Source organism: Burkholderia sp. AU45388 (genome assembly GCF_030481585.1).
Taxonomy (GTDB): Bacteria; Pseudomonadota; Gammaproteobacteria; order Burkholderiales; family Burkholderiaceae; genus Burkholderia; species Burkholderia sola.
The window spans coordinates 1-111590 of sequence record NZ_JAUJPV010000011.1; the positions used below are offsets into that span (position 1 = coordinate 1).

At 64.9% G+C, this 111590-nt stretch carries 116 protein-coding genes, 2 tRNA genes, 1 pseudogene and 1 riboswitch (1 of these 120 running past the window's edge); of the genes and pseudogenes, 106 read left to right on the plus strand and 13 right to left on the minus strand.

Features of this window, described 5'->3' with window-relative positions:
• The 46 genes and pseudogenes from QZM72_RS18470 to dsbD all read left to right on the plus strand — a co-directional run.
• A pseudogene (locus tag QZM72_RS18470) lies at positions 1–127 on the plus strand (elongation factor Tu); the annotation flags it as partial.
• Positions 128–186: 59 nt separating this feature from the next.
• Positions 187–262, plus strand: a tRNA-Trp gene (locus tag QZM72_RS18475).
• A 42-nt stretch (positions 263–304) separates the two neighbouring features.
• Entirely contained in the window at positions 305–685 is a 381-nt protein-coding gene (gene secE, locus QZM72_RS18480; RefSeq protein ID WP_006482892.1) for a preprotein translocase subunit SecE, read from the plus strand.
• Between the two features lies 1 nt (position 686).
• Positions 687–1244: a transcription termination/antitermination protein NusG gene (gene nusG, locus QZM72_RS18485; RefSeq protein WP_006400672.1), complete on the plus strand. Its 558-nt coding sequence runs from the start codon at positions 687–689 to the stop codon at positions 1242–1244.
• 141 nt (positions 1245–1385) lie between these two features.
• Positions 1386–1817, plus strand: coding sequence for a 50S ribosomal protein L11 (gene rplK / locus QZM72_RS18490; RefSeq protein WP_006477201.1), 432 nt, complete (start codon positions 1386–1388; stop codon positions 1815–1817).
• Positions 1818–2516: a 50S ribosomal protein L1 gene (gene rplA, locus QZM72_RS18495; RefSeq protein WP_006482906.1), complete on the plus strand. Its 699-nt coding sequence runs from the start codon at positions 1818–1820 to the stop codon at positions 2514–2516.
• Between the two features lie 308 nt (positions 2517–2824).
• Positions 2825–3322, plus strand: coding sequence for a 50S ribosomal protein L10 (rplJ, locus tag QZM72_RS18500; RefSeq protein ID WP_011546647.1), 498 nt, complete (start codon positions 2825–2827; stop codon positions 3320–3322).
• 63 nt (positions 3323–3385) lie between these two features.
• Positions 3386–3760 (plus strand): 50S ribosomal protein L7/L12, encoded by a 375-nt coding sequence (gene rplL, locus QZM72_RS18505; protein ID WP_006477198.1) that lies wholly within the window; start codon positions 3386–3388, stop codon positions 3758–3760.
• A 381-nt stretch (positions 3761–4141) separates the two neighbouring features.
• A complete protein-coding gene (rpoB, locus tag QZM72_RS18510; RefSeq protein WP_089466455.1) occupies positions 4142–8248 on the plus strand; it encodes a DNA-directed RNA polymerase subunit beta in 4107 nt (1368 codons plus the stop codon).
• Positions 8249–8269: 21 nt separating this feature from the next.
• Positions 8270–12511, plus strand: coding sequence for a DNA-directed RNA polymerase subunit beta' (rpoC, locus tag QZM72_RS18515; RefSeq protein WP_089466456.1), 4242 nt, complete (start codon positions 8270–8272; stop codon positions 12509–12511).
• Positions 12512–12788: 277 nt separating this feature from the next.
• The gene (gene recQ / locus QZM72_RS18520; RefSeq protein WP_089466457.1) at positions 12789–14636 is read left to right on the plus strand and encodes a DNA helicase RecQ; all 1848 of its coding nucleotides are present in this window, start codon (positions 12789–12791) and stop codon (positions 14634–14636) included.
• Positions 14637–14862: 226 nt separating this feature from the next.
• Positions 14863–15243, plus strand: a complete 381-nt coding sequence (gene rpsL / locus QZM72_RS18525) for a 30S ribosomal protein S12 (RefSeq protein ID WP_006400662.1) — start codon at positions 14863–14865, stop codon at positions 15241–15243.
• A gap of 172 nt (positions 15244–15415) precedes the next feature.
• Positions 15416–15886: a 30S ribosomal protein S7 gene (gene rpsG, locus QZM72_RS18530; protein ID WP_006477195.1), complete on the plus strand. Its 471-nt coding sequence runs from the start codon at positions 15416–15418 to the stop codon at positions 15884–15886.
• A 123-nt stretch (positions 15887–16009) separates the two neighbouring features.
• Positions 16010–18112 (plus strand): elongation factor G, encoded by a 2103-nt coding sequence (gene fusA / locus QZM72_RS18535; protein WP_044849034.1) that lies wholly within the window; start codon positions 16010–16012, stop codon positions 18110–18112.
• Between the two features lie 42 nt (positions 18113–18154).
• Positions 18155–19345: an elongation factor Tu gene (gene tuf, locus QZM72_RS18540; protein ID WP_011350666.1), complete on the plus strand. Its 1191-nt coding sequence runs from the start codon at positions 18155–18157 to the stop codon at positions 19343–19345.
• A 286-nt stretch (positions 19346–19631) separates the two neighbouring features.
• A complete protein-coding gene (rpsJ, locus tag QZM72_RS18545; protein WP_004199280.1) occupies positions 19632–19943 on the plus strand; it encodes a 30S ribosomal protein S10 in 312 nt (103 codons plus the stop codon).
• 177 nt (positions 19944–20120) lie between these two features.
• Positions 20121–20771 (plus strand): 50S ribosomal protein L3, encoded by a 651-nt coding sequence (gene rplC, locus QZM72_RS18550; RefSeq protein ID WP_006482922.1) that lies wholly within the window; start codon positions 20121–20123, stop codon positions 20769–20771.
• Positions 20771–21391 (plus strand): 50S ribosomal protein L4, encoded by a 621-nt coding sequence (rplD, locus tag QZM72_RS18555; protein ID WP_006477192.1) that lies wholly within the window; start codon positions 20771–20773, stop codon positions 21389–21391. The genes rplC and rplD overlap by 1 nt, the downstream gene beginning before the upstream one ends.
• The gene (gene rplW / locus QZM72_RS18560; protein WP_004199275.1) at positions 21388–21702 is read left to right on the plus strand and encodes a 50S ribosomal protein L23; all 315 of its coding nucleotides are present in this window, start codon (positions 21388–21390) and stop codon (positions 21700–21702) included. Before rplD ends, rplW begins: the two co-directional genes overlap by 4 nt.
• Before the next feature lie 2 nt (positions 21703–21704).
• Positions 21705–22532: a 50S ribosomal protein L2 gene (gene rplB, locus QZM72_RS18565; protein ID WP_006482900.1), complete on the plus strand. Its 828-nt coding sequence runs from the start codon at positions 21705–21707 to the stop codon at positions 22530–22532.
• 10 nt (positions 22533–22542) lie between these two features.
• Positions 22543–22818, plus strand: coding sequence for a 30S ribosomal protein S19 (rpsS, locus tag QZM72_RS18570; protein ID WP_004199273.1), 276 nt, complete (start codon positions 22543–22545; stop codon positions 22816–22818).
• A gap of 12 nt (positions 22819–22830) precedes the next feature.
• Positions 22831–23160 carry a 50S ribosomal protein L22 gene (gene rplV, locus QZM72_RS18575; protein ID WP_004199272.1) on the plus strand — a complete coding sequence of 110 codons (330 nt, stop codon included), beginning with the start codon at positions 22831–22833 and terminating at the stop codon, positions 23158–23160.
• Between the two features lie 11 nt (positions 23161–23171).
• Positions 23172–23972, plus strand: coding sequence for a 30S ribosomal protein S3 (gene rpsC / locus QZM72_RS18580; protein WP_006482899.1), 801 nt, complete (start codon positions 23172–23174; stop codon positions 23970–23972).
• Between the two features lie 2 nt (positions 23973–23974).
• Complete coding sequence (rplP, locus tag QZM72_RS18585; protein ID WP_006482873.1) at positions 23975–24391, plus strand: 50S ribosomal protein L16; 417 nt, start codon at positions 23975–23977, stop codon at positions 24389–24391.
• Positions 24392–24400: 9 nt separating this feature from the next.
• Complete coding sequence (gene rpmC / locus QZM72_RS18590) at positions 24401–24595, plus strand: 50S ribosomal protein L29 (protein ID WP_006400652.1); 195 nt, start codon at positions 24401–24403, stop codon at positions 24593–24595.
• On the plus strand, positions 24592–24864 hold the full coding sequence (rpsQ, locus tag QZM72_RS18595; protein ID WP_006477189.1) for a 30S ribosomal protein S17: 273 nt from the start codon (positions 24592–24594) through the stop codon (positions 24862–24864). The genes rpmC and rpsQ overlap by 4 nt, the downstream gene beginning before the upstream one ends.
• Positions 24865–25173: 309 nt before the next feature.
• Complete coding sequence (gene rplN, locus QZM72_RS18600) at positions 25174–25542, plus strand: 50S ribosomal protein L14 (protein WP_006482918.1); 369 nt, start codon at positions 25174–25176, stop codon at positions 25540–25542.
• 9 nt (positions 25543–25551) lie between these two features.
• Positions 25552–25860, plus strand: a complete 309-nt coding sequence (gene rplX / locus QZM72_RS18605) for a 50S ribosomal protein L24 (protein ID WP_006477187.1) — start codon at positions 25552–25554, stop codon at positions 25858–25860.
• A gap of 16 nt (positions 25861–25876) precedes the next feature.
• A complete protein-coding gene (gene rplE / locus QZM72_RS18610) occupies positions 25877–26416 on the plus strand; it encodes a 50S ribosomal protein L5 (RefSeq protein WP_006477186.1) in 540 nt (179 codons plus the stop codon).
• A gap of 7 nt (positions 26417–26423) precedes the next feature.
• Entirely contained in the window at positions 26424–26729 is a 306-nt protein-coding gene (gene rpsN, locus QZM72_RS18615) for a 30S ribosomal protein S14 (RefSeq protein ID WP_006482884.1), read from the plus strand.
• Positions 26730–26743: 14 nt separating this feature from the next.
• Positions 26744–27139 carry a 30S ribosomal protein S8 gene (gene rpsH / locus QZM72_RS18620; RefSeq protein ID WP_006477185.1) on the plus strand — a complete coding sequence of 132 codons (396 nt, stop codon included), beginning with the start codon at positions 26744–26746 and terminating at the stop codon, positions 27137–27139.
• Positions 27140–27157: 18 nt separating this feature from the next.
• A complete protein-coding gene (gene rplF, locus QZM72_RS18625) occupies positions 27158–27688 on the plus strand; it encodes a 50S ribosomal protein L6 (protein WP_089466458.1) in 531 nt (176 codons plus the stop codon).
• 12 nt (positions 27689–27700) lie between these two features.
• On the plus strand, positions 27701–28066 hold the full coding sequence (rplR, locus tag QZM72_RS18630; RefSeq protein ID WP_006477183.1) for a 50S ribosomal protein L18: 366 nt from the start codon (positions 27701–27703) through the stop codon (positions 28064–28066).
• A gap of 14 nt (positions 28067–28080) precedes the next feature.
• Complete coding sequence (gene rpsE / locus QZM72_RS18635) at positions 28081–28599, plus strand: 30S ribosomal protein S5 (RefSeq protein ID WP_006752931.1); 519 nt, start codon at positions 28081–28083, stop codon at positions 28597–28599.
• A gap of 15 nt (positions 28600–28614) precedes the next feature.
• Entirely contained in the window at positions 28615–28797 is a 183-nt protein-coding gene (rpmD, locus tag QZM72_RS18640; RefSeq protein ID WP_006400644.1) for a 50S ribosomal protein L30, read from the plus strand.
• Between the two features lie 26 nt (positions 28798–28823).
• Positions 28824–29258 carry a 50S ribosomal protein L15 gene (rplO, locus tag QZM72_RS18645; protein ID WP_006482880.1) on the plus strand — a complete coding sequence of 145 codons (435 nt, stop codon included), beginning with the start codon at positions 28824–28826 and terminating at the stop codon, positions 29256–29258.
• 42 nt (positions 29259–29300) lie between these two features.
• Entirely contained in the window at positions 29301–30650 is a 1350-nt protein-coding gene (gene secY, locus QZM72_RS18650) for a preprotein translocase subunit SecY (protein WP_089466459.1), read from the plus strand.
• Positions 30651–30657: 7 nt separating this feature from the next.
• On the plus strand, positions 30658–30876 hold the full coding sequence (gene infA / locus QZM72_RS18655) for a translation initiation factor IF-1 (protein WP_004521905.1): 219 nt from the start codon (positions 30658–30660) through the stop codon (positions 30874–30876).
• Between the two features lie 20 nt (positions 30877–30896).
• On the plus strand, positions 30897–31013 hold the full coding sequence (gene rpmJ, locus QZM72_RS18660) for a 50S ribosomal protein L36 (RefSeq protein WP_004199844.1): 117 nt from the start codon (positions 30897–30899) through the stop codon (positions 31011–31013).
• A 38-nt stretch (positions 31014–31051) separates the two neighbouring features.
• Positions 31052–31417, plus strand: a complete 366-nt coding sequence (gene rpsM / locus QZM72_RS18665) for a 30S ribosomal protein S13 (protein WP_006477178.1) — start codon at positions 31052–31054, stop codon at positions 31415–31417.
• Between the two features lie 28 nt (positions 31418–31445).
• Positions 31446–31847 carry a 30S ribosomal protein S11 gene (gene rpsK / locus QZM72_RS18670; RefSeq protein ID WP_004197937.1) on the plus strand — a complete coding sequence of 134 codons (402 nt, stop codon included), beginning with the start codon at positions 31446–31448 and terminating at the stop codon, positions 31845–31847.
• Between the two features lie 154 nt (positions 31848–32001).
• On the plus strand, positions 32002–32625 hold the full coding sequence (rpsD, locus tag QZM72_RS18675; protein ID WP_006477177.1) for a 30S ribosomal protein S4: 624 nt from the start codon (positions 32002–32004) through the stop codon (positions 32623–32625).
• Positions 32626–32749: 124 nt separating this feature from the next.
• Positions 32750–33727, plus strand: coding sequence for a DNA-directed RNA polymerase subunit alpha (gene rpoA / locus QZM72_RS18680; protein WP_006477176.1), 978 nt, complete (start codon positions 32750–32752; stop codon positions 33725–33727).
• 149 nt (positions 33728–33876) lie between these two features.
• Positions 33877–34272 (plus strand): 50S ribosomal protein L17, encoded by a 396-nt coding sequence (gene rplQ, locus QZM72_RS18685; protein ID WP_006477175.1) that lies wholly within the window; start codon positions 33877–33879, stop codon positions 34270–34272.
• Between the two features lie 198 nt (positions 34273–34470).
• Positions 34471–34797: a divalent-cation tolerance protein CutA gene (gene cutA, locus QZM72_RS18690; RefSeq protein WP_301738918.1), complete on the plus strand. Its 327-nt coding sequence runs from the start codon at positions 34471–34473 to the stop codon at positions 34795–34797.
• A complete protein-coding gene (dsbD, locus tag QZM72_RS18695) occupies positions 34790–36637 on the plus strand; it encodes a protein-disulfide reductase DsbD (RefSeq protein WP_301738919.1) in 1848 nt (615 codons plus the stop codon). Before cutA ends, dsbD begins: the two co-directional genes overlap by 8 nt.
• A 130-nt stretch (positions 36638–36767) precedes the next feature.
• Here dsbD and hemB read toward each other — a convergent pair whose 3' ends face one another.
• Entirely contained in the window at positions 36768–37766 is a 999-nt protein-coding gene (gene hemB / locus QZM72_RS18700) for a porphobilinogen synthase (protein ID WP_301738920.1), read from the minus strand.
• 252 nt (positions 37767–38018) lie between these two features.
• Positions 38019–38678 (minus strand): ribosome biogenesis GTP-binding protein YihA/YsxC, encoded by a 660-nt coding sequence (yihA, locus tag QZM72_RS18705; protein ID WP_089466463.1) that lies wholly within the window; start codon positions 38676–38678, stop codon positions 38019–38021.
• A 214-nt stretch (positions 38679–38892) separates the two neighbouring features.
• Here yihA and QZM72_RS18710 point away from each other — a divergent pair, with 214 nt between their 5' ends.
• The 5 genes from QZM72_RS18710 (at position 38893) to msrQ (ending at position 45042) form a co-directional block, all read left to right on the plus strand.
• Positions 38893–39546, plus strand: a complete 654-nt coding sequence (locus QZM72_RS18710) for a cytochrome c (RefSeq protein ID WP_012492295.1) — start codon at positions 38893–38895, stop codon at positions 39544–39546.
• Positions 39547–39765: 219 nt separating this feature from the next.
• Positions 39766–41979 carry a cytochrome c biogenesis protein ResB gene (locus tag QZM72_RS18715; protein ID WP_301738921.1) on the plus strand — a complete coding sequence of 738 codons (2214 nt, stop codon included), beginning with the start codon at positions 39766–39768 and terminating at the stop codon, positions 41977–41979.
• Between the two features lie 4 nt (positions 41980–41983).
• Positions 41984–43162: a c-type cytochrome biogenesis protein CcsB gene (ccsB, locus tag QZM72_RS18720; RefSeq protein ID WP_301738922.1), complete on the plus strand. Its 1179-nt coding sequence runs from the start codon at positions 41984–41986 to the stop codon at positions 43160–43162.
• A 159-nt stretch (positions 43163–43321) separates the two neighbouring features.
• Positions 43322–44317, plus strand: a complete 996-nt coding sequence (gene msrP, locus QZM72_RS18725; RefSeq protein WP_089466581.1) for a protein-methionine-sulfoxide reductase catalytic subunit MsrP — start codon at positions 43322–43324, stop codon at positions 44315–44317.
• Positions 44318–44337: 20 nt separating this feature from the next.
• Positions 44338–45042, plus strand: a complete 705-nt coding sequence (gene msrQ / locus QZM72_RS18730) for a protein-methionine-sulfoxide reductase heme-binding subunit MsrQ (protein ID WP_089466582.1) — start codon at positions 44338–44340, stop codon at positions 45040–45042.
• 50 nt (positions 45043–45092) lie between these two features.
• Here the strand turns inward: msrQ and QZM72_RS18735 are convergent, their stop codons facing one another.
• A complete protein-coding gene (locus tag QZM72_RS18735) occupies positions 45093–45371 on the minus strand; it encodes a lipoprotein (protein ID WP_089466467.1) in 279 nt (92 codons plus the stop codon).
• 36 nt (positions 45372–45407) lie between these two features.
• On the opposite strand from QZM72_RS18735, the gene cyaY reads away from it, so the two are divergent.
• On the plus strand, positions 45408–45734 hold the full coding sequence (gene cyaY, locus QZM72_RS18740) for an iron donor protein CyaY (RefSeq protein ID WP_089466468.1): 327 nt from the start codon (positions 45408–45410) through the stop codon (positions 45732–45734).
• An 81-nt stretch (positions 45735–45815) separates the two neighbouring features.
• Here the strand turns inward: cyaY and QZM72_RS18745 are convergent, their stop codons facing one another.
• Positions 45816–48209, minus strand: a complete 2394-nt coding sequence (locus QZM72_RS18745; protein ID WP_179233359.1) for a penicillin-binding protein 1A — start codon at positions 48207–48209, stop codon at positions 45816–45818.
• Between the two features lie 220 nt (positions 48210–48429).
• Here QZM72_RS18745 and QZM72_RS18750 point away from each other — a divergent pair, with 220 nt between their 5' ends.
• From QZM72_RS18750 to ugpQ, 12 genes are all read left to right on the plus strand, one after another.
• Positions 48430–49353, plus strand: coding sequence for a competence protein ComA (locus tag QZM72_RS18750; RefSeq protein ID WP_089466470.1), 924 nt, complete (start codon positions 48430–48432; stop codon positions 49351–49353).
• A complete protein-coding gene (locus QZM72_RS18755; RefSeq protein WP_089466471.1) occupies positions 49350–50006 on the plus strand; it encodes a fimbrial protein in 657 nt (218 codons plus the stop codon). Before QZM72_RS18750 ends, QZM72_RS18755 begins: the two co-directional genes overlap by 4 nt.
• Complete coding sequence (locus QZM72_RS18760; RefSeq protein ID WP_089466472.1) at positions 50003–50869, plus strand: pilus assembly protein; 867 nt, start codon at positions 50003–50005, stop codon at positions 50867–50869. The genes QZM72_RS18755 and QZM72_RS18760 overlap by 4 nt, the downstream gene beginning before the upstream one ends.
• A complete protein-coding gene (gene pilQ, locus QZM72_RS18765) occupies positions 50866–52497 on the plus strand; it encodes a type IV pilus secretin PilQ (protein WP_089466473.1) in 1632 nt (543 codons plus the stop codon). Before QZM72_RS18760 ends, pilQ begins: the two co-directional genes overlap by 4 nt.
• A 40-nt stretch (positions 52498–52537) precedes the next feature.
• Positions 52538–53092 (plus strand): shikimate kinase, encoded by a 555-nt coding sequence (locus QZM72_RS18770; protein ID WP_089466474.1) that lies wholly within the window; start codon positions 52538–52540, stop codon positions 53090–53092.
• Entirely contained in the window at positions 53089–54168 is a 1080-nt protein-coding gene (aroB, locus tag QZM72_RS18775) for a 3-dehydroquinate synthase (protein WP_301738924.1), read from the plus strand. Before QZM72_RS18770 ends, aroB begins: the two co-directional genes overlap by 4 nt.
• Positions 54169–54233: 65 nt before the next feature.
• Positions 54234–55418 (plus strand): deoxyguanosinetriphosphate triphosphohydrolase, encoded by a 1185-nt coding sequence (locus QZM72_RS18780; protein ID WP_301738980.1) that lies wholly within the window; start codon positions 54234–54236, stop codon positions 55416–55418.
• Positions 55419–55506: 88 nt separating this feature from the next.
• Positions 55507–56841 carry a sn-glycerol-3-phosphate ABC transporter substrate-binding protein UgpB gene (gene ugpB / locus QZM72_RS18785; protein ID WP_301738926.1) on the plus strand — a complete coding sequence of 445 codons (1335 nt, stop codon included), beginning with the start codon at positions 55507–55509 and terminating at the stop codon, positions 56839–56841.
• Between the two features lie 96 nt (positions 56842–56937).
• Entirely contained in the window at positions 56938–57822 is an 885-nt protein-coding gene (gene ugpA / locus QZM72_RS18790; RefSeq protein ID WP_089466478.1) for a sn-glycerol-3-phosphate ABC transporter permease UgpA, read from the plus strand.
• Entirely contained in the window at positions 57819–58664 is an 846-nt protein-coding gene (gene ugpE, locus QZM72_RS18795; protein ID WP_050013146.1) for a sn-glycerol-3-phosphate ABC transporter permease UgpE, read from the plus strand. The genes ugpA and ugpE overlap by 4 nt, the downstream gene beginning before the upstream one ends.
• A gap of 29 nt (positions 58665–58693) precedes the next feature.
• Positions 58694–59779, plus strand: coding sequence for a sn-glycerol-3-phosphate import ATP-binding protein UgpC (locus tag QZM72_RS18800; protein ID WP_089466479.1), 1086 nt, complete (start codon positions 58694–58696; stop codon positions 59777–59779).
• Positions 59780–59807: 28 nt separating this feature from the next.
• Positions 59808–60578: a glycerophosphodiester phosphodiesterase gene (ugpQ, locus tag QZM72_RS18805; protein WP_301738927.1), complete on the plus strand. Its 771-nt coding sequence runs from the start codon at positions 59808–59810 to the stop codon at positions 60576–60578.
• A 191-nt stretch (positions 60579–60769) separates the two neighbouring features.
• On the opposite strand, the gene QZM72_RS18810 is transcribed toward ugpQ, so the two are convergent.
• A complete protein-coding gene (locus tag QZM72_RS18810) occupies positions 60770–61501 on the minus strand; it encodes an OmpW family protein (RefSeq protein WP_034209756.1) in 732 nt (243 codons plus the stop codon).
• A gap of 193 nt (positions 61502–61694) precedes the next feature.
• Between QZM72_RS18810 and QZM72_RS18815 the strand changes: the two genes are divergently transcribed.
• The 3 genes from QZM72_RS18815 (at position 61695) to QZM72_RS18825 (ending at position 68952) form a co-directional block, all read left to right on the plus strand.
• A complete protein-coding gene (locus tag QZM72_RS18815; RefSeq protein WP_027783329.1) occupies positions 61695–62408 on the plus strand; it encodes a transposase in 714 nt (237 codons plus the stop codon).
• Between the two features lie 288 nt (positions 62409–62696).
• Entirely contained in the window at positions 62697–67400 is a 4704-nt protein-coding gene (locus tag QZM72_RS18820) for a glutamate synthase-related protein (RefSeq protein ID WP_301738929.1), read from the plus strand.
• Between the two features lie 85 nt (positions 67401–67485).
• Positions 67486–68952 (plus strand): glutamate synthase subunit beta, encoded by a 1467-nt coding sequence (locus QZM72_RS18825; protein WP_301738930.1) that lies wholly within the window; start codon positions 67486–67488, stop codon positions 68950–68952.
• 121 nt (positions 68953–69073) lie between these two features.
• On the opposite strand, the gene QZM72_RS18830 is transcribed toward QZM72_RS18825, so the two are convergent.
• Both QZM72_RS18830 and QZM72_RS18835 read right to left on the minus strand, forming a co-directional pair.
• Entirely contained in the window at positions 69074–69448 is a 375-nt protein-coding gene (locus tag QZM72_RS18830; protein WP_301738932.1) for a hypothetical protein, read from the minus strand.
• Between the two features lie 50 nt (positions 69449–69498).
• Positions 69499–70395 carry a lipid II-degrading bacteriocin gene (locus QZM72_RS18835; RefSeq protein ID WP_301738934.1) on the minus strand — a complete coding sequence of 299 codons (897 nt, stop codon included), beginning with the start codon at positions 70393–70395 and terminating at the stop codon, positions 69499–69501.
• A gap of 882 nt (positions 70396–71277) precedes the next feature.
• On the opposite strand from QZM72_RS18835, the gene QZM72_RS18840 reads away from it, so the two are divergent.
• Together QZM72_RS18840 and QZM72_RS18845 are read left to right on the plus strand one after the other, a co-directional pair.
• Positions 71278–72768: a sodium:alanine symporter family protein gene (locus QZM72_RS18840; RefSeq protein ID WP_301738935.1), complete on the plus strand. Its 1491-nt coding sequence runs from the start codon at positions 71278–71280 to the stop codon at positions 72766–72768.
• Complete coding sequence (locus QZM72_RS18845; protein ID WP_301738936.1) at positions 72765–73010, plus strand: hypothetical protein; 246 nt, start codon at positions 72765–72767, stop codon at positions 73008–73010. Before QZM72_RS18840 ends, QZM72_RS18845 begins: the two co-directional genes overlap by 4 nt.
• 78 nt (positions 73011–73088) lie before the next feature.
• Here the strand turns inward: QZM72_RS18845 and QZM72_RS18850 are convergent, their stop codons facing one another.
• The 4 genes from QZM72_RS18850 to QZM72_RS18865 form a co-directional block, all read right to left on the minus strand.
• Positions 73089–74372, minus strand: a complete 1284-nt coding sequence (locus QZM72_RS18850; protein ID WP_301738937.1) for a D-amino acid dehydrogenase — start codon at positions 74370–74372, stop codon at positions 73089–73091.
• Positions 74373–74397: 25 nt separating this feature from the next.
• Positions 74398–75660 carry an MFS transporter gene (locus QZM72_RS18855; protein ID WP_301738938.1) on the minus strand — a complete coding sequence of 421 codons (1263 nt, stop codon included), beginning with the start codon at positions 75658–75660 and terminating at the stop codon, positions 74398–74400.
• Between the two features lie 128 nt (positions 75661–75788).
• Positions 75789–76565: an SDR family oxidoreductase gene (locus tag QZM72_RS18860; protein WP_301738939.1), complete on the minus strand. Its 777-nt coding sequence runs from the start codon at positions 76563–76565 to the stop codon at positions 75789–75791.
• A complete protein-coding gene (locus tag QZM72_RS18865) occupies positions 76562–78331 on the minus strand; it encodes an ABC transporter ATP-binding protein/permease (RefSeq protein WP_089466487.1) in 1770 nt (589 codons plus the stop codon). Before QZM72_RS18865 ends, QZM72_RS18860 begins: the two co-directional genes overlap by 4 nt.
• Positions 78332–78600: 269 nt before the next feature.
• Positions 78601–78724: riboswitch (TPP riboswitch) on the plus strand.
• A 225-nt stretch (positions 78725–78949) separates the two neighbouring features.
• Between QZM72_RS18865 and QZM72_RS18870 the strand changes: the two genes are divergently transcribed.
• From QZM72_RS18870 to tatC, 29 genes are all read left to right on the plus strand, one after another.
• A complete protein-coding gene (locus QZM72_RS18870) occupies positions 78950–80086 on the plus strand; it encodes an FAD-dependent oxidoreductase (RefSeq protein ID WP_089466488.1) in 1137 nt (378 codons plus the stop codon).
• Between the two features lie 32 nt (positions 80087–80118).
• Positions 80119–80316, plus strand: coding sequence for a sulfur carrier protein ThiS (gene thiS, locus QZM72_RS18875; protein ID WP_027783340.1), 198 nt, complete (start codon positions 80119–80121; stop codon positions 80314–80316).
• A 38-nt stretch (positions 80317–80354) separates the two neighbouring features.
• The gene (locus QZM72_RS18880) at positions 80355–81170 is read left to right on the plus strand and encodes a thiazole synthase (protein ID WP_089466489.1); all 816 of its coding nucleotides are present in this window, start codon (positions 80355–80357) and stop codon (positions 81168–81170) included.
• Positions 81167–82291, plus strand: coding sequence for a thiamine phosphate synthase (gene thiE, locus QZM72_RS18885; protein WP_301738941.1), 1125 nt, complete (start codon positions 81167–81169; stop codon positions 82289–82291). The genes QZM72_RS18880 and thiE overlap by 4 nt, the downstream gene beginning before the upstream one ends.
• 84 nt (positions 82292–82375) lie before the next feature.
• Positions 82376–83197 carry an ABC transporter ATP-binding protein gene (locus QZM72_RS18890; protein ID WP_301738942.1) on the plus strand — a complete coding sequence of 274 codons (822 nt, stop codon included), beginning with the start codon at positions 82376–82378 and terminating at the stop codon, positions 83195–83197.
• Positions 83194–83961: a lipid asymmetry maintenance ABC transporter permease subunit MlaE gene (gene mlaE / locus QZM72_RS18895; RefSeq protein WP_089466492.1), complete on the plus strand. Its 768-nt coding sequence runs from the start codon at positions 83194–83196 to the stop codon at positions 83959–83961. The genes QZM72_RS18890 and mlaE overlap by 4 nt, the downstream gene beginning before the upstream one ends.
• A gap of 24 nt (positions 83962–83985) precedes the next feature.
• Positions 83986–84549, plus strand: coding sequence for an outer membrane lipid asymmetry maintenance protein MlaD (gene mlaD, locus QZM72_RS18900; protein ID WP_301738943.1), 564 nt, complete (start codon positions 83986–83988; stop codon positions 84547–84549).
• A gap of 30 nt (positions 84550–84579) precedes the next feature.
• Positions 84580–85542: a VacJ family lipoprotein gene (locus QZM72_RS18905; RefSeq protein ID WP_301738981.1), complete on the plus strand. Its 963-nt coding sequence runs from the start codon at positions 84580–84582 to the stop codon at positions 85540–85542.
• A 111-nt stretch (positions 85543–85653) separates the two neighbouring features.
• Positions 85654–86283: a phospholipid-binding protein MlaC gene (locus QZM72_RS18910; RefSeq protein ID WP_301738944.1), complete on the plus strand. Its 630-nt coding sequence runs from the start codon at positions 85654–85656 to the stop codon at positions 86281–86283.
• The gene (locus QZM72_RS18915) at positions 86280–86555 is read left to right on the plus strand and encodes a lipid asymmetry maintenance protein MlaB (protein WP_011546610.1); all 276 of its coding nucleotides are present in this window, start codon (positions 86280–86282) and stop codon (positions 86553–86555) included. The genes QZM72_RS18910 and QZM72_RS18915 overlap by 4 nt, the downstream gene beginning before the upstream one ends.
• A 192-nt stretch (positions 86556–86747) precedes the next feature.
• Positions 86748–87674: an ABC transporter ATP-binding protein gene (locus QZM72_RS18920; RefSeq protein ID WP_089466494.1), complete on the plus strand. Its 927-nt coding sequence runs from the start codon at positions 86748–86750 to the stop codon at positions 87672–87674.
• Positions 87671–88492 (plus strand): ABC transporter permease, encoded by an 822-nt coding sequence (locus tag QZM72_RS18925; RefSeq protein ID WP_301738945.1) that lies wholly within the window; start codon positions 87671–87673, stop codon positions 88490–88492. Before QZM72_RS18920 ends, QZM72_RS18925 begins: the two co-directional genes overlap by 4 nt.
• Positions 88493–88547: 55 nt before the next feature.
• Entirely contained in the window at positions 88548–88787 is a 240-nt protein-coding gene (locus QZM72_RS18930; RefSeq protein WP_006477131.1) for a BolA family protein, read from the plus strand.
• Positions 88788–88801: 14 nt separating this feature from the next.
• A complete protein-coding gene (gene murA / locus QZM72_RS18935; protein ID WP_301738946.1) occupies positions 88802–90151 on the plus strand; it encodes a UDP-N-acetylglucosamine 1-carboxyvinyltransferase in 1350 nt (449 codons plus the stop codon).
• Positions 90148–90801 (plus strand): ATP phosphoribosyltransferase, encoded by a 654-nt coding sequence (gene hisG / locus QZM72_RS18940; protein WP_050013128.1) that lies wholly within the window; start codon positions 90148–90150, stop codon positions 90799–90801. The genes murA and hisG overlap by 4 nt, the downstream gene beginning before the upstream one ends.
• Before the next feature lie 24 nt (positions 90802–90825).
• A complete protein-coding gene (gene hisD, locus QZM72_RS18945) occupies positions 90826–92142 on the plus strand; it encodes a histidinol dehydrogenase (RefSeq protein WP_089466496.1) in 1317 nt (438 codons plus the stop codon).
• Positions 92143–92283: 141 nt separating this feature from the next.
• Positions 92284–93357, plus strand: coding sequence for a histidinol-phosphate transaminase (gene hisC / locus QZM72_RS18950; protein WP_089466497.1), 1074 nt, complete (start codon positions 92284–92286; stop codon positions 93355–93357).
• Positions 93358–93422: 65 nt separating this feature from the next.
• The gene (hisB, locus tag QZM72_RS18955) at positions 93423–94010 is read left to right on the plus strand and encodes an imidazoleglycerol-phosphate dehydratase HisB (protein WP_006477126.1); all 588 of its coding nucleotides are present in this window, start codon (positions 93423–93425) and stop codon (positions 94008–94010) included.
• A 60-nt stretch (positions 94011–94070) separates the two neighbouring features.
• Entirely contained in the window at positions 94071–94691 is a 621-nt protein-coding gene (locus tag QZM72_RS18960) for a YchE family NAAT transporter (protein ID WP_050013125.1), read from the plus strand.
• The gene (gene hisH, locus QZM72_RS18965; RefSeq protein WP_301738947.1) at positions 94688–95329 is read left to right on the plus strand and encodes an imidazole glycerol phosphate synthase subunit HisH; all 642 of its coding nucleotides are present in this window, start codon (positions 94688–94690) and stop codon (positions 95327–95329) included. Before QZM72_RS18960 ends, hisH begins: the two co-directional genes overlap by 4 nt.
• A 164-nt stretch (positions 95330–95493) precedes the next feature.
• Complete coding sequence (gene hisA / locus QZM72_RS18970; RefSeq protein ID WP_006477123.1) at positions 95494–96249, plus strand: 1-(5-phosphoribosyl)-5-[(5-phosphoribosylamino)methylideneamino]imidazole-4-carboxamide isomerase; 756 nt, start codon at positions 95494–95496, stop codon at positions 96247–96249.
• A 105-nt stretch (positions 96250–96354) separates the two neighbouring features.
• The gene (gene hisF, locus QZM72_RS18975; protein ID WP_089466500.1) at positions 96355–97128 is read left to right on the plus strand and encodes an imidazole glycerol phosphate synthase subunit HisF; all 774 of its coding nucleotides are present in this window, start codon (positions 96355–96357) and stop codon (positions 97126–97128) included.
• Positions 97128–97544, plus strand: coding sequence for a phosphoribosyl-AMP cyclohydrolase (gene hisI, locus QZM72_RS18980; RefSeq protein ID WP_069619436.1), 417 nt, complete (start codon positions 97128–97130; stop codon positions 97542–97544). Before hisF ends, hisI begins: the two co-directional genes overlap by 1 nt.
• Positions 97541–97906: a phosphoribosyl-ATP diphosphatase gene (locus tag QZM72_RS18985; RefSeq protein ID WP_011546603.1), complete on the plus strand. Its 366-nt coding sequence runs from the start codon at positions 97541–97543 to the stop codon at positions 97904–97906. Before hisI ends, QZM72_RS18985 begins: the two co-directional genes overlap by 4 nt.
• 69 nt (positions 97907–97975) lie before the next feature.
• Positions 97976–98368: a hypothetical protein gene (locus tag QZM72_RS18990; RefSeq protein ID WP_089466501.1), complete on the plus strand. Its 393-nt coding sequence runs from the start codon at positions 97976–97978 to the stop codon at positions 98366–98368.
• A 31-nt stretch (positions 98369–98399) separates the two neighbouring features.
• Positions 98400–98765 (plus strand): histidine triad nucleotide-binding protein, encoded by a 366-nt coding sequence (locus QZM72_RS18995; RefSeq protein WP_050013121.1) that lies wholly within the window; start codon positions 98400–98402, stop codon positions 98763–98765.
• A gap of 93 nt (positions 98766–98858) precedes the next feature.
• Positions 98859–99089 carry a Sec-independent protein translocase subunit TatA gene (gene tatA / locus QZM72_RS19000; RefSeq protein WP_006477115.1) on the plus strand — a complete coding sequence of 77 codons (231 nt, stop codon included), beginning with the start codon at positions 98859–98861 and terminating at the stop codon, positions 99087–99089.
• Positions 99090–99115: 26 nt separating this feature from the next.
• Positions 99116–99649, plus strand: coding sequence for a Sec-independent protein translocase protein TatB (gene tatB, locus QZM72_RS19005; RefSeq protein WP_301738948.1), 534 nt, complete (start codon positions 99116–99118; stop codon positions 99647–99649).
• A 41-nt stretch (positions 99650–99690) separates the two neighbouring features.
• Positions 99691–100479 carry a twin-arginine translocase subunit TatC gene (tatC, locus tag QZM72_RS19010; RefSeq protein ID WP_301738949.1) on the plus strand — a complete coding sequence of 263 codons (789 nt, stop codon included), beginning with the start codon at positions 99691–99693 and terminating at the stop codon, positions 100477–100479.
• 197 nt (positions 100480–100676) lie between these two features.
• Here tatC and QZM72_RS19015 read toward each other — a convergent pair whose 3' ends face one another.
• On the minus strand, positions 100677–101882 hold the full coding sequence (locus QZM72_RS19015) for a Do family serine endopeptidase (protein ID WP_089466504.1): 1206 nt from the start codon (positions 101880–101882) through the stop codon (positions 100677–100679).
• Between the two features lie 21 nt (positions 101883–101903).
• Between QZM72_RS19015 and QZM72_RS19020 the strand changes: the two genes are divergently transcribed.
• The 8 genes from QZM72_RS19020 (at position 101904) to QZM72_RS19055 (ending at position 108434) form a co-directional block, all read left to right on the plus strand.
• The gene (locus tag QZM72_RS19020) at positions 101904–102650 is read left to right on the plus strand and encodes a Nif3-like dinuclear metal center hexameric protein (protein ID WP_301738950.1); all 747 of its coding nucleotides are present in this window, start codon (positions 101904–101906) and stop codon (positions 102648–102650) included.
• A gap of 218 nt (positions 102651–102868) precedes the next feature.
• Positions 102869–103489 (plus strand): ubiquinol-cytochrome c reductase iron-sulfur subunit, encoded by a 621-nt coding sequence (gene petA / locus QZM72_RS19025; protein WP_089466506.1) that lies wholly within the window; start codon positions 102869–102871, stop codon positions 103487–103489.
• The gene (locus QZM72_RS19030; RefSeq protein WP_089466507.1) at positions 103489–104871 is read left to right on the plus strand and encodes a cytochrome bc complex cytochrome b subunit; all 1383 of its coding nucleotides are present in this window, start codon (positions 103489–103491) and stop codon (positions 104869–104871) included. The genes petA and QZM72_RS19030 overlap by 1 nt, the downstream gene beginning before the upstream one ends.
• A 21-nt stretch (positions 104872–104892) precedes the next feature.
• The gene (locus QZM72_RS19035; protein ID WP_301738951.1) at positions 104893–105651 is read left to right on the plus strand and encodes a cytochrome c1; all 759 of its coding nucleotides are present in this window, start codon (positions 104893–104895) and stop codon (positions 105649–105651) included.
• A gap of 94 nt (positions 105652–105745) precedes the next feature.
• Positions 105746–106357 carry a glutathione S-transferase N-terminal domain-containing protein gene (locus tag QZM72_RS19040; protein ID WP_006400565.1) on the plus strand — a complete coding sequence of 204 codons (612 nt, stop codon included), beginning with the start codon at positions 105746–105748 and terminating at the stop codon, positions 106355–106357.
• A 69-nt stretch (positions 106358–106426) separates the two neighbouring features.
• Entirely contained in the window at positions 106427–106948 is a 522-nt protein-coding gene (locus QZM72_RS19045) for a ClpXP protease specificity-enhancing factor (protein WP_089466508.1), read from the plus strand.
• 18 nt (positions 106949–106966) lie between these two features.
• A tRNA-Thr gene (locus tag QZM72_RS19050) sits at positions 106967–107042 on the plus strand.
• Positions 107043–107216: 174 nt separating this feature from the next.
• The gene (locus QZM72_RS19055) at positions 107217–108434 is read left to right on the plus strand and encodes an integrase arm-type DNA-binding domain-containing protein (protein WP_301738952.1); all 1218 of its coding nucleotides are present in this window, start codon (positions 107217–107219) and stop codon (positions 108432–108434) included.
• Positions 108435–109054: 620 nt separating this feature from the next.
• Here the strand turns inward: QZM72_RS19055 and QZM72_RS19060 are convergent.
• On the minus strand, positions 109055–111590 hold the 3' portion of the coding sequence (locus tag QZM72_RS19060; protein WP_301738953.1) for a DUF927 domain-containing protein. It continues 326 nt past the right edge of the window; the window shows 2536 of its 2862 coding nt (coding positions 327–2862); its start codon lies off the right edge, out of view; it ends in the stop codon at positions 109055–109057.

Below are 111590 nucleotides of genomic sequence, written 5' to 3' on the forward strand. Positions count from 1 at the left end.
GGGCGACAACGTGTCGATCACGGTGAAGCTGATCGCTCCGATCGCGATGGAAGAAGGTCTGCGCTTCGCGATCCGCGAAGGCGGCCGTACGGTCGGCGCCGGCGTCGTCGCCAAGATCATCGAGTAAGCCAGTTATTCGTTGATCGACAGTTTTGGGGCTGGCATCAGCCGGCCCCAGCATGGTTTAGGGGTATAGCTCAACTGGCAGAGCGTCGGTCTCCAAAACCGAAGGTTGGGGGTTCGATTCCCTCTGCCCCTGCCAAAAATCGCCACGTGTCCCACGTGGCATTTGTTTTAAGGTGTTATGGCGAATCCATCCGTCGAAACTGTAAATACCTCCGGCGATAAGCTGATGCTGGCCCTGGGCGTATTGCTGGTGTTGGCCGGATTCGTGGGCTTCTTCTGGCTGGCCAATCAGCAGTGGTATGTCCGCGGTGCCGCATTGGCGGTAGGTATCATCGCCGGCGTGGCCGTCGGGCTGATGTCCGCCCCTGGCAAGAGCCTCATCGCGTTTGCCAAGGATTCGTACAAGGAAGTCCGGAAGGTCGTATGGCCCACCCGCAAGGAAGCAACGCAAACCACACTCGTCGTGTTCGGTTTCGTGCTCGTGATGGCGATTTTCCTCTGGTTGAGTGACAAATCGATCGAATGGGTGATTTTCTCGGCGATTCTGGGTTGGAAATGATATGAGCGATACTCCGGCATCCCCGAGCGGAAAGCGTTGGTACGTCGTGCACGCCTACTCCGGTATGGAGAAGAGCGTGCAACGCGCGCTTCAAGAGCGCATCGAACGTGCTGGCATGCAAGACAAATTCGGTCAGATTCTAGTTCCGACCGAAGAAGTGGTCGAAGTCAAAGGTGGTCACAAGGCTGTGACCGAGCGTCGTTTCTTCCCCGGCTACGTGCTGGTGGAAATGGAAATGACGGACGAAACGTGGCACCTCGTGAAGAACACCGCGAAGGTCACCGGTTTCGTCGGCGGTGCGCGTAACCGCCCGACCCCGATTTCCCCGAAGGAAGTCGAGAAGATCATGTCGCAGATGCAGGAAGGCGTCGAAAAACCGCGCCCGAAGACCCTGTTCGAAGTCGGCGAGATGGTGCGTGTCAAGGAAGGCCCGTTCACGGACTTCAACGGCACCGTCGAAGAAGTCAACTACGAAAAATCGCGCGTGCGTGTGTCGGTCACCATTTTTGGCCGCTCTACCCCGGTCGAACTCGAGTTCGGCCAGGTCGAAAAAGTTTGATCCCGATTCGGTGGGCAGCCTCGGCTGCCCACCTTCGCGCTTACGGCCCGCGTCATGGCCGTTGAGGAGCGTCAGTAGCCAGCGGCGAAAGCGCGTTATCACTCACCGAACGCCTTCTCCGGCGTTCCAATGAGGTTTCAAATGGCAAAGAAGATTATCGGCTTTATCAAGCTGCAGATCCCTGCAGGTAAAGCCAACCCGTCGCCGCCGGTCGGTCCGGCACTGGGCCAGCGCGGCCTGAACATCATGGAGTTCTGCAAGGCGTTCAACGCGCAGACTCAAGGCATGGAGCCGGGTCTGCCGGTGCCGGTGGTCATCACGGCATTCGCTGACAAGAGCTTCACGTTCGTGATGAAGACGCCGCCGGCAACCGTCCTGATCAAGAAGGCGGCGAAGGTGGACAAGGGCTCGAGCAAGCCGCACACCGACAAGGTCGGTTCGATCACGCGCGCTCAAGCCGAAGAAATCGCGAAGACCAAGATGCCGGACCTTACGGCAGCTGATCTGGACGCAGCCGTTCGCACCATCGCTGGTAGCGCACGCTCGATGGGTATCACTGTGGAGGGCGTGTAAATGGCTAAGATCTCCAAGCGCCGTCAGGCATTTGCCGCCAAGGTCGACCGTCAGAAGCTGTACGCGATCGAAGACGCACTGAGCCTCGTGAAGGAATGCGCGAGCGCGAAGTTCGACGAGTCGATCGACGTCGCAGTCCAGCTCGGCATCGATGCGAAGAAGTCGGACCAGGTCGTTCGTGGTTCGGTCGTTCTGCCGGCAGGTACGGGCAAGTCGGTTCGCGTTGCCGTGTTCGCGCAAGGCGAAAAGGCCGAGCAGGCACGTGCGGCAGGCGCGGAAATCGTCGGTATGGAAGACCTGGCTGAGCAGATCAAGGCCGGCCAGATGGACTTCGACATCGTGATCGCTTCGCCGGACACGATGCGTATCGTCGGTACGCTCGGCCAGATCCTCGGCCCGCGCGGCCTGATGCCGAACCCGAAGGTCGGTACGGTCACGCCGGACGTCGCAACCGCCGTCAAGAACGCGAAGGCCGGTCAGGTGCAATTCCGTGTCGACAAGGCCGGTATCATCCACGCGACCATCGGCCGTGCATCGTTCGAGCCGACCGCGCTGCGTTCGAACCTGTCGGCGCTGATCGAAGCGCTGCAGAAGGCGAAGCCGGCAACGAGCAAGGGCGTGTACCTGCGCAAGATCGCACTGTCGAGCACGATGGGCGTCGGCGTGCGTGTCGACCAGGCTACGCTGGCAGCGCAGTAAGCAAGTATTCGGGCCGCTTCGTTCGCGAGGCGGCCTACATGGGCTTTGGGCGGTTGTTCGTGCAGTAGGGCGAACAACCGGTTATCAAAGACCGTTGGTGGGGCGCAGCAGGCAGGCGATCCCTTAATTCAAGCCAACGCAGATGGCGAACCCGAAAAAGTTTTGCAGTGGTGAAGCCGCATGCCGCGAAGCGATTCGCGGCATGAGGTGGAAATACTCCTAACGAGGTCGGACGCCGTTGTTGAACGAGGTACGTGAGGTTTCGGCCATACCGGCCGCGTCGAACGTATCGTTTCTGGAGGCTAACCGTGCCGCTTAATAGAGAAGACAAGCAAGCCGTCGTCGCTGAGGTTTCCGCGCAAGTCGCGAAGGCCCAGACCGTTGTGCTGGCTGAGTATCGTGGAATTGCGGTTGGCGATCTGACCAAGCTGCGCGCGAAAGCGCGTGAGCAACAGGTTTACCTGCGCGTGTTGAAGAACACGCTGGCGCGTCGCGCCGTCGAAGGTACGCCTTTTGCTCCGCTGGCAGAGCAGATGACTGGTCCCCTGATCTACGGCATCTCGGAAGATGCCATTGCTGCTGCCAAGGTCGTCAACGACTTCAGCAAGAGCAATGAAAAGTTGGTCATCAAGGCTGGTTCGTTCGATGGCAAGGTGATGGACAAGGCTGGCGTGCAAGCGCTGGCAAGCATCCCGAGCCGCGAAGAACTGCTCTCGAAGCTGCTGTTCGTTATGCAATCGCCTGTTTCGGGCTTCGCGCGTGCTCTCGCCGCGCTGGCCGAGAAGAAGCAAGCGGAAGCTGCGTAAGCGAACGTGCATCAGCGTTACTGATCGCTGGCTGTATCCGAATTCAATTTAGGAGTATTTCAAATGGCAATCGCAAAAGAAGACATCCTGGCAGCAGTCGAAGGGATGACCGTTCTGGAACTGAACGAACTGGTCAAGGCGTTCGAAGAGAAGTTTGGCGTGTCGGCAGCTGCAGTGGCAGTCGCTGGCCCGGCAGGCGGCGGCGCAGCTGCTGCAGCAGAAGAGAAGACCGAATTCACGGTCGTCCTGGCTGAAGCCGGCGCCAACAAGGTGTCGGTCATCAAGGCCGTTCGCGAACTGACGGGCCTGGGCCTGAAGGAAGCGAAGGACCTGGTTGACGGTGCACCGAAGCCCGTCAAGGAAGGCGTCGACAAGGCTGCTGCTGAAGAAGCCAAGAAGAAGCTGGAAGAAGCTGGCGCGAAGGTCGAAGTCAAGTAAGTTTCGGCGCGCTGTGCGAAGGCTGGCGGTATTTTCACCGCCGGCCTTTTTGTGCTTTGTGGGGACGTTATTCTGGCACTCATTCGGGAGCCCGAATAATCGGCCCCAGAAGCCAAAGAAAACCGCCTGGTCGTTGTGGTGAGTCACTCACGATTGGCGGTTCTCTTTGTCTTCTGAAGCGACTGCAGAAGGCAAGTTTGGTCGGGTAGCGGGCAACACAGGCATCCGCTGCCGTCAGCCAGCGGTTGGTAGCGGCCAACCACCAAGCTTCTCGGCTCGTTCAAGCCGTCGAACGGCCATCGGGTCTCAGTCGGTGAACACTCGGGTTTGAAACGTCCAGGTATTCCGCCTCGATAGCACCCGCCGTGATTCGGAGATCGTATGCAATATTCCTTCACCGAGAAGAAGCGCATTCGCAAGAGTTTCGCGAAGCGCCCCATCGTTCACCAAGTTCCGTTCTTGCTGGCTACCCAGCTTGAATCATTCAGCACGTTTCTGCAAGCCGATGTGCCCGCGACGCAACGTAAGCCTGAGGGTTTGCAGGCCGCGTTCACATCGGTATTTCCCATTGTTTCGCACAACGGTTTCGCGCGCCTCGAGTTCGTGAGCTATGCGCTGTCCTCGCCGGCATTCAACATCAAGGAATGCCAGCAGCGTGGCCTGACGTACTGCTCCGCGCTGCGCGCGAAGGTCCGCCTCGTCATCCTCGACAAGGAATCGCCGAACAAGCCGGTCGTCAAGGAAGTGAAGGAGCAGGAAGTGTACATGGGCGAAATTCCGCTCATGACGCCGACGGGCTCGTTCGTCATCAACGGCACCGAGCGTGTCATCGTCTCGCAGCTGCACCGTTCGCCGGGCGTGTTCTTCGAACACGACAAGGGCAAGACGCACAGCTCGGGCAAGCTGCTGTTCTCGGCACGGATCATTCCGTACCGCGGCTCGTGGCTCGACTTCGAATTCGATCCGAAGGACATCCTGTACTTCCGCGTCGACCGTCGCCGCAAGATGCCGGTCACGATCCTGCTGAAGGCCATCGGCCTGACGCCGGAACAGATCCTCGCGAACTTCTTCGTGTTCGACAACTTCACGCTGATGGACGAAGGCGCGCAACTCGAGTTCGTGCCCGAGCGCCTGCGTGGCGAAGTCGCGCGCTTCGACATCACGGATCGTGATGGCAAGGTCATCGTCCAGAAGGACAAGCGGATCAACGCGAAGCACATTCGCGACCTCGAAGCCGCGAAGACCAAGTTCATCTCGGTGCCGGAAGACTACCTGCTCGGCCGCGTGCTGGCGAAGAACGTCGTCGACGGCGACACCGGCGAAGTGATCGCGAGCGCAAACGACGAAGTCACGGAAAGCGTGCTCGAGAAGCTGCGCGAAGCGGGCATCAAGGACATCCAGACGCTCTACACGAACGATCTGGACCAGGGCCCGTACATCTCGTCGACGCTGCGTGTCGACGAAACGACCGACAAGACGGCCGCGCGCATCGCGATCTACCGCATGATGCGTCCGGGCGAGCCGCCGACCGAAGAAGCGGTCGAGGCGCTGTTCAACCGTCTGTTCTACAGCGAAGAAGCGTACGACCTGTCGAAGGTCGGCCGCATGAAGTTCAACCGCCGCGTCGGCCGCGACGAGATCGTCGGCCCGATGACGCTGCAGGACGACGACATCCTCGCGACGATCAAGATCCTCGTCGAGCTGCGCAACGGCAAGGGCGAAGTGGACGACATCGACCACCTCGGCAACCGTCGCGTGCGTTGCGTCGGCGAATTGGCGGAAAACCAGTTCCGGGCGGGTCTCGTGCGTGTCGAGCGCGCGGTCAAGGAACGCCTCGGCCAGGCCGAAAGCGAAAACCTGATGCCGCACGACCTGATCAACTCGAAGCCGATTTCGTCGGCGATCCGCGAGTTCTTCGGTTCGTCGCAGCTGTCGCAGTTCATGGACCAGACCAACCCGCTGTCGGAAATCACGCACAAGCGCCGTGTTTCCGCACTGGGCCCGGGCGGTCTGACGCGCGAGCGCGCAGGCTTCGAAGTTCGCGACGTGCACCCGACCCACTACGGTCGCGTGTGCCCGATCGAAACGCCGGAAGGTCCGAACATCGGCCTGATCAACTCGCTCGCGCTGTACGCGCACCTGAACGAGTACGGCTTCCTCGAGACGCCGTACCGCAAGGTCGTGGACAGCAAGGTGACCGACCAGATCGACTACCTGTCGGCGATCGAGGAAGGCCGCTACATGATCGCGCAGGCGAACGCCGCGATCGACGAGAACGGCCAGCTGATCGACGAACTCGTGTCGTCGCGCGAAGCCGGCGAAACGATGATGGTCACGCCGGATCGTATCCAGTACATGGACGTCGCGCCGTCGCAGATCGTGTCGGTGGCAGCCTCGCTGATTCCGTTCCTCGAGCACGATGACGCGAACCGTGCACTGATGGGTTCGAACATGCAGCGTCAGGCCGTGCCGTGTCTGCGTCCGGAAAAGCCGGTCGTCGGTACGGGCATCGAGCGCACCTGCGCGGTCGACTCGGGTACGACGGTCCAGGCGTTCCGCGGCGGTGTGGTCGACTACGTCGACGCAGGCCGTATCGTGATTCGCGTGAACGACGACGAAGCGGTCGCGGGTGAAGTCGGTGTCGACATCTACAACCTGATCAAGTACACGCGTTCGAACCAGAACACGAACATCAACCAGCGTCCGATCGTGAAGATGGGCGACAAGGTCTCGCGCGGCGACGTGCTGGCCGACGGCGCCTCGACGGACCTGGGCGAGCTCGCGCTCGGCCAGAACATGCTGATCGCGTTCATGCCGTGGAACGGCTACAACTTCGAGGATTCGATCCTGATCTCGGAGAAGGTGGTCGCGGACGATCGCTACACGTCGATCCACATCGAAGAGCTGAACGTCGTCGCACGCGACACGAAGCTCGGGCCGGAAGAAATCACGCGCGACATCTCGAACCTGGCGGAAGTCCAGCTCGGCCGTCTCGACGAATCGGGCATCGTGTACATCGGTGCGGAAGTCGAAGCGGGCGACGTGCTGGTCGGCAAGGTCACGCCGAAGGGCGAGACCCAGCTGACGCCGGAAGAGAAGCTGCTGCGCGCGATCTTCGGCGAGAAGGCTTCGGACGTGAAGGACACGTCGCTGCGCGTGCCGTCGGGCATGAGCGGCACCGTGATCGACGTCCAGGTGTTCACGCGTGAAGGCATCCAGCGCGACAAGCGTGCGCAACAGATCATCGACGACGAACTGAAGCGCTACCGTCTCGACCTGAACGACCAGCTGCGCATCGTGGAAGGCGACGCGTTCCAGCGTCTCGCGCGCATGCTCGTGGGCAAGGTCGCGAACGGCGGTCCGAAGAAGCTCGCGAAGGGCACGAAGATCGACCAGGCTTACCTGGAAGACCTCGACCACTACCACTGGTTCGACATCCGCCTGGCGGACGACGAGGCAGCGGCGTCGCTCGAAGCGATCAAGAACTCGATCGAAGAGAAGCGTCACCAGTTCGACCTCGCGTTCGAAGAGAAGCGCAAGAAGCTCACGCAAGGCGACGAACTGCCGCCGGGCGTGCTGAAGATGGTCAAGGTGTACCTCGCGGTGAAGCGCCGTCTGCAGCCTGGCGACAAGATGGCAGGCCGTCACGGTAACAAGGGTGTCGTGTCGAAGATCGTTCCGATCGAAGACATGCCGTACATGGCCGACGGCCGTCCGGCAGACGTCGTGCTGAACCCGCTCGGCGTGCCGTCGCGGATGAACGTGGGTCAGGTTCTGGAAGTGCACCTCGGCTGGGCCGCGAAGGGCCTCGGCTGGCGTATCGGCGAAATGCTGCAGCGTCAGGCGAAGATCGAGGAACTGCGCACGTTCCTGACGAAGATCTACAACGAGTCGGGCCGCCAGGAAGATCTGGAAAGCTTCACCGACGACGAGATCCTCGAACTCGCGAAGAACCTGCGCGAAGGCGTGCCGTTCGCGACGCCGGTGTTCGACGGTGCGACCGAGGAAGAAATGGGCAAGATGCTCAACCTCGCGTTCCCGGACGACATCGCCGAACAGCTCGGCATGAACCCGTCGAAGAACCAGGTTCGCCTGTACGACGGCCGCACGGGTGAAATGTTCGAACGTCGCGTGACGCTCGGCTACATGCACTACCTGAAGCTGCACCACTTGGTCGACGACAAGATGCACGCACGTTCGACCGGCCCGTACTCGCTCGTCACGCAGCAGCCGCTGGGTGGTAAGGCGCAGTTCGGTGGCCAGCGTTTCGGTGAAATGGAAGTGTGGGCGCTCGAAGCGTACGGCGCGTCCTACGTGCTGCAGGAAATGCTGACGGTGAAGTCGGACGACGTGACCGGCCGGACGAAGGTGTACGAAAACCTCGTCAAGGGCGATCACGTGATCGATGCAGGCATGCCGGAATCCTTCAACGTGCTCGTGAAGGAAATCCGCTCGCTCGGTATCGATATCGATCTCGACCGCAATTAATCGGACTACGGAGAGAAAGCAATGAAAGCTCTGCTCGATCTATTCAAGCAAGTCCAACAGGAAGAAGTTTTCGACGCGATCAAGATCGGTCTGGCCTCGCCCGACAAGATCCGTTCGTGGTCGTTCGGCGAAGTGAAGAAGCCGGAGACCATCAACTACCGTACGTTCAAGCCGGAACGCGATGGTCTGTTCTGCGCGAAGATCTTCGGGCCGATCAAGGACTACGAGTGCCTGTGCGGCAAGTACAAGCGCCTGAAGCACCGCGGCGTGATCTGCGAGAAGTGCGGCGTCGAAGTGACGCTGGCGAAGGTGCGTCGCGAACGGATGGGCCACATCGAGCTGGCCTCGCCGGTCGCGCACATCTGGTTCCTGAAGTCGCTGCCGTCGCGTCTGGGCATGGTGCTCGACATGACGCTGCGCGACATCGAACGCGTGCTGTACTTCGAAGCGTACGTGGTGATCGAACCGGGCATGACGCCGCTGAAGGCGCGGCAGATCATGACCGAAGAGGATTACTACAACAAGGTCGAGGAATACGGCGACGAATTCCGTGCCGAGATGGGCGCGGAAGGCGTGCGTGAACTGCTGCGCGCGATCAACATCGACGAGCAGGTCGAGACGCTGCGCACCGAGCTGAAGAACACCGGCTCGGAAGCGAAGATCAAGAAGTACGCGAAGCGCCTGAAGGTCCTCGAGGCATTCCAGCGCTCGGGCATCAAGCCCGAGTGGATGATCCTCGAAGTGCTGCCGGTGCTGCCGCCGGAACTGCGTCCGCTCGTGCCGCTGGATGGCGGCCGTTTCGCGACGTCGGACCTGAACGACCTGTATCGCCGCGTGATCAACCGTAACAACCGGTTGAAGCGCCTGCTCGAGCTGAAGGCCCCTGAAATCATCGTCCGCAACGAAAAGCGGATGCTGCAGGAAGCCGTCGACTCGCTGCTCGACAACGGTCGTCGCGGCAAGGCGATGACGGGCGCGAACAAGCGTCCGCTGAAGTCGCTCGCCGACATGATCAAGGGCAAGGGCGGTCGTTTCCGTCAGAACCTGCTGGGCAAGCGCGTCGACTACTCGGGCCGTTCGGTCATCGTGGTCGGCCCGACGCTGAAGCTGCACCAGTGCGGCCTGCCGAAGCTGATGGCGCTCGAGCTGTTCAAGCCGTTCATCTTCAACAAGCTGGAAGTGATGGGCGTCGCTACGACCATCAAGGCTGCGAAGAAGGAAGTCGAGAACCAGACGCCGGTGGTGTGGGACATCCTCGAAGAGGTGATCCGCGAGCACCCGGTGATGCTGAACCGTGCGCCGACGCTGCACCGTCTCGGTATCCAGGCGTTCGAGCCGGTGCTGATCGAAGGCAAGGCGATCCAGCTGCACCCGCTCGTCTGCGCGGCGTTCAACGCCGACTTCGACGGTGACCAGATGGCCGTTCACGTGCCGCTGTCGCTCGAAGCGCAGATGGAAGCGCGCACGCTGATGCTCGCGTCGAACAACGTGCTGTTCCCGGCCAACGGCGATCCGTCGATCGTGCCGTCGCAGGATATCGTGCTGGGTCTGTACTACGCGACCCGCGAAGCGGTCAACGGCAAGGGCGAAGGCCTGTCGTTCACGGGCGTGTCGGAAGTCATCCGCGCGTACGAGAACAAGGAAGTCGAGCTGGCCTCGCGCGTCAACGTGCGGATCACCGAAATGGTCCACAACGAAGACAAGTCGGAAGGCGCGCCGCCGTTCGTGCCGAAGATCTCGCTGTACGCGACGACCGTCGGTCGCGCGATCCTGTCGGAGATCCTGCCGCACGGCCTGCCGTTCTCGGTGCTGAACAAGCCGCTGAAGAAGAAGGAAATCTCGCGCCTGATCAACACGGCGTTCCGCAAGTGCGGTCTGCGCGCGACGGTCGTGTTTGCCGACCAGCTGATGCAGTCGGGTTTCCGTCTCGCGACGCGTGCCGGCATTTCGATCTGCGTGGACGACATGCTCGTGCCGCCGCAGAAGGAAACGATCGTCGGCGACGCCGCGAAGAAGGTGAAGGAGTACGACCGCCAGTACATGTCGGGTCTCGTCACCGCGCAGGAACGCTACAACAACGTGGTCGACATCTGGTCGGCAACGTCGGAAGCGGTCGGCAAGGCGATGATGGAGCAGCTGTCGACGGAGCCGGTGACGGACCGCGACGGCAACGAGACGCGCCAGGAGTCGTTCAACTCGATCTACATGATGGCCGACTCGGGCGCCCGGGGTTCGGCGGTGCAGATTCGTCAGCTGGCCGGTATGCGCGGCCTGATGGCGAAGCCGGACGGCTCGATTATCGAGACGCCGATTACCGCGAACTTCCGCGAAGGTCTGAACGTGTTGCAGTACTTCATCTCGACCCACGGTGCACGTAAGGGTCTGGCTGATACGGCACTGAAGACCGCGAACTCGGGTTACCTGACGCGTCGTCTGGTCGACGTCACGCAGGATCTGGTCGTGGTGGAAGACGATTGCGGCACGTCGAACGGCGTGGCGATGAAGGCGCTGGTCGAAGGCGGTGAAGTCGTCGAAGCGCTGCGCGACCGTATCCTCGGCCGCGTCGCGGTCGCGGACGTCGTGAACCCGGAAACGCAGGAAACGCTGTACGAATCGGGCACGCTGCTCGACGAAACGGCGGTCGAGGAAATCGAACGCCTCGGCATCGACGAAGTGCGCGTGCGCACGCCGCTGACCTGCGAAACGCGTTACGGCCTGTGCGCGGCCTGCTACGGCCGCGACCTCGGCCGCGGCTCGCTCGTGAACGTCGGCGAAGCCGTCGGCGTGATCGCGGCGCAGTCGATCGGCGAACCGGGCACGCAGCTGACGATGCGTACGTTCCACATCGGTGGTGCGGCATCGCGTGCGGCAGTGGCCTCGTCGGTCGAGGCGAAGAGCAACGGTATCGTCCGCTTCACGGCGACGATGCGCTACGTCACGAACGCGAAGGGCGAGCAGATCGTCATTTCGCGTTCGGGCGAAGCGATGATCACCGACGACTTCGGTCGCGAGCGCGAGCGTCACAAAGTGCCGTACGGCGCGACGCTGCTGCAGCTCGACGGCGCGACGATCAAGGCCGGCACGCAGCTCGCCACGTGGGATCCGCTGACGCGCCCGATCATCACCGAGTACGGTGGTACGGTGAAGTTCGAGAACGTCGAGGAAGGCGTGACCGTCGCGAAGCAGATCGACGACGTGACCGGCCTGTCGACGCTGGTCGTGATCGACGTGAAGCGCCGCGGTTCGCAGGCTTCGAAGAGCGTGCGTCCGCAGGTGAAGCTGCTCGACGCGAACGGCGAGGAAGTGAAGATTCCGGGCACGGAACACGCGGTGCAGATCGGCTTCCAGGTCGGCGCGCTGATCACCGTGAAGGATGGCCAGCAGGTGCAGGTCGGTGAAGTGCTCGCACGTATCCCGACGGAAGCGCAGAAGACGCGTGACATTACCGGCGGTCTGCCGCGGGTGGCGGAACTGTTCGAAGCGCGTTCGCCGAAGGATGCCGGCATTCTCGCGGAAGTCACCGGTACGACGTCGTTCGGCAAGGACACGAAGGGCAAGCAGCGTCTCGTCATCACGGACCTCGAGGGCAACCAGCACGAGTTCCTGATCGCGAAGGAAAAGCAGGTTCTGGTTCACGATGCCCAGGTCGTCAACAAGGGCGAAATGATCGTGGACGGTCCGGCCGATCCGCACGACATCCTGCGTCTGCAGGGTATCGAGGCGCTGTCGCGCTACATCGTCGACGAAGTGCAGGACGTGTACCGTCTGCAGGGCGTGAAGATCAACGACAAGCACATCGAGGTGATCGTTCGCCAGATGCTGCGTCGTGTGCAGATCACCGACAACGGCGATACGCGCTTCATCCCGGGCGAACAGGTCGAGCGTTCCGACATGCTGGACGAGAACGATCGCATGATCGCCGAGGGCAAGCGCCCGGCTTCGTACGACAACGTGCTGCTCGGTATCACGAAGGCGTCGCTGTCGACCGACTCGTTCATCTCCGCGGCATCGTTCCAGGAAACGACCCGCGTGCTGACCGAAGCGGCGATCATGGGCAAGCGCGACGATCTGCGCGGCCTGAAGGAAAATGTGATCGTCGGCCGCCTGATCCCGGCCGGTACGGGTCTCGCGTTCCACAAGGCACGCAAGGCGAAGGAATCGTCGGATCGCGAGCGTTTCGACCAGATCGCAGCGGAAGAGGCATTCGACTTCGGCACGCCGAGTGCGCCGGCGGAAGAGCCGCAACACCCGGCAGCCGAGTAAGCGCGGCGCGGCGCAAGCCGCGTTGCCTTGCTATCATCGCTGCCACCGAAACCGCCCGGTTCTGCCGGGCGGTTTTTTTTCACCCTTCGTTCACGCGCATGACGTGCCTGTGCCGCGCCGGCGCATGCGCCGCGATCGCCTTCGGCATGACCGCGACAGGCCCGTGATGCACGCGAACGAACCCTGACCGAATGGCCAGCATCGTGCGATTCGCCACGCGTCGCGCGAGCGGGTTGTTAAAATTGCGGTCATCGTTTAGCCGTCCCTGGTCTCATTCATGTCCCGCGCCCTCGAAATACTCGACGAAGTCTTTGGTTACTCCGCCTTTCGCGGCCAGCAGGGCGAGATCGTCGAGCACGTCGCCGGCGGCGGCGATTGCCTCGTGCTGATGCCGACCGGCGGCGGCAAGTCGCTGTGCTACCAGATTCCCGCGCTGCTGCGCCGCGAGGCCGGCCAGGGCGCCGGCATCGTGGTGTCGCCGCTGATCGCGCTGATGCAGGACCAGGTCGCCGCGTTGAGCGAAGTCGGCGTGCGCGCGGCCTACCTGAATTCGACGCTGTCGGGCGCCGAGGCGGCGGCCACCGAGCGCGCGCTGCGCGAGGGCGAAATCGATCTGCTATACGTCGCGCCGGAGCGCTTGATGACGGGGCGCTTCCTCGACCTGCTCGAGCGCGCGAAGATCGGCCTGTTCGCGATCGACGAAGCGCACTGCGTGTCGCAATGGGGGCACGATTTCCGCCCGGAATACATCCAGCTGTCGGTGCTGCACGAGCGCTTCCCGTCGGTGCCGCGCATCGCGCTGACCGCCACCGCCGATGCGATCACGCGCGACGAGATCATCCATCGTCTCGCGCTCGACGACGCGCGCGTGTTCGTGTCGAGCTTCGACCGCCCGAACATCCGCTACCGGATCGTCGAAAAGGACAATGCGCGCGCGCAACTGCTCGACTTCATCCGCGCCGAGCACACGAATGCAGACGGCACGACGGATGCCGGCGTCGTCTATTGCCTGTCGCGCCGCAAGGTCGAGGAAACGGCCGAATGGCTGAAGGCGCAGGGCGTGCGGGCGTTGCCGTATCACGCGGGCATGGAGTTCGAGGTGCGGCAGAAGCACCAGGAAATGTTCCAGCGCGAGGAAGGCATCGTGATGTGCGCGACGATCGCGTTCGGCATGGGCATCGACAAGCCCGACGTGCGCTTCGTCGCGCACCTCGATTTGCCGAAGAGCGTCGAAGGCTACTACCAGGAAACCGGCCGGGCGGGCCGCGACGGGATGCCGGCGAACGCGTGGATGGCGTATGGCCTCGGCGACGTCGTCCAGCAGCGCAAGATGATCGACGAGTCGGACGCGGACGACGCGCACAAACGCGTGCAGACGTCGAAGCTCGACGCGCTGCTCGGGCTGTGCGAGACGATCTCGTGCCGCCGCGTGCGGCTGCTGAACTACTTCGGCGAGGCGAGCCAGCCGTGCGGCAACTGCGACACGTGCCTCGAACCGCCCGATTCATGGGACGCGACGCGCGAGGCGCAGATGGCGCTGTCGTGCGTGTTCCGCGCGCAGCGCGCGAGCGGCTTCAACTTCGGCGCGAGCCATCTGATCGAGATCCTGCGCGGCGGCCGCACCGAGAAGGTGCTGCAGCGCGGCCACGACCAGTTGAGCACGTTCGGTATCGGCGCGGCGCTGTCCGAGCCCGAGTGGCGCGCGATTTTCCGGCAGCTGGTCGCGTACGGCTACCTGGCCGTCGATCATGGCGGCTTCGGCGCGCTGGTGCTCACCGAGGCCGCGAAGCCGGTGCTGAAGAACGAGGAAAAGGTCACGCTGCGCCGCTACGTGAAGCCGCAGCGCACGCGCCAGTCGTCGAGCCGCAGCGGCACGCGCGTCGACCCGACGGCCGGCATGGGCGCCCGCGAGCGCGCGCGGTGGGACGCGCTGCGCGCATGGCGTGCGGAAACCGCGAAGACGGACGGCGTGCCGGCCTATGTGATCTTCCACGACGCGACGCTCGCCGAAATCGCGCGCAACGCGCCGGAGACGATCGACGACCTGCGCCACATCCCCGGCATGGGCGTGCGCAAGCTCGAGCGCTTCGGCGACGAGATCATCGACGTCGTCGAATCGGCCTGACACAGCGTTCCGACCCCCGCTGTAAACCACCCGGTTGCCCGGAAAATCACGCAAGCCGTTGACTTAGTTGGTATTTCCGGAATATCATGATGGGTTCCGGTATTCGGTGGGCCGAGTCGCGTTCGACAGTTCGCACCCGATTCGCCGGTTCGGAAGTCAACTGTGCGTCGATTCTCGCTTTGCCCGAAATCGGCGTGCAGATTTTGTTCAATTTCAGGAATAAACAATGCCAACCATCAACCAACTGGTTCGCAAAGGCCGTCAGTCGGAAACGACGAAAAGCAAGAGCCCGGCCCTGCAGGACTGCCCCCAGCGTCGCGGCGTGTGCACCCGTGTGTACACGACGACGCCGAAGAAGCCGAACTCGGCACTCCGTAAGGTCGCCAAGGTTCGTCTGACGAACGGCTTCGAAGTGATTTCGTACATCGGCGGTGAAGGCCACAACCTGCAGGAACACTCGGTTGTGCTGATCCGCGGCGGCCGTGTGAAGGACTTGCCGGGTGTGCGTTACCACATGGTTCGCGGCTCGCTGGATACCCAGGGCGTCAAGGACCGTAAGCAAGCGCGTTCGAAGTACGGCGCGAAGCGTGCAAAGGCTGCCAAGTAAGCAGTTTTTGATCAGGGATCGCCGCAGGGCGGTCAAGGCGGGAGTGCCGGATTGCCGGTGCTGTCGAGTAAGTGGTCACCCGGCCAAGCTGGTTAGTCGTGAAGATGTGATCGGGTTTGTTGGTGGCCGCGGAGCTGAATTCAGCTCCAACTGAACAAGTAAAGGAAGAATCATGCCGCGTCGTCGCGAAGTCCCCAAGCGGGAAGTGTTGCCGGATCCGAAGTTCGGTAACGTTGATGTTGCCAAGTTCATGAACATGCTGATGCTGTCCGGCAAGAAGTCGGTCGCGGAGCGCATCGTTTATGGCGCATTCGAACAAATCCAGACCAAGGGTGGCAAGGACCCGCTGGAAGTGTTCACGGTTGCGCTCAACAACGTGAAGCCGGTGGTCGAAGTGAAGAGCCGTCGCGTTGGTGGTGCCAACTATCAAGTTCCGGTCGAAGTGCGCCCGTCGCGTCGTATGGCATTGGCGATGCGCTGGCTGCGTGAGGCTGCGAAGAAGCGCAGCGAGAAGTCGATGGCCCTGCGCCTGGCAGGTGAACTCTCCGAAGCGGCCGAAGGCCGTGGCGGCGCGATGAAGAAGCGCGACGAAGTTCACCGCATGGCAGAAGCCAACCGCGCGTTCTCGCATTTCCGTTTCTAAGCGCCTGGCTGGGCTGTTTGCGGAAATAAATTCCGGGCGGGTGCGCTTTTCAGGCGCCTCGCCCGTTTGTGTTGAGGCGTGATGCGGCAGGGCTGCATCACGTCATCCCAGTAGAGGATCAAAGTGGCTCGCAAGACTCCTATCGAGCGCTACCGCAATATCGGTATTAGCGCTCACATCGACGCCGGCAAAACGACGACGACCGAGCGCATTCTGTTTTACACCGGTGTGAACCACAAGATCGGTGAAGTCCACGACGGCGCAGCCACGATGGACTGGATGGAGCAGGAACAGGAACGTGGCATCACGATCACGTCCGCTGCTACCACGGCCTTCTGGAAGGGCATGGGCGGCAACTATCCGGAACACCGCATCAACATCATCGACACCCCGGGCCACGTCGACTTCACGATCGAAGTGGAGCGTTCGATGCGCGTGCTCGACGGCGCGTGCATGGTGTACTGCGCAGTGGGCGGCGTGCAGCCGCAGTCGGAAACGGTGTGGCGCCAGGCGAACAAGTACAAGGTGCCGCGTCTCGCGTTCGTCAACAAGATGGACCGTACCGGCGCGAACTTCTTCAAGGTCTACGACCAGCTCCGTCTGCGCCTGAAGGCGAACCCGGTTCCGGTCGTGGTGCCGATCGGCTCGGAAGAAAACTTCAAGGGCGTGGTCGACCTGATCAAGATGAAGGCGATCATTTGGGACGAAGCGTCGCAAGGCACGAAGTTCGACTACGTCGACATCCCGGCCGAGCTCGCGGAGACCTGCAAGGAATGGCGCGAAAAGATGGTCGAAGTGGCTGCCGAAGCCAGCGAAGACCTGATGAACAAGTACCTGGAAGAAGGCGATCTGCCGGAAGCCGACATCGTCAAGGCGCTGCGTGATCGTACGATCGCGTGCGAAATCCAGCCGATGCTGTGCGGTACCGCGTTCAAGAACAAGGGCGTGCAGCGTATGCTCGACGCCGTGATCGACTTCCTGCCGTCGCCGGTCGACATCCCGCCGGTCAAGGGCGAACTCGAAAACGGCGAAGAAGCAGAGCGCAAGGCGTCGGACGAAGAGAAGTTCTCGTCGCTCGCGTTCAAGATCATGACCGACCCGTTCGTCGGCCAGCTGATCTTCTTCCGTGTGTACTCGGGCGTCGTCAACTCGGGCGACACGCTGCTGAACTCGACCAAGGGCAAGAAGGAACGCCTCGGCCGGATTCTGCAGATGCACGCGAACCAGCGTGAAGAAATCAAGGAAGTCCGCGCAGGCGACATCGCCGCAGCGGTCGGCCTGAAGGAAGCGACCACGGGCGACACGCTGTGCGACCCGGCGAACCCGATCGTTCTCGAACGCATGGTGTTCCCGGAGCCGGTGATTTCGCAGGCAGTCGAGCCGAAGACCAAGGCTGACCAGGAAAAGATGGGCCTCGCACTGAACCGTCTGGCTCAGGAAGACCCGTCGTTCCGCGTGCAGACCGACGAAGAGTCGGGCCAGACCATCATTTCGGGCATGGGCGAGCTCCACCTCGAAATTCTGGTCGACCGGATGAAGCGTGAATTCGGCGTGGAGGCGACCGTCGGCAAGCCGCAGGTTGCGTACCGCGAAACGATCCGTTCGACGGCGAAGGATGTCGACGGCAAGTTCGTCAAGCAGTCGGGTGGTCGCGGCCAGTACGGTCACGCGGTCATCACGCTCGAGCCGAACGAACAAGGCAAGGGCTACGAGTTCTTCGACGAGATCAAGGGTGGTGTGATTCCGCGTGAATACATCCCGGCGGTCGACAAGGGTATCCAGGACACGCTGAAGTCGGGCGTGCTGGCTGGCTTCCCGGTCGTCGACGTGAAGGTTCACCTGACGTTCGGTTCGTACCACGACGTTGACTCGAACGAAAACGCGTTCCGCATGGCCGGTTCGATGGCGTTCAAGGAAGCGATGCGCAAGGCGAACCCGGTCGTCCTCGAGCCGATGATGGCTGTCGAAGTCGAGACGCCGGAAGACTACATGGGCAACGTGATGGGCGACCTGTCGGGCCGTCGCGGTATCGTCCAGGGCATGGAAGACATGGTTGGCGGCGGCAAGATCGTGCGCGCCGAAGTGCCGCTGTCGGAAATGTTCGGCTACTCGACGTCGCTGCGCTCGCTGACGCAAGGTCGTGCAACGTACACGATGGAGTTCAAGCACTACGCTGAAGCTCCGCGCAACGTGGCCGAAGCGATCATCAGCGCGAAGTCGAAGTAAATCTGTAGCTACCAATCGATTATTTTTTGAAAGAAGAGAATCATGGCAAAAGGTAAATTTGAGCGGACCAAGCCGCACGTGAACGTTGGTACGATTGGTCACGTTGACCACGGCAAGACGACGCTGACGGCAGCGATCACGACGGTTCTGACGAAGAAGTTCGGCGGGGAAGCGAAGGCGTACGACCAGATCGACGCGGCACCGGAAGAAAAGGCGCGCGGCATCACGATCAACACGGCGCACGTCGAGTACGAAACGGCTAACCGCCACTACGCACACGTCGACTGCCCGGGCCACGCTGACTATGTGAAGAACATGATCACGGGCGCAGCGCAGATGGACGGCGCGATCCTGGTTTGCTCGGCAGCAGACGGCCCGATGCCGCAAACGCGCGAGCACATCCTGCTGGCACGTCAGGTTGGCGTTCCGTACATCATCGTGTTCCTGAACAAGTGCGACATGGTGGACGACGCTGAACTGCTCGAGCTGGTCGAGATGGAAGTTCGCGAACTGCTGTCGAAGTATGACTTCCCGGGCGACGACACGCCGATCGTGAAGGGTTCGGCCAAGCTGGCGCTGGAAGGCGACACGGGCGAGCTGGGTGAAGTGGCGATCATGAGCCTGGCCGACGCGCTGGACACGTACATCCCGACGCCGGAGCGTGCGGTTGACGGTGCGTTCCTGATGCCGGTGGAAGACGTGTTCTCAATCTCGGGCCGCGGTACGGTGGTGACGGGTCGTGTCGAGCGCGGCATCGTGAAGGTCGGCGAGGAAATCGAAATCGTCGGTATCAAGCCGACGGTGAAGACGACCTGCACGGGCGTTGAAATGTTCCGCAAGCTGCTGGACCAAGGTCAAGCGGGCGACAACGTGGGTATCCTGCTGCGCGGCACGAAGCGTGAAGACGTGGAGCGTGGCCAGGTTCTGGCGAAGCCGGGTTCGATCACGCCGCACACGCACTTCACGGCTGAAGTGTACGTGCTGAGCAAGGACGAAGGCGGCCGTCACACGCCGTTCTTCAACAACTACCGTCCGCAGTTCTACTTCCGTACGACGGACGTGACGGGCTCGATCGAGCTGCCGAAGGACAAGGAAATGGTGATGCCGGGCGACAACGTGTCGATCACGGTGAAGCTGATCGCTCCGATCGCGATGGAAGAAGGTCTGCGCTTCGCGATCCGCGAAGGCGGCCGTACGGTCGGCGCCGGCGTCGTCGCCAAGATCATCGAGTAATATCGACGATCCGCGGACCCTTTCGGGGTCCGCGATTCCACGGTAAGCAGTTGTGTACCGTCGAAACCGGGTGTCCAGTTCGATCTGGCATCCGGTTTTTCTTTGTGGCGTGCGATCGCTCTATTGACAAACGCCCACCACCACTGCGAATTTTCGTGTAGAATCGCGGGCTTAGCAGTGGAAGTACTGTCCGGAACCTGATGCTTCGCTCCCCGCTGGTGTCATGTTTCACGTTCTTTTAGTGTCCGGCGATGCAACATCGCCTCGCTCTTTCCAAGGAATTGTCATGCAGCAACAAAAAATCCGCATTCGCCTGAAGGCATTCGACTATCGTCTGATCGATCAATCGGCTGCCGAAATCGTCGATACCGCGAAGCGGACTGGCGCAATCGTCCGTGGCCCGGTGCCGCTGCCGACGCGCATTCAGCGTTTTGACATCCTGCGTTCGCCGCACGTCAACAAGACGTCGCGCGATCAGCTTGAAATCCGCACCCACCAGCGCCTGATGGACATCGTCGATCCGACGGACAAGACCGTCGACGCGCTGATGAAGCTCGACCTGCCGGCTGGCGTCGACGTGGAAATCAAGCTGCAGTAAGGCTTCCAGCGCCGAGCGGCATGCCGGGCGGCGCTAAGTCTTTGTATTGCTTGCGGAAATCGAGAAGTCGGGCTATACTGCTTGGCTTTTCGCGTATTCGCGTAAAAAGTTGGGCCTTGCGTGCCCGGCATTTTGTAAATCAGCCCCGACCAATCGCAGTCGGGAATGGAGAAAATGATGAGCCTTGGACTCGTAGGTCGCAAGGTTGGCATGACCCGTATCTTCACGGCTGAAGGGGATTCGATTCCCGTCACCGTGCTGGACGTGTCGGACAACCGCGTGACGCAGATCAAGACTGTTGAAACCGACGGCTACACGGCCGTGCAGGTTGCATTCGGCTCCCGCCGCGCATCGCGCGTGACGAAGCCGCTGGCAGGTCATCTCGCCAAAGCCGGTGTCGAAGCCGGTGAAATCCTCAAGGAATTCCGCATTGACGCGGCCAAGGCAGCCGAGCTGTCGAATGGCGCCGTGGTCGGTGCAGATCTTTTCGAAGTGGGCCAGAAGGTCGACGTGCAAGGCGTGTCGATCGGTAAGGGCTACGCCGGTACGATCAAGCGTTACAACTTCTCCTCCGGCCGTGCCACGCACGGTAACTCGCGCTCGCACAACGTGCCGGGCTCGATCGGTATGGCGCAGGATCCGGGTCGTGTTTTCCCGGGTAAACGCATGACGGGTCACATGGGTGACGTGACGGTGACGGTGCAGAACCTCGAAATCGCTCGTATCGACGCAGAGCGCAAGCTGCTGCTCGTGAAGGGTGCGATTCCGGGCGCGAAGGGCGGCAAGGTCTTCGTGACGCCGGCCGTCAAGACCAAGGGGGCGAAATAATGGAACTCAAGCTCCTGAACGAAAATGGTCAGGAAGGTGCAGTGGTCAACGCATCGGACGTCGTGTTCGGTCGTGACTACAACGAAGCGCTGATCCACCAGGTCGTCGTCGCATACCAGGCGAATGCTCGCCAGGGTAACCGCGCACAGAAGGACCGTGAGCAAGTCAAGCACACGACCAAGAAGCCGTGGCGCCAGAAGGGTACGGGCCGCGCTCGTGCCGGTATGTCGTCGAGCCCGCTGTGGCGTGGCGGTGGTCGTATCTTCCCGAATTCGCCGGAAGAAAACTTCTCGCACAAGGTCAACAAGAAGATGCATCGCGCAGGTCTCTGCTCGATCTTCTCGCAGCTGGCCCGTGAAGGCCGTCTGTCGGTCGTCGAGGACATCATCCTCGAAGCGCCGAAGACCAAGCTGCTGGCCGACAAATTCAAGACCATGGGTCTCGATTCCGTTCTGATCATCACGGACACGGTCGACGAGAACCTGTACCTGGCTTCGCGCAACCTGCCGCACGTGGCGATTGTCGAGCCGCGCTACGCTGACCCGCTGTCGCTGATCTACTTCAAGAAAGTGCTGGTCACGAAGGCTGCGGTCGCCCAGATCGAGGAGTTGCTGTCATGAGCGAGATTCGCAAGAACGATCATCGTTTGATGCAGGTCCTGCTCGCACCGGTGATCTCGGAAAAGGCGACGCTGGTTGCCGACAAGAACGAGCAAGTCGTGTTCGAAGTCGCACCGGATGCCACGAAGCAGGAAGTGAAGGCGGCTGTCGAGCTGCTGTTCAAGGTTGAAGTTGATTCGGTCAACGTGCTGGTTCAGAAGGGCAAGCAAAAGCGCTTCGGCCGTTCGATGGGCCGCCGCAAGGACGTGAAGAAGGCGTACGTTTGCCTGAAGCCCGGCCAGGAAATCAACTTTGAAGCGGAGGCCAAGTAATCATGGCAATCGTTAAAGTTAAGCCGACATCGCCGGGTCGCCGCGCGATGGTCAAGGTGGTCAACAAGAACCTGCACCAGGGCAAGCCGTTCGCGGCACTGCTCGACTCGCAGAGCTCGACCGCCGGCCGTAACAACAACGGCCGTATCACCACGCGTCACAAGGGTGGTGGTCACAAGCAGCACTACCGTATCGTCGATTTCCGTCGCACGAAGGATGGCATTCCGGCAAAGGTCGAACGTCTCGAGTACGACCCGAACCGCAGCGCGAACATCGCGCTGGTGCTCTACGCAGACGGCGAACGTCGCTACATCATCGCCCCGAAGGGCCTGACCGTCGGCCAACAGCTGATGTCGGGTTCGGAAGCGCCGATCCGTGCAGGCAACACGCTGCCGATCCGCAACATTCCGGTCGGTACGACGATCCACTGCATCGAGATGCTGCCGGGCAAGGGCGCGCAAATGGCGCGTTCGGCTGGCACGTCGGCCATGCTGCTGGCACGTGAAGGCGTCTACGCGCAGGTTCGTCTGCGTTCGGGCGAAATCCGTCGCGTGCACATCGAGTGCCGTGCAACGATCGGTGAAGTCGGCAACGAAGAGCATAGCCTGCGCCAGATCGGCAAGGCTGGCGCGAACCGCTGGCGCGGTATCCGCCCGACGGTGCGTGGCGTTGCGATGAACCCGGTCGATCACCCGCACGGTGGTGGTGAGGGCAAGACGGCTGCAGGTCGCGACCCGGTGAGCCCGTGGGGTACGCCGGCTAAGGGTTACCGCACCCGCAGCAACAAGCGCACGACGACGATGATCGTCCAGCGCCGTCACAAGCGTTAAGGAGTAGGCAATGGCACGTTCTGTTAAAAAAGGTCCGTTCTGCGACGCCCATTTGCTGAAGAAAGTTGAGGCGGCTGCAGCTTCGCGCGACAAAAAGCCGATCAAGACCTGGTCGCGTCGTTCGACGATTCTGCCGGATTTCATCGGCCTGACGATCGCTGTTCACAACGGCCGTCAACACGTTCCGGTGTATATCTCGGAAAACATGGTCGGCCACAAGCTTGGCGAGTTCGCACTGACCCGTACGTTCAAGGGTCACGCAGCCGACAAGAAGGCCAAGAAATAAGGGGCAATCAAGATGGAAGTGAAAGCAATTCATCGCGGTGCCCGCATCTCGGCGCAGAAAACGCGCCTTGTGGCTGACCAGATCCGCGGTTTGCCGGTCGACAAGGCGCTGAACGTTCTGACGTTCTCGCCGAAGAAGGCGGCTGGCATCGTGAAGAAGGTTGTGCTGTCGGCAATCGCGAATGCGGAGCACAACGAAGGCGCTGATATCGACGAGCTCAAGATCAAGAGCATCTACGTCGACAAGGCTGCATCGCTCAAGCGTTTCACCGCGCGCGCCAAGGGCCGCGGTAACCGCATCGAGAAGCAATCCTGTCACATCACTGTGACGGTCGGGAATTAAGGAGCCATACGATGGGACAGAAAATTCATCCGACTGGCTTCCGCCTGGCTGTCAGCCGCAATTGGGCTTCGCGTTGGTACGCGAACAACAACAATTTCGCGGCGATGCTGCAGGAAGACATCGGTGTTCGTGAATACCTGAAGAAGAAGCTGAAGAACGCTTCGGTCGGTCGGGTGGTCATCGAGCGTCCGGCGAAGAACGCGCGCATCACGATTTACAGCTCGCGTCCGGGCGTGGTCATCGGCAAGAAGGGCGAGGATATCGAACAGCTGAAGACGGAACTGCAACGCCGCATGGGCGTGCCGGTTCACGTCAACATCGAAGAAATCCGCAAGCCGGAAACCGATGCTCAGCTGATCGCTGACTCGATCACGCAACAGCTCGAGCGCCGGATCATGTTCCGTCGCGCGATGAAGCGTGCGATGCAGAACGCGATGCGTCTGGGTGCCCAAGGCATCAAGATCATGAGCGCAGGCCGTCTGAACGGTATCGAAATCGCTCGTACGGAGTGGTATCGCGAAGGTCGCGTGCCGCTTCACACGCTGCGTGCCGATATCGACTACGCGACTTCGGAAGCGAAGACGACTTACGGGATCATCGGCGTCAAGGTGTGGGTCTACAAGGGCGATACGCTCGGCCGCAACGACGCACCGGTGGTGGAAGAAGTAGCCGAAGACAAGCGTCCGCGTCGCAATGCGCGTCCGGGCGACCGTCGTCCGCGCCGTGACGGCGAAGGCGGCGCTCCGGGTGCTCGTCGTGGCGCACCGCGCCGTGGCGCCGGCAAGCCCGAAGACGGCAAGACTGGAGAATAACGATGCTGCAACCGAAACGCAGAAAGTATCGTAAAGAGCAGAAGGGTCGTAACACCGGCAAGGCGACGCGCGGCAACGCAGTGTCGTTCGGTGAATTCGGCCTGAAGGCGATCGGTCGCGGTCGTTTGACCGCACGTCAGATTGAAGCGGCGCGTCGTGCAATGACGCGTCACATCAAGCGTGGCGGCCGCATCTGGATCCGGATCTTCCCGGACAAGCCGATTTCGCAGAAGCCGGCCGAAGTGCGTATGGGTAACGGTAAGGGTAACCCGGAGTACTACGTCGCCGAGATTCAGCCGGGCAAGATGCTCTATGAAATGGACGGCGTAACCGAAGAACTGGCACGCGAAGCGTTCCGTCTGGCCGCAGCCAAGCTGCCGCTGAAGACGGCATTCATCGTGCGCCAGCTCGGCGCCTAAGGAGAAAACATGAAGGCTTCCGAACTTCTCCAGAAAGACCAGGCCGCGCTCAACAAGGAGCTGGCGGACCTGCTGAAGGCGCAATTCGGCCTGCGCATGCAACTCGCGACCCAGCAGCTCACGAACACGAGTCAGCTGAAGAAGGTTCGTCGCGACATCGCACGTGTGCGGACCGTCATGACTCAGAAGGCGAACCAGAAATGAACGATAGCGTGAAAACCTCGCTGAAGCGGACGCTGGTCGGTCGGGTCGTCAGCAACAAGATGGACAAGACCGTCACCGTGCTGATCGAGCACCGCGTCAAGCATCCGATCTACGGCAAGTATGTCGTGCGCTCGAAGAAGTACCACGCGCACGATGAAGCGAACACCTACAACGAAGGCGATCTCGTCGAAATCCAGGAAACGCGTCCTGTTTCGAAGACGAAGGCCTGGACGGTGTCGCGCCTCGTCGAAGCTGCTCGCGTCATCTAAGCGGACAGCGCAGTAGGCAGTAACAGGCGCTTCTCCACGAAGTGCTTGAAATCGCAAAGTTTTTGCTTGCGGGACCAGGATTATTTGTTATAATCCTGGTCTTCCCTCTTTATGGGAGCCCCGTCGCGGGCGAAGTTGGTGGGGGAAGCGGACTGGCGCCTGCCTGTCCGAAAGATTCACCGAATTGCGATGGCGGGTTTCGTTTGCCGTCGCTGCTGTTCCAACCCAAGCAGCCGATTGGCTGACGGGACCAAGACTGACCGAATGCATCATGGTGGTGCATCCGGATTAAGTTGGGAAAGACAAACCATGATCCAGACCGAATCTCGGCTCGAAGTAGCCGACAACACGGGTGCACGTGAAGTCCTGTGCATCAAGGTGCTCGGCGGCTCGAAGCGTCGTTATGCCGGCATTGGCGACATCATCAAGGTGAGCGTCAAAGAGGCAACGCCGCGCGGGCGCGTGAAGAAAGGCGAAATTTACAACGCCGTGGTGGTTCGCACCGCCAAGGGCGTGCGCCGTCAAGACGGCTCGCTGATCAAGTTCGACGGCAACGCCGCTGTGCTTTTGAATAACAAGCTCGAGCCGATCGGCACCCGTATCTTCGGGCCGGTGACGCGTGAGCTGCGTAGCGAACGATTCATGAAGATCGTTTCGCTGGCGCCGGAAGTGCTGTAAGGAGTCGCGATGAACAAGATTCGCAAAGGTGACGAAGTCATCGTCGTCACTGGCAAGGACAAGGGCAAGCGCGGCGTCGTGCTGGCTGTCGGTGCTGAACATGTGACGGTTGAAGGTATCAACCTCGTCAAGAAGCATGTGAAGCCGAACCCGATGAAGGGTACGACGGGCGGCGTGGAAGCGAAGACGATGCCCCTGCATATTTCGAACGTCGCACTGGTCGACGCGAATGGCAAGGCGTCGCGTGTTGGCATCAAGGTCGAGGAAGGCAAGAAGGTTCGCTTCCTGAAGACGACCGGTGCCGTACTGAGCGCCTGACGCAGCGGAGTAAAAAATGGCTCGTTTTCAAGAGTTTTACAAAGAAAAGGTTGTGCCCGGCCTGATCGAGAAGTTCGGTTACAAGTCGGTCATGGAAGTGCCGCGCATCACCAAGATCACGCTGAACATGGGTCTTGGCGAAGCGATCGCTGACAAGAAGATCATCGAGAACGCCGTTGGCGACCTCACGAAGATCGCCGGCCAGAAGCCGGTCGTCACGAAGGCTCGCAAGGCAATCGCAGGCTTCAAGATCCGCCAGGGTTACCCGATCGGCGCGATGGTGACGCTGCGTGGCCAGGCGATGTACGAATTCCTCGACCGTTTCGTGACGGTTGCCCTGCCCCGCGTGCGTGACTTCCGCGGTGTGTCGGGTCGTGCTTTCGATGGCCGTGGCAACTACAACATCGGTGTGAAAGAGCAGATCATTTTCCCCGAAATCGATTACGACAAGATCGACGCACTGCGTGGGCTGAACATCAGCATCACGACGACTGCGAAGACCGACGACGAAGCAAAGGCTCTGCTCGCCAGCTTCAAGTTCCCGTTCAGAAACTGAGGTTACCGTGGCTAAACTGGCACTGATCGAACGTGAAAAGAAGCGCGCCCGCCTGGTCGCGAAGTTCGCAGCAAAGCGCGAAGCGCTGAAGGCGATCGTCGAAGACCAAAGCAAGTCGGAAGAAGAGCGCTACGAAGCACGCCTGGAGCTGCAGCAACTGCCCCGCAACGCAAACCCGACCCGCCAGCGTAACCGCTGCGCGATCACGGGCCGTCCGCGTGGCACGTTCCGTAAATTCGGCCTCGCGCGTAACAAGATTCGTGAAATCGCATTCCGTGGCGAGATTCCTGGCCTGACCAAGGCGAGCTGGTAATAGGAGAAACGTAAATGAGCATGAGTGATCCTATCGCCGATATGCTGACTCGCATCCGCAACGCGCAGATGGTCGAGAAGGTATCGGTCGCGATGCCCTCGTCGAAGGTCAAGGTTGCAATCGCGCAAGTCCTGAAGGACGAAGGCTATATCGACGATTTCGCCGTGAAGGCGGAAGGTGCGAAGTCCGAACTGAATATCGCGCTGAAGTACTACGCAGGTCGCCCGGTCATCGAACGCCTCGAGCGCGTGTCGAAGCCTGGTCTGCGCGTGTACCGCGGCCGTAACGACATTCCGCAGGTCATGAATGGCCTCGGTGTGGCAATCGTGTCGACGCCGAAGGGCGTGATGACCGACCGCAAGGCGCGCGCTACCGGCGTCGGCGGCGAAGTCATCTGCTACGTCGCTTAAAGCCGAGGAGAGAGAAACATGTCTCGAGTAGGTAAGAGCCCGATCGCGCTGCAAGGCGCGGAAGTCAAGCTGGCCGACGGTGCAATCATCGTCAAGGGCCCGCTGGGCACCATCACGCAAGCGATCAATCCGCTCGTGAACGTGGCGAACAACGACGGCACGCTGAATCTGTCGCCGGTCGACGAAAGCCGCGAAGCAAATGCACTGTCGGGCACGATGCGCGCGATCATCGCGAATGCCGTGCACGGCGTGACCAAGGGTTTCGAGCGCAAGCTGACGCTGGTTGGCGTCGGTTACCGTGCGCAAGCGCAAGGCGACAAGCTGAACCTGTCGCTGGGTTTCTCGCACCCGGTGGTGCACCAGATGCCGGAAGGCGTCAAGGCTGAAACCCCGACGCAAACCGAAATCGTGATCAAGGGGATCAACAAGCAACAAGTCGGTCAAGTGGCTGCGGAAGTCCGCGGTTACCGTCCGCCGGAGCCCTACAAGGGCAAGGGCGTGCGCTATGCCGACGAGGTTGTGATCCTCAAAGAAACGAAGAAGAAGTAAGGGTGCGCAATCATGGATAAGACTCAATCTCGCCTGCGCCGCGCTCGCCAGACGCGTATCAAGATCGCTGAGCTGCAGGTCGCGCGTCTCGCCGTGCATCGCACGAACACGCACATCTACGCTCAAGTGTTCTCGCCCTGCGGCACCAAGGTGCTCGCCAGCGCGTCGACGCTCGAAGCGGAAGTGCGCGCAGAACTGGCCGACAAGTCGGGCAAGGGCGGCAACGTCAATGCCGCGACGCTGATCGGCAAGCGTATTGCCGAAAAGGCAAAGGCTGCCGGCATCGAATCCGTCGCCTTCGACCGCTCGGGCTTCCGCTACCACGGCCGCGTCAAGGCGCTGGCTGAGGCAGCTCGCGAAGCTGGGCTCAAGTTCTAAGGAAGGAATTCGTCATGGCAAAGATGCAAGCGAAAGTTCAGGCTGACGAGCGCGACGACGGCCTTCGCGAAAAGATGATTTCGGTCAATCGCGTGACCAAGGTCGTGAAGGGTGGCCGTATTCTCGGCTTCGCCGCACTGACCGTGGTTGGCGACGGTGATGGCCGCATCGGTATGGGCAAGGGCAAGGCGAAGGAAGTGCCGGTCGCTGTCCAGAAGGCAATGGAACAAGCTCGCCGCAACATGTTCAAGGTGCCGCTCAAGAACGGCACGCTGCAGCACGAAGTGCACGGCAAGCACGGCGCATCCGCTGTCCTCCTCGCTCCGGCGAAGGCAGGTACGGGCGTGATCGCCGGCGGCCCGATGCGCGCAGTGTTCGACGTGATGGGCGTTCAGAACGTCGTGGCGAAGAGCCACGGTTCGACGAACCCGTACAACCTCGTTCGCGCCACGCTGGACGGCCTGCGCAAGCAGTCGACCCCGGCAGACATCGCGGCGAAGCGCGGCAAGTCCGTCGAAGATATTTTGGGCTAAGCCCGGGTGGTCACCATGTCTGAAAAAACTGTCAAGGTTCAGCTCGTGAAGAGCCTGATCGGGACCCGCGAATCGCACCGCGCGACCGTGCGTGGCCTGGGCCTGCGCCGACTCAACTCGGTTAGCGAGCTGCAGGACACGCCGGCGGTCCGCGGCATGATCAACAAGGTCTCGTACCTCGTTAAGGTCATCGCGTAAGCGGCCCTACGGATCAAGGAGTTGATATGGAATTGAATAACCTGAAGCCGGCAGCTGGCGCCAAGCACGCCAAGCGTCGCGTCGGTCGTGGCATCGGTTCGGGCCTCGGCAAGACGGCTGGCCGTGGTCACAAGGGTCAGAAATCGCGTTCGGGCGGCTTCCACAAAGTCGGTTTCGAAGGCGGTCAGATGCCGCTGCAACGTCGTCTGCCGAAGCGCGGCTTCACGTCGCTGACGAAGGAATTCGTCGGTGAAGTGCGCCTGGGCGACCTCGAGAAGCTGCCGGTCGACGAGATCGATCTGCTCGCACTGAAGCAAGCCGGCCTGGTCGGCGAGCTGACGAAGAGCGCAAAGATCATCGCGACGGGCGAACTGAAGCGCAAGATCGTCGTGAAGGGTCTCGGTGCCACCAAGGGTGCGCGCGCTGCGATCGAAGCGGCTGGCGGTTCGTTCGCCGAGTGACACGCGTAGCGCGTCGTCACTTGCATTCATCGGAGAAGGTACTTGGCTAACAGCCCGAGTCTTGCAAAACCCGGTCGAAGCACGGCGAAATTCGGCGATCTGCGCCGGCGAGCGATGTTCCTGCTCCTGGCGCTGATCGTCTATCGCATCGGCGCGCACATTCCCGTGCCGGGCATCGATCCGGATCAACTGGCCAAGCTGTTCCAGAGCCAGGCGGGCGGCATCCTGGGCATGTTCAACATGTTCTCGGGTGGCGCACTTTCCCGCTTCACGATCTTTGCGCTGGGGATCATGCCGTACATTTCGGCGTCGATCATCATGCAGTTGCTGGCGATCGTTTCGCCGCAGCTCGAGGCGCTGAAGAAGGAAGGGCAGGCAGGGCAACGGAAGATCACGCAGTACACGCGGTATTTCACCGTGGTGCTCGCGACCTTCCAGGCATTCGGTATCGCGGCCGCGCTGGAAAACCAGCCGGGCCTCGTCACCGATCCCGGCACGCTGTTCCGTCTGACGACGGTCGTGACGCTGGTGACGGGCACGATGTTCCTGATGTGGCTCGGCGAGCAGATTACCGAGCGTGGTCTGGGCAACGGTATCTCGATCATCATCTTCGGTGGGATCGCAGCAGGGTTCCCGAATGCCGTCGGTGGGTTGTTCGAGCTGGTGCGTACGGGTTCGATGAGCATCATTTCGGCGATCATCATCGTCGTTCTGATTGCCGCGGTGACTTACCTGGTCGTGTTCATCGAACGCGGTCAGCGCAAGATCCTCGTGAACTACGCGAAGCGCCAGGTCGGCAACAAGATCTACGGTGGGCAGTCGTCGCATCTGCCGCTGAAGTTGAACATGTCGGGCGTGATTCCGCCGATCTTTGCATCGTCGATCATTCTGTTCCCGGCAACGATTCTCGGCTGGTTCAGTACCGGTCAGCCGACGGGAAGCTGGATTTCCAATACGTTGCATAACGTTGCGGAAGCGCTGAAGCCGGGCCAGCCGGTCTATGTGCTGCTGTACACGCTGGCAATCGTGTTTTTCTGCTTTTTCTACACCGCATTGGTGTTCAACAGCAGGGAGACCGCGGACAACCTGAAGAAGAGCGGCGCGTTTGTTCCGGGCATTCGTCCGGGCGATCAGACCGCACGATATATCGACCGCATCCTCACGCGTCTGACGCTGGCCGGTGCGATCTACATCGTCTTCGTGTGTCTGCTGCCGGAATTCCTGGTGCTGCGCTGGAACGTGCCGTTTTATTTTGGTGGAACGTCGCTGCTGATCATTGTCGTCGTCACGATGGACTTTATGGCGCAGGTGCAGTCGTACGTTATGTCGCAACAGTATGAGTCGCTGCTCAAGAAGGCAAACTTCAAGGGCGGCAATATCCCGACGCGTTGAAAGGACTATGGCCAAAGACGATGTAATCCAGATGCAGGGTGAGGTGATTGAAAACCTCCCGAATGCGACCTTCCGTGTGAAGCTGGAAAACGGCCATGTCGTGTTGGGGCATATTTCCGGAAAGATGCGGATGCACTACATCCGCATTCTGCCCGGCGACAAGGTGACGGTTGAGTTGACGCCTTACGATCTGTCTCGTGCGCGGATCGTGTTCCGGGCGAAGTGATTTGAAAAAAGGGTATTATCATGAAAGTGATGGCATCGGTTAAGCGCATTTGCCGCAATTGCAAGATCATCAAGCGCAAAGGCGTCGTTCGCGTGATCTGCAGCTCGGATCCGCGCCACAAGCAGCGCCAAGGCTGACCGCGCGTTTGTTTGCGCTTTTTGTTTGAGGAAAAACAATGGCTCGTATCGCAGGGGTTAACATCCCGAATCACCAGCACACCGAGATCGGCCTGACGGCTATCTTTGGTGTCGGCCGCACCCGTTCGCGCAGCATCTGCGTGGCAGCTGGCGTCGATTTTTCGAAGAAGGTCAAGGATCTGACCGACGCAGACCTGGAAAAGCTGCGTGAAGAAGTGGGCAAGTTTGTCGTCGAAGGCGATCTGCGCCGTGAAGTGACGATGAACATCAAGCGCCTGATGGACCTCGGTTGCTACCGTGGTGTTCGTCATCGCAAGGGCCTGCCGATGCGCGGTCAGCGTACGCGTACGAACGCACGTACCCGCAAGGGTCCGCGTCGTGCAGCGCAAGCGCTGAAGAAGTAAGCGGAACTGACAGTTACAGGAAAACGTAATGGCTAAGGCTTCGAACACCGCGGCGCAACGCGTTCGCAAGAAGGTTAAGAAGAACGTCGCTGAAGGCGTGGTTCACGTTCACGCGTCGTTCAACAACACGATCATCACGATCACCGATCGCCAAGGCAACGCTCTGGCATGGGCGACGTCGGGCGGTCAGGGCTTCAAGGGCTCGCGCAAATCGACGCCGTTCGCCGCTCAGGTCGCAGCCGAGTCGGCTGGCCGCGTCGCGATGGAATACGGCGTGAAGAATCTGGAAGTGCGGATCAAGGGCCCGGGCCCGGGTCGCGAGTCGGCAGTGCGCGCGCTGCACGGCCTCGGCATCAAGATCACCGCGATTTCGGACGTCACCCCGATTCCGCACAACGGCTGCCGTCCGCCGAAGCGTCGTCGTATCTGAGGATGTGCTGGCACGTTCGTGCTAGCGCATTGCCTGTCGCCGCTCAGCGTCGACGGGCGTTGCTTTTTTGATTGACTAAGCCCACCGTTCGCCCCAAAGGGAGCGGACTAGCGCGGATTTCGATCCGCGTGACTGATTGATAAAGGAATGCAAAGTGGCACGTTATATCGGCCCCAAAGCCAAGCTGTCCCGCCGTGAAGGCACCGACCTGTTCCTGAAGAGCGCGCGCCGCTCGCTCGCCGACAAGTGCAAGCTCGACAGCAAGCCGGGCCAGCACGGCCGTACCTCGGGCGCGCGTACGTCCGACTACGGTACGCAGCTGCGCGAAAAGCAGAAGGTCAAGCGCATCTACGGCGTGCTGGAACGTCAGTTCCGCCGCTACTTCGCTGAAGCCGACCGCCGCAAGGGCAACACGGGTGAAAACCTGCTGCAACTGCTCGAGTCGCGCCTCGACAACGTCGTGTACCGCATGGGCTTCGGCTCGACCCGCGCTGAAGCGCGCCAGCTGGTGAGCCACAAGTCGATCACCGTGAACGGCGTCGTCGCAAACGTCCCGTCGCAGCAAGTGAAGGCGGGCGACGTCGTCGCGATCCGCGAAAAGGCGAAGAAGCAGGCGCGTATCGTCGAAGCGCTGTCGCTGGCCGAGCAAGGCGGCATGCCGAGCTGGGTTGCAGTCGATGCGAAGAAGTTCGAAGGCACGTTCAAGCAAATGCCGGAACGCGCTGAAATCGCAGGCGACATCAACGAAAGCCTGATCGTCGAATTGTATTCGCGTTAATCCGATTGACGGCCGAGGTACCCCGATTGCGTCGCGCAAGGAGGGGCCTCGGCTGTTTATTTTCTGGTTGTTACCGGTCAGCCTTATCGGTGTAACGAGCCGAGGGTATTGAAAAGGAAAGCCCATGCAAACCAGTTTGCTGAAACCCAAGATCATCGCCGTGGAATCGCTGGGCGAGAACCACGCGAGGGTGGTCATGGAACCGTTCGAACGCGGTTACGGCCACACCTTGGGCAATGCGCTTCGCCGCGTGCTGCTGTCGTCGATGGTAGGCTACGCGCCGACCGAAGTCACGATCGCGGGCGTGGTGCACGAGTACTCGACGCTGGATGGCGTGCAGGAAGACGTCGTCAACCTGCTGCTGAACCTGAAGGGCGTGGTGTTCAAGCTGCATAACCGTGACGAAGTGACGGTTACGCTGCGCAAGGAAGGCGAAGGCGTCGTGACGGCCGGCGATATCGAGCTGGCTCACGATTGCGAAGTCATCAACCCGAATCACGTGATCGCGCACCTGTCGAAGGGCGGCAAGCTCGACGTTCAGATCAAGATCGAAAAGGGTCGCGGCTACGTGCCCGGCAACGTCCGTCGCTACGGCGAAGACACGGCCAAGATCATCGGCCGCATCGTCCTCGACGCATCGTTCTCGCCGGTTCGCCGCGTGAGCTATGCGGTCGAAAGCGCGCGGGTCGAGCAGCGTACCGACCTCGACAAGCTCGTGATGAACATCGAGACGAGCGGCGTGATCACGCCGGAAGAAGCGATCCGCCAGTCGGCCCGCATCCTGGTCGACCAGCTGTCCGTGTTCGCGGCGCTGGAAGGCACGGAAACGGCAGCCGAGGCACCGTCGCGCGCACCGCAGATCGATCCGATCCTGCTGCGTCCGGTGGACGATCTCGAACTGACGGTTCGTTCGGCGAACTGCCTGAAGGCCGAGAACATCTACTACATCGGCGATCTGATCCAGCGCACGGAAAACGAGCTGCTGAAGACGCCGAACCTCGGTCGCAAGTCGCTCAACGAGATCAAGGAAGTGCTCGCTTCGCGCGGTCTCACGCTGGGCATGAAGCTCGAGAACTGGCCGCCGGCTGGTCTCGACAAGTAAGCCCGGTTGTAGCCTGGCTATCGCTGTCGTTGGCAAAGATGCGGATTTTCCTTTAAAATCCGCATCTTGCTTTTTTTCGTTACCGGCCCGTGCGCCCTCCTAGGCGCGATAGAAGAGCTGGACCAAAACTTTGAATCAAGGAAACTGAAATGCGCCATCGTCATGGTCTGCGGAAACTGAACCGCACGAGCAGCCACCGTCTGGCTATGCTCCGTAACATGTCCAACTCGCTGATCGAGCACGAAGTCATCAAGACGACGCTGCCGAAGGCGAAGGAACTCCGTAAAGTCGTCGAGCCGCTGATCACGCTCGGCAAGAAGCCGTCGCTGGCAAACCGTCGCCTTGCGTTCAACCGCCTGCGCGATCGTGACTCGGTCGCGAAGCTGTTCGACGTGCTCGGTCCGCGTTTCGCGAACCGTCCGGGCGGCTACCTGCGCGTGCTGAAGTTCGGCTTCCGCGTGGGCGACAACGCACCGATGGCACTGGTCGAGCTGCTCGACCGTCCGGAAGTCGACGAAACGGAAAACGTGCAAGAAGCTGAGTAAGCTTCCGGTACGTAGCAGGATCTGAAAGGGGCCGAGCAATTGCTTGGCCCTTTTTGTTTTTGAGGTGCCGGCTGCGGTCGATTGTCGCAGGGTGGGGCCGGCAGCGTCGCGCGGGCTGCGCTACGATACGGGCACCGATGCGGTCCCTGAACGGGTAATCGGCACTGGCAGGAGTCTGTAGACGAGCGAGGAGGACGGATGATAGTGGTGCTGATGCTGACGACGGTCCCCGATGCGGCGACGGCCGTGGCGCTCGCCGACGGCGCGCTCGGCGCGCGGCTCGCCGCGTGCGTGTCGGAGCTCGGCGCGATCAAGTCGCGCTATCACTGGCAGGGGAAGGTCGAAACGGCCGACGAGATCCAGTTGCTGTTCAAGACGAGCCCGGTTCGGGCACTCGAACTGGAGCGATTTATTCTCGCGCATCATCCTTACGAGACGCCCGAAATCGTCTCGTGGCAGACGACGGCATCGGCCGCGTATGGCCAGTGGGTGACCAGCGAAACTCAACGTCTAATTCATGTTTAACGGTATGGCGCTTTCGATGCGCGTGCGCGCGCTGCGGTTTCTTGCGGTCCTGTTGTCGTTCGTGCTCGCGCTGGGCGGGCTGTCCGCCGCGCGGGCGGCCGACGATTTCCTCGATCCGTCGGTTGCGTTCAAGTTCAGCGCGAGCGAATCACCGGGACAGGTGGACGTCCGCTTCAAGATCGCGAACGGCTACTACATGTACCGCGAGCGCTTCGCGTTCGCGGTGAAAAGCGGCCAGGCCACGCTCGGCGAGCCGCAATTCCCGGCCGGCCACGTGAAGTTCGACCAGACGTTCCAGAAGAACGTGGAGACCTATCGCGATGAGGTCGTCGTTCACGTGCCGGTGAAGCAGGCGGCCGGTCCGTTCGAGATCGCGGTGACGTCGCAAGGATGCGCGGACGAAGGGATCTGTTATCCGCCGGCCGAGCACGTGATGAAGGTCGATGGCGCCGCGCTCGGCGCCGCCTCGCCGTCCGGCGACACGGCTGCCGCGGGCAGCTGGTTCGACAAGGTCACGAGCGCCGATTTCGCGCAGTCGCTGCTCGAAGGGCACGGCTTCTTCACGATCGTCGCGCTCTATTTCGTCGCGGGCGTCGTGCTGAGCCTGCTGCCCTGTTCATACCCGATGATTCCGATCGTGTCCGCGATCATCATCGGCCAGGGCACGCGCGCGACGCATGCACGCGGCTTCGCGCTGTCGCTGACCTACGTGGTCGGCATGGCGCTGGTCTACACGGTGCTCGGCATCGCCGCCGCGCTGGTCGGCCAGAGCCTGGGGGCCTGGCTGCAGAACCCATGGGTGCTCGGCGCGTTCGGCGTGCTGCTGAGCGCGTTCGCGGTGTCGCTGATTTCGGGCAAGGACATCGCGTTGCCGGCGCGCTGGCAAAACGGCGCGGCCGAGGCGTCGAGCGCGCGCCAGGGCGGCCACTTCGTCGCGGTCGCGGCGATGGGCGCGTTGTCGGCGCTGGTCGTCGGCGCGTGCATGACGGCGCCGCTGTTCGCGGTGCTCGCTTTCATCGCGCATACCGGCAATGCGTGGCTCGGCGGCGCGGCATTGTTCGCGATGGGGCTGGGGCTCGGCGTGCCGCTGCTGGTCGTGGGCATCGGAGCCGGGACGGTGCTGCCGCGTGCGGGCGCATGGATGGACGGCGTGAAGGTGTTCTTCGGCATCGTGCTGCTCGCGGCCGCGCTGTGGATCGTGTGGCCGGTGCTGGCCGGCGGGCTGAAGATGGTGCTCGCGGCGTTGTGGCTCTTGATCGCGGCCGCGGCGCTCGGGTTGTTCACGCCGAATGCCGGCGCCGCGTCGATCTGGCGCCGCCTGGGCCGCGGCGTGGGCGCCGCGCTCGCGATCTGGGCCGCGACGCTGCTCGTCGGCCTGGCTGCGGGTTCGACCGATCCCGTCAAGCCGCTGGCCGTGCTGGCGGCGCGTACGGTGGCGTCCGGCGGCGCGACGACGGCCGGCGCGGCTGCGGCGCAGGACGGCCCCGCGTTCGCGCCGGTGCGCTCCACCGGCGAACTCGACGCGCTGCTGAAGACGTCGGGTCAGCCCGTGATGCTCGACTTCTACGCCGACTGGTGCGTGAGCTGCAAGGAGATGGAGCATCTGACGTTCACCGACGCGCGCGTGCAGGCGCGGCTCGCTCAGCTTCACCTCGTGCGCGCGGACGTCACCGCGAACAACCCGGACGATCAGGCGCTGCTCAAGCGCTTCAACCTGTTCGGGCCGCCGGGCATCATCTTCTTCGATCGCAATGGCCACGAGATCGGCCGCGTGGTCGGCTATCAGGCGGCCGACACGTTCCTGCGCAGCCTCGATCGGGCGGCCGTTCCGACGGTATGACGATGGCCGGCTGCGGCGCGCCGGCGAGCGGAAGATCCGGGGCCGGCCGACGGTCTCTCTCGACGGTAAACAAAAAACGGCGGAACACCGAGGTGTCCCGCCGTTTTTGCTGGTGCCTGCCGGCGCGCGATCAGCGCTGTGCTTTCAGGAGACGCGCGGCATCGAGCGCGAAGTACGTGAGCACACCGTCGGCACCCGCGCGCTTGAACGCGAGCAGCGATTCGAGCACCACCTTGTCGTGGTCGAGCCAGCCGTTCATCGCGGCCGCCTTCAGCATCGCGTATTCACCGCTCACCTGGTACACGTAGGTCGGGAAGCGGAACTCGTCCTTCACGCGGCGCACGATGTCGAGATACGGCATGCCGGGCTTGACCATCACCATGTCGGCGCCTTCGTCGATGTCGAGGCGCACTTCGCGCAGCGCTTCGTCGCTGTTCGCCGGATCCATCTGGTAGGTCATCTTGTTGCCCTTGCCCAGGTTGGACGCCGAACCGACCGCATCGCGGAACGGGCCGTAGAACGCCGATGCGAACTTCGCCGAATAGGCCATGATCCGCGTATGGATATGGCCGTCGCTTTCCAGCATTTCGCGGATCGCGCCGATGCGGCCGTCCATCATGTCCGACGGCGCGACGATGTCGACGCCGGCTTCCGCCTGCGCACGCGCCTGGTCGACCAGGATCTCGATCGTGTCGTCGTTGATCACGTAGGCGTTTTCGTCGAGCACGCCGTCCTGGCCGTGGCTCGTGTACGGATCGAGCGCGACGTCGGTCAGCACGCCCAGTTCGGGGAAGTGCTTCTTCAGCTCGCGCACCGCGCGCGGGATCAGGCCTTCCGGATTGGCTGCCTCGCGGCCGTCAGGCGTCTTCAACGACGGCTCGATGGCCGGGAACAGCGACAGCACGGGCACGCCGAGTTCGACGCACTGCTCGGCGACGTGCATCAGCAAATCGACCGACACGCGCTCGACGCCGGGCATCGACGGGATGGGCTGGCGTTGGTTGGTGCCTTCGACGACGAACACCGGGTAGATCAGGTCGTCGGTGGTCAGGCGGTTTTCGCGTATCAGGCGGCGGGAGAAGTCGTCGCGGCGCATCCGGCGCGGACGATGAAGCGGATGGAAGCTCATGGCGATTTGGCAGAAATCAGGGCAAGAAGGACCTTACGGAACCCTTAGGTCATTTTCGAGATCGTTGGTATATGATAGCGATCGAGCGGCGCGCGTTGCGTGCAGCTCCCCGCTTCTCCTCCCTGAGCGGGTGCCTGTCGTTTTTCGATTAGGCTGTTTGACCCGCCGTTCAACGGCGGGTTTTTTTATGAGCCGCCGAATCCGCAGGCGCCGTCAGGTGCGCACGGCCGATCCCGGCCGCGCGTTGCCCGCTCATTGTGCTACAGGCTCGCTTTTTTCGTCGGCGACGGACGGCCGCAGCCAGCTCTCGATCAGTTCATGAGCGTCGTCGAGCCCAGTGCGCTTCAGCGCCGAGAACAGCTGGACCGTCAGCTTGCCCTTCACGCCCTGGTCGCGATACGCGTCGAGCCCCTTCTGCGTGTTGCGCAACGCGTTGATGCTTTCCTGACGCGTCAATTTGTCGCACTTCGTCAGCAGCGTGTGGATCGGCTTGCCGGTCGGCGCGAACCACTCGATCATGCGGCGATCGAGATCGGTCAGCGGACGCCGCGAATCCATCATCAGGATCAGGCCGCAAAGCTGCGAGCGCGTCGCGAGATAGGACGACAGCAGCATTTCCCAGTGCGCCTTCGCGGCGCCGGGCACTTCCGCATAACCGTAGCCGGGCAGGTCGACGAGATTCGCGACCGGTTCGGCGGCCGGGCCGACGGAGAAGTAGTTGATGTGCTGCGTGCGGCCGGGCGTCTTCGACGCGAAGGCCAGCCGCTTCTGGTTGCACAGCACGTTGATCGCCGTCGACTTGCCGGCATTCGAGCGGCCCGCGAACGCGATTTCCGGCTGGACCGTCGGCGGCAGGTCGCGCAGATGGTTGACGGTCGTGTAGAAGCGGGCTTGATGGAGCAGAAAGGCCATGGGAACCGGAAGGACGGGCGGCGCGAGCCGCTTGGTGGAGGCGGGGTAGCCCCGATAGGCGCGGGAGCTTTCAGCACGATATTGTACAATACGGCGGTTTTGCCGAAGGCCACCGGGCGCCTGCCTCGCGCTTTTATGTGGCTTCTGCGGTAGACTGAACGCCGTCGTTTTTTGCAGAACCTCAAATTCCCACAAGACGAAACAGGGTGTGCGAATGAATCGACTGTGCAAGTCTCTGATGGTGCTTCAGGTTGCAGCAGGGTTCGTAGGTTTCGTAGCGGAGGCAAACGCGGCAGATGCGGCCAAGCCGGATCTCGACCGCGGCAAGGCGATTGCCGGGCAGGTGTGCGCGTCGTGTCACGGCGCCGACGGCAATAGCGCGTCGGGCAGTTTCCCGAAGCTCGCCGGCCAGCATCCCGAATATCTGGTCAAGCAGTTGAACGACTTCAAGACGCAGCCGGGCGCGAAGGGGCCGGTGCGTAACAACGCGGTGATGGTCGGATTCGCGAGCGCGTTGAGCGCGGACGACATGCGCAACGTCGCCGCGTACTACGGGTCGCAGACGACGAAGCTCGGTACCGCCCGCAATGCGGCGACCGTGCCGGTCGGCCAGAAGATCTATCGCGGCGGCATCGCGGAAAAGGGCGTTCCCGCCTGCGCGAGCTGCCACGGGCCGACGGGCCAGGGGATCCCGGTCCAGTACCCGCGTCTGTCGGGGCAATGGGCCGATTACACGGTCGCGCAGTTGACCGCGTTCCAGCAGGGTGCCGGCGCGCGCAACAACAACGAGGCGATGCATCAGATTGCGTCGCGGCTGTCGGATACCGAGATCAAGGCCGTCGCGGATTACATCGCGGGCCTGCGTTGAGCGGTCGGCCGCGAACGGCATGACCGGGCGCCCGAAGGGCGGCCGGAGTCAGAACAAGAAAAGGGTGGGGCGCCGCGCCGTCGCGGTTGCCTCGCCCTTCTTTTTTGTCGGCATTCGCCGGGCCGAGCCGCGATGGCGCGGCTTGCCGGCGATGGGGAGCGGCGCTCCCCGAGCGAACATAGTGAGCGTGGGGGCTGTTTCCCCTTAGTCGGAGTTTGAATGAGCGTTACCACGTCGGGGTTGCAGTCGAAGTCGGGTCAGGGTGCGTCGAAACGTGCGGTCGAGTTGCTGAGCTCGATGCGTTTCGCGATCGCGCTGCTGGTGGTGCTGTCGATCGCGAGCATCATCGGCACGGTCCTGACCCAGGACGATCCGTATCCGAACTACGTGAACCAGTTCGGGCCGTTCTGGGCGGACATCTTCCGCTCGCTCGGCCTGTACAACGTGTACAGCGCGTGGTGGTTCATGCTGATCCTGATTTTCCTCGTCGTGTCGATCTCGCTGTGCGTGATCCGCAACGCGCCGAAGATGATCGCCGATGCGAAGAGCTGGAAGGACAAGGTCCGCGAAGGCAGCCTGCGCGCATTCCACCACAAGGCCGAATACACGGCGTCCGGCACGCGCGCGAGCGTCGCGGCGACGCTCGCCACGTTCGTCACGAAGGCCGGCTACAAGCACGTCGTGCGTGAAACCGGCGGCGCGACGCTGATCTCCGCGAAGCGCGGCGCGATGACCAAGTGGGGCTATATCTCCGCGCACCTCGCGATCGTCGTGATCTGCATCGGCGGCCTGCTCGACAGCAACCTGCCGATCAAATTCCAGATGTGGATGTTCGGCAAGAGCCCGGTCAACACGAGCGCGACGATCAGCGAGATTTCGCCCGACCATCGCCTGTCCGCGTCGAACCCGACGTTCCGCGGCTATGCGTGGGTGCCGGAGGGCCAGTTCGTGTCGACCGCGATCCTGAACCAGCCGAGCGGCTCGCTGATCCAGGATCTGCCGTTCTCGATCCAGTTGAACAAGTTCATCGTCGATTACTACACGACGGGCATGCCGAAGCTGTTCGCGAGCGACATCGTCGTGATCGATCGCGAGACCGGCCGGAAGATCCCGGCGCGGGTGGAGGTCAACAAGCCGTTCACCTACAAGGGCGTGTCGATCTACCAGTCGAGCTTCCAGGACGGCGGCTCGCAGATGCAGATGACGGCCTATCCGATGACGGGCAGCCACGCGACCACCTTCCCGGTGAAGGGTACGATCGGCAGCTCGGCGCCGCTGCAGGTCCCCGGCGCCGACGGCGACACGATCGAATTCTCCGATTTCCGCGCGATCAACGTCGAGAACATGGCCGACGCGAACGGCAAGCCGGACGTGCGCGGCGTCGCGACCACCAGCTCGCTGAAGGAAGTATTCGACGAGCGGCTCGGCTCGGGCGCGAAGACGTCGAAGCCGACGCAGCTCCACAACATCGGGCCGTCGGTGCAGTACAAGATTCGGGGCAAGGACGGCCAGGCGCGCGAATTCAACAACTACATGCTGCCCGTCGACATGAACGGCGAGCGCGTGTTCCTCGCCGGCGTGCGCGCGAGCCCGAACGATCCGTTCCGCTACATGCGGATTCCGGCCGACAGCCAGGATTCGATCGGCGAATGGATGCGCCTGCGCGCCGCGCTCGAGGATCCGGCCGTGCGCACCGAAGCCGCCGCGCGCTTCGCGCAGCGCTCGCTGCCGGGCGACGCGTCGCTGCGCGGGCGCCTGCAGGACAGCGCGTCGAAGGTGCTGACCCTGTTTGCGGCGAGCGACGACAGCGTCGGCCGCGGTGCGGACGGCCAGCCGGTCGGCGGCTTCCAGGCGGTCGCGACGTTCATCGACCGCTCGGTGCCGAAGGGCGAGCAGGAGAAGGCCGCGAGCCTGCTGCTGCGGATGCTCGAGGGCTCGATGTGGGAGGTCTGGCAGATCGCGCGCGAGCGTGCGGGCGAGCCGGCCGCGCAGCAGGGCACCGACACGATCCGCTTCGTGCAGAACGCGATCAATGCGCTATCCGACAGCTTTTTGTATGGATCGCCGGTCTATTTGCAGCTTGACTCCTTCAAGCAGGTGCAAGCTTCGGTATTTCAGCTGACGCGCGCACCCGGCAAGAATCTGGTGTATCTTGGCAGCCTGCTGCTGGTCGCCGGCATCTTCTCGATGTTCTACGTGCGCGAGCGGCGACTCTGGTTCTGGCTGAAGGACGCCGGTTCGGGCGTCGAGGTGGTGATGGCAATGTCCACGGCCCGCAAGACCTTCGATTTCGAGAAAGAATTCGTGCAGACGCGCGACGCGGCCGGCGCCGCCTTGCACGCCGCACCTCGCGACGCCGCGCCTGCCGGTGCGGCTTCGACGGCCCGTCCGCCTGCCGGCGGCGGTTCCGATTCCGAGAATTCCACCCGGTAACATCATGGATCTCACGCAAGTTTCTTCTTCCCGTCCGGCGTCGGCTCCGTCGCCGCTGTTCGACGACCGTCCGTTCCTCGCACGCCTGTCGCTGTTCGACTGGCTGTTCGCCCTGGCGCTGGTGGCGGGCGCGGGCTATGCGCTCGTGCACTACAACGCGCACATGGATTACTACGACAAGGCGGTGATGATCGGCACCGTGCCGGCGCTCGTCGCGCTCGGCTGGCGCTGGAAGCCCGCGCGGCTGATGATGGCGTCGATCGCCGTGCTGTCGCTGCTGTCGATCCAGATCTACCAGGGCGATCTCGGCCGCGCCGATTCGGCGTTCTTCCTCAAGTACTTCCTGTCGAGCCAGTCGGCGATCCTGTGGATGAGCGCGCTGTTCGTGCTCGCGACGATCTTCTACTGGATCGGCCTGCTCGCGCGCTCGGAAACGGGCGCGGCGATCGGCCAGAAGCTCACGTGGGTCGCCGTGCTGATGGGCTTCACGGGGTTGATGGTGCGCTGGTACGAGTCCTACCTGATCGGGGCGGACGTCGGGCATATCCCCGTATCGAACCTCTATGAAGTGTTCGTCCTGTTCAGCCTGATCACCGCGCTGCTTTATCTGTATTACGAAGGCCACTACGGCACGCGTTCGCTCGGCGCGTTCGTGCTGCTGGTCATCAGCGCGGCGGTGGGTTTCCTGATGTGGTACTCGGTCGCGCGCGATGCGCAGCAGATCCAGCCGCTCGTGCCGGCACTGCAAAGCTGGTGGATGAAGATCCACGTGCCGGCGAACTTCATCGGCTACGGCAGCTTCGCGCTGTCGGCGATGGTGTCGATCGCGTACCTGATGAAGGAGCGGGGGATCCTCGCGGATCGCCTGCCGACGCTCGAAGTGCTCGACGACGTGATGTACAAGTCGATCGCGGTCGGTTTCGCGTTCTTCACGATCGCGACGATCCTCGGCGCGCTGTGGGCGGCCGAAGCGTGGGGCGGCTACTGGAGCTGGGACCCGAAGGAAACCTGGGCGCTGATCGTGTGGCTGAACTACGCGGCGTGGCTGCACATGCGGCTGATGAAGGGCCTGCGCGGCGCGGTGGCCGCATGGTGGGCGCTCACCGGCCTGCTGGTCACGACGTTCGCGTTCCTCGGCGTCAACATGTTCCTGTCCGGGCTGCACAGCTACGGCAAACTGTAAGATTTTCGCCGCTCGTCCGACTATCGAACCGCCGGTGCACTGCGTGCCCGGCGGTTTTCTTTTGTAACGGGCGGGCGAACCGGGCGTCGAACGGCGCGTGACGGGCCGGGTCGAACGCTGATGAAGCATGCGCGCCGCGTATGCGGGAGGAACTGCACGATGTGGATCAAACGCCCTTTGCGTAACGTACTGACCGGCGCGGATATCGCGCCGAGCGAGATCACCCCGCGCGCGGTATTCGAGAACCGGCGGCGCGTATTGCAGGCGGCCGGCCTCGCGGCCGCGGGCGGCCTGTTCGGCAGCAGCGGCGCGGCGCTCGCCGCGTATGCGTCGCCCGACCCGCGGGCGGCGAAGCTCGCGGCAAAAACGAACCCGAAGTTCGTCGCCATCGACAAGGTGACGCCGTTCAAGGACATCACGTCCTACAACAACTTCTACGAATTCGGCACCGACAAGAGCGACCCGGCGCAGAACGCCGGCACGCTGCGGCCGCGCCCGTGGCGGGTGAGTGTCGAGGGCGAGGTGCAGCACCCGAAGGTGTTCGATCTCGACGAGCTGCTCAAGCTCGCCCCGCTCGAGGAGCGTGTGTACCGGCTGCGCTGCGTCGAGGGCTGGTCGATGGTGATCCCGTGGATCGGCGTGCCGCTGTCCGAGCTGATCAAGCGCGTGCAGCCGACCGGCAATGCGAAATACGTGCAGTTCATCACGCTGGCCGATCCGTCGCAGATGCCGGGCCTGTCGACGCCCGTGCTCGACTGGCCGTATTCGGAAGGGTTGCGCATGGACGAGGCGATGAACCCGCTGACGCTGCTGACGATGGGCGTCTACGGGCAGGTGCTGCCGAACCAGAACGGCGCGCCGGTGCGGATCGTCGTACCGTGGAAGTACGGCTTCAAGAGCGCGAAGTCGCTCGTGAAGATCCGCTTCGTCGACAAGCAGCCGAAGACGAGCTGGAACACGTACGCCGCGAACGAGTACGGCTTTTATTCGAACGTGAACCCGAACGTCGATCATCCGCGCTGGAGCCAGGCGACCGAGCGGCGCATCGGCGAGGACGGCTTCTTCACGCCGAAGCGCAAGACGCTGATGTTCAACGGCTACGGCGATCTGGTCGCATCGATGTATCAGGGCATGGACCTGAAGAAGAATTTTTGAGCATGACGGTGAGAAACGACATGCCGCCTTCGACGCTCACGCCCGCGCGGGCCGAGCCGGCCGCCCGCACCGCGCGGGGCGGTGCCGTCCGTCCCGCCGCGCCGCGCTGGCTCGCACCGGCCAAGGTACTGGTGTTCGCGGCCGGCCTCTATCCGCTGGCGCGCCTCGTGCTGTTCGGGCTGACCGACCGGCTGGGCGCGAACCCGATCGAGTTCATCACGCGCTCGACGGGCTTGTGGACGCTCGTCCTGTTGTGCGTCACGCTGGCCGTCACGCCGCTCAGGCGCATGACGGGCTTCGCGCCGCTGCTGCGCTTTCGCCGGATGATTGGGCTGTTCGCGTTCTTTTACGCGACGCTGCATTTCACGACCTACCTGTGGTTCGACAAGTGGTTCGACGTGGTCGCGATCCTGAAGGACGTCGGCAAGCGCCCGTTCATCACGGTCGGCTTCGCGGCGTTCGTGCTGCTGATTCCGCTCGCCGCGACGTCGCCGCGCGCGATGGTGCGCCGGCTGGGGCGCCACTGGGCGACGCTGCACCGCGCGATCTACGCGATCGCGCTGTTCGGCGTGCTGCACTTCTGGTGGATGCGGGCCGGCAAGCACGATCTCGCGCAGCCGAAGCTTTACGCGGCGATCGTCGCCGCGCTGCTCGGCTGGCGGCTGGTGGCGTGGGGATGGCGGCGCGTGCGTGACGCGGCGGCCCGGAAAAACAAAAGGCGATGACCGGGAAGTCATCGCCTCGTTGCGAGCGCCGCGTGGGCGGCATCGCGCCGTTACTTCGTGGCGGCCGGGCCCGATGCGGGGGCGGGCATGGTCGACGCGCTGCTCGACAGCTCGGGCGACAGCGTGAGCGGCGAGCCGGACGTGTCGGGCGACTCGTCGGACGACGCGTTTTCGTCGGTCGGTTTCACGTCCGACGGCGGCGTGTTCTGCTGCTGGATCGGCTTGGGCATCGGAGGCACGGTGGGCAGATAGAGCGCGCCGCTTTGACCGCAGCCGGCAAGAATCGCCAAAGCCGCTACAATCGCGCTCATCCGGAAAACGACTCGCATGATCGTCCCTGAACAATTTAACCGATAGAGTTTAGCATGTCCGATATTGAATACCTGGCCCGTGCCGAGGCCGTGCTGGCGGCCGTCGAGCGTACCGTGGACGTCGCGAACGACGGCGATCACGACATCGATCTGGAGCGCAACGGCAGCGTGCTGACGCTGACGTTTGAGAACGGCTCGAAGATCATCGTCAACCTGCAGCCGCCGATGAAGGAAGTATGGATCGCGGCGAAGGCCGGCGGATTCCACTACCGGTTCGTCGACGGCGCGTGGCGCGATACGCGCACGGGCACCGAGTTCTTCTCCGCGCTCACCGAATACGCGACCCAGCAGGCCGGCCTGCCGATCACGTTCGGCGCGTGACGCGCCGGGGCATCGGCCCCGAACGTCGTGCCCAAAGAAGAAGCGCCCCGCGGGGCGCTTTTTTCATGGTCGGGCCGCGGGTCAGTGGCCCTGGAACAGGTTCATGATGTCCTGCTTTTCCTGCTCGTCGACGTGCGGCACGGCCTCGTCGACGTTCTGCGCGGCCGGCGCCTGCGGCACGCCGACCGTCGACACGAAGCCGTGCCCCGGCGTGAACTCGGTGAAATACAGTTCGCCGCCGAGCGATTCGACGCCGTCCGGCACCGTCGGCTTGAACTCCGGCACGCCCTTCAGCGCCGCACCCATGTAGTCGATCCACACCGGCAGCGACAGGCCGCCGCCGGTTTCGCGATCGCCGAGGCTGCGCGGATTGTCGTAGCCGATCCACGCGATCGCGGCGAGCGTGTGCTGGTAGCCGGCGAACCACGCGTCGTGCGAGTCGTTCGTCGTGCCGGTCTTGCCCGCGAGGTCGGTGCGCTTCAGCACGTTGGTCCGCGCGCCCGTGCCGCGCTGCGCGACGCTCTGCAGCAGGCTGTTCATCACGTAGGCGTTGCGTGCGTCGATCGCGCGCGGCGCGTTCTGTTCGGCGACGAGCGGCTGCGCGCGCGCGACGATCGCGCCGTTCGGATCGGTGACTTCGGCGATCAGATACGGATTGACGCGGTAGCCGCCGTTCGCGAAGACCGAGTACGCGCCGGCCATCTGCAGCGGCGTGACCTGACCGGCGCCGAGCGCCATCGGCAGATAGGCCGGGTGACGTTCGGCGTCGAAACCGAAGCGCGTGATGTATTGCTGCGCGTATTTCGTGCCGATGTGGTTCAGGATCCGGATCGACACGAGGTTGCGCGAGCGCTGCAGCGCGGTGCGCATCGACATCGGGCCCTCGAAGCCGCCGCCGTAGTTCTTCGGCTCCCACGGCTGGCCGCCCGTTTCCGCGGCGCTGAAATACAGCGGGCCGTCGTTGATCACGGTGGCCGGCCCGAGGCCCTTGTCGAGCGACGCCGAGTAGATGAACGGCTTGAACGACGAACCCGGTTGTCGCCACGCCTGCGTGACGTGGTTGAACTTGTTCTTGTTGTAGTCGAAGCCGCCGACGAGCGAGCGGATCGCGCCGTCCTGCGGGACGATCGACAGGAACGCGCCTTCCACCTGCGGCAACTGCGTGATCGACCACTTGCCGGCGTCGTTCCTCACCACGCGGACGATCGCGCCCGGGCGGATGCGGCGATTCGGCTGCGCGTTGGCCGACAGCGCGCTCGACGCGAAGCGCAGGTTGTCGCCCTCGATCGTCGCGGTGCTGCCGTCGATGAACGCCACCGTGATCTGGCGCGGGCTCGCGGCCGTCACGACCGCGGCGATCAGCTCGCCGTTGTCGGGGTGCTCGAGCAGCGCGTCGTCGATCGCCTGTTCGCGATCGTCGGCACCGGCCGGCAGCTCGATGAAGCCTTCCGGCCCGCGATAGCCGTGGCGGCGCTCGTAATCCATGATGCCCTTGCGCAGCGCGGTGTACGCGACCTGCTGGTCCGCGGAATCGATCGTCGTGACGACGTTGAAGCCGCGCGTGTAGGTTTCCTCGTGATACTGCGCGTACATCATCTGTCTGACCATTTCGGCGACGTACTCCGCGTGCACGCTGAAATCGCGGCCCGGCCCCTTGACGACGAGCGGCTGCGCGGAAGCTTCGTCGTACTGTTCGCGCGTGATGAAGTTCAGCTCGAGCATCCGCTGCAGGATGTATTCCTGACGCACCTTCGCGCGCTTCGGGTTCACGACCGGGTTATACGCGGACGGCGCCTTCGGCAGCCCCGCGAGCATCGCGGCTTCCGCGAGCGTGATGTCCTTCAGGTCCTTGCCGAAATAGACCCGCGCGGCGCTCGCGAAGCCGTACGCGCGCTGGCCGAGATAGATCTGATTCATGTAGACCTCGAGAATCTGATCCTTCGTCAGCGCACGCTCGATCCGGTACGCGAGCAGCATCTCGTAGATCTTGCGCGTGTAGGTCTTCTCGCTCGACAGGAAGAAGTTGCGCGCGACCTGCATCGTGATCGTGCTCGCGCCCTGCGACGCGTGTCCGTTGGTCAGCGCGACGAAGCCGGCGCGGATGATGCCGGTGAGGTCGACGCCGCCGTGATCGTAGAAGCGCGCATCCTCGATCGCGAGGATCGCCTTCTTCAGCGAGTCGGGCACGTCCTTGAAATGGACGACGTCGCGGCGCTCCTCGCCGAATTCGCCGATCAGCACGTGATCGGACGTGTAGATGCGCAGCGGCACCTTCGGCCGATAGTCGGTCAACGCGTCGAGCGACGGCATGTTCGGCCAGGCCACCACGAGCGCGTAGCCGAGCACGAGGCCGCCGGCCACGACGAGGGCCACGCACATCGCGGCGAAGCCGAGCAGGACTTTTTGCCACCAGGGCCGCTTCTTCGGCTCCGGAGCGGGAGGCGGGGACGTAGGAGTCGTGGATTGCATAGGCATACCGGAAAACAGTCCCGCGATTATAGCTGCCCGGTAAGACCGGTCCTGACGCGGGAGGCGCCCGTCGGACAGCCGCGGGTCGGCGTGCCGTCAGCATAGTCCGTGCACGGCCGCCGTGGGCCAATGCTGGCCGTTTGGCCGACTGTCGGCCGCGCGCGTCGCTTTGCAGAATCAGGGCTCGGAAACGCGGCGTGGGCCGCGACGATCTCGGGAGGCTGGGATGGCAGGACGATGGGTGGCGCGGTTTGCACAGGGCAGGCACCGGTCGACGGGAATCGACGTCGGCGCGCACGAAGTGAGGGTGGCCGTGCTGAGCCGGCGCGGCAGGGAAGCGACGGTGCGCGTCGAGGGGCTCGAGCGGGAACCGGTCGGGTTGGCGGGCGGGCCGGAAGACGCGCGTTGGGCGGCGGTCGCGCGGTCGCTGGCGGCGGCCGTGGCGCGGCTGTCGGCGTCCGACGTGCAGTGCGACGCGCGCGGCGTGATGGCGCTGCACGATGACGAGATGCGCACCGCGACGCTCGATCTGGCCGGGCGCGGCGACATTCCGGACGCCGCGCGGCAGGCCGCCGAACGCATCTCGGGGCTCGCGCCGGACAGTCTCGCGTTCGACTGGCGGCACTACGGCGGCGTGCAGTCCGGCGAGATCGCGGTGGCGGTGGCGCCGCTGGCGCTGCTCGAGCGGCGGATCGACGTGGCCGCGCAGGCCGGCATCGATCTGACGGTGATCGACGGCGAGTCGGCCGCCGTGCTGCGCGCGCTGCGCTATGCCGCGCAGTTCGAACTCGATGCGCAGGGCGCCTATGCCGTGCTGTGGTTCTGCGACGCGGGCGTGCGCGGCTGGCGGATCGAGGGACGATCGGCGATCCCCGTGCTCACCCTGTCCGGCACGTTGCCGGAGGCGCTTCCCGATGCGTTGCGTCGGCGCGTGCTGGGGGCAGTCGGTTGCGTGCTCGTCGCCGGGGACGAGCGATGTATCGCCCGCTTCGATACGTCGGTTGCCGAGATCGGCGATGTGCTCGGCACGGCGGTAATCCCGTTCGACTGCACGGGCTGGGACGGCCGGCCGTGCGCGCGCGCCGCCATGCCGGGCGGCCCGGCGTTTGCCGTCGCGTTCGGGCTGGCGTTGCGCGGGGTGTGGGAATGACGGCCGGTCACGTGGCGGCAAACGGCGGCGCCGCGGCTGCGGCCCAGCAAGCCGTGCAGGCGGTACTCGGCGACTTCAACCTGCTGCCGTACCGCGAGCGGCTGGCGCACGCGTTGCGGCGTCGGCGGGCTACGCAGTGCGGTGGGGCGATCCTGCTCGGCTTGCTCGGCGCCGGTGTGTGGACGGGGGCTGCCGTGTTGTCGCGGTGGCGGGTAGATGCCGAGCGCGCCGGCGTGGAGGCACGGCTGCGGCAGGTGCAGCCGCAGGTCGCTGCTGCGGCGAGCGCGGCCAATGCCGCCGCGGCCGTCGCGCGGCGCGACGCGCAGGCGGCTGCACTGGCCGCGCCGTACCGGCGCGTGGCAGGGTTGCTGGCGACCCTGAAGCGGGTGCGGGCCGATCAGATCCGGCTCGACGCGCTGCGGATGACGACGACCGGCGCCGTGCTCGAGGCGCGCGCCGCGAGTTACCGGGCGGCTGCGCGGTGGCTCGCCGCGATGGCGCGCGAGCAGCGCGGCTGGCGGATCGATATAGATACGTTGAAGCCCGCTTCGGATGCGGCGGCTTCGACGGCCGGGATGCCGTTCCGGTTCTCGGTGCAGTTGCGCTGGCACGATACGACGTCGTCGCGGACCGGGTCGGGAGGTGGCGCATGACGACGCTCGCACATCGGCCAGCGCTGCACGCGGGCGCCGGGGTGGGCCGCGTGCCGCGCGTGTCGCCGGCGGCTGCGCATGCGGCGGGTTGCGTGCTGGCGTTCGCGGCCGTGCTGGCAGGCGGCATTCATCTGGCAAATGCGGCCGACTGGAGCGGGCTGGCACATAGTCGCGCGTTGCTCGCCGCCGCCCAGGCACGCGCGGCCGACGCGCAGCGCGTGCTGGCTTCCGCCGGACAACGACGCGACGGGCATCCTGCGTCAACGCGCGACGGTCGCTTGCCGCCTACGCCGGAATGGGCCGCGCTGATGCTGGCGCTGGCCGATCTCGCCGCGTCGAGCGGGCTGCATGGCGTGTCGGTCGAACCGCAGCGTGCCGAGGGCGCGGCGCGGGACGGTCGACGTACCGTGCACCTCGCCGCGGATGGCGGTTTTCGCGCGCTGCTGCATATGGTCGACGGGCTGGCGCGCTTTCCGGTGCTGGCGGTACCGTCGGCGCTGCGTATCGAGCGCGGCATGTCGGCGGCGCGAGTAGATATATCCGTCGACGTATTTCCGGCGCTGCCGGCGACAACGGCTGCCGAGGGCAACGTGCCGGTTCGCGCCGCGGCGCCCGACACCGATCCGTTCGGCGACGTAGGCCCGGCCGAAGCGGCGGGGCGCGCAGCCCGCCTGGCCGGCACGATTCGCGACGCGCGTGCCGGCCTCGCGTTGTTCGACGACGGCGACGGCGCGTTCACGGCCGTCGCACCTGGCGAGGTGCTGGGGGCCGCGCGCGTGGTGCGTGTCGAGCGCGCGGCCGTGACGCTTGCGACGGCGGACGGACCGCAGCGGCTTGTTCTTGACGACGGAGGCCGGCCATGACGAAGCACGGCTATTGGGTGCTCGCCATCTGGGCCGGCCTGACGGCAGCCGGTGCAAGCGCGTCGTTGCCGCCGCTGCCGGCGGTCTGGCCGGCCGGGGCGACGGATGTGTCGGTGCCGGGCCTGCCGCAGCCGCTGCGCGTGGCCGACAGCATGGGCAGCGCGGTGGCGGAGGAGGCCGGCCCGCCGCCGTTCGATCAGGCGGCGCGCACGGCGCTGCAGACGGAAACCGCCGCACCGGTCCCCACGCTGGAGGGGCCGCCGATCCCGCTGGCGCCGCCGGCCCGGATGAGCGACGCCGCGGCACGGCAACCGGGCGACGCGGACGACGCACGGCGGATTTCGTTGAATCTGCAGGGTGTCGGGCTCGCGGCTGCGTTCGACGCGATCGCGCGATTCACGGGGCTCAATATCGTCGTCGGCGAGCAGGTGCGCGGCACGGTCACGTTACGTCTGAACAATGTCCGCTGGCGCGACGCATTCGACACACTGCTCGACACGCACGGGCTCGCGATGTCCCGGCGCGGCAATGTGGTCTGGGTCACGCCGGCGGCCGAGCTGGCGGCGCGCGAACGCGAGCGCTTCGACATGCATGCGCGGGCCGCCGATCTGGAGCCGCTCGCGAGCCGGACGTTCGCGCTGCACTATCCGCGCGCGCAGGACGTGCAGCGGCTGCTGGCCGGCGCGACCGGCCAGCGCCTGCTGTCGAAGCGCGGAGCCGCGGCGGCCGATCCGCGCACGAACCTGCTGTTCGTGACCGATCTCGCGCCGCGTATCGTGCAGATCGCCGGCCTGATCGACGCGATCGACCGGCCGTCGCGGCAGGTCCGGATCGAGGCGCGCATCGTCGAAGGCGAGCAGGGTTTCTCGCGCAACCTCGGCGCGCGTGTCGCGCTGCGTGCGCAGGGGCGGTCGTCTTTGGCCGAGGGTGCGTCCTTCACGGCGGATGCGCGCAACGCGCTGGATCTCGCCGCGCGGCCGCTCGGCGGCTTCGACGCGGCGACCGCCGGCTTCACGCTGTTCGCCGCGCCGCTCAGCCGCGTACTCGACATCGAGTTGAGCGCGCTGGAGGCACAGGGCCGGGGCCAGATCGTTTCGCGTCCGCGGGTGGTGACGGCCGACCGTGTCAAGGCCATCGTCGAGCAGGGCTCCGAGCTGCCGTACCAGGCGAAGGTGGGCAATGGCATGAGCGGCGTGCAGTTCCGCCGCGCGACGCTGAAGCTGGAGGTCGAGCCGCAGATCACGCCGGACGGGCGCGTGGTGCTCGATCTCGACGTGACGAAGGACAGCGTCGGCGAGCCGACCGCCGCGGGCCCCGCGATCCATACGAAGCACGTACAGACGCGCGTCGAGGTCGAGAATGGCGGGACGGTCGCGATCGGCGGCATCTATGAACAACTGAGCCGGAACGATGTGACGCGGGTGCCGCTCTTGGGCAAAATACCGTTTCTGGGCGCGCTTTTCCGGCACCGCGCGCAGCGCGACCAGCGCAACGAACTGGTCGTCTTCATCACGCCGACCGTCGTCGACGCGCGTTGCGGCGCACCCGGCGCGGGCGGCGCGGATGCCGAGGAAACGGGGCCGGAAGCCGCCGGCGCAGGCTCGACAAGGCAGCCGCTTTGCCAGTAAGCTGCGCCACACACCAGCAAGATTGAAGCAGAGGAAGCCGTTGCAAGCGCGGGACCCACATGCAAACGTATTTTTCGTCGGCCTTATGGGAGCGGGTAAGACCACCGTGGGCCGTGCGGTCGCGCGTCGTCTCGACAGGACGTTCTTCGACTCCGACCACGAAATCGAGGCCCGTACGGGCGCGCGCATTCCGGTGATCTTCGAGCTGGAGGGCGAGGCCGGGTTTCGCGATCGCGAAACGCAGGTGATCGCCGAGCTCGCGCAGCGCGAGAACATCGTGCTCGCGACGGGCGGTGGCGCGGTGCTGCGCGCGGAAAATCGCGACAGCCTGAAAAGCCACGGCATCGTCGTCTATCTGCGCGCCAACCCGCACGATCTGTGGCTGCGCACGCGCAAGGACAAGAACCGCCCGCTGTTGCAGACGGAAGATCCGAAGGGGCGTCTCGAATCCCTCTATGAAGTGCGCGACCCGCTGTACCGCGAATGCGCGGATTTCGTCATCGAGACCGGCCGTCCGTCGGTCAACGGTCTCGTCAACATGGTGCTGATGCAACTCGAACTGGCCGGCGTCATCGCCAAGCCGCTACAAGCATGATTACTGTCAACGTCGATCTGGGCGACCGCGCCTATCCGATTCATATTGGCGCCGGCCTGATCGGCCGCACCGAGCTGTTCTCGCCCCACATCAAGGGTTCGTCGGTCACGGTCGTCACGAACACGACGGTCGATCCGCTGTACGGCGACGCGCTGCGCGCGGCGCTCGCGCCGCTCGGCAAGCGCGTGTCGACGGTCGTGCTGCCGGACGGCGAGGCGTACAAGAACTGGGAAACGCTGAACCTGATCTTCGACGGCCTGCTGACGGATCACGCCGATCGCAAGACGACGCTCGTCGCGCTCGGCGGCGGCGTGGTCGGCGACATGACGGGCTTTGCCGCCGCGTGCTACATGCGCGGCGTGCCGTTCATCCAAGTGCCGACGACGCTGCTGTCGCAGGTCGATTCGTCGGTCGGCGGCAAGACGGGCATCAACCACCCGCTCGGCAAGAACATGATCGGCGCGTTCTACCAGCCGCAGGCCGTGATCGCGGACATCGGCGCGCTGACGACGCTGCCCGATCGCGAACTGGCGGCCGGCGTCGCCGAAGTCATCAAGACGGGCGCGATCGCCGACGCCGAGTTCTTCGACTGGATCGAGGCGAACGTCGACGCGCTGAACCGTCGCGAGCCCGCTGCACTCGCGCACGCGGTGAAGCGTTCGTGCGAGATCAAGGCGAGCGTCGTCGCGGCCGACGAGCGCGAAGGCGGCCTGCGCGCGATCCTGAACTTCGGCCACACGTTCGGCCATGCGATCGAGGCCGGGCTCGGATACGGCGAATGGCTGCACGGCGAGGCGGTCGGCTGCGGGATGGTGATGGCCGGTGACCTGTCGGTACGGCTCGGCCTCTTCGACGAAGCGTCGCGGCGGCGCCTCGATGCGGTGATCGCGGCCGCGCACCTGCCGACCCGCGGGCCCGCGCTCGGCGATGCGCGCTACATGGACCTGATGCGCGTCGACAAGAAGGCCGAGGCCGGCGCAATCAAGTTCATCCTGCTGAAGCGATTCGGCGATACGCTGATCACGCAGGCGCCGGACGAAGCGGTATTCGCTACACTGGCGCGGACGACCGGCTAACGGCGGCCCCGATCCGCCGGCGCCCCTGACATGGAGGAGACGTGAGCGAGACATCCAGCAGCACACTGCCCGAAGCCAGCCGCGCATCCACCGCGCCGGTGGCCGAGCCGCCGACGCTGGCGGCGCTGGAAGCCCATCTCGCTCCGTATGCCGCGCACGCGTCGCAGTCGCGCGGGCGCCGCCATCCGGAAACCCCGCCGGCGGCGCGCACCGAATTCCAGCGCGATCGCGACCGCATCGTCCATTCCACCGCGTTTCGCCGGCTCGAATACAAGACGCAGGTCTTCGTCAATCACGAAGGCGACCTGTTCCGCACGCGCCTCACGCACAGCCTCGAAGTCGCGCAGATCGCGCGCTCGGTCGCGCGCAACCTGCGACTGAACGAGGATCTCGTCGAAGCGATCTCGCTCGCGCACGATCTCGGCCACACGCCGTTCGGCCATGCCGGGCAGGACGCGCTGAATGCGTGCATGCGCGAGCACGGCGGTTTCGAGCACAACCTGCAGAGCCTCGCGGTGGTCGACGAGCTCGAGGAGCACTACGGCGCGTTCAACGGGCTGAACCTGTGCTTCGAGACGCGCGAAGGCATCCTGAAGCACTGCTCGCGCGAGAATGCGCGCAAGCTCGGCGCGCTCGGCGAGCGCTTCCTGCAGGGCCGGCAGCCGTCGCTCGAGGCGCAGCTCGCGAACATCGCCGACGAGATCGCCTACAACAACCACGACGTCGACGACGGCCTGCGCTCCGGCCTGATCACGATCGAGCAGCTCGCGGAAGTCGAGCTGTGGCAGCGTCACTACGAAGCGGCGCTCGCCGAATTCCCGCACCTCGAAGGCCGTCGTCTCGTGCACGAGACGGTGCGCCGCATCATCAACACGCTGATCGTCGACCTGATCGACGAAACGACGCGCAATCTCGTGCGCGTCGCACCCGCGTCGCTCGACGACGTGCGCGACGCGCCGCCGCTCGTGTCGCACAGCCCCGAGGTCGCCGCGCAGGCAGCGGCCCTCAAGCGCTTCCTCTTCAAGAACCTGTATCGCCACTACAAGGTGATGCGCATGGCGAGCAAGGCGCAACGCGTCGTCACCGGGCTGTTCGACGCGTTCATCGACGATCCGCGCCTGCTGCCGCCGCCGTACCAGTCCGACGATACGGCGCAGCAGCCGCGTCTCGTCGCGCACTACATCGCCGGCATGACCGACCGCTTCGCGCTGAAGGAATATCAGCGCCTGTTCGTCGTCAACGACAACTGACTGTCATAAACGATCACTAGACTTCGCCGGTTCAATGGCGACGGAAATGTTGCACACGCTGTTGGTAACGTTTTCATAGGAGAGGTCGATGAAGAAGAAACCTGCGGGGACACTGGTTCGTTCGATCGCGCTCGGCGGCGCGCTGATGTTCGGGGCGCAGCACGTGGCGCTCGCCGCGACGGAAATCCAGTTCTGGCATGCGATGGAGGCCGCGCTCGGCGAGCGGGTCAATGCGATCGCCGACCAGTTCAATGCGTCGCAAAGCGACTACAAGATCGTGCCTGTCTTCAAGGGCACCTACGACCAGGCGCTCGCGGCCGGCATCGCGGCGTATCGCAGCGGCAATGCGCCGGCGATCCTCCAGGTCTATGAAGTCGGCACGGCGACGATGATGCAGGCGAAGAAGGCGGTCGTGCCGGTCTACGACGTGTTCAAGCAGGCCGGCGTGACGCTCGACGAAAAGGCTTTCGTGCCGACCATCGCGAGCTACTACAGCGACGCGAAGACGGGCCACCTCGTGTCGATGCCGTTCAACAGTTCGACGCCGGTGCTGTACTACAACAAGGACGCGTTCAAGAAGGCCGGCCTCGATCCGAACCAGCCGCCGAAGACGTGGGCCGACGTGAAGGCCGATGCCGAGAAGCTGCGCAAGTCGGGGATGGCGTGCGGCTTCACGACCGGCTGGCAGGGCTGGATCCAGCTCGAGAACTACAGCGCATGGCACGGGCTGCCGTTCGCGAGCCGCAACAACGGCTTCGACGGCACCGACGCCGTGCTCGAGTTCAACAAGCCGCAGCAGATCGAACATATCGCCTTCCTCCAGCAGATGGCGAAGGACGGCACGTTCACGTACGCGGGCCGCAAGGATGAAGCGTCGGCGAAGTTCTACAGCGGCGACTGCGGGATCCTGACGACGTCGTCGGGCGCGCTCGCGAACGTGCAGAAGTTCGCGAAATTCAGCTACGGCACGGGCATGATGCCGTACGACGCGAACGTGAAGGGCGCGCCGCAGAACGCGATCATCGGCGGCGCGAGCCTGTGGGTGCTGGCCGGCAAGGATCCGGCGACCTACAAGGGCGTCGCGAAATTCCTGGCGTACCTGGCTTCACCCGCCGTCGCCGCGAAGTGGCACCAGGACACGGGTTACCTGCCGGTCACGACCGCCGCGTACGACCTGACGCGCCAGCAGGGTTTCTACGCGAAGAACCCGAGCGCCGAAACCGCGATCAAGCAGATGCTGAACAAGCCGCCGCTGCCGTACACGAAGGGGCTGCGCCTGGGCAACATGCCGCAGATCCGCACGGTCGTCGACGAGGAGTTCGAACAGGTCTGGGCGCAGAAGAAGTCGCCGAAGGACGCGCTCGATTCGGCCGCGTCGCGCGGCGACGAACTGCTGCGCCGCTTCGAGAAGTCGGGCGGCTGAGCGCGCATCGCTTCGTGCCGCCGGCGGCGCCGCGCGCGAGCGCGGGCCGTCCGGCGGCGCGGTTTCCCTTCCGTTTCGCCTGACCGGATATCCGCGATGCAATCCCGTTCCCGTTTCGGTACGAGCCCGGTGCCGTACCTGCTGATCGCGCCGCAGCTCGCGATTACCGCCGTGTTCTTCCTGTGGCCGGCCGGCGTCGCGCTGTGGCAGTCCACGCAGATGCAGGACGCGTTCGGCACGTCGAGCGAATTCGTCGGCTTCGCGAACTTCACGCACCTGTTCGCCGATCCGCTGTATCTCGATTCGTTCCGCACGACGCTCGTGTTCAGTTCGCTCGTCACGGTGAGCGGGCTCGTCGTGTCGCTGTTGCTCGCCGCGTGCGCCGACCGCGTGATCCGCGGCGCGCGCGTGTACCGCACGCTGCTGATCTGGCCGTACGCGGTCGCACCGACGATCGCGGCCGTGCTGTGGGCGTTCCTGTTCAACCCGAGCATCGGCCTGATCACATATGCGCTCGCGAAGGGCGGCATCGTGTGGAACCATGCGCTCAACGGCGGGCAGGCGATGTTCCTCGTCGTGCTGGCGTCGGTGTGGAAGCAGGTGAGCTACAACTTCCTGTTCTTCTACGCGGGGCTGCAGGCGATTCCGCGCTCGCTGATCGAGGCGGCGGCGATCGACGGCGCGGGCCCGGTGCGGCGCTTCTTCAACATCGTGCTGCCGCTGCTGTCGCCGACGAGTTTCTTCCTGCTGGTCGTGAACCTCGTCTACGCGTTCTTCGACACCTTCCCGGTGATCGACGCGGCCACCGGTGGCGGCCCGGCGCAGAGCACCAAGACGCTGATCTACAAGATCTTCGCGGAGGGCTTCCAGGGGCTGGACATCGGCAGTTCGGGCGCGCAGTCGGTCGTGCTGATGATCGTCGTCGTCGGGCTCACGGTGATCCAGTTCCGCTTCGTCGAGCGCAGGGTGCAATACGCATGATCGAGAATCGCAAGGGCTTCGACCTGTTCTGCCACGCGGTGCTGATCGCGGGCGTCGTGCTGATCGTGTTCCCCGTGTACGTCGCGTTCTGCGCGGCGACGATGAACGCGCAGGAAGTGTTCACGGTGCCGCTGTCGCTCGTGCCGAGCACGCACCTGTTCGAGAACGTCGCGTATATCTGGGGGCACGGCAGCGGCGGCACGACGGCGCCGTTCGGGCGCCTGCTCGTGAACAGCTTCGCGATGGCGCTCGGCATCGCCGTCGGCAAGATCGCGGTGTCGATCCTGTCCGCGTACGCGATCGTCTATTTCCGCTTCCCGTTCCGCAATACGGCGTTCTGGCTGATCTTCGTCACGCTGATGCTGCCGGTGGAAGTGCGGATCTTCCCGACCGTGCAGGTCGTGTCGACGCTGCACCTGACGAACACCTACGCGGGGCTCTCGCTGCCGCTGATCGCGTCGGCCACCGCGACGTTCCTGTTCCGCCAGTTCTTCATGACGCTGCCCGACGAGCTGATGGACGCGGCGCGCATCGACGGCGCGGGGCCGCTGCGCTTTTTCTGGGACGTCGTGCTGCCGCTGTCGAAGACGAGCATCGCGGCGCTGTTCGTGATCACGTTCATCTACGGCTGGAACCAGTATCTGTGGCCGATCCTGATCACGACGGAGGCGTCGCTGTCGACGGCGGTGGTGGGTATCAAGACGATGATCGCGAGCGGCGACGCCGCGACCGAATGGCAATACGTGATGGCGGCGACGCTGCTGGCGATGATTCCGCCGCTCGTCGTCGTGCTGGCGATGCAGCGCTGGTTCGTGCGCGGCCTCGTCGATTCCGAAAAATAACCCCACGGCAACCGGGAGAAGGACCAAGTATGGCTGCGCTGAGCTTGAAGGGCGTCAGGAAATCCTACGACGGCAAGCAGCACGTGCTGCATGGCATCGACGTGGAGATCGCCGACGGCGAATTCATCGTGCTGGTCGGCCCGTCGGGCTGCGGCAAGTCGACGTTGCTGCGGATGATCGCGGGGCTCGAGACCGTGACGGACGGCGAGATCGCGATAGGCGACAGGGTCGTCAACACGCTGGAGCCGAAGGATCGCGACATCGCGATGGTGTTCCAGAACTATGCGCTGTACCCGCACATGACGGTCGCGCAGAACATGGGCTACGGGCTGAAGATCCGCGGGATCGAGCGCGCGACGATCGATTCAAGGGTGGCCGCGGCCGCGAAGATCCTCGAGCTCGAGCCGCTGCTCGCGCGGCGGCCGCGTGAGTTGTCGGGCGGCCAGCGGCAGCGCGTCGCGATGGGGCGCGCGATCGTGCGCGAGCCGTCGGTGTTCCTGTTCGACGAGCCGTTGTCGAACCTCGACGCGAAGCTGCGCGTGCAGATGCGGCTCGAGATCCAGCGGCTGCACGCGCGGCTCGCGACGACGAGCGTGTACGTGACGCACGACCAGATCGAGGCGATGACGCTCGCGCAGCGGGTGATCGTGATGAACCGCGGCTACGCGGAGCAGATCGGCGCGCCGGTCGACGTGTACGAGAAACCGGCGACGGTGTTCGTCGCGGGCTTCATCGGCTCGCCCGCGATGAACCTGATGCACGGCCGGCTGTCGGAGGACGGCGCGACCTTCACGGTCGCGGGCGGCGGCCCCGCGCTGCCGGTCGCCGGTGCGCCGGGTATCGGCCGCGAGATCGCCGCCGGACGCGACTGGGTGCTCGGCGTGCGTCCCGAGCACATGACGCCGCAGCCGGGCGTCGCGCACGCGACGCTGCCGGTCGATTCGTGCGAGCTGCTCGGCGCGGACAATCTCGCGCACGGCCGCTGGGGCGATCACGACGTCGCGGTGCGCCTGCCGCACGCGGACCGCCCCGCGCGCGGCACGGCGCTAGCGGCCGCGCTGCCCGCGCACCGGCTGCATTTCTTCGATCCCGAAACCGGTAAGCGTGCCGGCTGAAACCGCTGCATTCGCCGAGAGACCGACGATGATCACCCGCCCCGACTGGCCCTATCCGCGCGTCGTCGCCCATCGCGGCGGCGGCACGCTCGCGCCGGAGAACACGCTTGCCGCGCTCGACGAGGGCGCGCGGCGCGGTCACCGGATGGTCGAGTTCGACGCGAAGCTGTCGGCCGACGACGTGACGTTCCTGTTGCACGACGACACGGTCGACCGGACGTCGAACGGCCACGGAGCGGCGGCGGACATGCGTTATGCGGCGCTGGCCGCGCTCGATGCCGGCGCGTGGCGCGATGCCCGCTTCGCGGGCGAGCGGATGCCGACGCTGGAGGCGGCCGCGGCGCGCTGCCTCGCGCACGGGCTGGCCGCGAACGTCGAGATCAAGCCGTGCCCGGGGCGCGAGCGCGAAACGGGGCAGCGCGTGGCGGCCGACGCGGCCGCGTACTGGCGCGATGCCGCCGTGGCGCCGCTGCTGTCGTCGTTCTCGTTCGACGCATTGCAGCAGGCGCGCGCGACCGTGCCGGGCCTGCCGCGCGGGATGCTCTACGAAGTCGTGCCGGACGACTGGCATGCGCAGGTGATCGACGCGCTGGACTGCGTATCGTTGCATGCAGACCACAGCCGGCTCGACGAACCGCTCGTGCGTGCGATCAAGGCGGCCGGGCTGCGCATCCTGGTTTACACGGTGAACGATCTCGAACGGGCACGCGAACTCGCGCGCTGGGGCGTCGATGCCGTGTGCACGGACCGCATCGACCTGATCGCGCCCGATGCACTGGACGACATCGACATCGTCTGATGGCCCCCGGCCACGGCCTCTGAGTAGCGGTGGCGTCCGGCAAAACCCGTGCACCGAACGTGCCTGACGCGAAAAAACGACGCCCCGACGGGATTCCCGCCGGGGCGTTTTGCATCGTGGAGACGTTACGCCAGGAAAATTCCGCTACAAATTGCAGCGGGATTAACCATTCCCCAAATATTCGACTACGCTTAGAAGCGATAGCCGACGTTCAGGTACGTGACGATCGGGTTCAGCGAGATGTGGGCCTTCGATGTTTCCGTCAGCGTCCCGACCGGCGTCCGGCGGGCCGTCGTGAAAGTCGCGGTCACGCTGACCGGGATGTACGAGAGCGACAGGCCCGCGAACCAGTGTTTCGTGAAGTTGTACGTGAAGCCGGCGTTGAAGACGGGCGCCCACTGGTTGCTGGTGGTCGCGCTGGTCGGGCCGCCGAGCACGCCGTTCTCGAAGCTGCCGTTCGTGATCTTCGCGCCGGTGAACCAGACATAAGTGGCGCCGATGCCGACATACGGACGGAATTTCGCGTTGGCGTCGTTGAAGTGGTAGCGAAGCAACACGGCCGGGCTCCACTGGTACGCACGGCCGAGTACGCCGAATCTTTCGAACTGACCCTTGCCGGTGATGTCGAACTTCGGCGGTATCCCCATGACGAGCTCGGTGGAGATATGGTCGGTGATGAAGTAACCCGTCGCGAGCCCCAGCGTATCGGCGTCGCTGATGCCGGCGCCCGTGTTGGGAATCGACTGGTTGATGGGCGTGCCGCCTACGCCGTAGACGAACAGCGGGTCGCTGCTGTCCTGGGGCGAAAGGTGGAACCAGCCGGTGCTGACGTAGAAATCACCTGCGGATTGTGCGTGTGCCGTACCGCCCGCGAACGCGAATGCGAGCGCTGCGGCCCCCGTAATGGCCAGTTTTCGTTTCATTGTGTCTCCTCCGATCAAAGGCGTGCTCATTATGACGACTGCGTTTAAAACCAAACAAGCTCGTAAGTTAGAGTTTTCTCCCTAGGATTCGCACGACCGTACGCATACGCGCGCCGCAGGGACAGGCATTCTACGCAGGTGCGCTATTTCGGACCTCCGGGTATTTCCTAACGCGTTCAAACGGACATTCAGCATGGCACGGTTAGCACGACTCTACGTTCCCGACCAGCCGCAGCACGTGATACTGCGCGGCCTGGATCAGCAACCCGCGTTCGTCGACGACCAGGACTACGAACTCTTCATCGATTGCCTGAAGGCCGCCGCACGCGATCACCACCTGTCGGTGCATGCCTACGTGCTGCTGCCGCGCCAGGTGCAACTGCTCGTGACGCCGAGCGACGAGGCCAGCCTGCCGAAGGCGATGCAGGCCGTCGGTCGTCGCTACGTCGCGCATTTCAACCGGCGCTATTCGCGGCGCGGCACGCTGTGGGAAGGCCGCTATCGCGCGACGGTGATCGAAGGCGAGCGTTATTTCCTGCTCGCGAGCCGCGTGGTCGAGATGAGCCCGGTGCGCTCGCAGCTCGTCGCGACGCCCGAGGCCTATCGCTGGTCGAGCTACCGGCATCACGTCGGGCTCACCGTCGACAGCCTGATCACCGACCATCCGCTCTACTGGGCGCTCGGCAACACGCCGTTCGACCGCCAGCGCGCGTACAAGGAGCTGTGCGAGCAGCCGCTCGACGAGCGGCAGGCCGACCAGCTGCAGCAGGCGACGCTGAAGGGCTGGGTGCTCGGAGGCGAAAATTACCGCGAGTGGGCGGCGCGCACCGCGAACCGGCGCGTGTCGCCGTTGCCGCGCGGACGCCCCAGAAAGGTGCGCGAGAACACGCCGCCGATCCAGCAGTAACGCCGGAAAGGCGGGCCAGAAGCGGCGCTCCGGGCGCCGTTTCTTTTTGCACCAAAATGATACACCCCCAATAAAAAGGCACCACATCAAGGCATTCGCTTAAATGGGGTTCGATCAAGCGGTTTTTGTTGCTATTCCCTTGATTCGTCGCGTATATTCCGAATTCCGGTGGCCCGGGCGAAGCTTGCCCAACCACGGTCGGCCGCGCCGTCTCCCGCCGGGAGCGGGATCGATGGCAACAAGAAAACGGTTCAACGGCCTCCAGGCCCCCTTTACGACGGTGTCCCCATGAACGACCACCAGCAGCCGCTCGCCGCGGTGCCCGCCGCACAAGGTCTGTACGACCCGCAAAACGAACACGACGCCTGCGGCGTCGGCTTCGTCGCTCACATCAAGGGCAAGAAGAGCCACGAGATCATCCAGCAGGGTCTGAAGATCCTCGAGAATCTCGATCACCGCGGCGCGGTGGGCGCCGATCCGCTGATGGGCGACGGCGCGGGCATCCTGATCCAGATTCCGGACGCGTTCTATCGCGAGGAAATGGCGAAGCAGGGCGTGGACCTGCCGCCGGCCGGCGAATACGGGGTGGGGATGATCTTCCTGCCGAAGGAGAACGCATCGCGTCTCGCGTGCGAGCAGGAGCTCGAGCGTACGGTGAAGGCCGAAGGCCAGGTCGTGCTCGGCTGGCGCGACGTGCCGGTCGACCATGCGATGCCGATCTCGCCGACGGTCAAGGCCAGCGAGCCGCTGATCCGCCAGATCTTCATCGGCCGCGGCAAGGACATCATGGTCACGGACGCGCTCGAGCGGAAGCTGTACGTGATCCGCAAGACCGCGAGCCACCGCATCCAGGCGCTGAAGCTCAAGCACGGCAAGGAATACTTCGTGCCGTCGATGTCGGCGCGCACGATCGTCTACAAGGGGCTGCTGCTCGCGGGCCAGGTCGGCGTGTACTACCGCGACCTGCAGGATCCGCGCGTCGTGTCGGCGCTCGCGCTCGTGCACCAGCGCTTCTCGACCAACACGTTCCCGGCATGGGAACTGGCTCACCCGTACCGGATGATCGCGCACAACGGCGAGATCAACACCGTGAAGGGCAACGTGAACTGGCTGAACGCGCGTACCGGCGCGATCGCGTCGCACGTGCTCGCCGACGATCTGCCGAAGCTGTGGCCGCTGATCTATCCGGGCCAGTCGGATACCGCATCGTTCGACAACTGTCTCGAACTGCTGGTGATGGCCGGCTACCCGCTCGTGCACGCGGTGATGATGATGATCCCGGAAGCGTGGGAGCAGCACACGCTGATGGACGAGAACCGCCGCGCGTTCTACGAATATCACGCCGCGATGATGGAGCCGTGGGACGGCCCGGCCGCGATCGCGTTCACCGACGGCCGCCAGATCGGCGCGACGCTCGACCGTAACGGCCTGCGCCCGGCGCGCTACATCGTGACCGACGACGACCTCGTCATCATGGCGTCGGAAGCCGGCACGCTGCCGATTCCCGAATCGAAGATCGTCAAGAAGTGGCGCCTGCAGCCGGGCAAGATGTTCCTGATCGACATGGAACACGGCCGCATCATCGACGACAAGGAACTGAAGGACAACCTCGCGAACGCGAAGCCGTACAAGAGCTGGATCGACGCGGTGCGCATCAAGCTCGACGAGATCGAGCCGAAGGCCGAGGAAGTCGCGGCCGGCCGCACGCAGGGCGCCGCGCTGCTCGACCGCCAGCAGGCGTTCGGCTATACGCAGGAAGACCTGAAGTTCCTGATGGCGCCGATGGCGCAGCAGGGCGAGGAAGCCGTCGGCTCGATGGGCAACGACTCGCCGCTGGCGGTGATGTCGAACAAGAACAAGACGCTCTATCACTACTTCAAGCAGCTGTTCGCGCAGGTCACGAACCCGCCGATCGACCCGATCCGCGAGAACATGGTGATGTCGCTCGTGTCGTTCATCGGCCCGAAGCCGAACCTGCTCGACACGAACAACATCAACCCGCCGATGCGTCTCGAAGTGTCGCAGCCGGTGCTCGACTTCAAGGACATCGCGAAGATCCGCGCGATCGACCAGTACACGGGCGGCAAGTTCAGCGCATACGAGCTGAACATCTGCTATCCGGTCGCCTGGGGCAAGGAAGGCATCGAGGCGCGTCTCGCGTCGCTGTGCGCGGAAGCCGTCGACGCGGTGAAGTCGGGCTACAACATGCTGATCGTGTCGGATCGCAAGACGGACGCCGAGCACGTCGCGATTCCCGCGCTGCTCGCCACGTCGGCGATCCACACGCACCTCGTCCAGCAAGGGCTGCGCACGAGCACGGGCCTCGTCGTCGAGACGGGCTCCGCGCGTGAGACGCACCACTTCGCGCTGCTCGCGGGCTACGGCGCGGAAGCCGTGCACCCGTACCTCGCGATGGAAACGCTCGCGAAGATGGCCGAAGGCCTGCCGGGCGACCTGTCGCCGGAGAAGGCCATCTACAACTTCACGAAGGCGGTCGGCAAGGGCCTGCAGAAGGTGATGTCGAAGATGGGCATCTCGACGTACATGTCGTACACGGGCGCGCAGATCTTCGAAGCGCTCGGCCTGTCGAGCGACCTCGTCGAGAAGTACTTCAAGGGCACGGCATCGAAGGTCGGCGGCATCGGCCTGTTCGAAGTCGCGGAAGAGGCGATTCGCCTGCACCGCGATGCGTTCGGCGACAGCCCGGTCCTGCGCGACATGCTCGACGCGGGCGGCGAGTACGCGTATCGCGTGCGCGGCGAGGACCACATGTGGACGCCGGATTCGATCGCGAAGCTGCAGCACGCGACGCGCAGCAACTCGTACCAGACGTACAAGGAATACGCGCACCTGATCAACGACCAGACGAAGCGTCACATGACGTTCCGCGGGCTGTTCGAGTTCAAGGTCGAGCCGACCAAGGCGATCCCGATCGACGACGTCGAGCCGGCGAAGGAGATCGTCAAGCGCTTCGCGACGGGCGCGATGTCGCTCGGCTCGATCAGCACCGAAGCGCACGCGACGCTCGCGGTCGCGATGAACCGGATCGGCGGCAAGTCGAACACCGGCGAAGGCGGCGAGGACCAGAAGCGTTACCGCAACGAGCTGCGCGGCATTCCGATCAAGTCGGGCGAGACGTTGAAGTCGGTGATCGGCGACGAGATCGTCAGCGACATTCCGCTGAAGGACGGCGATTCGCTGCGCTCGAAGATCAAGCAGGTCGCGTCGGGCCGCTTCGGCGTCACCGCCGAGTACCTGGCATCGGCCGACCAGATCCAGATCAAGATGGCGCAGGGCGCGAAGCCGGGCGAAGGCGGCCAGCTGCCGGGCCACAAGGTGTCGGAATACATCGGCAAGCTGCGTTACTCGGTGCCGGGCGTCGGCCTGATCTCGCCGCCGCCGCACCACGACATCTACTCGATCGAGGATCTGGCGCAACTGATCCACGACCTGAAGAACGTGAACCCGAGCGCGAGCATCTCCGTGAAGCTCGTGTCGGAAGTGGGCGTGGGCACGGTCGCGGCCGGTGTCGCGAAGGCGAAGGCCGATCACGTCGTGATCGCCGGCCATGACGGCGGCACGGGCGCGTCGCCGCTGTCGTCGGTCAAGCATGCGGGCACGCCGTGGGAGCTGGGCCTCGCCGAAACGCAGCAGACGCTGGTGCTGAACCGCCTGCGCGGCCGTATCCGCGTGCAGGCCGACGGCCAGATGAAAACGGGCCGCGACGTCGTGATCGGCGCGCTGCTCGGCGCGGACGAATTCGGCTTCGCGACGGCGCCGCTCGTCGTCGAAGGCTGCATCATGATGCGCAAGTGCCACCTGAACACGTGCCCGGTCGGCGTCGCGACGCAGGATCCGGTGCTGCGTGCGAAGTTCAAGGGCCAGCCCGAGCACGTCGTGAACTACTTCTTCTTCGTCGCCGAGGAAGTGCGGGAAATCATGGCGCAGCTCGGCATCGCGAAGTTCGACGACCTGATCGGCCGCGCCGACCTGCTCGACACGCGCAAGGGCATCGAGCACTGGAAGGCGAAGGGTCTCGACTTCTCGCGCGTGTTCTACCAGCCGGAAGAATGCGAGGACGTCGCGCCGCGTCACGTCGACGTGCAGGATCACGGCCTCGAGCGCGCGCTCGACCACGTGCTGATCGAGAAGGCGAAGGCCGCGATCGAGAACGGCGAGCATGTGTCGTTCATCCAGCCGGTGCGCAACGTGAACCGGACGGTCGGCGCGATGCTGTCGGGCGTGATCGCGAAGAAGCATGGCCACGACGGCCTGGCCGACGACGCGGTGCACATCCAGTTGAAGGGCACGGCCGGCCAGAGCTTCGGCGCGTTCCTCGCGAAGGGCGTGACGCTCGACCTCGTCGGCGACGGCAACGACTACGTCGGCAAGGGGCTGTCGGGCGGCCGGATCATCATCCGCCCGACCAACGACTTCCGCGGCAAGTCCGAGGAAAACATCATTTGCGGCAACACGGTGATGTACGGCGCGATCGAAGGCGAGGCCTTCTTCCGCGGCGTGGCCGGCGAGCGCTTCTGCGTGCGCAACTCGGGCGCGACGGCGGTCGTCGAAGGCACGGGCGACCACGGCTGCGAATACATGACGGGCGGCACGGTCGTCGTGCTCGGCGAGACCGGGCGCAACTTCGCGGCCGGCATGTCGGGCGGTCTCGCGTACATCTACGATCCGGAAGGCACGTTCGCGGCGAAGTGCAACAAGTCGATGGTCGCGCTCGAGCCGGTGCTGCAGCAGGCCGAGCAGGAGCGCACGGTCGACCGCGCGCTCTGGCACGAAGGCACGACGGACGAAGCGCTGCTCAAGGGGCTCGTCGAGCGTCATTTCCAGTTCACGGGTTCGCCGCGCGCGAAGTCGCTGCTGGAAAACTGGGACGCGGCGCGCCGCCAGTTCGTGAAGGTGTTCCCGCACGAATACAAGCGCGCGCTGGGCGAGATCGGTGCGAAGAAGGCGGCGAAGGAAGTGCTGGCCGCCTGAGCGACGAACGACATAGCGAATGCCGCGCGCGCCTGACGGCCGCGCGCGGCTCCCCCACCCGATACACCGAACAGAAGAGCACCTTATGGGCAAGGCAACCGGTTTTCTGGAGTTCGAACGCCGCCACGAGGCGTACGAAGCACCGCTCACGCGCGTGAAGCACTACAAGGAATTCGTCGCGGCACTGACCGACGCGGACGCGAAGATCCAGGGCGCGCGCTGCATGGATTGCGGCATCCCGTTCTGCAACAACGGCTGCCCGGTCAACAACATCATCCCGGACTTCAACGATCTCGTTTACCGCCAGGACTGGCAGCAGGCGATCGAAGTCCTGCATTCGACCAACAACTTCCCCGAGTTCACGGGCCGCATCTGCCCGGCGCCGTGCGAGGCGGCGTGCACGCTCGGGATCAACGACGACCCGGTCGGCATCAAGTCGATCGAGCACGCGATCATCGACAAGGCCTGGGCGGAAGGCTGGGTGAAGCCGCTGCCGGCCGAGCACAAGACCGGCAAGAAGGTCGCGGTCGTCGGTTCGGGCCCCGCGGGCCTCGCCGCCGCGCAGCAGCTCGCGCGCGCGGGCCACGACGTGACGGTGTTCGAGAAGAACGACCGCATCGGCGGCCTGCTGCGTTACGGGATTCCCGACTTCAAGCTCGAGAAGTGGCTGATCGATCGCCGCATGCGGCAGATGGAAGCGGAAGGCGTGACGTTCCGCACCAGCGTGTTCATCGGCAAGGATCCGCTGCCCGAGTCGATCGGCAGCCTCGCGAAGGAAACCATTTCGCCGGACACGCTGAAGGAAGAATTCGACGCGGTCGTGATCGCCGGCGGTTCGGAAACGCCGCGCGACCTGCCGGTGCCGGGCCGCGAGCTCGCGGGCGTTCATTTCGCGATGGACTTCCTGCCGCAGCAGAACCGCGTGAACGCGGGCGACAAGCTCGTCGACCAGCTGCTCGCGAAGGGCAAGCACGTGATCGTGATCGGCGGCGGCGATACGGGTTCGGACTGTGTCGGCACGTCGAACCGTCATGGCGCGAAGCAGGTCACGCAGTTCGAGCTGCTGCCGCAGCCGCCGGAAGAGGAAAACAAGCCGCTCGTGTGGCCGTACTGGCCGATCAAGCTGCGCACGTCGTCGTCGCACGACGAAGGCTGCGAGCGTGATTGGGCGGTCGCGACGAAGCGTCTCGAAGGCAAGAACGGCAAGGTCGAGAAGCTGATCGCGGTGCGCGTCGAGTGGAAGGACGGCAAGATGCAGGAAGTGCCGGGTTCCGAGTTCGAGATGAAGGCCGATCTCGTGCTGCTCGCGATGGGCTTCACGCAGCCGGCCGCGCCGGTGCTCGACGCGTTCGGCGTCGCGAAGGATGCGCGCGGCAATGCACGCGCGGCGACCGAAGGCGATCGTTCGTACTACACGTCGGTCGACAAGGTGTTCGCGGCAGGCGACATGCGTCGCGGCCAGTCGCTCGTGGTGTGGGCGATCCGCGAAGGCCGCCAGTGCGCGCGCTCGGTCGATGCGTACTTGATGGGGCATTCGGAACTGCCGCGCTGAGCTGAATCGCGAGCGGGTTTCGATGGAAGCCGGGCGTCCGAGAGGGCGCCCGGTTTTTTTGTGGAACCCAAAGGCGAGATAACTGCCGGAGAAGCCGGCCCGATGCCGCTAGTGAACGGATTCATCGTGCCGGCGTTGCTGGCACACGTGGAAGTTTCTGAACCTTCCCGAAGCTGGTGACGCGACCGTGGCAATCGATCGTCGCGACGTAGTTTCCGTCCGGTGCGCTCAGATCGAAAGCCCACCAGCCGTACGTTTCCGCATGGTAACGCGGCATGCCGACGAATTCCGCTCCATCCGGGTATATGTGCTGTTCGTTGGCGAATGCCACAATTTTTGCCTCAAGTTCTCCAGGGGGTATGTCCGGACAGTAGCCGTCGTCTTTCTCGTATCTTGCGATTCCTGCAACGACGAGAAATGCGATGAAGATCGCGACGGTCATCGCGACGACTGTAAGAACAATACCAATGACGCGTCGAGTAACGATCGAGATCATGGGGCTGTCGCTCCCGACAAGGGAAAGTTGAATGTCGCGCCCATTGAGGTCTATGGGCGTCCAGGGCGCATAAGGCCGCCAAACGATGGCCGGTGAACTGCCTGCGGGGGACGTGTTTGCGCATTCTGAACCGCTCTTTGGCCCGAGAACGACACTTCCTTTTCCCCGGTAAAGTAGATTTGATAGTCGGCATGTCCGAGAACCGAGCCCACTTCTCTCAAAACGGTAGTCATCCACTCTTGCAGGAACGGTCGATTGGAACTATCTGCATCGAACTTGTCGGGATTCAACGTGTAGGAGCCGGTGAAGCGATAGCTGTTGTCCTCCTGCATCGTCAGAGTCCCTCGTACGTGCCCCGAGACGCGCCCTACGGTCGTGGCGGACCAGAAATCGTGGGCCCCGTGATTGAACACGTTTGTGCTAAATGGCCCGTCGATCGAGTAGGTGCCCGGACCATATCCTGGATTATCGATGCTGTCCTGGATCAACTTGAAATCGGAGACACTCATTCTCAAGTTCATGGATTCGAGATTGATCGACCTCCGCTCGCCGTTTCCGAATACCCAGTAGTAGACGGCCCCGATGAACATAAAGGGGTTGCCGTAGAACTGGAATTCGGAGACTGGGCGGATCCCGTTCAGCTGATTTGCATAGATACCGAACAGTGTCGATACATCACCATATCGACCCAGGGCGACATTGAGACTGTATGAGTTCGCTCCAGGGAAGTTTTGATAACCGCCTCGTGCCAACCATCCAGTAAATTCGCCGACCAGAGTCAGTTGGTTGCGCCAGAATATCTCGTTGCGGTGCTCGAACAGGAATTTGAAGAACTCCTCGGTGACCGAAATCATGTCGCCGTGGTCTGCGTTGTTGAACATCTCGGTCGCGGAACAATATCTGCCGAAGCACAGTAGTTTGGGATAGCCCAGTGCGGCTTCAGACATTGAGCCTCCACCACCAACCTTGTTTGAGAATCCGTCCAGACTGGGGAGGCGCGGTGCGGTCACCGAAATTTCTGGCAAGACGTTCGTTTGTGCCAAACATATTGATTGTTTCAGCAGCGCATAGATGGGAAGGGATGCAGCCCCCGCGACGAGTATTCGTCTCTTATGTCGTTGTGTCTGTTCGGCACGGACAACACGTTCCAATGAATGGTTTGATTTCCTCATGTTTTACCCCGTCTGTGAAAAAGATTTGTAGTCCGAAGCGGATAGCATTCGCTTTTTGTGTGTGTCGCTGCAAGCGGAGCTTTATGTATCGCTATCTTTGAAACGGAGAAGATGTGCTGATTTCGTCACCAGTTGGACTGGATACACACGATTTGCGTCGAAGTGGCAGACAGGGGGCGCCAGCATTGAGGATTGGCCCAATCGCGTGGTGAGGCTTCTCCGGCGTGGCACGGCGGTATTGCTTGCGACACTTTTGGACGATCGATAGACAACTGGTCCGCTCGTGTGAGCAGCACGAGGAGAAGAGAGGCACATTGCGTAGCCGGTTTGGCAGTCCGCTATTTCAAATGTTTCCGAGTGTCAAAGGTCGCGAATTTCCAGCAGCAGTATTTTGCTTTGGATTGCTACTTGGCACCGAGTCAAGTACTCCACGTGAAGGGCGATCGGCGGGGGCCTCAATCCCGGGCATTCATTCCTCCGCTGCGCAGCCCGCATCTTCCCGAAGCGTCGCCTAACCTGATCACATCTGGCACTGATTTTTCGTGATCCCGTAGCCTTTCATTTTGTAATAATCCTTGAAAACTGTCATATCATGTCGCCCCTCGGGCCGCGTTCGCGGTCGTCGCACATGACTGACGCTATTGACAAGGACTCTGGATGGAAGCATTCGCGCATGGGCTGATCGACGCCGTCAACGGCGTATTGTGGAACTACGTGCTGATCGCGCTGCTGCTTGGCGCGGGTGCGTGGTTCACGTTGCGGTTCCGGATGATCCAGCTGAAGGCGCTGTTCCTCAGCATGAAGCTGGTGGGCAGCAAGGGTGAACCGGGCAGCATCTCGTCGTTCCAGGCGTTCGCGACCGGGCTCGCGAGCCGCGTCGGCACCGGCAACATCGCCGGCGTCGCGGTCGCGCTGACGGTCGGCGGCCCCGGCGCGATCTTCTGGATGTGGATGACCGCGCTCGTCGGGATGTCGTCCGCGTTCGTCGAGGCGACGCTCGCGCAGATCTTCAAGGTGTCGCACGCGGACGGCAGCTATCGCGGCGGCCCCGCGTACTACATCCAGACCGGCCTGCGCTCGCGCGGCTTCGGCGTGCTGTTCTCGCTGTCGCTGATCCTGGCGTTCGGCTTCGTGTTCAACGCGGTGCAGGCCAACGCGATCGCCGACGCGTTCCATACGTCGTTCGGCTGGCGCCGCGAGACGGTCGGTGTCGGTCTCGTGCTGCTCTCCGCGCCGATCATCTTCGGCGGCATCCGTCGCATCGCGACGGTCGCGCAGGTGATCGTGCCGCTGATGGCGATCGGCTACCTCGCGCTCGCCGTCTACGCGGTCGCGACGCACATCGCGCTGGTGCCCGGCGTGATCGCGTTGATCGTGAAGAGCGCGTTCGGTTTTGAGCAGGCGGCCGGCGGCCTGACCGGCTATGCGGTCAGCCAGGCGATCGCGATCGGCGTGAAGCGCGGGCTGTTCTCGAACGAGGCGGGGATGGGCAGCGCGCCGAACGCGGCCGCGACCGCCAGCACCCGCCACCCCGTCACGCAGGGGCTGATCCAGATGCTTGGCGTGTTCGTCGATACGATCGTGATCTGCAGCGCGACCGCGTTCGTGATCCTGCTGTCGGGCGAGTACGCGCTCGGCACCGGGATGGAAGGCGCGGCGCTCACGCAACGCGCGATCTCGAGCCACGTCGGCGGCTGGGGCGGCATCTACATGGCCGTCGCGATCTTCTTCCTCGCGTTTTCGTCGGTGATCGGCAACTACGCGTATGCGGAAGGCAACGTCGAATTCATCACGAAGCGGCGCGGCGTGCTGCCGCTGTTCCGTATTGCCGTGCTCGGCATGGTGATGTTCGGCAGCGTCGGGCAGTTGCCGCTCGTGTGGGCGATGGCCGATACGAGCATGGGGCTGATGGCGATCATCAACCTGATCGCGATTCTCGCGCTCGGCAAGTACGCGCACGCCGCGTGGGCCGACTATCGCCGCCAGCGCGCGGCGGGCGTCGCCGATCCGGTGTTCACGCGCAACACGATCCCCGAGCTCGCGCGCGTGCTGCCGGCCGACGTGTGGGGCGAGCACGGTCCGTTGCCGCAGCGTCAGGCGTCGGCCGATGCGGTGGCCGAAGTGCGCGTGACGGTGCGCGAGTCATGAACGGCGACCGGCTCCGTGCGTTCGTCGCGCTGATGCCCGATGCGGCGTCGCGCGACGCGCTGCACGCGTTGCCGGTCGCCCGTGGCGCACGGCGGTGCGCCGGGGCGCCGGGGCGGCCCGTCGAGCTGCGCATCGAAGCGCTGACGCTGTTCGAAAGCCGGCTGTCGCAGGCGGGCGTGTCGCATCGGCCGATCGTGTCGGCGCCGATCGCCGCGACCGAAGGCCGGCGAACGCCGCGGTAGCGACATGCGCCGACGGCCGCGCGCCATGCCGCCGGTCGCGACCGCGCATCGCATCGACGGTATGATCCGCCGGCTGCACTACCCGTCGTAGCGCGCGAGCGTCAGCCCCGCCAGATCGATCTCCGGCACGCGCCCGGTGACGAGATCCGCGACCACCTTTCCCGACCCCATCGACATCGCCCAGCCCGTCGAGCCGTGGCCGACGTTGAGCCACAAGCCATCGATCCCGCTCGCGCCGAGCAGCGGCGGCCCGTCGGGCGTCATCGGCCGGCGCCCGACCCAGAAGCGCGCGGACGCGCGGTCGGCCGCATGCGGGAACCAGTCGTCGAGCACCTTCATCAGCGTGTCGAGCGCCTGTTGCCGCAGCGTCGCGCGGCGGTTGCCGAGCTCCGCGGTGCCCGCGACGCGCAGCGTCGGGCCGAAGCGCGTGATCGCGGTCTTCAGCGATTCGTCCATCAGCGCGGCGCACGGCGCCTTTTCGTCGTCGACGACCGCGAGCGTGGCCGAGTAGCCCTTCACCGGATACAGCGGCACGTCGATGCCGTGCGGTCGGAGCAGGCCGGCGCTGTCGACGCCGAGCGCGACGACGATCGCGTCGGCGGCGAGCTGTGCATCGCGTTGAACGGCCGCGCCTGCGTCGAGCGAGTCGACCCGCACGCCGCGCACCTTGCCGCCCGCGACATCGAGCGCCCGAATCGCGGTGCGGAACCGGAACGTCACGCCGTTCGCTTCGCACAGCGCTCGCAACTCGCGCGTGAAGCGCGCGCAGTCGCCGGCTTCGTCGTCGGGCAGGTAGATGCCGCCGACGGGGGCCTGCCTGGCCCAGCGCAGGCCCGGCTCGATCGCGGTGCAGCTGGTCGCGTCCAGTTCGCGAAACGCGATGCCGGCATCGCGCAGTACCTTCAGCGCGGGCTGCGCCATCTCGACGTCGAACGCGCCGCGCAGCAGTTGCAGGTAGCCGCGGCTCGCGCCGTAGTCGAAGGGATAACGCTCGCGAAACGCATGCAGGCACGCGCGGCTGTAATACGCGATGCGCTGCATCCGCTGCTTGTTCACGCGGAACCGCTCGAATTCGCATTCGCGCAGCCAGCGCGCGATCCAGCGCCACTGCGCGGCATCGAGCGTCGGCCGGAAGATCAGCGGCGACGCGGGCTTGAACAGGTACTTGAGGATCTTGCCGGGCATCCCGGGCGCGGCCCACGGCGTCACGTAGCCGGGCGCGATCACACCCGCGTTGCCGAGGCTCGTCGCTTGCGCGACGTCGGCCTCGCGTTCGATCACGGTGACGTCGCAGCCTGCTTCGCGCAGGTGCCAGGCGGTGGTGACGCCGATCACGCCGGCGCCGAGAACGATCACGTGCATGCGGAGTCCGGAACGAGGCGGTGGCTCACGACGCGACGGCAGGATCGTCGGCGAGCGACTTGCCGCGCGTTTCCGGCAGCACGAGCGCCGCGACGATCACGAGCAGGTAGCCGCCGCCCGCGACGAGGCCGATCGCCTTCACGAGCGACATCGATTGCGACAGCGCGCCGACGAGAATCGGGAAGAACGAGCCGAGCCCGCGGCCGAGGTTGTAGCAGAAGCCCTGGCCCGAGCCGCGGATCGCACCCGGATACAGCTCCGACAGATACGCGCCGACGCCCGCGAAGATCCCTTGCACGACGATGCCGAGCGGAAAGCCGAGCAGCAGCATCGCGGTATCGGTGATCGGCAGCATCGTGTACGCCATGCCGAGCGAGAACGAGCCGATCGCGAACAGGATGAAGGATGCGCGGCGGCCGAGCCGGTCGGACAGGATTGCGCCGACCACGTAGCCGACGAACGAGCCGACGATCAGCACGACCAGATAACCGCTCGTGTTGAACACCGACAGGTGACGTACGGTTTTGAGATAGGTGGGCAGCCACGTCGTGATCGCGTAGTAGCCGCCGAGCATGCCGGTGCACAGCGCGCTGCCGAACAGCGTCGCGCGCAGGTGCGGCGGCGAGAAGATTTCGAGGAAGTGGCCCGACAGGCGGCCTTCGTCGCGTGCGCGGCGCGTGGCCGTGTAGATGTCGGGATCGCTGACGTTGCGGCGGATGTACAGGATCCACAGCGAGGGCACGATGCCGATCCAGAAGCATGCGCGCCACGCGGCCTGCTCGGGCAGCAGCGCGAAGAACGCCCAGTAGAGGATCGCGGCGGCGCCCCAGCCGAACGACCAACTGCTCTGCACGGTGCCGACGGCCTTCGCGCGATGCTCGGGCGAGCGGATCGTCTCGGCCATCATGATCGTCACGACCGACCATTCGCCGCCGAAGCCGAAACCCTGCAGCGTGCGCGTCGCCAGGAGCTGCCAGAACGAATGCGTGAAGCCGGACAGGCACGTGAACAGCGCGAACGTCGCGATCGTCCACTGCAGCACGCGCACGCGGCCGTAGCGGTCGGCGAGGATGCCGGCGACCCAGCCGCCGATCGCCGACGAGATCAGCGAACTGGTCGCGATCATCCCGGCCTCGCTCTTCGTCATGCCCCAGGTGGCGATCAGCGTCGGAATCAGGAACGAATAGATCATGAAGTCGAACGCATCGACCGCATAGCCGCCGAAGCCGGCGTACAGCGTCCGGCGCTCGCGCGTCGACAATTCGTTGAACCACTGGAATGCCTGCATGCTTGCCGCCCCCTCTCGTCTTGTCTCGTGCCGCGCTACCGCGTCGCGGTTATTTTACGGGCGCGATCCGGCGCGCCAAAAAGGCGGAGGCAGGGTCGTGCGGGAAAGCAGGCAGGCGGAAAGACGCGTCAGAGCGTCAGGCCGCCGTCGACGTGGATGACCTGGCCGGTGATCTGCCGCGCCGCGTCCGACAGCAGGAACCCAATCAGCGCGGCGACGTCGTCGGGTTCGGCGATCCGGCCGAGCGGCGTCGCCTGTTCGGCCTGCGCCCATGCGGCGGCGTTGCCGGCGCTCGGCCCGTGGTCCTTGCGCGTGAAGCCCGGCGCGACCGCGTTGACGGTGATGCCGTGCGCGGCGAATTCGGCGGCCGCGCTACGCACGAGCGACTCGAGCGCGGCTTTCGCGGCGGCGGTCGCCGCGAACGGCGCATCGGCGCGATAACGGTGCGCGACGAACGAACTGACCGCGACGATCCGCGGTGCGGCCGATGCTTCGAGCAGCGGCCGCGCGCGGCCCGCGAGTGCGGAGAACGCACCGGGCATCGCCGCGAACGCGGATGCGAGCGCATCCGCGCAGAGGTCGGAAAAGGATTGCCGCGCGGCGAAGCCGGCGTTCGCGACGAGCTGGTCGAGCCCGCCGAAGCGGGCGGCGGCGGCATCGACGATCTCGGCGGCAATACCCGGTTCGCCGAGATCGCCGGTCAGCGTCAGGCATTCCGCGCCGGCAGCCGTGCACGCTTGTGCGACGTCGGCGAGCCGCGCGCGTGCCGCGTCGTCCGCGCCGCGCGCATGCAGCGCCAGCGCGACGCCGGGCGCCGCGAGCCGCCGCGCGAGCGCCGCGCCGATCCCCGAACCGGCGCCGGTGATCAGCGCGATCCGCGCGACGTGCGCGGCGCGTGGGTTCACGCGGCGACCTTGTCGTCGTCGTTCACGCGTTCGACGTTGATCGTGCCGACGTGGAACGCGGCCAGCGATTCGCGGTGCGCGATGCTGACGATCGCGGCCTTCGGCAGCCGTTCGGCGAACAGGTGATAGAGGCGCCCTTCGTTGTCGGCGTCGAGCGCGCTGGTCGCTTCGTCGAGGAACAGGAAGTCCGGCTTGTGCAGCAGCACGCGCGCGCCGGCCAGACGCTGCTGCTCGCCCGGCGACAGCACGCGGGTCCAGTGGCCGGTCTCGTCGAGACGCCCGACGTAATCCTCGAGGCGGCACGCGCGCAGCGCGTCGCGGCACGCTTCGTCGCTGAACGCGTCGGGCGTCGCCGGATAGGTGAGCGCGGCCTTCAGCGTGCCGATCGGCAAATAGCTGGTTTGCGGCACGAACATCATGCGTGCACCGACCGGCGCGTCGATCGCGCCGTCGCCGAACGGCCACAGGCCCGCGAGCGCGCGCATGAACGTGCTCTTGCCGGAACCCGACTTGCCGATCACGAGCCAGCGCGAACCGGGCTCGATCGTGACGTCGCCGATGTTCGCGAGCGCGTTGCCGTTCGGCAGCGCGAGCTTGAGCGACGACGTGGACAGTTTCGCGGCGTCGACGTAGTGCAGGTTGATGCCGCCGTGCTCGGTCGCGGGCGACAGGCTTTCCTTCAGGTGCGACGTGCCCATCACGCGCTTGAATTCGCGCAGACGGTTGACGGTGGCGCGCCATTCGACGAGGGTCGAGTAGCTGTTGATGAACCACGAGAACGAATCGCTGACGGTGCCGAACGCGGACGAGATCTGCATCAGCACGCCGAACGAGAACGCGCCGGCAAAGTAGCGCGGCGCGGCCACGACGAGCGGGAAGATGATCGCGATCTGCCCGTAGAAGCTCAGCACGAACGTGAGCCGCTTCGTGTACTTCATCACGCGCCACCAGTTGTCGCGGATGCGCATGAAAAGGGTCTGCGCGTTGCCGGCCTCGGTTTTCTCGCCGTCGTAGAACGCGATCTGCTCGGCGTTCTCGCGCACGCGGATCAGCCCGAAGCGGAAATCGGCCTCGACGCGCTGCTGCTGGTAGTTGATCGACACGAGCGGATGGCCGACCTTCTGGATGATCAGCGAGCCGACCACCGCGTACAGCGCGGCGGCCCACACCATGTAGCCGGGAATCGCGATCGGCGTCGCGCCGAGCGTGAACGTCAGCGCGCCGGCGAGCGACCACAGGATCGTGATGAACGACACGAGCGTGACGACCGTCGACAGCAGGTCGAGCGACAGCGCGAGCGTCGTGGTCGCGAACGACTGGAGGTCGTCGGTGATCCGCTGGTCGGGGTTGTCGGCGAGACGGTCACGTTCGATCCGGTAGAACGCGCGATCGCCGAGCCACTGGCCGAGGAAGCGGTCGGTGAGCCACTGGCGCCAGCGGAAGCCGAGCATCTGCCGCAGGTAGCGGCCGTACACGGCGAGGATGATGAACGCGAAGGCGAGCGCGGAGAACTGCATCAGCAGGTTCGGGAAGTCGTGGACGTCCTTCGACTGCAGCGCGTTGTAGAACTGCGCGTTCCATTTGTTGAGCCGGACGTTGATCCAGACCACGCAGAGGTTGATCGCGATGATCGTGACCAGCAACCCCCACGCGATTTTCCATTCGGACGATACCCAGTAGGGCTTGATGAGGCTCCATGCGGATACCGGGCGCTCGTCCTGCGGCGCGTCGGAGGCGGAGCGGACGGGATCGATCGATTGGGTCATGTGCTTCCTGATGATGAGCCGGCGCGCGGGCCGGGCGAAACCGGGCGCGCGCCGCGATACGGCATGCCGGGGCGCGGCGCTGATTGACGGCGGGCGTCCGGATGGTCGCCCGTGCGTCTTAAACGGCACTTAAAAACCGGCGGTGACGCGGCAACCGGCCGCTCGCGCGGCCGGCCTGCGGGCATTGTGCCAGAGCGGTGCGGCAGCCCGGCGAATTTGCCGCAGGGGGACAGTTTGCGGCGGTTTCCGCTTTTATGGTCTAATGGCCGACGACGAAACAGGGGTGCTTCGTGGCGCGGCCGGCGGATGTTCCGGGCAGCGCGGCGAGGCTGAGAAAGACCCTTCGCACCCGATCCGGGTAATACCGGCGAGGGAAGTTTCTGATCCCGCCGGGCCGCGCTGGCCGCCATCCCACATGGTCAGCGCCCGAGTCCCGCCCGGCCGGCCTTTGCTGCCGGTTTCGTCCTTTTGGGTACGCGCATTGCGCGTTACGGAAGGAATGATGGCCGCACAATCTTCAGTCTTTTGCAGGGCTCCCGCCCCGATGCCGCGTGCGTTCGCATGCGGCGGCGCGTGCGCGTCGGCGTTCGTCGCGCGTGACCGCGCGGAGGGCGCGCGATGAACGTCCGGGATGCACGACCCGATTTCGCGGTGCTCGGCGGCGGCCTCGTCGGCCGCCTGATCGCGTGGCGGCTCGCGGGCGACGGCCATCGCGTCGCGCTCTACGAGCGCGGCGGCCCGGACGGCGAGCAGTCGGCCGCGTGGATCGCGGCCGCGATGCTCGCGCCGCTCGCGGAAGCGGCGAGCGCGGAACTGCTGATCACCGAGCTCGGCGTCGCGTCGCTCGCGCGCTGGCCGCAGTGGCTCGCGGAATTGCCCGAACCCGTTTTCTTCCAGCAGCACGGCACGCTCGTCGTCTGGCATCACGCGGACCGCGCGGAGGCGCCGCTGTTCGAGCGGCGCGTGCGCGCGAATGCGCCGGCCGAGCTGTTCGACGGCGGCTTCGTGACGCTCGCCGGCGCGCAGGTCGATGCGGCCGAACCCGCGCTCGCGGGCCGCTTCGCGCGCGGGCTGATGCTGCCGCGCGAAGGGCAGCTCGACAATCGCCAGGCGCTGCGCGCGCTCGCGGCGGGCCTCGCCGAACGCGGTGTCGCGCTGCACTGGCACGCGCCGGTCGACGACGCGAACCTGCCCGCCGCGCATTTCACGATCGATTGCCGCGGGCTCGGCGCGAAACCCGCGCTGCCCGCGCTGCGCGGCATCCGCGGCGAAGTCGCGCGCGTGCACGCGCCCGGCATCGGGCTGACCCGGCCCGTGCGGCTGCTGCATCCGCGCTACCCGCTGTACGTCGCGCCGAAGCAGGACGATCTCTACGTGATCGGCGCGACCGAGGTGGAGGGCGAGGACATGTCGCCCGTCAGCGTGCGCTCCGCGCTCGAACTGCTGAGCGCGGCGTTCTCCGTGCATCCGGCGTTCGGCGAGGCGCGCATCCTCGAACTCAACGCGCAGTGCCGGCCGACGCTGCCCGATCATCGCCCGGCGGTGATCTGGGACGGCGCATCGACGCTCGCCGTCAACGGTTTGTACCGGCACGGCTTCATGATCGCGCCGGAAGTCGCGCACGCGGCCGTCGCGTTCGCGCAAGCCGCGCTCGGCGGCAAGCTCGGCGACGCCGACGCGTTCGCCGCGTGGCGCGACGCCGCCCGCTGGCCGACGCTGCTTCATCACCGCGACGACGCGCGCCAGCCGGCCTGACGCGCGCCGCCGACCGAATCCGACCCAGCCTCATGGATATCCAGATCAATCAACAGACCCTGACGTTGCCCGACGGCGCGACCGTGGCCGATGCGCTGGCCGCGTACGGCGCGCGCCCGCCGTACGCGGTGGCGCTGAACGGCAACTTCGTCGCGCGCACGCAGCATGCGGCGCGCGCGCTCGCGGCGGGCGACAAGCTCGACGTCGTGCACCCCGTCGCGGGCGGCTGAGCGCCGCCGGTTCGTCCCCGCTCTTCCAGGAAAACGACATGACGTCCCACTCCTCCGCCGACGCGCTGACGCTGTACGGCGTAACCTTCGCCAGCCGCGTGCTGCTCGGCACGTCGCGCTATCCGTCGCTGCAGTCGCTGTCCGATTCGATCGCGGCGTCGCGCCCCGGGATGGTGACGGTCGCGCTGCGCCGCCAGATGACGGGCGGCACGGCCGAAGCCGGCTTCTTCGACCTGCTCAAGCGCCACGCGGTGCCGCTGCTGCCGAACACCGCGGGCTGCCAGACCGTCGCCGAAGCGGTGACGACCGCGCACATGGCCCGCGAGGTATTCGACACCGACTGGATCAAGCTCGAACTGATCGGCGACGACTACACGCTGCAGCCCGATCCGGTCGGGCTGATCGAAGCCGCCGCGCAACTGGTCAAGGATGGCTTCAAGGTGCTGCCGTACTGCACCGAGGATCTCGTGATCGGCCGGCGCCTGCTCGACGTCGGCTGCGAGGCGCTGATGCCGTGGGGCGCCCCGATCGGCACCGGCAAGGGCGTCGTGAACCCGTACGGGCTGCGCGTGCTGCGCGAACGGCTGCCGGACGTGCCGCTGATCGTCGACGCGGGGCTCGGCGTGCCGTCGCACGCGTGCCAGGTGATGGAATGGGGTTTCGACGGCGTGTTGCTGAACACGGCCGTGTCGCAGGCCACGCACCCGGAAATCATGGCGCGCGCGTTCGCGCAGGGCGTCGAGGCCGGCCGAGCGGCGTATCTCGCCGGCCCGATGGATGCGCGCGAAACCGCGCACGCGAGCACGCCGGTCGTCGGGATGCCGTTCTGGCACCAGGACGGGGGCGGCGCATGAGCGCGCGCTTCGCCGACGCGTTCTGGCCGCCGGCCGACGAGCTGGCCGAAGCGGCCGAGCGGATTCGCGCGCGGCTCGGCGACTGGCCGGATGGCGCGGCGCCGTGGCGGCTCTGCGTGGCGGTGCCCGACGTGCCCGCCGACGGCGACGTGCTGATCGTGTCGGCCGGCGATCGTGCCGCGCAGGCGCGCGCGTCGGCCGTGTCGCGGCCTGCGTCGCCGGACGCGGTGGCGATCGAATTCGACGAGCAGGGCGCCGTGCTGCATGCGGCCGGCGTGCGTTACGCACTGGACGCCGCGCATCCGCTCGCGGACGACTGGATCGCGGCGCTCGCCGCGTTCCTCGATTGCGGCTTCGCGCCGGTCGACGCGCTGGTGCTCGCGCTGGCGTGGCGCGACGGCGACGAGACGCGCGCCGCCGACGCATGGCCGGTCGATGCCGCGCGGTTCCCGCGCGTCGCCGGGCTGCCGCCCCCGCCGGAGCCCGCGTTCGCGCCGTGCCCCGCGCGGCTCGGCCTCTATCCGGTCGTGCCGAGCGCCGAATGGGTCGAACGCGTGCTCGACGGCGGCGCGCGAACCGTGCAACTGCGCGTGAAGGATGCGGCGCCGGACGCGCTGCGCCACGAAATCGCGCGCGCGGTGGCCGCCGGGCGCCGCTATCCGGATGCGCGCGTGTTCATTAACGATCACTGGCAGATCGCTGCAGAAGAAGGTGCGTACGGCGTGCATCTCGGCCAGGAGGACCTCGAAACGGCCGATCTGGCCGCGATCGCGCGCGCGGGCCTGCGGCTCGGACTTTCGAGCCACGGTTATTACGAGATGGTGCGGGCGCTGCACGAGCGGCCGAGCTATCTCGCGCTCGGCCCCGTGTACGCGACCGCCACCAAGGCCGTCGCCGCGCCGCCGCAGGGCCTCGCGCGGATTGCCCGCTACGCGCGCGTCGCCGGCGCGAGCGCGCCGCTCGTCGCGATCGGCGGGGTGGGGCTCGACACGCTGCCGGCCGTGCTGGCGACGGGCGTCGGCAGCGTCGCGGTGGTCAGCGCGGTCACCGGCGCGACCGACTATCGGACGGCGCTTGTTGCGCTGCAGCAGTGCTTTGCCGGACAATTTGACAATCATTGACCGCAGGGCCCGCAACGCCGTCACGACATCATTCCAATGCAGGCCCTATAATTCCGCGTTCTGCGTAAAAGGACTGTCAGCTCCGTGAGCCCCACTCCTACCGAGACCCTGCTGGAACTTCGCGACGTCGACTTTGGCTACGGCGACCGCCTCGTCCTGTCCAACCTGAACCTGCGCTTCGGGCGCGGGCAGGTCGTCGCGGTCATGGGCGGCTCGGGTTGCGGCAAGACCACCGTGCTGCGCCTGATCGGCGGCCTCGTGCGCGCGAATCGCGGCCAGGTGCTGTTCGACGGCGCCGACGTTGGTGCGCAAACGCGCGACGGCCTGTATGCGCTGCGCCGCAAGATGGGCATGCTGTTCCAGTTCGGCGCGTTGTTTACCGACATGTCGGTGTTCGAGAACGTCGCATTCGCGCTGCGCGAACATACCGACCTCCCCGACGACCTGATCCGCGACCTGGTGCTGATGAAGCTGAACGCGGTCGGGCTGCGCGGCGCGCGCGACCTGATGCCGTCCGAGGTGTCGGGCGGGATGGCGCGCCGCATCGCGCTCGCCCGCGCGATCGCGCTCGATCCGCAGCTCATCATGTACGACGAGCCGTTCGCGGGCCTCGATCCGATCTCGCTCGGCATCACCGCGAACCTGATCCGCACGCTGAACGAGGCGCTGGGCGCGACGTCGATCCTCGTCACGCACGACGTGCCGGAATCGTTCGCGATCGCCGACTACGTGTATTTTCTGGCCAATGGCGGCGTGCTCGCGCAGGGCACGCCCGACGAGCTGCGCGCGTCGACCGATCCGAGCGTGCGGCAATTCATCGACGGCGCGCCGGACGGCCCGTTCAAATTTCATTACACGAGCCCGCCGCTCGCAGCGGATTTCGGGCTCGGCGGAGGGCGCGCATGATCAGCGCGATCGGACGTTACGTCATCGGCGGCCTCGAGCGGGCGGGCTACGGCACGCGCCTGTTCGTGCGCCTCGTGCTGGAATTCTTCCCGCTGCTGCGCCGGCCGCGGCTGGTCACGAAGCAGATCCACTTCCTCGGCAACTATTCGTTCGTGATCATCGCCGTGTCGGGGCTGTTCGTCGGCTTCGTGCTCGGCCTGCAGGGGTACTACACGCTGAACCGCTACGGTTCCGAGCAGGCGCTCGGCCTGCTGGTCGCGCTGTCGCTCGTGCGCGAGCTCGGGCCGGTCGTCACCGCGCTGCTGTTCGCGGGCCGCGCGGGCACGTCGCTCACGGCCGAGATCGGCCTGATGAAGGCCGGCGAGCAGCTCACCGCGCTCGAGATGATGGCGGTCGACCCGATCAAGAACGTGATCGCGCCGCGCATGTGGGCGGGCATCATCGCGATGCCGCTCTTGGCCGCGATCTTCAACGCGGTCGGCGTGCTCGGCGGGTACTTCGTCGGCGTCGTGCTGATCGGCGTCGATCCGGGTGCGTTCTGGTCGCAGATGCAGGGCGGGGTCCAGGTCTGGGCCGACGTCGGCAACGGCGTGATCAAGAGCGTCGTGTTCGGCTTCGCCGTGACCTTCATTGCACTGTTTCAAGGGTATGAAGCGAAGCCCACGCCCGAAGGCGTGTCGCGCGCGACCACCAAGACGGTCGTGTTCGCGTCGCTCGCCGTACTCGGCCTCGATTTCCTGCTGACCGCGCTGATGTTCAGCTAAGCCTCAGCCAAGCCAAATTTTGGGATGACGATGAAAAAGACTGCTCTCGACTTCTGGGTCGGCCTGTTCGTGGTGGTGGGCTTCCTTGCGGTGCTGTTCCTGGCGCTGAAGGTCGGCAACATGAGTTCGCTGTCGTTTCAGCCGACCTACTCGGTGAGGATGAAATTCGACAATATCGGCGGGTTGAAGCCGCGCGCGGCCGTGAAGAGCGCGGGCGTCGTGGTCGGCCGCGTGAAGTCGATCGGCTTCGATACCAACACGTACCAGGCGCTCGTCACGATCGACGTCGACGGCCAATACCCGTTCCCGAAGGATTCGTCGGCGAAGATCCTGACGTCGGGCCTGCTCGGCGAGCAATATATCGGCCTCGAGCCGGGGGGCGACACCGAAATGCTGAAGTCGGGCGATACGATCACGATGACGCAATCGGCGATCGTGCTCGAGAACCTGATCGGCCAGTTCCTGTACAGCAAGGCCGCCGATGCGGGCGGTGCGAAGCCGGCGGCCGGCGCATCGGCCGCCGCGCCCGCCGCACCGGCGCCGGTGGCGGTGCCGGCGTCGGCGGTGTCCGGTTCGGCCGGCCAATAACCACACGAGAGAAAACAAGAGGGAATGACCATGCACACGATCCGCATCAGGCACGCCGCGCTGGCGATGGCGGCAGTCGCCGCGTTGAGCGGCTGCGCGACCGTGCAGACGCCGACCAAGGGCGATCCGCTCGAAGGCTTCAACCGGACGATGTACAAGTTCAACGACACCGTCGACACGTATGCGTTGAAGCCGGTCGCGAAGGGCTACCAGTACGTGGTGCCGCAGCCGGTGCGCGACAGCGTGACGAACTTCTTCTCGAACATCGGCGACGTCTACATCGCGGCGAACAACATCGTGCAACTGCGGATCGCGGACGGCGTCGGCGACATCATGCGCGTCGTGATCAACACGGTGTTCGGCGTCGGCGGCCTGTTCGACGTCGCGACGATCGCGAAGCTGCCGAAGCACACGGCCGACTTCGGGATCACGATGGGCCGCTATGGCATGCCGTCGGGCCCATATCTCGTGCTGCCGCTGCTCGGCCCGAGCACGCTGCGCGACACGGCCGGCCTCGGCGTCGACTACGTCGGCAACCCCCTCACCTACGTGAAGCCGGACGGCCTGAGCTGGGGCCTGTTCGGCGTGAACCTGGTCAACACGCGCGCGAACCTGCTCGGCGCGGGCGATGTGCTCGATGCCGCGGCACTCGACAAGTATTCGTTCGTGCGCAACGCGTACCTGCAGCGTCGCCAGATGCTGATCAGCAACGCGCGCGGCGAGGCTGCCGTGACGTCGAGCAACGACGCGCTGCCGAAGTACGACCTGCCGGAAGACGGCGCGGCACCGGCGGCAGCCGGCGCGGCCGGTACGGCGGGGGCGGCAGCGGTGGGCGGCGCGGCGCCGGCGCCGGCATCGGGCGCGGCGGTTGCTGCACCGGCCTCGGGTGCGGCCGAATCGCCCAATCCGGCCAGCGAGACGAACGTGCCGGCGATGCAGGTGGCGCCGCCGTCGCCGGGCGGGTTCCGGTTCCCGAGCATCCGGCTGCACTGACGGATTTACATTCGTTACAGCCGGAAACGATTCAGTCGGTAGCGTAGGCGAACTTGCGCGTAAGCTACCTGCTCCAACCTTCGCATCGACTCATTCATGCAGGCCACTATGATGAAAAAACTGTTCCTGATCCCCGTTTTCGCGGCGCTGTTCTCGTTCGGCAGCGCGGCTCACGCGCAAGTCGACCAGTCGAACCCGCAGGTGCTGATCAAGACGGCGACGCAGCAGGTGCTCGACGAAGTCAAGCAGCAGACGATCAAGCAGGGCGACACCAACCGCATCATCTCGATCGTCAACAAGGACATCCTGCCGTACACCGATTTCCGTCGCACTACGCAGCTCGCGATGGGCCGCAACTGGCGCACGGCGACGGCCGAGCAGCAACAGCAGGTTCAGGAGCAGTTCAAGCTGCTGCTGATCCGCACGTATTCGGGCGCACTCGCGCAGCTGAAGCCGGACCAGCAGATCCAGTACCCGCCGTTCCGCGCCGACCCGGCCGACACCGACGTCGTGGTCAAGACGGTCGCGATGAACAACGGCCAGCCGGTCCAGATCGATTACCGCCTGTACAAGACGGCGAACGGCTGGAAGGTGTATGACCTGAACGTGCTCGGCGCGTGGCTGATCCAGACGTACCAGCAGCAGTTCAACGAGAAGATCCAGCAAAGCGGCGTGGAAGGGCTGATCCAGTTCCTGACGCAGCGTAACCAGCAACTTGCCTCCGGCAAGCAAGCGTCGTGAGCGGCTTCGAAGCCGGTTCCTCGCTGACCGTCGCGAGCGCGAAGTCGGCGCTCGCTGACGGTCTTGCGCGCATCGGCGCGGGTGCGACCGCCGTCGATTGCGCGGCGCTCACGCAGTTCGACTCGTCCGCGCTCGCCGTGCTGCTCGCATGGCAACGCGCCGCCCAAGCGCGCGGCGCGGCCCTCGACATCCTCAATCTCCCTCCGAAGCTCGCCAGCCTCGCGCGCGCCTACGGCGTCGACGCGCTCATCGAAGGCACCGGCCGACATTGACCCTGTCCGATCGAAGTCTGCCGCGCCAGCCGGCGCGCGCACGCTTCGGGCCGCGCGCCGTCGGCGCCGGCTCCCCCTGCCGGTTTGCCCTATAATCAAGCGTTTTGCGGGGCAGCCAATTGGCGTCCGGCCCCCATTTTCTTTCGCAGCAAGCACAGAATAGGCGTCGCGGCCCTGGCGTCGCGCACAGTCATGTCAGCCATAGAAATCCGTCACGTCAAGAAGCGCTACAAGTCGCTTCAGGCGCTCAAGGGCGTCAGCCTGTCGGTCGAGGAAGGCGAGTTTTTCGGTCTGCTCGGCCCCAACGGCGCAGGCAAGACCACGCTCATCAGTATCCTCGCCGGGCTCGCCCGGGCCGACGAAGGCAGTATCTCGGTGCGCGGTCACGACGTCGTCCAGGACTTCCGCAACGCGCGGCGCGCGCTCGGCGTCGTGCCGCAGGAACTCGTTTTCGACCCGTTCTTCACCGTCCGCGAGACGCTGCGGATCCAGTCCGGCTATTTCGGGCTGCGCCGCAACGACGACTGGATCGACGAAGTGATGGCCAATCTCGATCTGACCGAGAAAGCCGACGCGAACATGCGCGCGCTATCGGGCGGGATGAAGCGCCGCGTGCTCGTCGCGCAGGCGCTCGTGCACCGGCCGCCGGTGATCGTGCTCGACGAGCCGACCGCCGGCGTCGACGTCGAATTGCGTCAGACGCTGTGGAAGTTCATCTCGCGCCTGAACCGCGAGGGTCACACGATCGTGCTGACCACCCATTACCTCGAGGAAGCCGAGTCGCTGTGCGACCGCATCGCGATGCTGCGCCGCGGCGAAGTCGTCGCGCTCGACCGCACCGACGCGCTGCTGCGCCGCTTCGCGGGGCTGCAGCTGTACCTGCGGTTCGCGACCGGCGCGCTGCCGGCCGAGCTGCGCGGGCTGGAGACCGACCCGGCCGCGCGCGCGCCGGGCGAGCACCTGCTGCGCCTCGCGAGCTACGACGAAGTCGAACGCATCCTCGCGCAATGCCGCGCGGCCGGCTGCACGTTCGACGAGATCGAGGTCCGCAAGGCCGACCTCGAGGATGTGTTCGTCCAGATAATGAACGGGGCCGAGGTGATCGAGGGTCTGGCATGAATCAACACCCCCCACGCGAACTGCGTTCGCTGTCGCTCGAAGGGGCGGCCCGGCGCGTGCCGGGAAGCGGGTTTCGAACGCTGTTCTACAAGGAACTGCTGCGTTTCTGGAAGGTGTCGTTCCAGACGGTGCTCGCGCCGATCGTCACCGCGCTGCTCTATCTGACGATTTTCGGCCATGCGCTGTCGGGCCGCGTCGAGGTGTATCCGGGCGTCGAGTACGTGAGCTTTCTCGTGCCCGGCCTCGTGATGATGAGCGTGCTGCAGAACGCGTTCGCGAACAGCTCGTCGTCGCTGATCCAGTCGAAGATCACCGGCAACCTCGTGTTCATGCTGCTGCCGCCGCTGTCGTACCGCGACATCTTCGGCGCGTACGTGCTCGCGTCCGTCGTTCGCGGGCTCGCGGTCGGCACCGGCGTGTTCGTCGTGACGATCTGGTTTATCCCGATGCACTTCGCGGCGCCGTTGTTCATCATGGCGTTCGCGCTGCTCGGCTCGGCGATCCTCGGCACGCTCGGCCTGATCGCCGGGATCTGGGCCGAGAAGTTCGACCAGCTCGCCGCGTTCCAGAACTTCCTGATCATGCCGCTGACGTTCCTGTCCGGCGTGTTCTATTCGACGCACTCGCTGCCGCCCGTGTGGCGCGAAGTGTCGCGTCTCAACCCGTTTTTCTACATGATCGACGGCTTCCGTTTCGGGTTCTTCGGCGCGTCCGACATCAACCCGTTCGCGAGCCTCGCGATCGTCACCGGTTTCTTCGTGCTGCTCGCGCTGATCGCGATGCGGCTGCTCGCGACCGGCTACAAACTGCGTCATTGATATCGACAGGCCGCGGCCGCCCCCGGGCGGCGCGCGCCGACAGGAGCCTTACACCATGTTGCCGACTCCCGAACAGGTCAAGCAATACATCGCCGGCGGTCTCGCCTGCACGCATCTGGAAGTCGAAGGCGACGGCCAGCATTTCTTCGCGACGATCGTGTCGGCGGCCTTCGAAGGCAAGCGGCCGATCCAGCGGCACCAGCTCGTCTATGCGGCGCTCGGCGATCGCATGAAGCAGGAAATTCACGCGCTCAGCATGAAGACGCTGACGCCCGCCGAATGGCAGAACGCATAAACGGAAATCACTGAGTGCAAGTCACCGTCAACGAGCGCGACGCCGTCCAGAGCGTCGCCACGGCACACCCGGCCGCCAACGGGGAATCGCAGGGACAGGGGATGGACAAGCTCGTGATCGAAGGCGGCAAGCGCTTGTCGGGCGAGATCGTCGTGTCGGGCGCGAAGAACGCCGCGCTGCCGATCCTGTGCGCGGGGCTGCTCAGCGCCGAGCCGGTCGAGCTCGACAACGTGCCGAACCTGAAGGACGTGCGCACCACGCTGAAGGTGCTGAACCAGATGGGCGTGAAGAGCGAGACCGACGGCTGCCGCGTGCAGCTCGACGCGTCGCGCGTCGACAACCTCGTCGCGCCGTACGAGCTCGTGAAGACGATGCGCGCGTCGATCCTCGTGCTCGGGCCGCTGCTCGCGCGCTTCGGCGAGGCGAAGGTGTCGCTGCCGGGCGGCTGCGCGATCGGCGCGCGGCCGGTCGATCAGCACATCAAGGGCCTGCAGGCGATGGGCGCCGAGATCAGCATCGAGCACGGCTTCATCGAAGCGCGCGCGAAGCGCCTGAAGGGCGCGCGCATCGTGACCGACATGATCACGGTGACGGGCACCGAAAACCTGCTGATGGCCGCGACGCTCGCCGACGGCGAGACGGTGATCGAAAACGCCGCGCGCGAGCCGGAAGTGAGCGATCTCGCACACTTGCTGGTCGCGATGGGCGCGAAAATCGACGGCATCGGCACCGATCGCCTCGTGATCCAGGGCGTCGAGCGGCTGCACGGCGCGCGCCATTCGGTGATCCCCGACCGTATCGAGGCCGGCACGTTCCTGTGCGCGGTCGCGGCGGCCGGCGGCGACGTGATGCTGACGGGCGTGCGTCCGCACATCCTCGACGCGGTGATCGACAATCTGCGCGAAGCCGGCGTGTCGATCGAGGAAGGCGACAGCTGGCTGCGCGTGAAGATGGACCGCCGCCCGTCGGCGGTGACGATCCGCACGTCGGAATACCCGGCGTTCCCGACCGACATGCAGGCGCAGTTCATGGCCCTCAATACGGTCGCGACGGGCACGGCGCAGGTCGTCGAAACCATTTTCGAGAATCGCTTCATGCATGTGCAGGAGTTGAACCGCCTCGGCGCGAACATCACGATCGACGGCAACACGGCGCTCGTGACCGGCGTCGACAAGCTGTCCGGCGCGAACGTGATGGCGACCGACCTGCGTGCGTCGGCGAGCCTCGTGATCGCCGGGCTGCGCGCGGACGGCGAAACGCTCGTCGATCGCATCTATCACCTGGACCGCGGTTACGACCGCATGGAAACCAAACTGACCGCCGTCGGCGCGAACGTGCGCCGCCTCTCCGGGAGCCAAGCATGACCGCGCCGCTGACCCTCGCCCTGTCGAAGGGCCGGATTTTCGAGGAAACCCTGCCGCTGCTGGCCGCCGCCGGCGTGCAGGTGGCCGAGGATCCGGAGACGTCGCGCAAGCTGATCCTGCCGACGACCGATCCGAACCTGCGCGTGATCATCGTGCGTGCGAGCGACGTGCCGACCTACGTCGAATACGGCGCGGCCGATTTCGGCGTGGCCGGCAAGGACGTGCTGGTCGAGCACGGCGGCTCGGGCCTGTACCAGCCGATCGATCTGAACATTGCGCGCTGCCGGATGTCGGTGGCCGTGTCCGCCGGTTTCGACTACGCGAACGCGGTGCGCCAGGGCGCGCGCCTGCGGGTCGCGACGAAATACGTCGAAACGGCGCGCGAACACTTCGCCGCGAAGGGCGTGCACGTCGACCTGATCAAGCTGTACGGCTCGATGGAGCTCGCGCCGCTGGTCGGGCTGGCCGACGCGATCGTCGACCTCGTCAGCTCGGGCGGCACGCTGAAGGCGAACAATCTGGTCGAGGTCGAGGAGATCATGGCGATCTCGTCGCGCCTCGTCGTGAACCAGGCCGCGCTCAAGCTGAAGCGCGCGGCGCTCAAGCCGATCCTCGACGCGTTCGAACGCGCGTCGCAGAATGGCGGTTGAGCGCATCACCGTAACGGAACTCCCATGGCCATCACCATCCGCAAGCTCGATTCGACGAACGAAGGCTTCGGCGCCGCGCTGCGCGCCGTGCTCGCGTTCGAGGCGAGCGAAGACGAAGCGATCGAGCAATCGGTCGCGAAGATCCTCGCCGACGTGAAGTCGCGCGGCGACGCCGCGGTGCTCGAGTACACGAACCGCTTCGACCGGCTGAGCGCGAACAGCGTCGCCGCGCTCGAACTGCCGCAGGACGCGCTGCAGACCGCGCTCGACGGCCTCGCGCCGAAGGCGCGCGCGGCGCTGGAAGCGGCCGCGGCGCGCGTGCGCGCATACCACGAGAAGCAGAAGATCGAGTGCGGCACGCATAGCTGGCAGTACACGGAAAGCGACGGCACGGTGCTCGGCCAGAAGGTCACGCCGCTCGATCGCGTCGGCCTGTACGTGCCGGGCGGCAAGGCCGCGTATCCGTCGTCGGTGCTGATGAACGCGATTCCCGCGCGCGTCGCGGGGGTCGGCGAGATCGTGATGGTCGTGCCGACGCCGGACGGTGTGAAGAACGACCTCGTGCTCGCCGCGGCGCTGCTCGGCGGCGTCGATCGCGTGTTCACGATCGGCGGTGCGCAGGCGGTCGGCGCGCTCGCGTACGGTACGGCCACGGTGCCGGCCGTCGACAAGATCTGCGGCCCCGGCAACGCGTACGTCGCGTCGGCGAAGCGCCGCGTGTTCGGCACGGTCGGCATCGACATGATCGCCGGGCCGTCGGAAATCCTCGTGCTGTGCGACGGCACGACCGATCCGAACTGGGTCGCGATGGACCTGTTCTCGCAGGCCGAGCACGACGAACTCGCGCAGTCGATCCTGCTGTGCCCGGACGGCGCGTTCCTCGATCGCGTCGAGAAGGCGATCGGCGAACTGCTGCCGACGATGCCGCGCCAGGACGTGATCCGCGCGTCGCTCGAAGGCCGCGGCGCGCTGATCAAGGTGCGCGACATGGCCGAGGCGTGCCGGATCGCGAACGACATCGCGCCGGAACACCTCGAAATCTCGGCGCTCGAGCCGCAGCAATGGGGCCAGCAGATCCGCCACGCGGGCGCGATCTTCCTCGGCCGCTACACGAGCGAGAGCCTCGGCGACTACTGCGCGGGCCCGAACCACGTGCTGCCGACGTCGCGCACCGCGCGCTTCTCGTCGCCGCTCGGCGTGTACGACTTCATCAAGCGCTCGAGTCTGATCGAGGTCAGCGCGGAAGGCGCGCAGACGCTCGGCGAGATCGCGTCCGAGCTCGCCTACGGCGAAGGGCTGCAGGCGCATGCAAGGAGCGCCGAGTTCCGGATGAAGGGCTGACCGCGCAGGGCGCGCGGGCCGGACGGGCGCCGAGGCGCCGGCGCCGGCCGCCCCGGATCGGGGCAGGGGGACGAGCGCAGGGCGGCAGCCGCCGCCTTGTCGACCATTTGACGCCGGCGCGACGCACGCCGGCTTGAGATCATGACGACGCCACAAGACATCATCCGCCGCGACGTGCTCGCGATGACGAGCTATCCGGTTCCCGACGCGAGCGGGTTCGTGAAGCTCGACGCGATGGAGAACCCGTATTCGCTGCCGGCGCCGCTCGCCGCGGCGCTCGGCGAGCGGCTCGCGCAGGTCGCGCTGAACCGCTACCCGGCGCCGCGCCCGGCCGCGCTGCTCGACAAGCTGCGCCACGCGATGCGCGTGCCGGCCGGCTGCGACGTGCTGCTCGGCAACGGTTCCGACGAAATCATCAGCATGATCTCGGTCGCGTGCGCGAAGCCGGGCGCGAAAGTGCTCGCGCCGGTGCCGGGCTTCGTGATGTACGAGCTCTCGGCGAAGTTCGCGCAGCTCGAGTTCGTCGGCGTGCCGCTGAAGGCGGACCTGACGCTCGACGCCGACGCACTGCTCGCGGCGATCGCCGAGCACCAGCCGGCGATCGTCTATCTCGCGTATCCGAACAACCCGACCGGCACGCTGTACGACGACGCCGACGTCGAGCGCATCGTCGCGGCCGCGCGGCACAGCCTGATCGTGATCGACGAGGCGTACCAGCCGTTCGCCGAGCGTTCGTGGCTGCCGCGCGCCGGCGAGTTCGACAACGTCGTCGTGATGCGCACGGTGTCGAAGCTCGGCCTCGCGGGCATCCGCCTCGGCTATCTCGTCGGCACGCCCGCGTGGCTGAACGAATTCGACAAGGTGCGCCCGCCGTACAACATCAACGTGCTGACCCAGGCGACCGCCGATTTCCTGCTCGATCACCTCGACGTGCTCGATGCGCAGGCGGCCGAATTGCGTGCGGAACGCGCGCGCCTCGCGCAGGCGGTGGCCGCGCTGCCGGGCGCGACGGTGTTCCCGAGCGCCGGCAATTTCCTGCTGGTGCGCGTGCCGGACGCCGCCGCCGTGTTCGATGCGCTGCTCACCGAGCGGGTGCTGGTCAAAAACGTGAGTAAAATGCATCCGTTACTGGCCGAATGCGTGCGGCTGACCGTCGGTTCTCCCGACGAAAACGCCCGCCTGCTGGCCGCCTTGAAACTCGCGCTGCCCGGTTGAGCCCAGGGCGCGGCGGCGCGCGACGATCAATCCCCATTTACATCAGACTCAATCAAGGAATTGCCATGCGTGTGGCGGAAGTCGTTCGCAATACCAGCGAAACGCAGATCCGTGTGAAGCTCGATCTCGACGGCACCGGCCAGCAGAAGCTGGCCACCGGCGTGCCGTTTCTCGACCATATGCTCGACCAGATCGCGCGACACGGTCTGGTCGATCTCGAGGTCGAAGCGCACGGCGACACGCATATCGACGATCACCACACGGTCGAGGATGTCGGCATCACGCTCGGTCAGGCCGTCGCGAAGGCGATCGGCGACCGCAAGGGCATCCGCCGCTACGGCCATTCGTACGTGCCGCTCGACGAGGCGCTGTCGCGCGTCGTGATCGACTTCTCCGGCCGGCCGGGCCTCGAATTCCACGTGCCGTTCACGCGCGCGCGGATCGGCACGTTCGACGTGGACCTGTCGATCGAATTCTTCCGCGGGTTCGTGAACCACGCGGGCGTCACGCTGCACATCGACAACCTGCGCGGGATCAACGCGCACCATCAGCTCGAGACGGTGTTCAAGGCCTTCGGCCGCGCGCTGCGCGCGGCGGTGGAGCTCGACGAGCGCGCGGCGGGGCAGATTCCGTCGACCAAGGGCAGCCTCTAACTTCCGAACGGACGACGTCAAGGACAACCTCACGGCTTCGGCGCGCGGCGCCGGCTTGCGATGGATCTGCTCAAATCGTTCATTTCGCTGCTCGCGCTGATCAATCCGGTCGGCGCGGTGCCGTTCTTCCTGAGCCTGACGGCGCAGCAGACGGACGACGAGCGGCGGCGCACGATCCGGATCGCATCGGTGTCGGTGTTCTGCGTGATGACGGTGACCGCGCTGCTCGGGCAGCAGATCATCAACTTCTTCGGCATTTCGGTCGGGTCGCTCGAAGTGGGCGGCGGGATCATCATGCTGCTGATGGCGATCAACATGCTGAACGCGCAGATCGGCAACACGCGATCGACGCCGGAGGAGCGCCACGAAGCCGAGCTGAAGGACAACATCGCGGTCGTGCCGCTGGCGATTCCGCTGCTCACGGGCCCCGGCTCGATCAGCACGGTGATCATCTATGCGGCGAACGCGCATCACTGGTATGAGCGGGCCGGGCTGGTCGCGATCGGCGCGGTCCTGGCTTTTCTGTGTTTCGTCGCGATGCGGCTCGCCGAGCCGATCGCGACCTGGATCGGCCGCACCGGCATCAACATCGCCACGCGGCTGATGGGTCTGATGCTGTCGGCGCTGGCGGTGGAATTCATCGTCAATGGACTGAGGGCGCTACTGCCTGCACTGAGATGAAAACTTCGATTGCGATTGTGGATTATGGGATGGGCAACCTGCGCTCGGTCGCGCAGGCGCTCAAGAAGGCCGAACCGGCCGCCGACGTGGCGATCGTCGACACGCCGGCCGCGATTCGCGCGGCCGATCGCGTCGTGCTGCCCGGCCAGGGCGCGATGCCCGACTGCATGCGCTGCCTCGGCGAATCGGGCCTGCAGGAGGCCGTGATCGAGGCGTCGCGCACGAAGCCGCTGCTCGGCGTGTGCGTCGGCGAGCAGATGCTGTTCGACTGGAGCGCGGAAGGCGACACGAAGGGCCTCGGCCTGTTGCCCGGCAAGGTCGTGCGCTTCGAGCTCGACGGCCGCGTGCAGGACGACGGCTCGCGCTTCAAGGTGCCGCAGATGGGCTGGAACCGCGTACGCCAGGCGCGGCCGCACCCGCTGTGGGACGGCGTGCCCGACGACGCGTATTTCTACTTCGTGCACAGCTATTACGTGAGCCCGGACAACCCGGCGCACACGGTCGGCGAAACGGCCTACGGCGCGCCGTTTACGTCCGCGGTCGCGCGGGACAACATCTTCGCGACCCAATTCCATCCGGAGAAAAGCGCGGAGGTCGGGTTGCGTCTGTATCGCAACTTCGTACACTGGAAGCCGTAAAACGTGGTGCGCCAGCCACAGTCGACCTGGCCGAACGGCCTGTCACGTATGGCGCACAAGCTTAAGCACCGAAAGAGTTGTACTAAACTAGCGAGACGGCGCGGCACCGGTTTGGCCGGTACGCGCCTGATTCTTTTCATTTTCCACGACGACACCCGATTGCTATGTTGCTGATTCCGGCCATCGACCTCAAAGACGGTCAGTGTGTGCGCCTCAAACAGGGCGATATGGACCAGGCCACGATTTTCTCCGAGGACCCGGCGGCGATGGCCCGCAAATGGGTTGATCTCGGCGCCCGGCGGCTCCATCTCGTCGACCTGAACGGCGCATTCGCCGGCAAGCCGAAGAACCTCGAGGCGATCGAAGCGATCCTCGACGAAGTCGGCGACGAAATCCCTGTCCAGCTCGGCGGCGGCATCCGCAGCCTCGAGACGATCGAGAAGTATCTCGACGCCGGCCTGTCCTACGTGATCATCGGCACGGCGGCCGTGAAGAACCCGGGCTTCCTGCAGGACGCGTGCACCGCGTTTTCCGGCAGCATCATCGTCGGGCTGGACGCGAAGGACGGCAAGGTCGCGACCGACGGCTGGAGCAAGCTGACCGGCCACGAGGTGATCGATCTCGCGAAGAAGTTCGAGGACTACGGCGTCGAATCGATCGTCTATACGGACATCGGCCGCGACGGGATGCTGCAGGGCATCAACATCGACGCGACCGTGAAGCTCGCGCAGGCGGTCGGCATCCCGGTGATCGCGTCGGGCGGCCTGTCGAACCTCACGGACATCGAGAGCCTGTGCGAAGTGGAAGAGCACGGCGTCGAAGGCGTGATCTGCGGCCGGGCGATCTATTCCGGCGATCTCGATTTCGCGGCCGCGCAAAAGCGCGCGGACGAACTGAACGGCGAACTCGACAACGCGTAACCGCGGTTGTCCGTTCGCCGGGGCTGCCCGCGGGCGGCCCCGACCGGAAGCCTCGCGCGAGGCTTCCGCAACCGGCCGTCCCAGCGCGGCATTTGGCGCAACATCATGGCTCTAGCTAAACGCATCATCCCCTGCCTGGACGTGACCGCCGGGCGTGTCGTCAAGGGCGTCAATTTCGTCGAGCTGCGCGACGCCGGCGACCCGGTCGAAATCGCCCGCCGCTACGACGACCAGGGTGCCGACGAACTGACTTTCCTCGACATCACCGCGACGTCCGACCAGCGCGACCTGATCCTGCCGATCATCGAAGCCGTCGCGTCGCAGGTCTTCATTCCGCTGACCGTCGGCGGCGGCGTGCGCGCCGTCGAGGACGTGCGGCGCCTGCTGAACGCGGGTGCGGACAAGGTCAGCATGAATTCGTCGGCGGTCGCGAATCCGCAGCTCGTGCGCGACGCGGCCGACAAGTACGGCTCGCAGTGCATCGTCGTCGCGATCGACGCGAAGCGCGTGTCGGCCGACGGCGAGACGCCGCGCTGGGAAGTGTTCACGCACGGCGGCCGCAAGAACACGGGCCTCGACGCGATCGAATGGGCGCGCAAGATGGCCGAGCTCGGCGCGGGCGAGATCCTGCTCACGAGCATGGACCGCGACGGCACGAAATCGGGCTTCGACCTCGCGCTCACGCGCGGCGTGTCGGACGCGGTGCCGGTGCCGGTGATCGCATCGGGCGGCGTCGGCTGCCTGCAGGATCTCGCGGACGGCATCAAGGACGGCCGCGCCGACGCGGTGCTGGCCGCGAGCATCTTCCACTACGGCGAACACACGGTCGGCGAGGCGAAGCGCTTCATGGCCGACCAGGGCATCGCGGTGAGGCTGTGATGAATACCGAAACGAAATCCGTGCCCGCGTGGCTCGACAAGGTCCGCTGGGACGACAACGGCCTCGTGCCGGTGATCGCGCAGGAAGCGTCGACGAACGACGTGCTGATGTTCGCGTGGATGAACCGCGAGGCGCTTGCCAAGACGATCGAGACGCAGCGCGCGGTCTACTATTCGCGTTCGCGCAAGCGCCTGTGGTTCAAGGGCGAGGAGTCGGGCCACGTGCAGCACGTGCACGAGGTGCGGCTCGACTGCGACGAGGACGTCGTGCTGCTGAAGGTCGAGCAGGTGTCGGGCATCGCGTGCCACACCGGCCGGCATTCGTGCTTCTTCCAGAAATTCGAAGGTACGGTGGACAGCGGCGACTGGGTCGCGGTCGAGCCGGTGCTGAAAGACCCCGAACACATCTACAAATGACGCAATCGACCGAAGACACGCTGCTGCGCCTCGCGGCCGTGATCGACAGCCGCAAGGGCGGCGATCCCGATCAATCGTACGTATCGCGCCTGTTCCACAAGGGCGACGACGCGGTGCTGAAGAAGATCGGCGAAGAGGCGACGGAAGTCGTGCTGGCCGCGAAGGACGTGCGCCAGGGCGGCGCGCCGAGCGCGCTCGTCGGCGAGGTGGCCGACCTGTGGTTCCACTGCCTCGTGATGCTGTCGCATTTCGACCTCAGCCCGGCGGACGTGATCGCCGAACTCGAGCGCCGCGAAGGCTTGTCGGGCATCGAGGAAAAAGCGCTGCGCAAGCGCCGCGAGCGCGAGGAAAACGGCGGATGACGAACAGGCCCGCCGCGGTGGCAACAGTGCGGTAAGCTGTAAGAATTGTCATCTAACGGGGGTAGCATCATGAACGATACGTCGAACCAGTTTCCGACGCCGGCGGTGGCGGGGGCCGCGGATGCCGAACGCCTGAACGGTTTGCGCACGCTGACCCACGTGCTGTACGGCCTCTATGCGATTCACTGGCTGACAGGCGGCGTCACGGGCATCATCGCGATCATCATCAATTACGTGAAGCGCGGCGACGTGGCCGGCACGCCGTACGCCGATCACTTCGAGTGGCAGATCCGCACGTTCTGGCGCGCGCTGATCGCTTACGTGATCGGGTTCGCGCTGATGTTCGTGGTGGTGGGATTCGTGATCATGTTTGTCACGTGGATTTGGACGCTGTACCGTATCATCAAGGGTTGGCTGTACCTGAACGACAACAAGACGCTCGATCCGCAGGCGTGGTTCTGACCGGCGGCACGCGGGCGTTTGCAGGAGCAACATGAGTCACGATCCGAATTGCCTGTTCTGCAAGATCGCGGCAGGCGAGATCCCGAGCACGAAGGTGCACGAGGACGACGAATTCGTCGCGTTCCGCGACATCCGCCCGGCGGCCGACACGCACGTGCTCGTGATTCCGCGCCGGCACCTGCCGACGCTGTCCGCGGCGGTCGACGCCGATGCGCCGATGCTCGGCCGGCTGATGTTGCTCGTCGCGCGTCTGGCCGACCAGCTCGGCGTCGCGTATACGGGCGGCGAAACCGGTTTTCGCACGGTGATCAACACGGGCCCGGGCGGCGGGCAGGAGGTCTACCACCTGCACGCGCATATCCTGGCCGGCCCGCGCCCGTGGCAGCGGATGGGTTGACGCAGCGGGGCGTTTCCCCGCATCGATAGTCGAAGCCGGCGCGTCGCCGGCGATTTACGCCGCACCGCGGCGTGGTTGAGGAGAGGTTTCATCATGGGTGGATTGAGCATTTGGCACTGGCTGATCGTGCTGCTGATCGTCGCGCTGGTTTTCGGTACGAAGAAGCTGCGCAACATCGGCAACGACCTCGGCAGCGCCGTGAAGGGTTTCAAGGACGGCATGAAGGAAGGCGAGACGCCGGCCGATGCGCAGCAACTGCCGCGCTCGGGCGCGGTCGACGTCAACGCGAAGGAAACGACGCGTTCCGATTCGAACAAGGCGTAACGCCGGCACGCTGACAGGCATTCGCGATGCTGGATCTCGGTCTTTCGAAGATGGCGCTGATCGGCGTCGTCGCGCTCGTGGTGCTCGGCCCCGAGCGCCTGCCGCGCGTCGCGCGTACGGCGGGCGCGCTGTTCGGCCGCGCGCAGCGGTACATCAACGACGTGAAGGCCGAGGTCTCGCGCGAAATCGAACTCGACGCGCTGCGGACGATGAAGACCGATTTCGAATCGGCCGCGCGCAATGTCGAGACGACGATTCACGACAACCTGCGCGAGCACGAGAAGGCACTGAACGACACGTGGCATTCCGCGGTCGTCGGTGTCGACGAAGGCTCGGTCGATGCCGGCACGTACGGTAGCGACACGCCCGCGGCGCCGTCGTGGCGTGGTGGCAGCACGGTCGCGCTTGCGCCGAAGCGTCGCAACTGGCGCGTCAAGCAGGCGGCGACGCCTGTCTGGTACAAGCGCGCGACCACCCGCCGCACGCACGTGCAGTCGGGCGCCGCGCGTGTCGCGCGCCACCAGCCGGCCAGCCTGCGCCGGCCGACGCGCTTCTTCTGAGCCGAGCGCATGCTCGCTCGTCAATCCTACCGAGGGCCGGTGTGAGCGACCCCCAGCAGAACCCGGGCGACGCCCCGGAAGAAACCTTCATTTCCCATCTCGTCGAGCTTCGCGATCGCATCATTCGCGCGGGGCTGGCCGTGATCGTCGTGTTCGTCGGGCTCGTCTACTGGGCGCCGGACATCTTCAGGCTGCTCGCGCGGCCGTTGATGGAGAACCTGCCGAAAGACGGCAAGATGATCGTCACCGACGTCACCGGGTCGTTCTTCGTGCCGATGAAGGTCACGATGCTCGTCGCGCTCGTGATCGCGCTGCCGGTCGTGCTGTACCAGATCTGGGCGTTCGTCGCGCCGGGGCTGTACCAGCACGAGAAGAAGCTCGTCACGCCGCTCGTCGGCAGCAGCTACGTGCTGTTCCTGTGCGGGATGGCGTTCGCGTACTTCCTCGTGTTCCCGACGATCTTCCGCGTGATGGCGCACTACAACGCGCCGCTCGGGGCCGAGATGACCACCGACATCGACAACTACCTGAGCTTCGTGCTGGGGATGTTCATCGCGTTCGGGGTCACGTTCGAGGTGCCGATCGTCGTCGTGCTGCTCGTCCGGATGGGCGTGCTGTCCCTGAAGAAGCTGAAGGAGATGCGGCCGTACGTGATCGTCGGCGCATTCGTGGTCGCGGCGGTCGTGACCCCGCCGGACGTGTTCTCGCAACTGATGCTCGCGCTGCCGCTGATCGTGCTGTTCGAGATCGGGCTCCTGGCCGCGCGGTTCTTCGTGCCGAAGAAGCCGGTAGAAGAGGGTGAGGCGGGCAACGGCGAAGCCGCGAGTTGACGGCGGGCGCGGCGCCGGGGCGGCTTTCCGGCCCGGCCGAAGGGCCCGGCACCGCGCTGGGCCGCCAGCCAGCGCATCGCGAAGCGACCTCCCGGCACCGGTCGTCGTTTGAAGCAAAGCAAAAGGGCAGCCCCGGCTGCCCTTTTGCGTTTCCGCGTCGCGTCATGACCGGCAGACGGTGCGCCGCCCGCTGAACCTCATTCGCTATCGCCGTCCTGCTCGTCGAGCGTCTGTTTCGGCGGCGGCGGGCGCTTGCCGATCACGACGTTCAAGTCGAATTGCTTGCCCTTGCGTACGACGTGCACCTTGGTCGGCGTGCCAGGCTTGATCTGCGCGACGGTGTTCAGCAGCTTGGTCGTGTCGGTGATTTCGTCGCCGTTGACGCTCACCAGGATGTCGCCCGGCTTGATGCCGGCCTTGTCGGCCGGGCCGCCCTGCAGCACGCCCGCGACGATCGCGCCCGATTTCTGCTGGAGCCCGAACGACTCGGCGATCTCCGGCGTGACGTCCTGCGGCTCGACGCCGATCCAGCCGCGCGTGACCGAGCCCGACGTGATGATGCTTTCGAGCACCGTGCGCGCGGTCGAGACCGGAATCGCGAAACCGATGCCGAGCGAGCCGCCCGAGCGCGAGTAGATCGCCGTGTTGATGCCGAGCAGGTTGCCGTTCACGTCGACCAGCGCGCCGCCGGAGTTGCCGGGGTTGATCGGCGCGTCGGTCTGGATGAAGTTCTCGAACGTGTTGATGCCAAGGTGGTTGCGGCCGAGCGCGCTGATGATCCCCATCGTGACCGTCTGGCCGACGCCGAACGGGTTGCCGATCGCGAGCACGACGTCGCCGACGCGCGACTGGTCGGAGCGGCCGAGCGTGATCGTCGGCAGGTTCGTCATGTTGATCTTCAGCACCGCGAGATCGGTTTCGGGATCGCTGCCGATCACTTTCGCGGTGCTCGTGCGGCCGTCGGCGAGCGCGACTTCGATCTGGTCGGCGCCGTCGACGACGTGCTGGTTCGTTAGAATGTAACCTTCAGGGCTCACGATAACGCCCGAGCCGAGGTTGGCGGCCGGCTCGTCCTGCTGTTTGCGGGCGTTGCGGTCGCCGAAGAAGTAACGGAACAGCGGATCCTTCGCGCGCGGGTCGGGCGGCAGCGAGCCGTCCTTGCTCGAGAACACGTTGACGACGGCCGGCATCGCCTTCTGCGCGGCTTCGGCATACGACGTGGTCGCCGGTGCGCCGCCGATACCGGGCGCGACTTCGCGCAGCGCGACGATCGGCGTGGCGAGCTGCTTGCCGAGCTGTCCTTGCCGTTGCAGCCATTGAGGCTTGAGCGTCACGACGATGAACATCAGCGCGAGCAGTACGGTCACCGCCTGCGCGAAGAACAGCCAGAAGCGTCTAAGCATCTGAATGGATTAGAGGTTTATATGGATCGGATCGAACTCGAATTGTACTTGAACAATACCCTTGAAACCGCGCGCTTCAAGGACTATTGCCCGAACGGCCTCCAGGTCGAAGGGCGCCGCAAGATCGAGAAGATCGCCACCGGCGTGACGGCGTCGGTCGCGTTCCTCGAAACCGCGCTCGAATGGGGCGCGGATGCCGTGCTCGTCCATCACGGCTATTTCTGGCGCAACGAGGCGCCGCAGATCACCGGCCGCAAGTATCAGCGGCTGAAGCTGCTGCTCGCGAACGACCTGAACCTGTTCGCGTTTCACCTGCCGCTCGACGCGCATCCCCAGTTCGGCAACAACGCGCAGCTCGGCGAAAAGCTCGGCCTGATCGGCGAGCAGCGTTTCGGCGAAGGCGATCTCGGCTGGATGGCGACGCTGCCGATGCCCGTCACGCTCGAGCACTTCGTCGCGAAGGTCGAGCGCACGCTGGGCCGCACGCCGCTCGTGCTCGGCGATCCCGACACGCAGCTGCGCCGCATCGCGTGGTGCACGGGTGCCGCGCAGAGCTATTTCGACGCGGCGATCGATGCCGGCGCCGACGTGTTCCTGACCGGCGAGGTGTCCGAGTCGACCACGCACGCGGCGGCCGAGAGCGGTGTCGCGTTCGTTGCGGCAGGGCACCATGCGACCGAGCGCTACGGAATCCAGGCGCTGGGGCGCCACTTGTCCGAGGAATTCGATCTCGAACACCTTTTTATCGATATTCATAATCCGGTCTGAGCGGCGGATTTGCGGCGGCGCATCGAAATTTCTCTATGTAGCATCCACTTAAAAGCGAAATGATTTAATCGCTCCGATAGTGGGGGATAACCCTTAACTATCAAACACTTCGAAGGGATTTTCATCTCCGGGCCTTGTAAATGGCGACTCCATTCGCGCAAACTAGCGGCGGAATGGAAAGTCGTGACGGAAAATCCAACTCAGAAGTGGGGCGTGTGATGCGAGACAAGGAAGAGAAACGCGTCGACAGCGGCCGCCGTACCTGGCTGATTGCGACATCCGTAGCAGGTGGCGTAGGAGGCGTCGCCACCGTCATACCTTTCGCGGCGTCGCTTGCGCCGTCCGCGAAAGCGAAAGCGGCCGGTGCACCGGTCGAGGTCGATATCAGCGGCCTGAAGCCCGGCGAAATGGTCACCGTGCCGTGGCGCGGCAAACCCGTCTGGATCCTGAATCGCACCGATGCGATGCTGTCCGACGTGGTCAAGGCCGACAAGGAAGTGGCCGATCCGACCACGAAATCCCCGTATTCGATGCCGTTGCCCGCGTATTGCGCGAACGAATATCGGTCGCGGGCCGATCGCAAGAACATTCTCGTCGTGATGGCCGTGTGTACGCACCTCGGCTGCACGCCCAGCCAACGCTTCACGCCGGGTCCGCAGCCGAACCTGCCGGACGACTGGCCGGGCGGTTTCCTGTGCCCATGCCACGGTTCGACCTACGATCTCGCCGGCCGCGTGTTCAAGAACAAGCCGGCGCCTCAGAATCTCGACATCCCGCCCTACATGTTCACGTCGGCGACGACCCTCGTGATCGGCAAGGACGAGAAAGGAGAAGCGTGATGGCCGCCGACAACAAGGAAGTCTCCACGACAGGTTTCACCGGCTGGATCGACCAGCGCTTCCCGCTCACGTCCACCTGGAAGAAGCACGTTTCCGAGTACTACGCGCCGAAGAACTTCAACTTCTGGTACTTCTTCGGCTCCCTCGCGCTGCTGGTGCTCGTGAACCAGATCGTCACGGGCATCTTCCTGACGATGAATTACAAGCCCGACTCGACGCTCGCGTTCGCGTCGGTCGAGTACATCATGCGCGAGGTGCCGTGGGGCTGGCTGATCCGCTACATGCACTCGACCGGTGCATCGATGTTCTTCGTGGTCGTGTACCTGCACATGTTCCGCGGGCTGCTGTACGGCTCGTACCGCAAGCCGCGCGAGCTCGTCTGGATCTTCGGCTGCGCGATCTTCCTGTGCCTGATGGCCGAGGCGTTCTTCGGCTATCTGCTGCCGTGGGGCCAGATGTCGTTCTGGGGCGCGCAGGTGATCGTGAACCTGTTCTCGGCGATCCCGTTCGTCGGCCCGGACCTGTCGCTGTGGATTCGCGGCGACTACGTCGTGTCCGACGTCACGCTGAACCGCTTCTTCGCGTTCCACGTGATCGCGATTCCGCTCGTGCTGGTCGGCCTCGTCGTCGCGCACCTCGTTGCGCTGCACGAAGTCGGGTCGAACAACCCGGACGGCATCGAAATCAAGGCGAAGAAGGACGAGAACGGCATCCCGCTCGACGGCATCCCGTTCCACCCGTACTACTCGGTGCACGATTTCCTCGGCGTGTGCGTGTTCCTGATGGTGTTCGCGCTGATCGTGTTCTTCTCGCCGGAGATGGGCGGCTACTTCCTCGAGGCGAACAACTTCGTCCCGGCGAACCCGCTGCAGACGCCGCCGGAGATCGCGCCGGTCTGGTACTTCACCGCGTTCTACGCGATGCTGCGCGCGACCACCGACCCGTTCAAGATCGTGCTGATGATCGTGATCGCGCTGCTCGGCGTGCTCGCGCTGATCCGCGCGCGCGGCAAGTGGAAGATCGGGCTGCCGGTGCTGGCCGCTGCGATCGTCGTGTTTATGTACCTGACGGAGTCGAAGTTCTGGGGCGTCGTCGTGATGGGCTCGGCGGTGATCACGCTGTTCTTCCTGCCGTGGCTCGACCGCAGCCCGGTGAAGTCGATCCGCTACCGGCCGCTGTTCCACAAGGTGTTCCTCGGGATCTTCGTCGCGGCGTTCCTGACCCTTGCGTTCCTCGGCACGCGGCCGCCCTCGCCGGCGGCGACGCTGATCGCGCAGTTCTGCGCGTTGATCTACTTCGCGTTCTTCCTCGGCATGCCCGTCTGGACGCCGCTTGGCACGTTCAAGCAGCCGCCGGAACGGGTGCGCTTCAAGCCCCATTAACGTGAGCGAGGAGAGAACGACATGAAGAAACTGCTTTCGACACTCGCGCTGATCGGGGCGACCGCCTGTGCGCTGCTGGCGGCGCCGGCCGTGCGGGCGGAAGGTAATTTTCCGCTCGACCGGGCGCCCGATAACACGGAAAATCTCGTTTCGCTTCAGCACGGCGCGCAATTGTTTGTAAACTATTGCCTGAACTGCCACAGCGCGAACCTGATGCGCTACAACCGTCTGACGGATCTGGGCATATCCCAGAAGGAGATCGAAACGAATCTCCTGTTCACGACCGACAAGGTCGGGAACACGATGTCCGTCGCGATGCGGCCCGACGACGCGAAGAACTGGCTCGGCACCACGCCGCCCGACCTGTCGGTCGAGGAGCGGGCGCGCGGCCGCGACTGGCTGTACACGTATCTGCGAAGCTTCTACCGCGACGATACGCGGCCGACCGGCTGGAACAACGCGGTGTTCGAGAATGTCGGCATGCCCCATGTGTTGTGGCAACTGCAGGGGCAGCGCGTTGCCAAATTCGAAGACAAGACGGACGAGGAGACGGGCGAGAAGGTCCACACGCTCGTCGGCTTCCAGCAGGTCACGCCGGGCACGCTGTCGTCGCCCGACTACGATGCTGCGGTGGCCGACCTGGTGGCCTATATGACATGGATGTCCGAGCCGGCCCAGCAGACCCGCAAACGCCTCGGCGTGTGGGTGCTGATCTTTCTCGGTGTCCTGACTTTCCTGGCCTGGCGGCTGAATGCCGCGTACTGGAAAGATATCAAGTAAACACGCCTGACCGGCGTGGGGCCGGCGCAAGGCGGAACCCGTGAAAGGGGTTTCGCCGCGTGCCGGCCCTCGGCTTTTTTGAGGAAACGCAAATATGATGGTTCTGTATTCCGGCACAACTTGCCCGTTCTCCCAGCGTTGCCGGCTGGTGCTGTTCGAGAAGGGCATGGACTTCGAAATCCGCGACGTCGACCTGTTCAACAAGCCGGAAGACATTTCGGTGATGAACCCGTACGGTCAGGTGCCGATCCTGGTCGAGCGCGACCTGATCCTGTACGAATCGAACATCATCAACGAGTACATCGACGAGCGCTTCCCGCATCCGCAACTGATGCCGGCCGATCCGGTGCAGCGCGCCCGTGCGCGCCTGTTCCTGCTCAACTTCGAGAAGGAACTGTTCGTCCACGTCAGCACGCTCGAGAACGAGAAGGGCAAGGCGGCGGAGAAGAATCACGAGAAGGCCCGCCTCGCGATCCGCGATCGCCTGACGCAGCTCGCGCCGATCTTCGTGAAGAACAAGTACATGCTCGGCGAAGAGTTCTCGATGCTCGACGTCGCGATCGCACCGCTGCTGTGGCGCCTGGATCACTACGGCATCGAGCTGTCGAAGAACGCCGCGCCGCTGATGAAGTACGCCGAACGGATCTTCAGCCGTCCGGCCTACATCGAAGCACTGACGCCGTCCGAAAAGGTCATGCGTCGTTAATGTTGCAATGAAGGCATGACGGAGCGGGTGGCGGCGTGCCGCGCACCCGCTCCGGGTTCGAGGATTGTGATGCAAGAGATTTCAACGAAGCCTTATCTGCTGCGCGCGTTGTACGAGTGGTGCACCGATAACGGTTACACGCCGCATATCGCGGTGAGGGTCGACAACTCGACGCGCGTGCCGCGTCAGTTCGTGCGTGACGGCGAGATCGTGCTCAACATCAGCTTCGAGGCGACGAGCCAGTTGCAGATGGGTAACGAGTGGATCGAGTTCACGGCCCGGTTCTCCGGGAAGGCGCACAAGATCGAGATTCCGGTTGCCAACGTGCTCGCGATCTATGCGCGCGAGAACGGGCAGGGCATGGCGTTCCAGGTCGATGCGGTCGCAGGCGAGGGCGAGGATTCGGGCGCGTTCGACGATGATGCCGTGCAAGCTGATGACGCGCAGCGTGACGAGTCCGTATCGCCGTTGGCGCCCGTCGCCGACAGCGGCGCGAACGAGGAACCGTCCGAAGGCGCCGACGAACCGCCGAAAACCGACGGCGACGGCTCGAAAGGCAGCAGCAGACCTCGCCTCAAGATCGTGAAATGAGGTAGAATCTCGCGCTACGCCGGCTTAGCTCATCTGGTAGAGCAGTTGATTTGTAATCATCAGGTGGCGGGTTCGAGTCCTGCAGCCGGCACCAAACACTAGTATCAAGCAGTACCGGGAAGCCCCAAAGCCCGCGTCCAGCCTAGCGCTGACGCGGGTTTTTTGTTTCTGGAAGTGCCGAGTGGAACCGGGGCATCCCGAAAATTTGGGGGTAAGATTCGGGGTATGACTTCCCGGATTTGGGGGTATGTCGTACCCCCGACGAATAATGAAAACCAAACCTCTTACCGACGCCAAGTGCCGCAACGCTAGATTCGATGAGGCCGGGGGAAACAAACTCTTCGACGGCGGCGGCCTGTATCTCGATCTGCGCTCCAGTGGTTCGAAGAAATGGCGGCTCAAATACCGGTTCAATGGCAAAGAAAACCTGCTGACGTTCGGCGACTATCCCGCGACGTCGCTCGCTGATGCTCGGTCGAGGCGTGACGAAGCGAAGCGGCTGTTAACGGAAGGGAAGAACCCTGCGTTCGAGCGTGACGTCGAGAAGCAGACTCGCGCCATTGCCGCACAGAACACCTTCGAGGCCGTCGCGCTGGAGTGGTACGAGGCGCAGCAAGCGACATGGAGCGCTTCGCACGCGAACCGAGTCAAGAAACAGCTCGATCGCGAGGTGTTTCCCCTGATCGGCCAGCGTCCGATTTCTTCGATCGGCGCACCGGATTTGCTCGCGGTCATTCGACGAATCGAAGGTCGAGAGGCGTTCGAGACTGCGCGCAAGACGTTGCAGACATGCGGCCAAGTCTTTCGCTATGCCGTTGCAACGAGCCGTGCCGAGCGAGATCCGTCGCCGGACCTACGAGGCGCATTGAAGGCAGTGCCCGTCAAGCACATGGCGCGGGTCGGCGAAAGCGAGCTGCCGGAGCTGCTTCGCTCGATCGCGGCCTATGAGGGCGAGCCGGAGACTCGGCTTGCTCTGCGATTCCTGGCATTGACGTTCGTTCGCACTATCGAGTTGCGGCAGGCGGAGTGGACGGAGATCGACTTGGAGCGTCGTGAGTGGCGCATTCCGGCCGAGAAGATGAAGATGCGCCGCGTGCATATCGTGCCGCTCGCAGAGCAGACGATTGCTCTGCTTTCCGACCTGCGCGCGCTTACGGGCCACCGGCGCTGGCTGTTCCCGAACAGCCGCAGACCATTGCAGCAGATGAGCGAGAACACGATTCTGTACGCTCTGTACCGTATGGGCTATCGCAGCCGCATGACCGGGCATGGGTTTCGGGGTTTGGCTTCAACGATCTTGAACGAGAAGGGATTCAATTCCGACTGGATCGAGCGCCAGCTTGCCCACTCGGAGCAGGATGGCGTGCGGGCGGCATACAACCATGCCGAGTATCTCTCTGAGCGCCATCGCATGATGCAGTGGTGGGCGGACTATCTCGACAAACAGGCTGGAGCGAAGATCATCCCGATCGCGGCGGCAGGCTAGATCCGTGCCGCTGCGAGTATGACCCCCTTCCGTGCGTCCTCCACCGGTAAAACGGAAACGGACTAGGCGGAGGGTAAGACGATGATTTGGCCCCTTATTATTATGTGCCCCCCCTATATCTGCCGTCAGTAGAGAAAAGACGCGGGTGTGAGCCCCCGCGTCTTTGCCCTAGACGCAGGGTCCCCCGCTTTCCGGCCGACGCGACACTTGCGGTCGGCGCAACAATGCCCGATCGGGGCACATCGCGGACACCCCCCTCAAAAATACGTTGTCGACGCACCTCGAATCCCGGAGAGCCGCGTCCCATCTGGCTTCGCGGTCGACGCAGACGGTCGACGTCTGTCCGCTCAGTGCAAAACGAGTTGGAGATTTGGAGATAACCGCCTGAATCGGCCGCAAAGTCTTATGGGGTAAGGCTTCGTGTGTCTCCAAACGATTTGGAGAACGCTGGAGATACTGGAGATAAACCGGGCTGGATTGTTACGGTTGCGGCAAGATTCGCGGCAGTCGCCGGCCCGGTTGCGTCTGGCACGTATCGCCCAAAGTGACTTTGACGCACGGGCCAAAATGCCGCGCAAAGGAATGCCCGCCACCGCCCTCCCGGACGGCGGCGGCGCTTTTCACAGTTCAAGGGTGAAGATGGACGGCAACACGCGATAGACCATGAATTTGCCGTGACCGGGGATGTACTCCTGTCGGTACGGATAGCCGTCGCTACGCGGCATCAGCACACCCCGCTTCATCAGCGCCTTGGCGACGATCTTATGATCGAAGCCGGCGCACACGTCCTTGCGGAACACGGCCGCTTCGATCAGGTATTCCGTCTCGACGCTTTCCGCATCGTCGGCGCTCATCTTGCCGCCGAACTCGGCGTAATACTCCCGATCGGACGCGATAGGCGTGCGCCGCTCGTCGCGCTTCACGTGTTGCTTGAAGCCGGCGCGATGCGGCACGTTCGGCCGATGGTCGTCCTGCGCCCGGTTCATCCACACGAAACGGTTGTCGCCGTGTGCGGCGAGGAAATGCTGTACCTGCCGCACGGCTTCCGCCTCGTCCGAGTTGCCGGTGCCGCCGCGCAGTTCGAGCCAGCCTTCGAAGCAGCGACGGGCGGCCTCGACCGCTTCGCCCTGCGGCCAGCCGGTCAGCCCGTGCGCCGTCGCCAGCTCGCCCGCCACCGCAACAAGGCAGAACCGCTTAGCCACGCGTGCAACCTGCGAATGCGAGCCGTCCGGCACCCATTGCCCGACCAGCTCGTCGACGCGCATGCGCAGATGCTCGGCCAGCTCGCCGGCCTGCGAAGAAGCCCACTCAATGAACGCGGGGCCGGCGGTGCCGTAGTGCATGCCGGCGTGCCGCTCTAGATGCTCGATCAGCGCGGCCGGCGTCGGGAAGCCGTGCAGCTTCTCCACGACGCCCATTTCGCCAACCTCGGCCGGGATCGCGGGCAAGCGCACCTCGATACCGCCTTTCATCGGCTTGTTGCCCTCGGCCATCAGCGCGGACACGCTCTTTTCGCCGTTCGACAGGAACAGCAGCCGCCACGTGAGCACGGGCTTTGCCGAGCCGCTACGCGACGCGCGGGCCTTGCCCGACTCGTTCGCAAGCATGTAGATCACATCGCCAACCAAGCGCGGCTCGACCTGCCCGATTTCGTCGAGGATCAGCAGCGCGTCGCTATGCTGCGTGGCGACGGCTTCGAGCGCGTTGTCGGTCGCCTTCCAGCTCCGCACATAGTCCGGCGAGCCGAACACGGACGCGGCGATGACGCCGCCCGTCGACTTGCCCTTGGACGTTGTGCCGAGCAGGTGAAAACCGCCCGACTGAAGCCCGGAGAAATGCAGCAACGGACCAGCGAAGGCGGTAGCGACGCAGAACAGCAGCCGGCTATTGCCGACGCAGTAGGCCGCGACCTCGCGTTGCCAGTCGTCCAGCGTGCCGCGCTCCTTGAACTGGCTCTGGATCGGCGTATCGGCCTGATAGATCAGCGCCTCTTTGCCGGTGCCGATGACGCGATCGGGCAGCACGAACGCGCCGTGATGCCAGCCGACGCGCGGCACGCAGCGCACGCGCTCGTCCGGCTGCGCCATCTGCACATAGTTCGCGATCTGCGTGCGGGCGATCTGCGTCACGCCGAGCTTCACGCCCATATCGAGCAGCATGCGGCGCAGCTCCGTGCCGTCACCAGCAAACAAGCCGGCCGGCACCGCCCATCGTTTCAGGATGCCGTCGCGATCCGTGAATTCGAGCAGGTAACCCCACTCGCTGTTCATCTCGTTCCGGGTCTCCGCAATCACATCGATACGCGTGCTGACCCAATGCGGCGGCAGCGGATCGCCCTGATTGTTGAAGCCGTGAAACCACACGCCCTTGTCGTCGACGACGAACCGCGACTTGCCGTCCTGCGCGCGGGCTGTTTTCGGGCGCTTGGCGGGCTTCGCGGCGGCTGGAGCAGCCTTGCCCTTGCCGGCGTCAGCCGAGCCGGCCGGCGCGAGCGCAGCGCGCACGGCGGCGGCCACCGCATCCGGGCCGAGGTGCGCAGCCAGGTCGTTGAAGTCGGTGCCGGCCGCCGGGCGGTTCGGACCGAAGTCGGGCACCGCGACGATGCCGGCGACGGCCTCGGCCGCCACGCGGGCCTTCGTCACGCCCGGATTGCCCTTCGTCGTGTGATCGTCGTCAGCGCACACGACGATGCGCGCATCCGGATACTGACCGCGCAGCGCCGTCGCGACCGCGTGCAGGTTGCCTGCGTCGAACGCGACGGCGGCCGGATAGCCGGTCGCTGCCGCGAGCGTCGCGCACGTGGCGTAACCCTCGCCAATCAGCAGCGTGGACCGCGCGGAAGAGAGCGGGCCGCCGATCAGCGAGAAGCAGCCCGCCTTGCGGCCGTTCGGCAGATAGCGCTTCTGGCCGTCCGTCAGGACAAACTCCAGCGTCCACAGCTTGCCTTCCGCGTCACGGGCCGGGATGACGAGTGCGCCGTCGCACGCGGCCGTGCCGATGCACAAGCCGCCGCGATAGATGCGCAGCGCGTCGACCGGGATGCGCTTGCGAACAAGATACGGGTGATCGGCCGGCGCGGGCTCGGCCGCCGACCAGATCGATTCCGCGAGCGCCGACGCGGCTTGCTGCTTCTCGGTCAGCTCGGCCAGCTCGGCC

Bases quoted from the DNA above. Each gene is read 5' to 3' on its own strand.
- QZM72_RS19020 (WP_301738950.1), top strand. From the start codon at position 101,904: ATGGATCGGATCGAACTCGAATTGTACTTGAACAATACCCTTGAAACC.
- ugpE (WP_050013146.1), top strand. From the start codon at position 57,819: ATGATCGAGAATCGCAAGGGCTTCGACCTGTTCTGCCACGCGGTGCTG.
- cutA (WP_301738918.1), top strand. From the start codon at position 34,471: ATGATAGTGGTGCTGATGCTGACGACGGTCCCCGATGCGGCGACGGCC.
- ugpA (WP_089466478.1), top strand. From the start codon at position 56,938: ATGCAATCCCGTTCCCGTTTCGGTACGAGCCCGGTGCCGTACCTGCTG.
- QZM72_RS18930 (WP_006477131.1), top strand. From the start codon at position 88,548: ATGTTGCCGACTCCCGAACAGGTCAAGCAATACATCGCCGGCGGTCTC.
- QZM72_RS19030 (WP_089466507.1), top strand. From the start codon at position 103,489: ATGGCCGCCGACAACAAGGAAGTCTCCACGACAGGTTTCACCGGCTGG.
- QZM72_RS18750 (WP_089466470.1), top strand. From the start codon at position 48,430: ATGGCAGGACGATGGGTGGCGCGGTTTGCACAGGGCAGGCACCGGTCG.
- QZM72_RS18855 (WP_301738938.1), bottom strand. From the start codon at position 75,660: ATGCAGGCATTCCAGTGGTTCAACGAATTGTCGACGCGCGAGCGCCGG.
- mlaE (WP_089466492.1), top strand. From the start codon at position 83,194: ATGATCAGCGCGATCGGACGTTACGTCATCGGCGGCCTCGAGCGGGCG.
- rpmD (WP_006400644.1), top strand. From the start codon at position 28,615: ATGTCTGAAAAAACTGTCAAGGTTCAGCTCGTGAAGAGCCTGATCGGG.
- QZM72_RS18870 (WP_089466488.1), top strand. From the start codon at position 78,950: ATGAACGTCCGGGATGCACGACCCGATTTCGCGGTGCTCGGCGGCGGC.
- rplO (WP_006482880.1), top strand. From the start codon at position 28,824: ATGGAATTGAATAACCTGAAGCCGGCAGCTGGCGCCAAGCACGCCAAG.
- hisC (WP_089466497.1), top strand. From the start codon at position 92,284: ATGACGACGCCACAAGACATCATCCGCCGCGACGTGCTCGCGATGACG.
- QZM72_RS18800 (WP_089466479.1), top strand. From the start codon at position 58,694: ATGGCTGCGCTGAGCTTGAAGGGCGTCAGGAAATCCTACGACGGCAAG.
- QZM72_RS18985 (WP_011546603.1), top strand. From the start codon at position 97,541: ATGACGCAATCGACCGAAGACACGCTGCTGCGCCTCGCGGCCGTGATC.
- rplL (WP_006477198.1), top strand. From the start codon at position 3,386: ATGGCAATCGCAAAAGAAGACATCCTGGCAGCAGTCGAAGGGATGACC.
- QZM72_RS18710 (WP_012492295.1), top strand. From the start codon at position 38,893: ATGAATCGACTGTGCAAGTCTCTGATGGTGCTTCAGGTTGCAGCAGGG.
- QZM72_RS18715 (WP_301738921.1), top strand. From the start codon at position 39,766: ATGAGCGTTACCACGTCGGGGTTGCAGTCGAAGTCGGGTCAGGGTGCG.
- secE (WP_006482892.1), top strand. From the start codon at position 305: ATGGCGAATCCATCCGTCGAAACTGTAAATACCTCCGGCGATAAGCTG.
- QZM72_RS18865 (WP_089466487.1), bottom strand. From the start codon at position 78,331: ATGACCCAATCGATCGATCCCGTCCGCTCCGCCTCCGACGCGCCGCAG.
- cyaY (WP_089466468.1), top strand. From the start codon at position 45,408: ATGTCCGATATTGAATACCTGGCCCGTGCCGAGGCCGTGCTGGCGGCC.
- QZM72_RS19015 (WP_089466504.1), bottom strand. From the start codon at position 101,882: ATGCTTAGACGCTTCTGGCTGTTCTTCGCGCAGGCGGTGACCGTACTG.
- tatA (WP_006477115.1), top strand. From the start codon at position 98,859: ATGGGTGGATTGAGCATTTGGCACTGGCTGATCGTGCTGCTGATCGTC.
- QZM72_RS18810 (WP_034209756.1), bottom strand. From the start codon at position 61,501: ATGAAACGAAAACTGGCCATTACGGGGGCCGCAGCGCTCGCATTCGCG.
- rpsK (WP_004197937.1), top strand. From the start codon at position 31,446: ATGGCTAAGGCTTCGAACACCGCGGCGCAACGCGTTCGCAAGAAGGTT.
- QZM72_RS18840 (WP_301738935.1), top strand. From the start codon at position 71,278: ATGGAAGCATTCGCGCATGGGCTGATCGACGCCGTCAACGGCGTATTG.
- nusG (WP_006400672.1), top strand. From the start codon at position 687: ATGAGCGATACTCCGGCATCCCCGAGCGGAAAGCGTTGGTACGTCGTG.
- QZM72_RS18990 (WP_089466501.1), top strand. From the start codon at position 97,976: ATGAACGATACGTCGAACCAGTTTCCGACGCCGGCGGTGGCGGGGGCC.
- QZM72_RS19045 (WP_089466508.1), top strand. From the start codon at position 106,427: ATGCAAGAGATTTCAACGAAGCCTTATCTGCTGCGCGCGTTGTACGAG.
- rplV (WP_004199272.1), top strand. From the start codon at position 22,831: ATGGAAGTGAAAGCAATTCATCGCGGTGCCCGCATCTCGGCGCAGAAA.
- QZM72_RS18825 (WP_301738930.1), top strand. From the start codon at position 67,486: ATGGGCAAGGCAACCGGTTTTCTGGAGTTCGAACGCCGCCACGAGGCG.
- QZM72_RS19055 (WP_301738952.1), top strand. From the start codon at position 107,217: ATGAAAACCAAACCTCTTACCGACGCCAAGTGCCGCAACGCTAGATTC.
- rplK (WP_006477201.1), top strand. From the start codon at position 1,386: ATGGCAAAGAAGATTATCGGCTTTATCAAGCTGCAGATCCCTGCAGGT.
- hisG (WP_050013128.1), top strand. From the start codon at position 90,148: ATGACCGCGCCGCTGACCCTCGCCCTGTCGAAGGGCCGGATTTTCGAG.
- QZM72_RS18815 (WP_027783329.1), top strand. From the start codon at position 61,695: ATGGCACGGTTAGCACGACTCTACGTTCCCGACCAGCCGCAGCACGTG.
- rpoC (WP_089466456.1), top strand. From the start codon at position 8,270: ATGAAAGCTCTGCTCGATCTATTCAAGCAAGTCCAACAGGAAGAAGTT.
- hisI (WP_069619436.1), top strand. From the start codon at position 97,128: ATGAATACCGAAACGAAATCCGTGCCCGCGTGGCTCGACAAGGTCCGC.
- hisH (WP_301738947.1), top strand. From the start codon at position 94,688: ATGAAAACTTCGATTGCGATTGTGGATTATGGGATGGGCAACCTGCGC.
- dsbD (WP_301738919.1), top strand. From the start codon at position 34,790: ATGTTTAACGGTATGGCGCTTTCGATGCGCGTGCGCGCGCTGCGGTTT.
- rplQ (WP_006477175.1), top strand. From the start codon at position 33,877: ATGCGCCATCGTCATGGTCTGCGGAAACTGAACCGCACGAGCAGCCAC.
- QZM72_RS19040 (WP_006400565.1), top strand. From the start codon at position 105,746: ATGATGGTTCTGTATTCCGGCACAACTTGCCCGTTCTCCCAGCGTTGC.
- rpmC (WP_006400652.1), top strand. From the start codon at position 24,401: ATGAAGGCTTCCGAACTTCTCCAGAAAGACCAGGCCGCGCTCAACAAG.
- rpsC (WP_006482899.1), top strand. From the start codon at position 23,172: ATGGGACAGAAAATTCATCCGACTGGCTTCCGCCTGGCTGTCAGCCGC.
- rplA (WP_006482906.1), top strand. From the start codon at position 1,818: ATGGCTAAGATCTCCAAGCGCCGTCAGGCATTTGCCGCCAAGGTCGAC.
- QZM72_RS18745 (WP_179233359.1), bottom strand. From the start codon at position 48,209: ATGCCTATGCAATCCACGACTCCTACGTCCCCGCCTCCCGCTCCGGAG.
- rplD (WP_006477192.1), top strand. From the start codon at position 20,771: ATGGAACTCAAGCTCCTGAACGAAAATGGTCAGGAAGGTGCAGTGGTC.
- ccsB (WP_301738922.1), top strand. From the start codon at position 41,984: ATGGATCTCACGCAAGTTTCTTCTTCCCGTCCGGCGTCGGCTCCGTCG.
- yihA (WP_089466463.1), bottom strand. From the start codon at position 38,678: ATGGCCTTTCTGCTCCATCAAGCCCGCTTCTACACGACCGTCAACCAT.
- QZM72_RS18995 (WP_050013121.1), top strand. From the start codon at position 98,400: ATGAGTCACGATCCGAATTGCCTGTTCTGCAAGATCGCGGCAGGCGAG.
- QZM72_RS18830 (WP_301738932.1), bottom strand. From the start codon at position 69,448: ATGATCTCGATCGTTACTCGACGCGTCATTGGTATTGTTCTTACAGTC.
- pilQ (WP_089466473.1), top strand. From the start codon at position 50,866: ATGACGAAGCACGGCTATTGGGTGCTCGCCATCTGGGCCGGCCTGACG.
- QZM72_RS18735 (WP_089466467.1), bottom strand. From the start codon at position 45,371: ATGCGAGTCGTTTTCCGGATGAGCGCGATTGTAGCGGCTTTGGCGATT.
- QZM72_RS18960 (WP_050013125.1), top strand. From the start codon at position 94,071: ATGGATCTGCTCAAATCGTTCATTTCGCTGCTCGCGCTGATCAATCCG.
- rpsH (WP_006477185.1), top strand. From the start codon at position 26,744: ATGAGCATGAGTGATCCTATCGCCGATATGCTGACTCGCATCCGCAAC.
- rplP (WP_006482873.1), top strand. From the start codon at position 23,975: ATGCTGCAACCGAAACGCAGAAAGTATCGTAAAGAGCAGAAGGGTCGT.
- rplC (WP_006482922.1), top strand. From the start codon at position 20,121: ATGAGCCTTGGACTCGTAGGTCGCAAGGTTGGCATGACCCGTATCTTC.
- petA (WP_089466506.1), top strand. From the start codon at position 102,869: ATGCGAGACAAGGAAGAGAAACGCGTCGACAGCGGCCGCCGTACCTGG.
- hemB (WP_301738920.1), bottom strand. From the start codon at position 37,766: ATGAGCTTCCATCCGCTTCATCGTCCGCGCCGGATGCGCCGCGACGAC.
- rpsG (WP_006477195.1), top strand. From the start codon at position 15,416: ATGCCGCGTCGTCGCGAAGTCCCCAAGCGGGAAGTGTTGCCGGATCCG.
- QZM72_RS18925 (WP_301738945.1), top strand. From the start codon at position 87,671: ATGAATCAACACCCCCCACGCGAACTGCGTTCGCTGTCGCTCGAAGGG.
- rpsS (WP_004199273.1), top strand. From the start codon at position 22,543: ATGGCACGTTCTGTTAAAAAAGGTCCGTTCTGCGACGCCCATTTGCTG.
- rpsE (WP_006752931.1), top strand. From the start codon at position 28,081: ATGGCAAAGATGCAAGCGAAAGTTCAGGCTGACGAGCGCGACGACGGC.
- ugpQ (WP_301738927.1), top strand. From the start codon at position 59,808: ATGATCACCCGCCCCGACTGGCCCTATCCGCGCGTCGTCGCCCATCGC.
- rplE (WP_006477186.1), top strand. From the start codon at position 25,877: ATGGCTCGTTTTCAAGAGTTTTACAAAGAAAAGGTTGTGCCCGGCCTG.
- rpsQ (WP_006477189.1), top strand. From the start codon at position 24,592: ATGAACGATAGCGTGAAAACCTCGCTGAAGCGGACGCTGGTCGGTCGG.
- rplW (WP_004199275.1), top strand. From the start codon at position 21,388: ATGAGCGAGATTCGCAAGAACGATCATCGTTTGATGCAGGTCCTGCTC.
- rplF (WP_089466458.1), top strand. From the start codon at position 27,158: ATGTCTCGAGTAGGTAAGAGCCCGATCGCGCTGCAAGGCGCGGAAGTC.
- QZM72_RS18920 (WP_089466494.1), top strand. From the start codon at position 86,748: ATGTCAGCCATAGAAATCCGTCACGTCAAGAAGCGCTACAAGTCGCTT.
- rpoB (WP_089466455.1), top strand. From the start codon at position 4,142: ATGCAATATTCCTTCACCGAGAAGAAGCGCATTCGCAAGAGTTTCGCG.
- hisF (WP_089466500.1), top strand. From the start codon at position 96,355: ATGGCTCTAGCTAAACGCATCATCCCCTGCCTGGACGTGACCGCCGGG.
- rplN (WP_006482918.1), top strand. From the start codon at position 25,174: ATGATCCAGACCGAATCTCGGCTCGAAGTAGCCGACAACACGGGTGCA.
- ugpB (WP_301738926.1), top strand. From the start codon at position 55,507: ATGAAGAAGAAACCTGCGGGGACACTGGTTCGTTCGATCGCGCTCGGC.
- msrQ (WP_089466582.1), top strand. From the start codon at position 44,338: ATGCCGCCTTCGACGCTCACGCCCGCGCGGGCCGAGCCGGCCGCCCGC.
- rpsL (WP_006400662.1), top strand. From the start codon at position 14,863: ATGCCAACCATCAACCAACTGGTTCGCAAAGGCCGTCAGTCGGAAACG.
- QZM72_RS18880 (WP_089466489.1), top strand. From the start codon at position 80,355: ATGACGTCCCACTCCTCCGCCGACGCGCTGACGCTGTACGGCGTAACC.
- QZM72_RS19035 (WP_301738951.1), top strand. From the start codon at position 104,893: ATGAAGAAACTGCTTTCGACACTCGCGCTGATCGGGGCGACCGCCTGT.
- QZM72_RS18910 (WP_301738944.1), top strand. From the start codon at position 85,654: ATGAAAAAACTGTTCCTGATCCCCGTTTTCGCGGCGCTGTTCTCGTTC.
- aroB (WP_301738924.1), top strand. From the start codon at position 53,089: ATGATTACTGTCAACGTCGATCTGGGCGACCGCGCCTATCCGATTCAT.
- infA (WP_004521905.1), top strand. From the start codon at position 30,658: ATGGCCAAAGACGATGTAATCCAGATGCAGGGTGAGGTGATTGAAAAC.
- rplR (WP_006477183.1), top strand. From the start codon at position 27,701: ATGGATAAGACTCAATCTCGCCTGCGCCGCGCTCGCCAGACGCGTATC.
- QZM72_RS18905 (WP_301738981.1), top strand. From the start codon at position 84,580: ATGCACACGATCCGCATCAGGCACGCCGCGCTGGCGATGGCGGCAGTC.
- QZM72_RS18760 (WP_089466472.1), top strand. From the start codon at position 50,003: ATGACGACGCTCGCACATCGGCCAGCGCTGCACGCGGGCGCCGGGGTG.
- rplB (WP_006482900.1), top strand. From the start codon at position 21,705: ATGGCAATCGTTAAAGTTAAGCCGACATCGCCGGGTCGCCGCGCGATG.
- rplX (WP_006477187.1), top strand. From the start codon at position 25,552: ATGAACAAGATTCGCAAAGGTGACGAAGTCATCGTCGTCACTGGCAAG.
- QZM72_RS18835 (WP_301738934.1), bottom strand. From the start codon at position 70,395: ATGTCTGAAGCCGCACTGGGCTATCCCAAACTACTGTGCTTCGGCAGA.
- mlaD (WP_301738943.1), top strand. From the start codon at position 83,986: ATGACGATGAAAAAGACTGCTCTCGACTTCTGGGTCGGCCTGTTCGTG.
- hisA (WP_006477123.1), top strand. From the start codon at position 95,494: ATGTTGCTGATTCCGGCCATCGACCTCAAAGACGGTCAGTGTGTGCGC.
- rpoA (WP_006477176.1), top strand. From the start codon at position 32,750: ATGCAAACCAGTTTGCTGAAACCCAAGATCATCGCCGTGGAATCGCTG.
- hisD (WP_089466496.1), top strand. From the start codon at position 90,826: ATGGCCATCACCATCCGCAAGCTCGATTCGACGAACGAAGGCTTCGGC.
- QZM72_RS18755 (WP_089466471.1), top strand. From the start codon at position 49,350: ATGACGGCCGGTCACGTGGCGGCAAACGGCGGCGCCGCGGCTGCGGCC.
- rpmJ (WP_004199844.1), top strand. From the start codon at position 30,897: ATGAAAGTGATGGCATCGGTTAAGCGCATTTGCCGCAATTGCAAGATC.
- thiE (WP_301738941.1), top strand. From the start codon at position 81,167: ATGAGCGCGCGCTTCGCCGACGCGTTCTGGCCGCCGGCCGACGAGCTG.
- msrP (WP_089466581.1), top strand. From the start codon at position 43,322: ATGTGGATCAAACGCCCTTTGCGTAACGTACTGACCGGCGCGGATATC.
- hisB (WP_006477126.1), top strand. From the start codon at position 93,423: ATGCGTGTGGCGGAAGTCGTTCGCAATACCAGCGAAACGCAGATCCGT.
- tuf (WP_011350666.1), top strand. From the start codon at position 18,155: ATGGCAAAAGGTAAATTTGAGCGGACCAAGCCGCACGTGAACGTTGGT.
- QZM72_RS18820 (WP_301738929.1), top strand. From the start codon at position 62,697: ATGAACGACCACCAGCAGCCGCTCGCCGCGGTGCCCGCCGCACAAGGT.
- rpsM (WP_006477178.1), top strand. From the start codon at position 31,052: ATGGCTCGTATCGCAGGGGTTAACATCCCGAATCACCAGCACACCGAG.
- rpsJ (WP_004199280.1), top strand. From the start codon at position 19,632: ATGCAGCAACAAAAAATCCGCATTCGCCTGAAGGCATTCGACTATCGT.
- QZM72_RS18845 (WP_301738936.1), top strand. From the start codon at position 72,765: ATGAACGGCGACCGGCTCCGTGCGTTCGTCGCGCTGATGCCCGATGCG.
- recQ (WP_089466457.1), top strand. From the start codon at position 12,789: ATGTCCCGCGCCCTCGAAATACTCGACGAAGTCTTTGGTTACTCCGCC.
- QZM72_RS18850 (WP_301738937.1), bottom strand. From the start codon at position 74,372: ATGCACGTGATCGTTCTCGGCGCCGGCGTGATCGGCGTCACCACCGCC.
- tatB (WP_301738948.1), top strand. From the start codon at position 99,116: ATGCTGGATCTCGGTCTTTCGAAGATGGCGCTGATCGGCGTCGTCGCG.
- thiS (WP_027783340.1), top strand. From the start codon at position 80,119: ATGGATATCCAGATCAATCAACAGACCCTGACGTTGCCCGACGGCGCG.